Raw genomic sequence first — 115,343 nt, forward strand, 5'->3', positions numbered from 1 at the left:
ATCTCTAAATGCACGCCACCAGCGATAGTTCCCTCAGCCTTATGAACTTGGAAAAACTGTTTCATCTCTGTTAGTATTGCATCTACTGGACGAGTTTTGTAGTTATTTGAAGATTTTATAGTATTGCCATGCATCGGGTCACAAGACCAAACAACTTTCATGCCTTCTTTTTCAACTGCTCGTATAAGTTTTGGCATACCTTCGCCAACTTTATTTGCACCCATTCTAACTATAACATTTAAACGACCAGCTTCATTATTTGGATTTAATATTTGACAAAGTTTAATTAAATCCTCTGGATCCATAGTTGGTCCGGCTTTTACACCAATCGGATTTTGAACACCGCGTAAGTACTCAACATGAGCGCCATCTAATTGACGAGTTCTATCTCCTATCCATAACATATGAGCAGAAGTGTCATACCAGTCACCGCTAATAGAATCTCTTCTAGTAAAAGCCTCTTCGTATGGAAGTAAAAGTGCTTCATGTGATGTATAAAAATCTGTTTCTCTTAAATTTCTGTAAGTTTTAGATGTGATTCCACAAGCTTGCATAAATTTTAAAGAGTTTTCTATTTCTTGAGCAAGTTTTTCATACTGAGCACTTACTTCACTTTTATGTGCAAAATCTAAGTTCCAACTGTGCACTTGGTGTAGGTCAGCTAATCCACCCGTTGCAAAAGCACGAAGTAAATTTTGAGTAGCAGATGCTTGATTATAAGCTTTAATCATACGCTCTGGGTCTGGAACACGAGCTTCCTTTGTAAACTCTACAGCATTTATAATATCACCACGATAAGAGTCAAGTTCAACACCATCAAATGTTTCTGTATTTGATGAACGAGGCTTTGCAAACTGACCACCAAGACGACCAACTTTTATAACTGGCACACCACCTGCATAAGTCATTACCACAGCCATTTGCATTAAGGCCTTAAATGTATCTCTGATGTTATCTGCATGAAACTCACTAAAACTCTCTGCACAATCGCCACCTTGAAGTAAAAAAGCTTTACCTTGGGCTGCGTCACCTAACTGCTCTCTAAGTCTTTTAGCTTCTCCAGCAAAAACAAGAGGAGGATAGTTTTCCAATTCTTTTAAGACTCTATTTAAATCATCTTTGTTTGGATAAGTTGGTTGTTGTAAAATTGGCTTTTCTCTCCAACTTGTTGGGCTCCAAATACTCATAGTAATACCTTAAATCATAATTTTTATTATTTTACATTAAAACACCTAAAATAGCTATAAATGCTATCCCTTAATATATAACAAAAGTTTTTTTTATGCTTATATTAGATATGATAGCACTATTATTTACATAGGATATGCCTTGCAAAAAAATGAACTTATTTCTGTTTCAAATGAAATGTGTAAAAAATTACTATCAATTATAGACCAAGAAGAAGTTGCAACAAAGGAAAAGGTTGCAGACTATCTTTTTGAGTCAGCACAAATAATAATGAATATAAAAGAAGAAGAAGTTAGTGAAAAAGGCTTTGCAAAAACTTTGTTCTTAGATGCTTATAAAGAAATTGCTACACAAAGTTTATCTTCATACGCTAGTAGTAATGTTAAAATACAAGAACTTACAAAGCTACATGAAGAAACCTTATCAAAGTGTCAAGCACAACATATTGACTTGCCTGCACTTACAAGTAAATTTGATGAAATTCAAACTCTTATGAGCTATGAAGTACAAAAAGCCAATGAAATCATTACAGAACTCACATCAAAAGTTAAACAACTAGAAGAAAAATCAAACTTGGATTCATTGACAAAGATCTACAATAGACGCGCTTTATCAACATACTTAAATAAAATTTGCTCAAATAAAGAACTGCCTTACAATTTTCATCTCCTAATGCTAGATATAGATGATTTTAAAGTTATAAATGACAAATATGGACATATCGCTGGAGATAAAGTTTTAATCTTTGTATCTAACATTCTTAAAAAAACACTTAGAGAAGGCGATAAGGTATTTAGATATGGTGGAGAAGAGTTTATTATAGTATTGAATCGTATTGATGATAAACACTGCAAATTAATAACCAATAGATTACTTGAATTAATTAGAAATAATAAACTTATATATAAAAATGACAATCTAAGCATTACAATGAGTGCAGGAGTAACAAACTTTATCAGAGGGGACACTCCTAATAGTTTAATAGCACGAGCAGATAAGGCCCTTTACCAAGCCAAAAAAAATGGTAAAAATCAAATGCATGGAATAAAATAGATATGGAATTAAACTATTTTGATTTAGTAGCCTCCGTAATTATTCTTTTACTAGGTTTAAAGGGCATACTCAACGGTTTTTTTAAAGAAGTCTTTGGATTAATTGGAATCATTGGTGGTATTTTTATAGCATCTAGAGTTGGTGATAATGTTGGTACTGCCTTAAGTAATATGATTTTTAATTTTGAAAATAGCAGTGCCATAAGCTTTTTAGGGTTTTTATTTACACTAGCGGTTTTTTGGCTTTTTATGATTGGTGTTGGTTTAATCTTTAAAAAATTAAGTTTATTAAGTGGTCTTGGTGTATTTGATAGAATTTTAGGGTTTATATTTGGTGCAAGTAAATTTTTTCTTATCGCTGCTGTAATTGCTCATGCTGCTTATAATATAAAAGCGGTTAAAAGTGCTATTGACTCAAGTGTCGAATCTAGTATTTTATTTCCTGTTCTTGTTAGCACAGGAGAATTTATAATGAAATTAGACCCTGTTGAAATAAGCGATGATATAAATAAATCAATTGATAAAGTCAGCGACAAGGTCAAAGAAAGTGCAAAAACATCAACAGAGAAAATGGTTGAGAAAACAAAAAAAGAAATAAAATCAAAAATGAAAGGAAACGAATAATCATGTCTAATGTAATAACAAATTTTGATGAAAAAACTATTGAGTATGAACAACTTTTAATTGACTTTAAGGTACTTCTAAAGAAAAACTCTCTTAAATTCACTATACAAAGAGAAGTAATTTTAGAAACTCTTTATAACTCAGATGAGCATCTTACTCCAGAATCTCTACATAAACTCATCCAAGAAAAATTTCCAAATTTAAAAACTGGAATAGCAACAGTTTATAGGACACTATCTCTTTTAGAAGATTCTGATATGGTTACTTCGCTATCTTTCGGTGCACAAGGTAAAAAGTATGAACTTGGTGCTAAAAATCATCATGATCACCTTATATGTACGGGATGTGGCAATATAACAGAATTTGTTGATGAACAGATAGAAAATAGACAAGAGCATATTGCTAATGAATTAAACTTTAAAATAACAGACCACTCAATGCAAATTTATGGTTATTGTAAATCATGTCAAGGAAAAAATATTGGCTTTTGAAAATAAATTTATACAACAAAGGATCGAGAAGGCAAAGCTTTTAAAAGATGCCGGTTTTAATCCATATGCAAACGATTCAAAAAGAAATACAACTATACAAAAATATCTAAATGTAAACTCTGATATCGGAGAAAAAGAAGATAAAAGAGATGACAAGCGTCATTATATTGTAAGCGGAAGAATAAAGTTTTTAAGAATTATGGGAAAAGCTAGTTTTGTAAAAATTGAAGATGAAAGTGGGATGCTTCAAGTATATGTAGCTAGAGACAATCTTCCTGCAGATTTTTACAATACTATGTTTAAGAAAAATATTGAAGTTGGAGATATAATAGAGGTTAGCGGATACCCTTTTATAACAGGGAAAGGTGAGCTATCTATTCATGCAATGGAGTTAAAACTTTTAACTAAAGCTATCGCACCTCTACCAGAAAAATTTCATGGAGTAACTGATAAAGAAATTAGATATAGAAAAAGATATTTAGATCTTATTATGAACTCTGAAGTTCGTAAAACTTTCCATACTCGTTCTCGTGTCATTTCTCTTACAAGACGATTTTTTGAAGATAAAGGATTTTTAGAAGTTGAAACTCCAATGATGCATCCAATCGCTGGCGGAGCTAATGCAAAACCATTTGTTACTCATCACAATGCACTTGGAATTGATAGATTTTTAAGAATTGCACCTGAACTTTATTTAAAACGACTTATTGTTGGTGGATTTGAAGCAGTATTTGAAATAAATAGAAACTTTAGAAATGAAGGTATGGATGCTACTCATAATCCTGAATTTACATCTATTGAATTTTATTGGGCATATAAAACTTATAAAGATTTAATCGAGATTACTAAAGAGTATTTTCAGTATCTTTTTGAGCACTTAAATCTTCCAACACTTCTACCTTATGGTGAACTAGAAGTAAACTTTGAGAACTTCCAAGAGATTCCTCTAATCGAGTCACTTACAACTATTGGTGGTGTCCCCCCTGAATCGTGTAAGGATAAAGAATCAATTATCTCCTACTTAAAGTCTAAAAACATAACTGTTAAACCAGGAATGAACTTAGGTCAACTTCAGGGCGAATTATTTGATGAATTTGTTGAAGAAAAATTAATAGATCCAACATTTATTACAGAATATCCAGTTGAAATTTCTCCACTTGCTAGAAGAAGTGATGACAACCCCGATATCACTGAAAGATTTGAACTTTTTATAGCAGGTCGTGAAATAGCAAATGCATTTAGTGAGTTAAATGACCCAATTGATCAATATGAAAGATTTAAAGGTCAAGTAGATGCTAAAGATGCGGGAGATGATGAAGCACATGAGATGGATGAAGACTTCATAGACGCATTAAGCTATGGAATGGCACCAACAGCAGGTCAAGGAATAGGCATAGATAGACTTGTTATGCTTTTAACAAATCAACATTCAATTAGAGATGTTTTATTGTTTCCTGCAATGAAACCAATACACAATGAAGAAAAACAAGAAAAAGAATAAAATATATGAAATCTCCTAGTAGCTATGGCAGAATATTCTCAGAAAAAGATGAACTAGCTGAATCTTCTCCTGATGAAATATTAGAATTAATTTATGAATTTAACTCAAAACCTTGTCAGTGTAACTGCTACTATAAATTAAAAACTAAAGTAACACTTCTTATAAACCATTTTATACCAAGATGTCCTTTTTATACCGTTTATTTTGCATTCCGTAGAACCGGTGTGCATCCTCCTTTTATATCCTAAAAACCAAGCAAACTAAAACTAAAAATATATATAAGGATACAATAATGTCAAAAAATTACATCGTAGGATTTCCAAGAATTGGAGAACAAAGAGAATTAAAAAGAGTATTAGAGAATTTTTGGGCTAAAAATTGCTCATTTATTGAAGTACAAAAAGTAGCAAGTGAACTTAAAAAAAGACACTGGAACTATCAAAAAGATTCTGGCATAGATTTCATAAGCTCGAATGATTTTTCACTTTATGACAATATGCTAGATACTGCCATTATCTTAGGTGCAATTCCAAAAAGATTTAAAACTCTAAATAATGAAGAACTGTATTTTTCCATGGCTAGAGGGAATAAAGATTGTGTTGCAATGGAGATGACAAAGTGGTTTAATACTAACTATCATTATATAGTGCCGGAACTATCACTTGAAGATACTTATAAACTAAATGCTTCAAAGATTATCAATGAGTATGACGAAGCAAAAGAATTAGGTATAAAAACTAAGATAAATCTAATTGGACCGATAACATTTTTAGGTCTCTCTAAAAGAGTTGACAACGGTGACACTTATGAGTTGTTTAACAAAATCTTAGCAGTTTATGAAGACCTCTTAAAGGAAATTTCAAAACTTGATGAGTATATTACTATACAAATGGATGAACCAATATTTGTAAGAGATAATGAAATGAAAATATTAAGTCTTATCAAACCAACTTATGACAGACTGGCAAATATTAGTAAAAATATAAATATAGTTGTAACTACATATTTTGAACACTCAAATGAAGCCACAAAAATTTTAGTTAATACTCCTATTTGGGGATTAGGACTTGATTTTTTGCATGGGGATGAAAATCTAAAATCTCTTGAATTAATTTCTAATAGTAAGAAGAAGCTAATTGCGGGTGTAGTTGATGGTAGAAATATTTGGAAAAATGATACTAAAAGCACAAACAAGCTTTTAGAGAGTATTGCTCAAAATGTAGATAAGAAAAATATTATAATTAGTTCGTCTTGTAGCCTTTTACATACCCCTTTTACACTAAAGTATGAAGAGAAACTTGATAAAGAAATTAAAAACTGGTTGAGTTATGCAGTAGAAAAACTTGATGAAATTTCACTTGTCACAAAACTATTTTTTGATGGTATAGATAGTTTAGATGCAACAAACAAAGACGCATTAGATTCAAATATAAGAGCTAATAAAAGTAGAAAAACTTCTGCCCTTATTCATGACAAAGCTGTACAAGAGAGAGTAACCTACTATACTAAATTTCAAAGAGATGGCAGATATGAAGATAGAATCAAACTTCAAAAAGAGATTTTGGGATATAAAGATTTAGCTATTACAACTATAGGTTCATTCCCTCAAACACCTGAGGTGAGAAAAGCTAGAAGAGCGTTTAAAAATGCTGATATTTCTTATGAAAATTATGAAAAACAAATGAAGGATTACATAGATGATTGTATAGCTTTCCAAGAAGAGTGTGGCATAGAAGTTTTAGTCCATGGGGAACCTGAAAGAAATGATATGGTTGAATACTTTGGAGAACAGCTACAAGGATATGGATTTTCTCAAAATGGTTGGGTACAGAGCTATGGCAGTAGATGTGTTAAACCACCATTTATATATGGAGATATAAGTCGTCCAAAAGCTATGACCGTTGATTGGATAACATATGCACAAAGTAAAACTAAAAAAATAATGAAAGGGATGCTAACAGGTCCGGTAACCATTTTAAACTGGTCATTTGTAAGAGATGACATGCCTAAAGATGAAGTTTCAAAACAAATAGCAGTAGCTCTAAGTGATGAGATAAATGATTTACAAAAAGCAGGAATAAAAATCATACAAGTTGATGAGGCAGCATTTAAAGAGGGTTACCCATTAAGAGATAAAAAGATAAAAATTTATGAAGCATGGGCTGTCAGAGATTTTAAAATATCTGTAAGTAGCGCAAAAGAAGAAACTCAAATCCATACTCACATGTGTTATAGCGAGTTTAATGATATCATCCAAACTATAGAAAATATGGATGCAGATGTCATCTCGATAGAAACTGCAAGAAGTGGAAATGAACTCTTAAAAATATTCAAAGAGGTTGGCTATAAGCAAGAAGTTGGTCCCGGAGTTTATGACATTCACTCTCCAAGAATACCAAGTATAAATACAATTGTCCATCAGATAAAACTATTACTTGAAGTTTTACCAAAAGAACAACTTTGGATTAATCCAGATTGTGGTTTAAAAACTAGAAAATGGAGTGAAGTAAAACCAAGTTTAAAAAATATGGTTGAGGCAGTTAAAATAATTAGAGCTAATCTTAAATAGTTTTTATTCAGTCATTTATTATTAAATATTGAGTATAATCCAATCAAATATAATAAGGAATTTTATATCATGAGTTTTTTAAAAGAGTACGATAGTGAAATTTACGATTTATGCGAAAAAGAGTTAGAACGCCAAACTGACCACTTAGAGATGATTGCATCTGAGAACTTTACACTTCCTGCAGTTATGGAAGCTATGGGTTCAGTTTTTACTAACAAATATGCTGAGGGTTACCCTGCTAAACGCTACTACGGTGGTTGTGAATATGCTGATGGTGTTGAGCAACTAGCAATAGACAGAGCTTGTGAACTTTTTGGATGTAACTTTGCAAATGTTCAACCACACTCAGGAAGCCAAGCAAATGGTGCAGTTTATGCAGCACTTTTAAAAGCTGGTGATAAACTTCTTGGTATGGACTTAAGTCATGGTGGTCATTTAACACATGGTTCAAAACCTTCTTTTTCAGGTAAAAACTACTCTAGTTTTACTTATGGAGTTGAGCTTGATGGTCGTATTAACTATGAAAGAGTTATGGACATTGCCCAAATTGTAAAACCTAAAATCATCGTTTGTGGTGCATCTGCTTATGCTCGTGAAATTGACTTTAAAAAGTTTCGTGAAATAGCTGATGCTGTTGGTGCGATTTTATTTGCTGATATCGCACATATTGCTGGTCTTGTATGCGCAGGTGAACATCCAAGTCCTTTTCCTTATGCGGATGTTGTTACAACTACAACTCACAAAACTCTTGCTGGTCCAAGAGGTGGTATGATTATGACAAATGATGAAGATATTGCAAAGAAAATAAACTCTGCTATCTTCCCTGCTCTTCAAGGTGGTCCACTTGTTCATGTAATCGCTGCTAAAGCTGTTGGTTTTAAATACAACTTATCTCCAGAATGGAAAGAGTACGCTAAGCAAGTAAAAATAAATGCTAAAATCCTTGGCGAAGTAATGGTTAAACGCGGATATGATGTAGTTTCAGGCGGAACTGATAACCACTTGATACTTGTTTCTTTTGTTGGAAGTGAGATTTCAGGAAAAGATGCTGACTTAGCTCTTGGTAACGCTGGTATAACTATCAATAAAAATACAGTTCCAGGTGAAACAAGAAGTCCATTTGTAACTTCTGGTATAAGAGTTGGTTCAGCTGCTTTAACTTCTCGTGGTATGAAAGAAGCCGAGTTTGAACTAATCGCAAACAAAATGGCTGATGTTCTTGATGATATTGATAACACTGAGCTTCAAGCAAATATTAAAGCTGAATTAAAAGAGTTAGCTCAAAACTTTATAATTTATAATCAACCGACTTACTAAGGTAAAACATGACAGCTATGGATACAAAACTTATAAAAATGGTGAGTGACCACTACTGGATAAAAAGAGAAAAAGTAGTAGAAAAACTCACCTTTAAGGGTCGTACTTTTTATAATAAGTTTGAAAAGGTTAATGCACCTTTGACTCAATCTTTAATAAATCAACACCTAAAAGGTGATATAACTATCGCTCATTCTATTGTAAACAAACATGTAAAAGTTGAAAATATAGTTATAGATTATAATGGTAGAGACCCTGAAAGATTTTATCACAAGGCTCAACTCCTCCTTCGAGAAGAAGGCTATATAAACTTTACTGCTTATACAACAAAAACAGATGGTCACCTTCATGTATATATTCATAAAGGTCATACAACCTTACAAGAAGCAATACAACTTGGTAAAATGATAAGTATGAAACTGTCTGCTAAACAACCTAAGCAATGGAGAATGTTTCCAAGTGCTGATATACCTAATGAGTACAATATTTTAACCTTACCTTACGATGTTTACGCTAAAGAGCGAGGAGCTTCTTGGTCTAAACACATGTAAAGCGTATGTAAATATGTTTTTTGATATGATAAAGTAGATAAAAAATTTTGAGAGAGAAATTATGAATGAAAAAAATGAACTGAATGATATAATTTTAAATAGAGGTGGTTCTAGTGGTGGTAACAAAAAAATTGTTTTAGCAGTAGCTACACTTGGTGTAATTTTAATTATAGTAGTTATGCTAATGAGTACCTTGACTCCTGATGCTAAAGAAAATCTTCCACAACCGATTCCTCTTCCTACTCAACAAAGTCATATTACTCCTACACAAAAGAGTGAACCTCTATTTGAAGAAGTTGTAGTTGTTGAAGAAAACTCTAAAAGTAATGATTCTTTAGATGAAATAGCACAAAGATTAAAAAAAGAATCTCTTGAAGATATAAAAGAAACAGTAAAAAAACCCGTTAAAAAAATAACAAAAAAAATAACAAAATCAACACATAAAAAAGTAGTAAACACCCCAATAAAAGAAGTATCTAGTGCAAAAACATACTTTGTTCAAGTTGGTTCTTTTTCAAAATACGAACCAAATAAAAAGTTCTTAGATTCTATTTTAAGTCAAGGTTATAGATATAAGTTTCACAAAGTAAAAAACTTAACTAAAGTTTTAGTTGGTCCATTTTATAATGAAAAAGAAGCGCGTGCAGCACTAAGAGTATTAAGAAGCAACATAGAAGCAGGCGCTTTTTTAGTTAAAATCTAATGATATATTATAAACAATTTGTACTCGACCAACTAGCACCTATCGCTGTTTACTCTAAATTAAAAAAGATTTTTAAAAATGAGATTAGTTATCTTTTTGAAAGTGCTGGACAAAGTGATGGGAACTATAGTTTTATCTGTATAGGCGCAAGAGAAAGACTCCAATACATAAATAATCAAACTATTTATACTGATGCTTCTGGGAAACAACATACAAAAATAAAAAATCCATTTACTTTTTTAAAAGAGTATTATAAAAAAATTGATACAAGCATATACAAAGAAGTGGCTTCAAAATTAAACATTGGCTTCGTTGACGGTTTTATAGGATATATCGGTTATGATATGGTTAAAGTCTTTGAGCCAAAACTAAACTCTGCCATGGATAACTTAAAAGATGAGTTAAATACACCTGACTTAGATTTAATGCTTCCAAAAATCATATTAGTATATTCACATAAAAATCATCAAATCACTCTTGTTAGTAAACTAGAAGAGATGCATAATAAATTTGATTTCATAGAAAATTCACTTAAAGACAACTACCAATATATTCACATGAAAAAGAATATTGGAACCGATAAAGGAAGTTTTTCACACTCAAAAGATAAATTTTTCAAAATGATTGATGATTCAAAAGAGATGATAAAAAGTGGTGATGTTTTTCAAATTTTAATGACAAACCGTTTTATAAGAAAGATAAAAGTTGATCCTTTCAGTTTTTATAGAATTTTAAGAACAAAAAATCCATCTCCTTATATGTTTTTACTTGAATATAATGATTTTAACATTGTAGGTAGTTCACCAGAAGTTATGATAAGACTTACAGATGGAGAGCTTCTTCTTCGTCCAATAGCAGGAACAAGAAAAAGAGGAGCTACAAAAATTAAAGACAAAGAGATGGAAGATGAACTTCTAGCAGATCCAAAAGAGCTAGCAGAGCATCTTATGCTTATTGATTTAGGTAGAAATGATGTTAGTCGTGTTGCTAAAACAGGAAGTGTGAAAGTTCAAGACATGATGCATATTGAACGATTTTCTCATGTTATGCATATAGTTTCAGATGTAACAGCTGAGCTTGATGATGGCAAAGATATGTTTGATTTGTTTATGGCAACTTTTACAGCTGGAACAATGACTGGAGCACCAAAAATCAGAGCAATGGAATTAATAGCTAAATATGAAGGTCTTAAAAGAGGTTTTTACAGTGGAAGCATCGGATATTTTGGTTTTGATGGGAACATGGACAGTGCAATAACTATACGAACAGCAATGGTAAAAAAAGACAAGGTCATTCTTCAAGCTGGAGCTGGTATTGTTGCAGATAGTCAAAATGAATTAGAGTATTTAGAAGTTAAAAATAAGCTTGGTGCGCTCATTCATTCATTAGAAGACTTAGACAAAAATTAAAGAAAACAATATGAAAAAACTATTTGCTATCTTTGGTAATCCCGTATCACACTCTCGTTCTCCACTTATGCACAATAGTGTCTTTAAAGGCTTAAACTACAATGCATGTTATACTAGAGTGCACCTACTTGATGGAACAAAATTAAGAGAAACCTTTTTCAAACTAAAACTCTCTGGTGCCAATGTGACAGTTCCACATAAAGAGGCTGCATATAAAGCTTGTGATGAAGTTAGAGGTTTTGCAAAGAAAGTTGGCGTTGTTAACACCATTATAAATGAGAATGGCAAACTTGTTGGTTACAACACAGATGCTGATGGTTTTATGTTCGCTATAAAAGAATTTAAAGAGATAAAAAATGTTCTCGTTATTGGTGCTGGAGGAACAGCAAAAGCTTTAGCATCTAGGCTTGTTCAAGACAATATAAAAGTTACTGTGTTAAACAGAAGTGCTTCAAGATTAAAGTTTTTTATGGATATAGTTGATGAATGTTATACTTGGGATAACTTCAAATTACAAAAATATGATTTAGTTTTAAACTCAACAAGTGCTGGATTAAAAGATGATGAATTACCTGCCCCAAAAGATATGATTAATGATATTTTAAATAATACTTCTTTTGTTGCAGATGCTATCTATGGAAAGCTAACACCATTTTTAAAACAGGCACATAACAAAAATATAACATATAAAGATGGAGCAGATATGCTTTTAGGTCAAGGTATTTTAGCAAACGAACTTTTTGTAAATAACGAACTAAAAATTGATAAAATCAAATATTTCATGCAAAAGAGCTTTAATCTGTAGTAAATAGTGCTAAATAAGAGTACAATACGACAGAGATGAAAAAACATACTATTGAACAAACAACTATCTTTTTAAGTGTCGCTAAATGGCTACTCCTTTCCTCTTTTGTAGGTATAATTATTGGAGCAACTGTTACACTATTTTTAAATATTTTACAATATTCTGAACAAAATCAACATCTAGTTCCATTTCCTCACTACTACCTTCTTCCTTTTGGTTTAGTTGCAACTGTTTGGTTAGTAAAAACATTTGCTCCTGATGCAAAGGGTCATGGCACAGAAAAGGTTATAGAAGCCGTACATAAAAAAAGTGGTAAAATCGAAATTGCGGTTATTCCTATAAAATTACTTGCAACTGTAATAACTATATTTACTGGTGGTTCAGTTGGTAAGGAAGGTCCAGGGGCGCAGATTGGTGCAGGCATGGCATCTTTTGTGTCAGACTTATTTCGTTTTTCAAAAGAAGATAGAAAAAAGCTTGTTATTTGTGGGATTGGAGCTGGATTTGCTTCAGTGTTTGGAACACCAATCGCAGGTGCAATCTTTGGTGTTGAAGTTTTAATAGTAGGACTAATTCGTTATGATGTTCTTCTTCCTTCTTTTATTGCAGGTTTTGCCGCTTTTTCTACTGCCCAATATTTAGGAATAGATTATACATATTTTGATATAAATTTTCATCAAATAGTCACTCTAAATTTACCTCTTATTCTTCAAGTAATTGTTGCTGGATTATTTTTTGGTCTAATCTCTGATTTAACTATAACTTTTTTAAAGCGTACCGAGAGATTTATTAGTAAAGTAGCTTTAAATGTATATATTAAAGCATTTATTGGTGGTCTTTTTCTTGTCGGATTATCACTTGTGTTTGGAGATGAATATTTTGGTTTAGGAATTGAAACTATTGATAAAGCACTTGGGCCAAACTCATTACATAATGCAGATATACCTTGGTATGCTTTTATTTTAAAAACAATATTTACTGCTGTAACCTTAGGTTCTGGAGGAAGTGGTGGAATTGTTACTCCAATATTTTACATTGGAGCAACAAGTGGTAATTTATTTGGTACTATTATGGGTGGCAATATAGCATTTTTTGCCGCTATTGGTTTTGTAAGCGTTCTTGCAGGAACAACAAATTCACCAATTGCTGCGACTATTATGGCTATGGAGTTATTTGGTATTGAAGTAGCTCACTATGCTGCTATCTCTGTTGTTATAAGCTTTTTTATGACTGGTCATAGAAGTGTCTTTCCTTCTCAAATTTTAGCAATGAGGAAGTCAGATATGCTAGACATAAAAAGTGGTGATAGTATTGGAAATGTCAATGTTAAAATAAATACTGCTGAGATAGATAGATTAACTAAATTTCGTGATAGACTTCAAAGTAAACGAAAACGAAGAAATGAAAATAAAAACTCTAAAAATAGTAATTAAACTATCTTGAAAAACTAAATCCAATAGAAAATTTTGTTACATAATTGTTATAATCAATCAAGCTTTCACCATATCCTGTAAAAATTTTTGCATAAAAGTAAGTATCTTTTATAAGTGGATATGAATATGTGACTTCCGCTGCACCTTGTTTTGTCTCAATATTCCCTCTTCCCATTAAAGTAAACATATGTTTATTTAAAAAATAGTTGAATTTCAATGAAGTGTACCCTAGATATTCCATTATATCAGGATTGTCTGTGCCATGTATAGTTTCATAAAAAGGTATCCAAAAACTAAATTCTGTAACTAAAGTATCATACTGAAATGAAAATTCAGAGTAAATATAGTTCATGCTTCTAGATTGATTATTTGTGTTATATCTTTGAGTTGAGACAATAGTGGAAGTACCTGCATTACTTCCTTGTCCGTTAGAGCGATGAGCATATGCTACCTTTATGGATTTCATATTTAAAAATGAATCTTTATCTTCAATCGGAAAAACAACAAAAGCTTCAGGATTGTAAGTTGTTTCTCTAAATGGAGAAGAATCCACATAAATTTGCCAAAAAGCTTTGTGAGTATAAGAGAGATAATATTTTTCATTTAATCCAAAAAGTCCACTTCCAACACCTAACTGCAAACTAACTTGCAATTCTGCTTCAATATTTCTATAATCACCAGTAGGAGAGTAATTATCATAAATACCATTTGTTCTATAACCATAAGGCAAAAGATAGTTGACTTTATATGGCTTTAGTCCAAAGCCGCCATCTATCCATGTATTCATACTATCTATAGCTTCACTATCTTTTATCTTTGTAGTTTCTATATTTTCTAAAGCATAGATACTAGTAAAAAAAATCAAAACTATAAATATATATTGCATCTTAAACCTTTACTCTATCTTTTAATGCTCTAGTTAGGGATAATATATCCACATTTTCCAAACTTACTCCAGTTGGAACACCTTGTGCAATTCTTGAAAAATTTATATTAAAAGAACTAAGTTTTTCTTCTATATATAAAATAACTGCATCATTTGAAATAGATGGGGTAAGAGCAAATAAAACTTCACTAATTCCATTTTCCACCATTTTAACAAGATGTGAAACAGTTAACTCTTCTAAAGAATCAAGCACAAAATATTTACCATCAAAAAGTCCATTTTCTTCCAATAAAAGTACATCTTTAGCATTTTCTATAATACACAATAAGGTATTATCTCGTCTTTCATCACTACAAATAGAACAAAGTTCATCTTCACTCATTCCACCGCATACTCTGCATTTTCTCAAACTCCCAAGAGCGTCTTCTATTGCTTGAGATATTTTCATACCAACAAAAGTATCATTAATTGCCATATGATATGCTAGTCTTGTTGCAGACTTTTTTCCTATTGTTGGAAGTTCTTGTAGTGCATCTACCAAGCGGTTGAATTTATCTAATGAGCCTCTCACTTATTTTCCTTTGGTAGTAATATCCATAATCTTAGTTCTGATTTCAATTCACCTGCTATTTTGCTAGCTTCACTTGACGAGCCAAAAAACATGTCAGCTCTAACTTCGCCTTTTATAGCTCCACCAGTATCTTCAGCCATTACAATTTTATCTACTTTTTTACCATCTATTATAGCATCTAAAAAGAGTATGCTTCCTAACTGTATGATACGTCTATCAACAGCAACAGAACGCTGAGGAGTAAGGACTAAACCAAGTGAGCCAGATGCTCCATGTTGCTTTTGTTTGAAAAAAACTACTGACTTATTATAATTTAAAACTTCATCAATTCTACTTGGATTATCTATAAACCATTGCTTGATACTTTGAAGAGATATTGTCTGGGATGATATTTCACCTTCTTTTACTAAATATTTACCAATAGAACTATATTTATGCCCATTTTGATTTGAAAAACCAACAAATATTTTTTTTCTATCTTCAAAACTAACCATGCCTGAACCTTGAACTTCTAAAAAGAAAAGATCGATTTTTGAGTCTGTGTAACAAATAATGTCAGCATCTAGACCTGATTTAGCAATTTGCTCTCTTGTGTGATAAGGAACTAACTTTTTACCTTCTACTCTTCCTCTAAGTCTATAATTTTTTAAATCGGGATAGACACTAGTTAAATCAACACTTATTAAATCATTTGGTTCATTATACACTGGATAAATATATGGTTCTCTTTTTATATATGAACCTCTGATAGTAGGTTCATAATAACCTGTTAAAAGTCCTTTTTTGTTGGCATCTAGATTTTGAATCCTATAAACATCAAATTCGGTTTCAAAAAAAGTTTTTGGATTTTTACTTAAAGTTGCTTTTTGGCATAGATGCAAGTAAATTTTTTGAGTTTTTGTACTTCTACAACTATTTATAAATGAGTTAAGTGCTATTTGGTGATTTTCATATTGCCATCTAGGCAGTTCATCAAAACTAGCAATTGAAAATATTGACTTTTCTTCTTTTGCACATCCCACAAAAAATATAACAATGGCCAATAATACTAAACTTCTCTTCATAAAAAGAATTATACTCATATTAAATTAAAAAAGAACAAGTAGCTTTCACTTTTAGACTCTAATGAATTCGAGGTTCCTTTAAATTTAAAACGATATAATTGCGAAAATTTATTTGTAGGATATTAATATAGTATGCAAGAACTAAGCTATTATGAAATATTAGAAGTAACACAAAGTGCTGATAAAGCAACCATTAAAAAAGCTTATAGAAAGATGGCTAAGATGTATCACCCCGATAAAAATCAAGGGGATGCAGAAGCTGAGCAAAAATTCAAACTATGCAATGAAGCATATCAATGCCTAAGTGATGAACAACAAAAAAGTGTATATGACCGTTATGGTAAAGAAGGTCTTCAGGGTATGGGTGGCAGCAGTCGTCGCTCCTCTAGTGGTTTTGATGACCTAGGTTCTATGTTTGAAGAAATGTTCAATGGCTTTGGTGGAGGTGGAGGACGAAGTCGCCGTCAAAACCCACAAGATATGGAAAAATATAACCTTGATTTAGATGTAGAAATGTATCTAACTTTTAATGAAGCAATTTTTGGTTGTGAAAAAAAAGTAGAATTTACATATAAGAAAGCTTGTAAACCATGTAAAGGTACAGGTGCTAAAAATGCAAAACTTTCAACTTGTAAACAGTGTAAAGGTCAAGGTCAAGTTTTTATAAAACAAGGTTTTATGACTTTTTCTCAAACTTGTCCTGTTTGTAATGGTGTTGGAAGTGCTCCTTCAGATTCTTGTAAAAATTGTCATGGAAATGGCTATGAAGAAACAAGAGAGTCTGTTACTATTAAGGTTCCACAAGGTATAGATGAAGGTAATCGCCTAAGAGTATCTGGCAAAGGAAATATTGGGAAGCGTGAATCAAGAGGAGACTTATATGTTACCTTTGGCGTAAAACCTGACAAACATTTCCAAAGAGAAGGAAATGATGTTTATATAGCAATACCAGTATTTTTCACTCAAGCAGTTTCTGGAGAAACTTTAACTATTCCATCTTTAAGAGGAGAGTTAGAGTTAAAACTTGATATTGGTACAAAAGATAAACAGCACTTTACATTTAGAGGTGAAGGTATAGAAGATGTACACGGACATGGTAAAGGAAATTTAATCGCTCAAGTAAACATAATTTATCCTAAAAAATTAAATGATGAACAAAAAGAACTTTTGACAAAACTTCAAGACTCTTTTGGTATAGAGTCTAAACCACATGAAGGTGTTTTAGACTCTGCTATCGAGAAGATGAAAAGTTGGTTTAAATAAAAAGGATTTAAGATGAACAGAGAGCATTTAAAAGGTAATTTATCTACATTGGCATTATCTATGTTTAGAAAAGATTTTTTTGGCATCTATCATGGTTCATTATCCGCTAAAACAGAATCAAATCGTTTTATTATTAACACAAAAGAAGCTATTTTTGACGCTTTAGATGACAACTCTTTAATAGAACTGTATTTCAAAAAAGATTATAGATGGAATCAAGCAAGTATTGACTCAAGTATTCACTTTAGCATCTACTCTCAAATCTCAGATGCTAAGTTTGTTTCTTTTTCGATGCCACCTTTTACAACAGCCTACTCACTTGAACACAATATCATAACTCCAAAAGATTACTTTGGATTTAAAGAACTTGGTTCTATTGAAATAGTAAACCCTAAACAATTTGAAGATTGGTATGAGAGAGCACAAAGTGAAATCGCGTATTATTTTCAAACTAAAAAAACAAATATTATGGTTATTCGTGGTTATGGAGTTTACTCTTTTAACAGAGATTTACATGAGATGGCAAAACAGTTAGCAATTTTAGAAAAAAGTTGCAGACTTTTACTACTAGATAGTTCAAGAAGTGATTATAATTTTGATTAAAAAGGAAGATATAAATGGCAATATTTGAAGTAGATGACAATAACTTTCAAGATACATTAGATGCTGAGTTTAAAAAGAACAACATAGTTATTTTAAAGTTTGGTTCTGATTTTTGTGATGCATGTATGGCACTAGATACTGAACTAGAGCAAGTTGATGAAGAAGATTTAAATATTTCAATTATTGCAGTAAATACAGATGACTATCCAGAAATTGCAGAAGCTTATGATGTTTATCAATTGCCAACAATGATAATTTTTAAAAACATAAATTACACCATTTATGATAGCCAAGGTGTTGTGCTATCTGATGATATTTTACAAATTGTAAAGTCTTCTTTATAGCGCTTCAATAGCCTCAAACGCCACATTCATCATTTTATCAATCTCTTTGTTAGTTATAACATAGGGAGGCATAAAATATATAACATGACCAAGCGGTCTTAATAAAACCTCATTATTTAAAGCGTATTGATACACTTTTAAGCCTATACGCTCTGATGCTTCATAACCTTTTAACTCAACGACACAAATCATGCCTGTTTGTCTTATGGAAGCAACATTTTCTAGCTCTAAAAATTTTTCTAGTTTATCACCCATATATTTGGAAATTTTTTTATTGTTTTGTATAACATTATCATTTTCAAATATATCAAGGGTAGCATTGGCAGCAGCACAAGCAAGAGCATTTCCCGTATAAGAGTGTGAGTGTAGAAATGCTTTATGTTCATTGTAGTCACAATAAAATTTTGCATATATTTCATCTGTTGTTAGCACAACAGAAAGAGGTAAATAACCTCCAGTTAAACCTTTTGATAGAACCAAAAAGTCAGGAGTTATATTCGCTTTTTCACAGGCGAATAACTCTCCTGTTCTACCAAAGCCAACCATTACTTCATCTGCTATCAAATGAACATTATATTTATCACAGATTTGACGAACTAAAACTAAAAACTCAGCATGATACATGTGCATATAACCTGCCCCTTGTACTAAAGGTTCCAATATAATTGCACTTATTTCATCTGATTTTTCTTTACATAACTTTTCAAATTTATCAGCAGCCATTTTTGCAGCTTCTATACTCATATTAGATGGAACTGGAGTTTGTAAAGTTTTTAAAAGGAGTGGCTCATAAGTTTGTTTGTACAACTCTACATCACCTACACTAAGAGCACCAATAGTTTCACCATGATAAGAGTTTGTTAGCGAAACAAAAACATTTTTTCCACTAATACCATCGTTAAGATGTGCATGGTAACTCATTTTTAGAGCAACTTCTACTGCACTTGAGCCGTTATCAGAATAAAAACATTTTTCTAACCCCTTTGGTGTTAGTTTTACTAAACGCTCTGATAATTCTACTACACCCTCATGCGTGAATCCTGCTAAAATTACATGTTCTAAAGTGTCTAACTGTTTTTTTATTCTTTCATTTATATATTTATTTGTGTGTCCAAATATATTTACCCACCAACTACTAACTGCATCAATTAACTTATTTCCTTCATAATCTTCAAGCCAAACACCGTGAGCTTTTTTTATAGGAATTAAAGGTAATGTTTCATGATCTTTCATCTGCGTACATGGATGCCAAAGGACACTTAAGTCCCTATTTTTAAGTTCTTCATTTTTCATAACGGAATTTTATCAAGTTTTAATACGAATTTACCTAAAATTACAAAAATAACGCATATAAGGTAATATTAAATGATTCAATGGATGCAAAGACATAAAAAATATCTCATTATAACTATCTGGATTTCTACAATAGCTTTTGTTGGAGCAGGTTTTGTGGGTTGGGGACAGTACAGCTATGGAGATAAAGCAGGTTCAGTAGCAAAAGTTGGTAGTGTTAACATAACAATGGGTGAATTACAAAAAACATATTCTGATTTATATTCTCAATACAACAAAATGTTTCAAGGTAATTTTGATGAAGAAAAAGCAAAAAGTTTTGGCTTACAAAAACAAGCATTAAAACAACTAATCGATCAAGCACTTATTATAAACCTTGCGCTTTCTTATGACTTAGAGATTAGTGATAAAGAAATTTTAGATGAAATAAGAACTCAAAGTTATTTCTTTAAAGATGGAGTTTTTAATAAAGAGATTTACAAAGAGGTCCTTTTAAGAAACAATAGAAATCTAAAAGAGTACGAAGAAGATGTAAAAAAAGAGTTACTTATCGGTAAAACATTCAAATTACTTCCTGTTAAAATTAGCAAAAATGAAGAAAAAATCATAGATACTATCGTTAGTATTGCAGATAAAATCGACTATAAAGTTATAAATGATAAACAAATAAATATTGATACTTCAGATGCGGCTCTAAAACCTTACTGGGAAATTCAACAACAAAATTTCATGAGTGAAGTTGAATATGAAGTTGAATATATAAAACAAGAACGGGTATCAAACGAATATGAAGAGAGTAAAATACTTGAACACTACAATGCAAATAAAACCCACTTTAAGGATGTCGATTCAAAACTATTACCATTAGAAGGAGCTAGAGCTTCAGTTATTATAGAGTTAAATGACAAAGCAACAAAAGAGGCTGCACTAAGGGCATATGTAGCATACAAAAAAGATGAACTTAAAAAAGATGTAGAAGTTTTAAGTATTACTATATCAGCATCTAATAATTTATTTGGAATAAAAGCTTTTGAAAAGATTTCTAAACTTTCTCAAAAATCTCCATACTTAAAACCTGTTATAGTTAATGATGAGTACTTTACATTCAAACTAATCAAGACAAACCCTTCAAAAATGAAGTCTTTTCAAGAAGCCAAAAAAGATATTTTGCCAATGTATGTAAAAGAGCAAAAAACAATCAAATTACTTGAACTTGCGAAAAACTCTCTAGCAACATTTAAAGGGACTACAACTGACTTTATCACGAACTCTGATGCCATAAAATTAACAAAATTAGAAACAAAACAAGCAAATGAATTTCTTATCTCTTTGTTCTCATCAAAAGAAAAAAAAGGTTTTATAATTTTAAAAAATGGAAATGTAGTTTTGTATAACATTTTGGAACAAAAACTGCTTAGCAATACTAACACTAATCCAAACAATTCTATTGTTAGATTAAAAAGTGCTTTGTTTAATGAAGGTATAGTTAAAAACCTACAAAACAAGTACAAAACAGAGATATTTTTAGAAGGACTCTAAGTTGAGTAAAACTGTTTTAGCCATTGATATAGGCTCTACAAAGATATGTGCAATCATCGCCGAAGTTTCTGATGATGGTTCAATAGCTATTACAGGTGCTGGAACTTCCAAGGCACAAGGCTTAAAAAAAGGAAGTATAACAAATATTGAGTTAGCCTCCAAATCTATAAAAGTTGCCCTGTCAGATGCTAAAAGAGTTTCTGGAAGCGATGTTAAAACTGCTATAGTTTCAATCTCTGGAGCATATACGAAAAGCTTAAACTCTAACGGAATAGTAAATATTCAAAATAAAGAGATTAGTTTCAAAGAGATAGAAAGAGTTATGCAAACATCTTTGTATAATGCAAATATTCCAAATGAGTATGATGTGCTTCATGCTCTTCCTTTTAACTTTAAAGTTGATGACCAAGACTATATTGAAGACCCTTTAGGTATGAATGCATCTAGACTTGAAGTTGAAACGCACATCATCACTACTCAAAAGTCAAACTTAAGTAACTTTAAAAAAGCTGTTCGAGGTGCTGGAGTTGAAGTAGAAAATATTGTTTTAAATGGTTATGCTTCTTCTATCGCAACTCTAAATACAGATGAAAAAGAGTTAGGTGTTGCTGTTATAGATATGGGTGGAAATACAAGTAATATTATTATTCACTCTGGCAACTCTATAAGATACAATGACTTTTTAGGAGTTGGTTCCAATCATGTAACAAGCGATTTATCAATGGCTCTTCATACTCCACTAAATATTGCTGATAGCGTCAAGTTGAGTTATGGTTCTCTACTGACTCCAAGTAATGAACTTATAGAGCTTCCTATTATTGGTGATGAGACAACTACACATGAAGTTTCCCTTGAAGTTGTTCATAATGTGGTTTATGCAAGAGTTGAAGAAACTCTTATGATTTTAGCTCAGTTTATTGAAAATAGTGGTCTTAAAGATCAACTTGGTGCTGGTATTGTACTAACTGGTGGATTTTCAAAAATGGAAGGAATAAGAGATTTAGCCATAGCTACTTTTGGCTCAGTACCTGTTCGTCTTGCTCGTCCCATAGAAATGAGTGGGCTTTTTGATAGCTTGAGAAGTGCAGAATACTCAAGTGCTGTTGGTCTGATTATGTATAGTTCAACCTCATTTACTCCTTATGAAATAGATGTAAATAAGCGTGTTCGACACTCCAATGAGACACCAGTAGCACAAAGTAATATTAACTTCAAAGAAGAGCCAGAGATTCCTGTTGCTCCTTCAGAAGATGAGAAGATAGATAAAATGGTTATTCTACCATCTAAAAAAGAGAAAAAGAGTGATGAAGCTGGAACTTTAGTCAAGTTTTGGAACTGGGCAACCCAGTTATTTTAAAGGAGTGAGATAATGGAAGCATTTAATATAGAAGAAACAAAAAACTTAAGCGGTGCGAGAATCATAGCTGTCGGTGTTGGTGGCGGTGGTGGTAATATGATTGGTCATATGGTGAAAGAAGGTGTTACTGGCATCGAAATGATTATGATAAATACAGATGCACAGGTATTACGAGAAGCAGAAAGTGCTTCAAAGATTCAGATAGGGACTAAACTCACCAAGGGTCTAGGTGCAGGTATGAAGCCTAGTGTTGGAAAAGATTCTGCATTAGAGAATTATGATGAAATAAGAAGCGCTCTTGAAGGTGCTGACATAGTTTTTATATCTGCTGGTCTTGGTGGAGGTACTGGAACTGGTGCGGCTCCTGTTGTTGCCCAGATAGCAAAAGAAGTTGGCGCTTTAACTATTTCTATAGTTACTAAACCTTTTGGTTTTGAAGGCAAAAAACGCCTCAAACTTGCTGAAGCTGGACTAGAAGAATTGAAAAAAGAAAGTGATTCTATAGTTGTTATTCCAAATGACAAACTACTTTCTATTATAGATAGAAGACTTGGCTTAAAAGATAGTTTTAAAATAGTAGATGGTGTTTTAGCACAAGCTGTTAGTGGAACTTCTGGTGTTATTCTTTCAAGTGGAGAAAATGATATTAATCTTGACTTTGCCGACTTGCAAACTGTAATGAGTCATAAAGGCATGGCTCTGATGGGTGTTGGTGAATTTGAAGGTGAAAATGCTGCTTATGAAGCTATAAAAGCAGCAATAGAATCTCCTCTTTTAGATAATATGACTATAAATGGTGCGATGGGTGTTTTAGTTCACTTTAAAATGCACCCTGAGTTTCCACTTATGGAAGTTTCAGATGCTATGAATGTTGTGCATGAAAGCGCACATGAAGATGCAGAAGTTTTATTTGGTACTTCAACTGATGAAACGATATCACCAAACTATGTAAAAATAACCATAGTTGCAACTGGGTTTGAGAAAGATTTACAAAATGGCACAAATGACCCTGACTTTGTTGGAGAAACACCAGCGCCAAGAGCTATTCTTCGTCCAAAAATAGTTGTTGGTGGAGACTTTGATGATAACTTCTTAGATATTCCATCTTATATGCGTCAACAACAAGACTAAATCTTTTCGAGGCCTTTTTGGTCTCACTCCTAAATAAAAGTATTGCCACTTTAAATACTTATCAACTTTACTTGTGTATAATACATATAAAAAAGAGTCTATTAAAAATGAAAAAAATACTTCTAATCCTAATCTCAATCTTTATGCTATCTTTTGCATCTGATATACCAACCAGAACAGGTACTTTCCCAGATAAAGAGATGAAATCACAAAACAAAAAAATAACTAACTTAGTTGCCGAGGAAATTTCATCTACGCTTCCTCAAATTGTCGATAAATATACAACACTAATCTCTGTAAAAGCAAATAATCTAACACTTGTTTATACATTTAAAATTAAAACTGGATCAAAAAGTGATGAAGTCATAAAAAAAGAAGATCACTCCAGAATGAAAAAAGCCATAATTTTAGGTGTATGTCAATCATCAAGTAAATTCTTAGTAGTTGGTATAAACACTTCTTATATTTACATAAGTGCAAAAACATCTGCACAATTATTTAAATTCGATATTTCTCAAAAAGATTGTGTAAAAAGTAAAAACTAGGATTATTGTGTCACTAAAAAATACTCTAAACTCTTTGGATTTTTTTAAAACTCTCAAGGAAAAAGAGATTATATTACTATGTTCAATCTCTAGCATTCAATCACTAAATGAAAACTATATACTTCATTATGAAAAAGAACAAAGTTCTTCTTTAGTATTTTTAGTGAATGGATTAGCAAAAGCATACAAAATCGACAAACACTCAAATGAAATTTTTTTATATTATATATATAAGAATTCTCTTCTTTCTGATATCACCGACATAAATAACAATACAATCACTTCTTATTCAAATATTTCACTTGCAGAAGATTCTATAATTCTTAGTATTAATTATGCACAATTTAGAAATCTTTTTTTGCACAAAAATCTTTTATGTTTAGAATTACTCCAAGAAATTGCTCTCAAGTCTCAAAAACTAGACTCCCTTGTTAATCGTGAATTTATTTTTGACGCTGTTCAAAAAGTTGCACAAATGCTTGAATCTGACTTAGAAATGTTCAATAAGCTAAAACGACATGATATATCACTAATATTACATATTCAACCTGCAACACTATCTCGTGTTTTAAATAGACTAAAGAGAAATAATATTATCGATATAATACAAGGCAAAGTAATAATACTAAATAAAGATGAACTTAAGGAGATAGGAAATGACTAAAATTAAAATAGTAGGAGTTTTTATATTTTTATCTTCAATCGCTTTAGCATTTATATCAAATTATATCTATCACGAAAATAAAGTAAATAATAATCTTCTAGATGTTATAAACAATCAAAAAGCCTTTACTCAAGAAATATCAAAAAATATTTTTTATATTTACAAAAATAAAAAGAAAAACAATCAAATATCAACAAAACAATTGGATGACTCTATTAATAAATTCTTAAATAACCTTGATAACAAAAATAAAGTATTAGAAGAGATTGACTCTTTATCAATCAAAAATAAAAGTGAAGAGATTGTTCTTTTATGGAATAAATTTTACCTTGAAGTGCAACATTTTAGAAATAATTCTAAAATAATTACACCATATTCTAATATATTACTTGAAAAGTGTGTAAATGAAATATATAGAATAAATATAAATTTAGTAATAAAATTCAATGAATTAATAAATATACATAATTTATATTTTGATAAAACTCTAAATAATTATAAAAACTTGCAATATACACTTTTTGCTTTTTTAGTGTTTTTACTTTTATATCTTTTTACTCAACTTCAAAGTACTATGGAGTTTATTCAACAGTTTAGAAAAACTTCTAGTAATATTATTAATAATTCAAGTATCAAAGAGCTTAAACCTATTAAAATTAAAAATAGTTCTCAAGAATTAACTGAGGCATCTGATAACTTTAATTTTTTAGTAGATAAAGTAAATAGTTCACTTAAATATTCAAGTGACTCTATTAAAAATTCTTATGAATCGTTAGAACTTGTAGAAAATAATATTGAAGATATACTTACCTTACTCTATGCAATGGACAATAGTGACTCAATAGATAAAGAACTTACAAAGAAAGAAGATATAATTATCCAGTCTTTAGAAGAATTAACGACCTCTACTCAAAAGCTAGAAAATTTAAAGATTAATTTAGACAACTTAATTTCTCATTATAAACTTAAAAAACAAAATTAATCTTTTATTTTGACCTTAGTCAAATTATCAGCTTCTTAAATGTAATAATATTACATATCATTTGAGTATATTTCTATACTGAAAAGAATTTTAAGGAGAAGAATTATGAGCAAAACTTTTAATAAGCTTACTTCATTTCTTGTAGGAACAGCTTTAGCTGCAACAGTTGCATCTGCTGCTGGTGGTGAACTACAAAAAGTTATGAAGGCAAGAGGCCTAACGGAAAACGATGTTATTCGTGCTGCGAAAACTTACAACCCTACTGGTGGACGGGATGAGTTTATCGTATTTAGTTCTGGTGGTCAATCTGGACAAGTAATTGTTTATGGTGTTCCATCTATGAGAATTTTGAAATATATTGCTGTATTTACACCTGAGCCTTGGCAAGGGTATGGTTATGATGTTGACAGTCTTAAAATTTTAAGACAAGGTAATATTCGTGGTCGTGAAATAAATTGGGGAGACACACATCACCCTGCACTTAGTGAAAAAGATGGTAAATATGATGGTAGATGGTTAGCTATTAATGATAAAGCAAACCCTCGTATCGCGATTATTGATTTACATGACTTTGAAACTAAACAAATAACTGTTAACCCAGTTTTCAAATCAGCTCACGGTGGTGCTTTTTTTACTCAAAATAGTGACTATATTATTGAGGCGGCACAATATGCTGCTCCCTTTGATAACTTCTATCATCCAATTGAAGAGTATAAAGAAACATACCGTGGTGGTGTGACAATGTGGAAATTCAACTATAAGAAGGGTAGAATTATTCCTAAAGACTCATTTACTATTGAGATGCCTCCATATATGCAAGATTTAAGTGATGCAGGTAAAGGTGTGAGTGATGGTTGGGGTTTCACAAACTCTTTTAACACTGAAATGTATACAGGTGGAATCGAAGTTGGTATGCCACCAAATGAAGCTGGTATGTCAAGAAATGATACTGACTTTTTACATGTTTACAACTGGAAAAAATTAGCTAAGATAGCTAAAAATAAGAAAAATGTAAAAATTGTTAATGGACATAAAATAATTCCTATGAGTGTAGCTGTTGCTAACAATGCTTTATTTTTAATTCCAGAACCAAAGTCACCTCATGGTGTTGATGTTTCTCCTGATGGTGAATATATCACAGTTTGTGGTAAGTTAGACACTCACGCTTCTGTTTTTAAATGGAGTAAGATTAAAAAACTTATCAAAAACAAAAAATATGTTGGTAGAGACCCATATGGTATTCCTATCTTAGATATGAAATCATCTCTACATGGTCAAATAGAACTAGGACTTGGGCCATTACATAATCAATATTCAAATGTAAAAGGTGAGATTTATACTTCTCTTTATGTTGATTCACAAATTGTTAAATGGAACTATTTAACTCTAAAAGTTCTTGACAAAGAAAATGTTCATTATAATGTTGGACACTTAGCTGGAATGGAAGGAAAGTCTGCTGACCCTCAAGGTAAGTATATTATTTCTCTTAACAAACTTGCGATTGATAGGTTCCAAAATGTTGGTCCTCTTCACCCGCAAAATCATCAATTAATTGATATTAGTGGTAAAACAATGGATTTACTTGTTGATATGCCTCTACCTTTAGGTGAGCCTCACCAAGCTGTTGCAATTAGAGCTTCAAAATTGAATCCGCACGTAAGATATCCAATGGGTACTAACTCAAAAACAGGTAAGATTCATGTTGGTAAAACTTTAGCTGGTCAAGAAAGAATTGAAAGACGCAATGCGAAAGGTAAAATAGACCCTAAAGGTAAATTTGTTACTATTTACGCTACATTTGTTAGATCTCACATTAACCCTGAGAGAATTACAGTTAACAAAGGTGATGAAGTTAAAATCTATATGACTAACTTAGAGCGTGCTCAAGATGAAACTCACGGTTTTACTGTTGATGGATTTGATGTTCACTCTTCATTGGAGCCAGGTGAGACTACTGAAATGAAATTTATTGCTGATATTGAGGGTGTTTTCCCTTACTATTGTACAGAGTTTTGTTCTGCACTTCACTTAGAAATGATGGGTTACCTTATGGTTAAAGACCCTAAAAAGACTTATGTTTCTGCTAAAAAACTTAAAATGAAAACTATGACAACTGCTGAGTTAAAAGCTGAATACAAAAAAACTGTTGCAGTTAATGATGCTACAGATGCTGTAATCCAATCAGTTGTTGCTTTCTTAAAAGAAAACAAATTTGGTGAGCATAAAGTTGTTGCTGACTTAGTAACTGATGCGTTTGATCAATATGGACAAATCCCAGCACAGAAAAAACTAGCTGATGCTGAATACAAAAAAGGTAATATTGAAAAAGCTATACTTTTTGAAAATATGATTTGGCAACTAATGGTTAAAACAGCAGATGTTGGAATTAGAGCAAAAGATGCACTAGTTAGACTTGTTGCTACTAAGCAATCTTCTTCAGCTCAAGCTGGTGAAAGAGCATTTGGCGAAGGTGGTTGTTCTGGTTGTCATGTTATTGGTAAAGTATCTTCAGGTCCAGACCTTACAGGTGTACTCCAAAGACATGAAAATGGTGAAAAATGGGTAACTAACTTCATTATGAATCCAGAAAAAATGATGCATGACCCATATGTTAAAGCAATGATAGATGTATATAATCTAAAAATGCCTAATCAACATATGAACAAAAAAGAAACAAAAGACATTATTGAGTACCTAAAATGGATTGACACTAATGCAAACTTATTCTAAAAAATAAGTTTTAACACTCTGCTTAGCAAAGAGCTTTATGCTCTTTGCTAACACTCTTTAACCATATTTTGATAAAATTTCTGTATAATCCTTTTTATCAATTGACATAAATCAATCATATTATTTATAATTAATATTATAATAACTTAAATTTATTTTTAAAGGTTTTATATGCATCCAAGTATTATAAAAGCAAGAGTTTTCGCAACATTATCTTTACTTATTTTAACTTTTTCTTTCACTTTTCCAATGCTCGCTTTCAATGGTGTTTTAAGTCAAATAGATAAACAAGAAGGTAATAAAATTTCTTCTTTTAGTGCAAAGATATGGGGCATCTATAATCAAGGAAGATATAAGAGTGTTTCTACTCCAGAAGAAGCTCACAATAATCTATCTGAAATGATAACTTCTTCATCAGAAATTGGTCCTGCTTCTCTACCTATATGGGCAGTATCACTAGAAGCACCTAACTATCCGAAAGAAGCTTTTCCTGAAGGCATTCCTGTATATTTTCACTTTGATGGATATAGTGGAGAAGTTCATGAAATGAATACAATCAATCATTATGTTGGAATGGACCCTATGTGGGTTGGTGGAATATTTGAGCGTGAAATTGGCATCTATGCACTGCTTTTACTCTCTCTTGGTATGATATATTTTATTGCTTATAACAATAAAATTTTAAATTACCTTATGTTAGTTCCAGCTTCTCTACCTATCCTTTTTATGGCTGATTATTCATATTGGTTATATTGGTTTGGTCATAACTTACATGATTGGGGAGCATTTAACATCAAACCTTTTATGCCTACTGTATTTGGAGATGGTAAAATCGCTCAATTTATCACTCATTCATATCCATCGATTGGTTTTTATATGATTGTCGCTATTGGTTTATTTAGCCTGTTAGCATTTTTTGCAAAGCAAAAAGCATTCAAAGAGATGCAACTATAAATTAAGGAATTAAATGCTCAAATTCTTTGTCCTTTTTTATTTTATTTTTTCTAGCTTCTTAAATGCTAATATACTCCAAGATGCAATTGATAATGCTCCTGAAGGCTCTATCCTAAGACTTCCAGCTGGAATATACAAAGGAAATATAACTATTACAAAACCTATAACAATTATAGGAAAAGAAGATGGTGTAGTTATAGACGCTGAGGGAAAAGGCACTGTTATTACTATAAAAAGTTCTTATGTGACTCTCAAAAACCTAAGAATAACAAATAGTGGCGATAGACATGAAAATTTGGATTCTGCAATATCTATATCAGAAGGAAAACATTGTGAAATAAGTAATTGTGTTATTGATGATTGTCTTTTTGGTATAGATATGCAAATGATAAGTAACTCCATAATTTCAAACAATAAAATAACTTCAAAAGATTTGGATTTAGGACTTCGTGGAGATGGTCTAAGACTTTGGTATTCAAATGATAATATCATAAAAAACAACTCTTTAGTGAAATCTAGAGATATGGTCGTTTGGTATTCTCATGGAAATGAAATAGTTGACAACAGTGGTGAACATGGAAGATACTCTCTACATTTTATGCACGCTGGTAAAAATATAGTAAAAAACAACCATTATAAATTTAATAGTGTTGGTATATTTTTCATGTATTCAAAAGACACTATAGCAACAGGTAATACTGTTAGAAGTTCTTTAGGTGCAACAGGCATGGGGATTGGTTTAAAAGATGTTTCAAATTTTACACTAAAAGACAATAGTATAATTTACTGTGCGCAAGGCATATATATAGATAGATCACCTTTTGAACCAGATGCAAAAAACTGGTTAATTGGAAACAAGTTTTTATACAATGCAGAAGCTATACATTTTCATTCATTAAGTGAGAATAATATTCTTAAAAATAATGTTATATTAGGAAATATTGAAGATGTTGTAAATGATAGTAGAGGTGCAAAGACTAATAAAAATGATATATCAGAGAACTATTGGGACAACTATGCTGGATTTGATAGAGATGGAGATAATGTAGGAGATACTCCTCATAGAGTATATCAATATGCAGACCAACTTTGGGTATATAACCCTAATGTAAAATTTTTTTATGGAAGTCCTGTTATTTCTTTACTAAATTTTTTAGCAAAATTAGCTCCATTTACAAAACCTATCTTCTTATTTGAAGATGAAAAGCCAATAGTTAAATTACACTAAAACTTAAATATGAGAAAAGGATAGAAATGGCAAAACTACAAACTGACAGAAGAAAGTTTGTTAAGTATTCTACACTTGGAATATTAGGATTGGTATTAGGTGGAGGAATATTATTTTCACCATACCCTCTAAGAGCAGAAAACAGACTTCGTCCTCCAGGTGCAGTAAATGAAAAAGATTTTTTAGCACTTTGTATAAAATGCGGTCAATGTCTTCAGGTTTGTCCTTATCACTCTATAGAATTAGCTGACTTCACAAAAGGTCATGGAGTTGGAACTCCTTTTATAGATGCTAATGTTAGAGCTTGTTATGCTTGTGAAGCTGTTCCTTGTGTTCTTGCATGTCCAAGTGGAGCGCTTGATCATAATTGTGAAAAAGCAGAAGATATACACATGGGAATAGCTGTTTTAGAATTTCCAGATACCTGTATAGCAATAACAAATACGCCTATTCCATCTGGATTCAATGATAAAATGCATAAATTTCATAACTCTGTGAATAACTTAACAGAATATGAAGAAAAAATGCTTGCAAAATTTGATGAATTTGAAGGTAAGCAATGTACACTATGTGCAGATATGTGCCCAATACCAAATCCAATTAATGCTATTTCTATGATTAACGATGGAAATGGAAAACGCCCAGAAATTTATGATGGCTGTATAGGCTGTGGAGTTTGTCAAGAAGTTTGTCCGACTACAATCCCATCAATAGTTGTGAAACCAAGAGTTACATATGAACAATACTACGAAAACAGAACTTAGGAAAAATAATGAAAAAAAATAAAATAAATACTTTAGCATATGCCGTTGGCTTATTAACTTTAATAATGATTTCGGGATGTAGTGACTCAAATGAGACAAAAAATACAAATAAAATCAACTCATCAAATGTAGTTACAACTTCTAAAATTGAAATAGTTAAAAATGAAAATGCACATGCCATAAAAGTTGAAGAAAAAGAGGCAGATAAATCTCAAGAAAAATCATACTATTATGATTACAACATTAAGAGTGCTTATGATCAGAACGCTCAACCAGCAAATGAAGATGCATCTGTACGAGTTAAACCAAGAACAAGTGTTGAAGCGAATATGAATATTAGAAGTCCATACCAAAGTGTTAGAGTTTCTAATGTTAAAAATAATTTAAGTCTAAACTTTAGAGTTAAGTGTTCTGCTTGTCATAGTGATTATGCGAATGGTGTCGTTGGACCTTCACTCCTTGGTAAAGATAGTGACTATATCTATAAAAAGATTATTGAGTTTAAAACGAATAAAGACAAAAATGTACTTATGAGTGATTTAGTTAAAATGATGGATGAAAAAGAAATTCGTGAAATTGCTAATGAAATATTTGAGTTCAATAAACAACTAAATAATGGGAAATAAATAATGAAAAATATAATTGTAGGATTTTTAACACTTGTCGTCGTTGCATTGGCTGTGTTTACTGCTATGGACGACCCTGTTTATCATGGTGGGAATCATGCTAAAGTTATTAAAGATTTTGGAGATACAGATAATGGTTTTACAAAAGTAGAAGAAAAATCTAACAGAGAAAAAGAAAATGATGCATTAAATGCTCTTAGAGATAAGGCAGGTAATGCGGGTGCCTTTAAAGTAAGTAGAGAATACAAAAGTAAATGTTCTGCTTGTCACGGTGTTAATGGTTCAGGCTTCCAAAATGGCAAAGCGATGATGGGACCTAAACTTTTTGGTCAAAGTGAAGAAAAAATTTATACAGATTTAGCAGACTTTAAAGCTGGAAGAAAACAAAATATTATAATGAAAGGTCTTCTTATAAAACTTCAAGATGCTGATTTAAAAAGATTAGCAAAAGAAATTGGAGAATTCCCAGCGAAAGCCAAAGAGCAAAAGAAATAAAAAATGGATAAGTATAACAACAAAGAGACTATAAAAAATACTTCTTTTTGGTCTACATTTTTTGATGTAACAAAAGATGGAAAGTCAAAATTTAGTTATAGAATGAAAAGATGGATTCTTGTTATTGCAATTCATCTATTATTTTTCTTATCATTTTTTATTGATTTACAGATACTTGAGGGAACATTAAGTGGTTCTAGATTTTTGGGCTTTCATATGATTGACCCTTATATGACTATGGAAGTGTTTTTAGCAACCTTTCATTTACCTATAAACATAATAATTGGGACTAGTACTATTGTTATTGTCTATCTCATGGTTGGTGGAAGGAGCTACTGCTCTTGGGTTTGTCCTTATGGTATACTTAGTGAAATTGGTGAAAAATGGCATAATACTTTGGTAAATAAAAAAATCATTAAAAGTAGAAAGTTTGATCATAGAGTAAGACATATCTTTTGGACAATATTTTTGATTCTTTCTTTTACTAGTGGTTTTATTGTATTTGAAACTATCAATGTTGTTGGTATTTTGAGTAGAATGATGGCATATGGTTGGAGTTTAGCACTTATTTGGGTTCTATTAGTATTAATTATGGAAGTTTTCTTCTCTCGTCGTGCTTGGTGTACATATATTTGTCCTATTGGTACTACTTATGGATATATCGGTAAAGTTTCGGCTCTAAGAATTGAGTGGAATGATAGCTGTGATAGCTGTATGGTTTGTCATGATGTGTGTTTTGAACCTCAAGTCTTAGAAATAACTAAGGCAAAGTATAAAAAACAAATAGATGAAAAGAATATAACAGATGCCTATATAACAGGGGCTGACTGTACTCTTTGTGGTAGATGTGTAGATGTTTGCCATGAAGACGCACTTAAATTTGATTTTAGATTAAAAAGCTTGGTATAAATATGATAAAAATAAATAACTTAACAAAAAAATTTGCTTCACATATTTCACTTGATAATATTAGTTGTGAATTTCACAAAAATGAATCTATTGCACTAATGGGTGCCAATGGTGCTGGAAAAACAACTCTTATTCGTTCTATTTTGGGTTATTATCATCCAGATGCTGGTGAAGTCCTAATAAATGGACTAAGCCCAATAAAACAGAGGATAGAAGTATTAAAAGAGATTAGTTTTGTTCCTCAACTTCCACCTCCAATCAAGTTAAGTATAAGTGAGCTTATACAGTATATTTCGATAAGTGCTGATGTTGAAAAAGACAAAATAATACACTATGCAAATGAGATGAAACTTGATATTAACTCAAATATGCATAAATCATTTTTTAAACTTAGTGGTGGAATGAAGCAAAAGTTACTTATTGCGATTTCTATTGCAAAAAAGAGTAATATCATCATTTACGATGAACCAACAGCCAACTTAGACCCAGTGGCAAGAGATGATTTTTATAGACTTTTGAAGCAAAATGAAGAAGAAAAAGTTCTTCTTTTTGTTACTCATAGACTAGAAGAAGTAAAAGACTTAGTAAATAGACAAATATATATGGACCTTGGTAAAATAGTATCAGATGAAAAAGTTTAGTTTTTTATTTAGTTTTTTACTTCTGTTTTTTACTGCTTGTAACTCAACTCAAAGTTCATCCAACGAAGTAAAAAATGAAACAAAGATATGTCCACAATGTAATATGGAAGTTGGAAAATCTAGTGAGTATAGTTCATCTTTAAGTACAAATGGAAAAACTTACTACTTTGACGATATTGGATGTATGATTTTGTGGGCAAATGAACATGAAATAAAAAAAGCGAAAATGAATGTTTTTTCAAAAGATACGCTCCGTTTTATAGATGTTAAAAATGCAAACTATACAATAGGTGAAACAACTCCTATGTCTTATGGATTTTGTGCTTATGAAAATAAAAAAAAGATTCAAATTACATTTGAAGAAGTTAATGTAAAAATGTTAAGGGGTGAAAACATGACAAACCCAAAAATAAGAAAACAAATACTAGGAAACAAATGAAAAATTTATATCTAATCGCATACTTAGACTTAAAAGAGTCCATACGAGCTAAATGGTTTGTTGTTTATTCACTAGTTTTTGGTGGAATGATTGCTCTATTTTTCATAGCAGGAGTAACAGAGTCTCAAGTTATGGGCTTTAGTGGATTAAGCAGACTCCTATTAATGTATATACAAATTACTATTGTTATACTACCAATATTTATACTCATCACAACTGTTCGCTCCATTTCAGGGGATAGAGATAATCATATTTTAGAATATATGTTATCTTTCCCTATCTCACTAAAGCAATACTATTGGGGTAAAATCATTGGACGATTTATTACAGTTTATCTTCCTGTTATTTTTGCAATGATAATTGCAGTTGTTTATGGAGCTATTAAAGGTGCAGAAATTCCTTGGGATATTTTCTTCTTATATACTGGTTTACTATTTGCTATGAGTGGAGCATTTTTAGGTATAGCATTTTTTATCTCTTCTTTTGTAAAATCAAGTGAAGTTGCTCTTGGCATTGCTTTTTTTATATGGATATTTTTACTAGCATTTATTGATATTGCATTAATTTCACTAATGATGCAAAATAGATTTAATGAAGAGCTAGTAATATTTATAGCATTAGTAAATCCAATGGAAATATTTAGAGTTGCTGCTATATCACTATTTGACCCAGAGTTAACAGTTATGGGACCAGTTGCATTTTATATACTTGATTCTATGAGTCAAACAGTATTTGTACTTATCTCTATTGCATACCCACTTTTTATTGGTCTATTTTTTGCCTTTTTTGGGTTTAAAATATTTGAGAAAAAAGATTTAGTTTAATACCCCACTTAGGTTTCAACCACGGGGGCATCGGCATTTAGTGCCAGAAAGGAAATCAACATGATAAAAGTAATATTAGCCGTAGTTTTAGCATCTAGTGTTTTACTCTCTTATGAGATGAATTTTACAAGAGAAAGTGATTGTTTGGTAAGACATATAAAAGTTTATAAAGAACCTAAATGGGTGTCTAAAATAGAACTTGTCAATGGCAAAGTTTTGTTTTTTTCTAGCCCAAAATCTATGATAGAGTTTTATCATCAACCTGGGAAGTGGTTTGATGTTGGAGTAAAAAGTGAATCAGATTTTAAAGATATTTTAGTTACAGACTTTAGTACACTAAAACCAATCAATGCAAAAGGTGCTTTCTTTGTTTATGGCGCAAATGTAATATCTCCTGCTGGAGATGATTTACCTGCCTTTGCAACTTACGCATCTGCTGAGAAATACTTCAAAGAGCATAATGGAAAAAGAATTATGCACTTTAAGGATATTTCGGACGCTCTTATAAGACTTTTAAATGGAAGAATATAAAATGAATAAACCTATTCCACTTGATATAGAGATTCCTCTGGATGCTAAAAGATATATTATTAGTGAAACAGATGAAAAAGGTAAAATAACCTATTGTAATGACTATTTTATAGAAGTATCAGGCTACTCTCAAAAAGAGCTTATAGGAAAACCTCATAATATCGTAAGACATCCAGATATGCCAAGTATTGTCTTTAAACTTCTTTGGCAAACAATTTCATCAGGAAAGAATATAAATGCTGTTGTAAAAAACTTAGCTAAAGATGGAAGGTACTACTGGATTTTTACAGAATTCGAAATAAGAAAAGACACTGATACAGGCAAAATTATTGGTTATCATGCTTCACGAAAAAATATTTCTAAACATGTTATAGAAATTATTTCTGATTTATATGCAAGACTTTTGGAAATAGAAAAACATGACAGTATAGATGCTAGTGAAAAGTACTTATTAGATTTTTTACAAGAAAAAGGTGATGATATTGATTTTTCAAATATCATGGAAGAGATTCATCGCTTTTACTAAAGTTATATAAAATATGAAAATATTTTTACTTACTATATTTTTTTTAACATCTTTATATTCAAATATCCTTCAAGATGCTATAGATAATGCTCCCTCTGGTTCAACATTAAAACTACCAGATGGCATCTACATAGGAAATATAATCATCAATAAACCACTTAAAATTGTTGGTAAGAATAAAAAAGCCATTATAGATGGAAATTCCCTTAAAGATGTAATAACAATAACTAGTTCAAATGTCATCCTTGAAAATATAACTATTACAAATAGCGGTAGTAAAATGTATGAGTTAAATTCTGCCATATATATAAATAAAAGTGATAATATTGAAATAAATAACTGTAAAATACTAAACTCTCTTTATGGGATAAATATGTCTATGGTTAATAATTGAACCCTCTGAACAATCAAGCAATTTAACTTAACCTCCCTCAAACCAATAATTAGCTAAAATAAATATACTAAGAAGCCAAGTTTGAGGGATAAATATGCAACTAAGTTTTTTTGACCATGCCATGAAATACCAAGGTGGTAAGAAGAGTATGAAGTTTTTAAATGAGATGAAAGAGATTATTCCATTTGAAGCTATTGAGAAGATACTTATAGAGAAAAATGTATACAAACCCAACAAAGGTAAGACAGGAAGACCATCTATTCCATCAAAGATATTAGTAGGCTCACTTTTTTTACAAAACTGGTATGGATTGTCAGACCCAATGACCGAAGAGCTTATACATGACCGTATAAGCTTCAGAAAGTTTCTTGATATAAGAGATGAAGATACTATTCCAGATGAAACAACTATTTGTAAATTTAGAAACAAGCTTATCAAAGAAGAGATACTTGGTGATATATTTGAAGAAGTAAAAAAGATGATGGAATCTAAAAGACTTATACTCAATGAGGGAACTCTTATAGACGCTACTCTCATCCACTCAAGCGAACCAAAGAGAAAAAAAGATGACAAGGGTAAAGTTATTTCAAATAAAGCCCATGATTCTGATGCAACCTATACTTCAAAAAGAGGTCGTAAACATCATGGATTAAAGATGCATATAGCAACTGATACAAACGGTATCATCAAAAAAGTAATAGCTACAACTGCATCAACACACGATAGTACACAGTTTGATAAGCTGACAGAAGATGAAAATAAAGCAATATTCGCAGATAGCGGCTATATGCAAAAGGCAAGAAAAGTGGCACTAAGAGCAAAAGGTATTTTTGCTGGTATAGTTGAAAGACGAGTAAGAGGTCAATCGAAACTAAGACCTAAACAATCAAGAAATAATACAAGATTCTCAAAGATAAGATGTCTCGTGGAATTACCATTCGCATTTATAAAACAACATATGAACTTCAGAAAAACCAGATATCGGGGAATAGAGAAAAATCAACAACACTTTTTTATGTTGGCTGCTTGTTATAATCTGAGACGGACACCTGCACTGGTAAGGGCTAGGAACTGATACAAAAGGAACAAAATAAGGTTCTAACATGCTAATAAATAGTAGAAATATAGAAAAACAAGACAGAAACTCACTTCAAAATTGAAAGAGAATTTTTAAAATGATAGAATATTAGTATAAAGAAGAATCATCTGGCTTGTTCAGAGGGTTCAATTCTATAATTTCAAATAATTATATATCCTCAAAAGACAAAGAAATCAGCCAAAGAGGAAATGCTTTAAAATTCTACTACTCAAACAATAACCTTATACAAAATAATATAGTGGATAAATCAAGAGATGTGACTTTTAACTACTCAAATAATAATACAATCAAAAATAATACTTTTATAAATAATAGATTTGCTCTTCATCTTGGTAACTCTCATAACAATACAATTGAAAAAAATAGTTACAAATATAACTCTGTTTCAATAATGCTTATAGGAGCAAAAAACACAACAGTTATAAATAACTCTATAAAAAGTTCCAAAGGAGCTGCTGGTATCGGAGTAATGCTCAATGGTGTATCTGGATTAAACCTCAAAAAAAACATTATAAAGTTTAATGCTAAGGGCATCTATATAGATTCTAAAGCAACTGAAATAGGAATGAAAAGAGATATACAACATAATGATATATCTTTTAATAAAGAAGCTATCCGTTTTCACCTTGTAATAAGAAACAATACTATTTCAAATAATAAATTTGTTGGAAATATTGATGACATTGTCAAAAGTACTGAGGGTTATAGGTCTGATTCAAATATAGTTGAGTATAACTATTGGGATAGATATAGTGGATTTGATAAAAATGAAGATAATATCGGGGATAACCCCTACTCTATCTATCAATATGCATCTCAACTATGGCAGTACAATAATAAAATAAAGTTTTTCTATGCTTCACCAATTATGTCATTACTTGATTTTTTAAGTAAACTAGCTCCTTTCATAGAGCCAATTTTACTCTTAGAGGATACAAAACCATTAATTAAAGAGTATAATCAACAACTATCATAAAATACCTTTGAAAAAAAACTCTGCGATTAACACGATTAGGATTATACCAACAAAGTTTAAGACTACACCATACCTAATCATACTTTTAACATCAACTGCTCCACTACTCATAGCAATAGCATTTGGTGGAGTGGCAATAGGGAGCATAAAAGCATAACTTGCACAAAGTGTAGCGACCATCATAAAAAGAGTGGCATTTATGCCTGTTTGCTGTGCAACTGAGTAAATAACTGGAAGCATTATTGATATAAGTGCTGTATTAGATGTTATCTCTGTTGTAAAAGTAATTAGCATCGCAACTGACAGAAGTAATAGTATCGGAGGTAAAGATGTCATAACAATCAAATATGACGCTACTTCATCTGCTAAACCTGTATAACCAAAAGCCTTAGCAATAGAAAATCCTGCTCCAAACAAAAACATTATTCTATATGGAATTTTTGCCTTATCGTCCATCCAATCAAGAACATTAAAAGGTGGCATAAATAAAAGTAATCCCATACTTAGAAGAATACCTGCTTCACTAAGACCTAAACCACCCCAAAAAGGCTCCATGGGTGCATTTAAAAGTAGTAAAATAATTAATCCACCCATTAGGTATAAAATCTTTTTTTGAGTTGCATCTAGCGTTTTCTTTATTGTTTTTCTCTGAATTGACACATTTTTCACGCCTACACTAAGAAGAAGGCTTACTGTTATAAACATCAAGAAAACAAGCGGAGCAACCATCCATATCCACTGAAAAAAAGCAATTGGCTCCATACCTTTTTCACTCATAATACCTAGTAATATAAGGTTTGGCGGTGTACCAATAGGAGTTAAAATCCCACCTACACTAGCACCATAAGCAATAGCCAAAGCAAATCTAAGTTTTAATTTTATATCTGTTGTTATAAAAAGAGCAATCGACATTAATAAAAGACTGGTTGTTGTGTTAGATAGAACAGAGCTTAAAAGACCAGAGGTTATTGTAAGAGAAAATATTATACCTCGTGGTGTATTTGGAAAAAGTGAGAGCATTTTATCAGATATAAAAATATGAAGATTACTTTTTTCAACCGCAATAGCTAACAAAAAGCCTCCCAAAAATAAAAAAATTATAGGATGTGCATAATTTACAGATGTAGCTTTTGTGCTTAATATACCAAAAGCAGGAAACAAAACAATAGGAAGTAAAGATACAACAGCTAAAGGTAAACCCTCATTTGTCCAAAGTACAACTAAGAAAGCTATAAGACCTAAAAGAGAGGCTTGAGTTGTATTAAATAAAATCATTGAAAGAAAAAAAGCAATAAGACCTATCAAAATAGCTAAAGATATTTTTTTAATTTGCTCTTTATTTTCACTCATACATGACTCAATTAGACAATAAATCTCTTAAAGATTCTTGTGGATTTTTTCCCTCTAGCATCTCATAAACTTCTTTAGCTATTGGAAGATATAAATTTTTTTCTTTTGCAATTTTTTCTAAAGCATAACTTGTGCCTATTCCCTCTGCAACCTCACCTAAATCATCAAGTATCTCTTGTTGCGATTTAGCATCTGCTAAACCTAAACCGACACGAAAGTTTCTACTCATAGTAGAAGATGCTGTTAAAAATAAATCTCCTGCTCCACTAAGTCCTATAAAACTCTCTTCTCTTGCTCCATATTCATAACCAAATCTTTGCATCTCAACTAAACCTCGTGAGATAAGTGAAGCGGCAGCATTTTTACCTAAACCTAAACCTTCACATATTCCAGCGGCAATAGCTATAACATTTTTATAAGCTCCTGATATTTCTGCACCCATTACATCCGTAGAAGTATATGCCTTAATAAAAGATGGGAAAAAAGAAGCAAACTCATCACAAAGATTTTCATTTTTAGAGTTTATTACTAAAGCTGTTGGTAAAGATTTAATAACCTCAGATGCAAAAGAAGGACCAGATAAAAAAGCAATATTTTCATCTGGGATATATTCTTGATAAATTTCATTTAAAAACCTACCGCTAGATGCTTCAATTCCTTTTGAAGCAACCAATACTTTTTGTCCATCAAAAACAAAATGCTCTTTTAACCATGATGAAACTTGTTGAGTGGGAACTGTGACAACTAAATATTCACACTTTAAAATCTCTTGCATTGGAACAAAATTTTTAAGCTTTCGTGGTGTTCTTGAGCTTATGCTAACTTCATTTTTTTCGCTTAAAGCAAAAGCTAATGCTGACCCCCATTTACCTGCGCCTATTACACCTATTTTATTCACTTTTATTTCCTATAAATTTTTTAAAATCTTTTATATCTTGCTCATAACCAACTACGACAAAAGTATCACCACTTTTTATCATATGATGCTTTTCTTTTGATGAGTATATAAATTCTCTTTTCATATCTTCATGTACAATAGAAATAACTATAATGCCATGCTCCCTACTCCACTCAATATCAGATGGATATTTACCATCAAGAATAGTCTCTTCTTTTAGTTTAATTTCAGCAATTTTTAAAGCACTATTTTTATAAAGTATATCGTGAAAAACCTTTGTTACAATAGGTTTTTCAAGTATTTCCACAATAGTATTTGCCATTGTTTGAGTTGTAGGTAAGATTCTAGTTGCTCCTGCTAAAAGAAGCTTATCCGAACTCTCCTTATCTTGCGATAATGCTATAATATTTAAATGTTTAAAAGAATCACGAAGAGAAATAGTCAAAAATATATTTTCTGCCATATTTTCTAAATTACAAAAAACGATGCAATCAGTCATGTCATATTTTTTACTTAACTCATCCCAATCATCACTTAAATCAAAACTATATTCATCATCTGTATTTAATTTAAACACTTGTACATTTTTATAATGCTGTGATATATTATTTTGTATTTCTATAGTAAATTCATTATCTCCAAATAACAAAGCATTATTTTGCATTTAAGCGCCTTTTTTATTTAAATATATAATAAATTCTTGTAAAAACTGAGTATTTCCAATCACTAAAAGGTAATCCCCAACTTCTAATACTGTACTATCGATAGGATTAAAGAAAAACCTATCCTTTTCTTTTTTATAAATGCCTAAAAGAACTATTCTATATCTTTTGTTTTCTAACTCTCCTACAGTTGAAATATTATTAAAAATTCTATCATTAATAAATATCTCATCAACATCAATACCATTATCATTTGCACGAAGTTCATGTATAGCTTCAAAAGCAACAGGTTGACCTACAAACTCCTTAGCTATTATACCTACTAATTCTTTTTCATAAAAAACTTCATTCACTCCTGCAAATATCAATTTATTTTTATTCATCTTATTCATTAGGATTGAGAGGATAAATACATCTTTGTTAAATGAGCGAATTGTTAAAGCAGTATAAATATTTTCTATATCACTATGGCTTAAACAAAGGATTGCTTTTACTTGCGTTTGTATATTTATACGAAGTTTTTTATAACTTGCGATTGAACCAGGATCATAGTTAAGTGCTACAAAACCATCTTTTGTTGCGTTTTGTACTTTTAAATGGTCTTCTTCTAAGATAATAATATTATTATTTTTACTAAGTTTTTTTACTACTTCTTTTGCTACATTCTCATAACCACAAATAAGATAAAACTCTTTTATTTTAGATATGTCATCTATAAATTTCTGATCTTTTATCTCATCTAGTTTTTCTGTAAAAGCAGTAACAATAAGTGAAGTTGTAAAAGAAAAAACACCAATACCTGCAACTATTACAAACATTGCAACTACTCGTCCTTCTTGTGTCACAGGAGTGATATCTCCATAACCAACAGTAGAGATAGTTACAATAGACCAATAAACTGCTTCAAAAAGAGTATCTATTGGCGAGTCTGGATTATTTGCTTCCATAACATAAATCAAAACAGATGATACAAAGATGATGATAGATGCAAACATTAAAAGTGTAAAAAACTCAAACTTTTTTGCTAAAATAATCGAGGTAAAAGTTTGAATACTTTTGGCATATCTAAAGAGTTTAAATACTCTAAATAGTATAAATATACGAAGAAGCCTTAACTGATGGAAAAATGGAATAATAGCTAGTAAGTCAACCATAGCTTTAAAAGAGAAGATATATGTTAGTTTATCAACACTGATAACTTTGATAGCTTTAAAAAATCTAAACTTTTCCCCAAGCATACTATCATGCTCACTTTGTTTTATAATAACATCACTAGCACTACTACTAATCCAAAGTCTTAAAATATACTCAATAAAAAATATAATAGAAATAATGTAGTTATTGAAAAAAAGTAGATTGTCATTTACATGTGATTTTACTTCTCTAATAAGTATAGCAACACTTATAAAGATTAGTGTAATCATAAAAATATCAAAGTATTTTTTATATTTATAGTTGCTATTTTCTAAAACATTATAAAAAAAGCGTTTAGTATTTTGATACGATGTTGATGTATTTAAAAAATAAGCAAAGTCAACAACTAAACGCTTCATATTTTTTATCCTAATTTTGCTTTTAAAATTTCATTTACTGCTTGAGGATTTGCTGTTCCCTTAGAAGCTTTCATAACTTGTCCAACAAAAAAGCCAATGAGTTTATCTTTTCCACCTCTGTACTGTTCTACCTTATCAGGATTAGCATCTATAATCTCTTTACACAGAATATTTATAGCACCCGTATCTGTAACTTGTTTAAGTCCTAATGCCTCTATAGCAGCATCTACGGCTTCATCTTTGTTCATCAAATAATCAAGAATTTCTTTAGCCGCTTTTCCACTTATGCTTTTATCTTCTATACGCTTAACTAAAAAGCCTAGTTTTTTAGCATTTACTGGAGAGTTTTTGATATTTACATCGCCTTTAAAACGAGCAAGAAGCTCAACTGTAAGCCAAGTAGTAGCATTTTTTGCCGTTATGCCTTCTTTCATCATAAGCTCAAAGAAGTTTGCCATTTCTATACTTGCTGTGATAACACCTGAGTTGTATTCATTCATACCATACTCTTTTACAAATCTATCTCTTTTAGCATCTGGTAGTTCTGGTATTTTAGAGTATTTTGCAAACATCTCATCTGTTACAATTACTTTCAGTAAATCAGGCTCAGGAAAGTAACGATAATCTGCAGCTTCTTCTTTTCCACGCATAGAACGAGTTTCTTGTTTTATTTGGTCAAAAAGTCTAGTTTCTTGAGAAATTTCTTTTTCATAAACTCCATCCTCCCAAGCTTCACTCTGCCTTGCTACTTCTACTTCTATGGCTTTTTGAATAAACTTAAAACTATTTATATTTTTAACTTCAACACGAGTATATAATTTTTTATCACCTTTTGGTCTTATAGAAACATTTACATCAACTCTAAAAGAACCCTCCTGCATGTTTGCGTCACCTATATCTAAATAACGGATGATTGAGTGTAGTTTTTTAAGATATGCCACAACTTCATCGCCATTACTTAAGTCTGGTTCTGAAACTATTTCAAGTAGTGGAGTCCCACCACGGTTTAAATCTACTTTAGATATCTCACCCTCATGTATATTTTTACCAGCATCTGCTTCAATATGTGCACGATTTATACGGATAGTTTTTTTACTACCATCTTCTAAGTCTATCTCTAAAGTACCATATTCAACTATTGGAGTATAAAGCTGAGTAATCTGATATGCTGATGGACTATCTGGATAGAAGTAAGACTTTCTGTCAAAAAATGAAGTCCTGTTTATCGTAGCATCTATAGCTGCTCCAAGCATAATAGACTTATGTAAAACTTCTTTATTTAAAACTGGTAAAGCTCCTGGAAGGGCTAAACAAGTTGGACATGTATTTGTATTTTGTTTGTGGTTAAAACTCGTAGGACACGAGCAAAAAAGTTTAGTTTTAGTGTTTAGCTGTACATGAACTTCAAGTCCTATAACTACTTCAAACATATATTCCCTTAGATAAAAATTATTGATTATCTATTTTAGCAAATTTTTGCTTTTATATATCATAAAGTGTATGCACTTCTAGTTCCATATCTCCAGATATGGAATCTTCTACATAAAACTAAAAACACCTCTCAATATCAACCAACCCTTGTACACCTTCGTAATCTCTAGCAGAACTATATCGCCAATGCACAGCTTCATCAACATATCCACGTTTTATAGGATTTTTATGGATGTACTTTATCTTTGTTTTCATCATCTCATCAGAGCTGATTTGTTTTAGTTGATAACCTTCTTTCCATACTTGAAAATTAGTTGCTTTATGATGTGCTTTTTTATAAAACTTTAGTTGTTCTAAGATGTTTGTAACATTTTCTTTTTTTAGTAAATTTAACAACTCTTTTGCTGTGTACTGTTTAAATGATTTCATAGTTTTTTCTATATCATTGCTTTGAACAACCATATGCAGATGATTTTCCAAAACAACATAAGCATAGAGTTTTAAGTTATCTTTTTTTTGCAAAAATTTTAAACAATCTATGATGATTTCTACGCTATTATGTCTTATAAACAGAGGTATCCAATGAAGTACTGTACAAGTTGTCAACAGCGTAGTTAAAATAAGCAGTATTTTATGATTTTAACGTTCTTTTTCATACTCTTTATATGTTCTTTTATTAAGATTTTCTAAACATTGCTCAATTGCACCAGCTGGTTGATTACGACAGTTATGTTCTGCCCCATATTGTCCACCTTTATACCAAGCCTTGGCGGTACACCCTGTAAAAAGGCTCATAAAAAGAGCAAGTGCGATAGATAGTATAATTTTTTTTGTTTTCAACTTAATGTACTCCCATATTTTAATATCGCTCCTATTGAAACTAACGGTCGAGTTGAAAAACAAGGTATCAAATCGTCTTGATTATTAGCTATTTAATATATCTTAATTCGACACATAAAAGGTAGAAAATTTCGCACTATTACCTTGTTTTTCTTTCCAACGAGACTGTGAAACAATCAAGCCTCAAAGTTCATAATAATTCGATTTTTAGAAATTATATCGTTTAAATTGTACCATAAAAATATTTGATATTATTTTAGCCATATAGAGCCTAAAACTAGCGATATAAAAAGCTATTTCTTCTCTTATATCACTTAAGTCTCCATCTTTGACAGCTATCATCAGTTTTCTAAACAGAGCTATCCCTATCAGGTTTAGTAATCGTTTGAAATTATAGGTAAACATGATGAGTGCGTTTTCACCAGCTACTTTCTTTTTGCTTCTCACTAAGAAGTGATCCCAGCCTAAGCTTCTTTTGATTGTTCCAAATGGGTGTTCAACTATTGAACTTACATAAATCTATTTAGTAGATTTATTGCACTGACGCTTGTTGAGCTAGTCTTTTTTTGATGATAGCTTTTGATTCATCTGTTTGCATATTCGCATTATAGTTGTCAAGTAGCTCTTGATGTTCCCATCTTTGAGTCTGTTTATTCTTAGTCTTTTCACCTAAACATTTATCTTTGATTGGGCAGGCATTACAGTCGGTTTGAGAGCTTCTATACAAGTACATAGTTCTAGCATATGATTGATTCAATGATGATGTTCTTGATATTAGTTTATTGTTAGGGCATACATAAGCGTCTTTGTTCTTATCGTAGATAAACATATCTTTAGTGAACTTACCTTTGTTTTTTAGTTCTTGACCTGTTCTTACTAATGGTACTACTGTATTTATATTATCGTCAATACATTTTTTAATCTCAACTGCTGAAGAGTAGCCTTTATCTGCTGTTATTATCAAGTTTGGATTATTTATAACTTTTCTAGTTTGTAGAGCCATTTTATGGAGTTCTTGTTTATCGCTACCTGATGATGTTACATCTGTAGCTACTATAAACTTGTACTTATCGTCTACACATATCTGAGAGTTGTAAGCCATAAGATTATGGGATGGTTTAGTCATTACGCTTGCATCTGGGTCAGTACGATTATATTGAGTTTTATTAAGACTTTTAAGAAGCGCTAAGTCAGCTTTAGACTTGAGTTTTTTTTAAGAGTTTATCTAAATTTTTAGGTAGATTTTTAGAGAGTTTATTTGTGACTGTCTCTTCATCGCTATATTCTAAAGTAGTTAGATACTCTTCTATAGACGATTCTACTTGTTTGATGGACTCATCTACGGTTCTTTTCATTATAAGAGTATTTTTAGAAGCATTAGCTCTTAGAAATGCACCATCAAGTCCAACTATCTCTCCACCGATAAGTCCTATTCCTTTACACAAAAGTATAAATTCCTTAAACACTTGTTTAAGTGCTTTTGGATTGTCCTTTCTAAAATCCGCTATTGTTTTATAAGTTGGCTTTAGTCCTGCTGTCAACCACATCAGTTCTATATTTCTGCTATTTTCCTTTTCAAGATTGCGAGAACTTCGTATCTTATTGAGATAGCCGTAGATATATATTTTTAATAGTAACTTTGGTGCATAAGATTTTTGACCAGAGAGACTCTTAGACGTATCGCTAAAGCCTAGTCTTTTTAAATCTAATAATGAGACATAATCATCAATAGCTCTTACAGGGTTATTCTCATCTACATACTCATCAAGACTTGGAGGAAATAATAGTTGTTGATTACGGTTTAAACCCTCTTTGTATTTCTCACTCATAGACACCTCTTTAAATCCCTATATTACGAACTATTATTAGTTATATTATACAATTATAAGGGTTTAAATATGGTTAATGTTAAGGTATTTGTGTTAGAATTTTTGTAATTTATGAGACTGTTTGAGGTTTAGTTATTTCACAGTCTCATAGTAGCCAATAAGTAGCCTAGCGGCGACTTATTGGCTATATTCAGCCGTTATCACCAAAAGTAATTTTCAATTAATACCAAATTAAATCTAAATTTGGTACAATATAGTATCTTTAAAGAAGGTGGAAATTATGTATTTAAGTCAAGATATAAAACCAATTAGCTATTTAAAAGCAAAAACTGCAAATGTTATCAATGAGGTAAATGAAAATCAAAGAACTATTATAATTACACAAAATGGTGAAGCAAAAGCAGTAGTACAAGATATAAAAAGTTATGAAAATACACAAAACTCTTTAAACCTGTTAAAACTCATAGTTCAAGGTGAAAATGATATAGAAAACAGTAGAACTATAGAACAAAAAGATATGTTTGATAATTTAGAGCAAAAATTATTTGGATAACTTAAAATGAAAAAATTCAAAGTTATCTGGAGTAAAAATGCTGAACTTGATTTAGAATTAATTATTGAATACATTAAGATTGACAGCATAAATATAGCAAAAAAAATATTTAATGAAATAAAAAAAGAATGTAATAATTTATACACTTTACCAGAACGAAAAAGAATAGTACCAGAGTTTCAACAAATTGGTATTTTAAAATATAGAGAAATTATATATAAAAGATGGAGAATAATTTACAAAATTGATAATGAAAAAGTTTATGTTTTATTAGTAATAGACACAAGTAGAAATTTAGAGGATATACTATTTCAAAGGTTAATAAATAGTGATAACAAAACATAGAGACTGTGAAATAACTAAACCTCAAACAGTCTCATAAATTACAAAAATTCTAACACAAATACTGGAGTGGTAACCTAAATTCATACTAAGAATTTAAGATTTAAAGTAAATTTTTTTAGGCTGAATAATTATTTTTTCTTATAGTTTAATAAATAATCATCAACCATTTTTAACTTCAAGCTTTTGCTTAATCCTCTGTGGATTTTAATGAGTATTTTCAATGGAGAAAAAGTTCCACCATCGAGAGTATTTGTTGTGTTTGGAATCTTGAAATTTTTATATTTATTTCTTGTAAAAAGATATGAAAGATTAGCTCTTAAACTTCTATATGCAGCTCTAACTTTTTGATGAGTGTAATATGATTTACCAGTATCATTATTGATACTTTTTTCTTCTATAAAATTTTTATATGTTTCATACCATTCATCAAGCTTTTTAGTAAATTTTTTTTCATTAGTTTGAGTGAGTCGATACATGATTTTCTTCAAATCTTTTCCAGCTTGTAGTCTTGGTCTTTTAGTTATATATCTTTATAATGCCCCTAAAAATCAAGACAACTTTCCTAAAGATTTAATTTCATAAGCAACTGTTACCTTACCCTACATTTTTTAGATATTCAAGATAAACATTCATCGGTTTTCTATAATCTAAACTTGAGTGAAATCTCTTAAAGTTGTATTTATAGATATAAGCTTTAACTCCTTCTTTTAAATTTCTAATAGTTTGATAATCATTTATGTAAATATTACCATGTTTAAGGGTTCTAAAAAATCTCTCAATTACTATATTGTGAATACTTCTAGCTTTCCCATTCATTGATATTTGAATATTATATCTTTTAAGTATCTGAGTATGCTCATTGCTTGTATATTGACTTCCTTGATCACTATTAAATATCTTAGGCTTAGGATACTTTGCAAGTGCCTTTTCTAGCACATCGGTTGCAAGTGTTGCATCCATAGAATTAGTACCACAAGGGCATGATAATATTTTATAGGAGAGTATAGCTTTAGAATGCCAGTCTATAACTGCTGCCAGATACATAAAACCTCCGTTAATACGAATATAGGTAATGTCACCACTCCATACTTCGTTTGGAGTAGGCACATAGACAGTATTTTTCTTACCAACTCTAGTCCAATACTTCTTGAGGAGGTACTCATATATTTTATGTTCTTTATTTTTAATACTTGTTAGTTTCTTTTTAGTTGGGTATATTGCTTGTATGCCAAGTATTGCCATATATTTCAAGACTCTATTTCTGCCAATGGCATAGCCATCTTCTTTGAGTTGCTCGTAGATAAACCTATAACCATACTCTGAGTTCTCTGTAGCTATCTCATCAATTTTATGAAGTAGTTTGATGTTTTTTTGACTCATTGGTACTGGTTGATAGTAATAGTGGCTTCTACTAATACCAAATATCTCACATTGCTCTGAAATTGATAATTTTTTATGCTTGGACTCGATCAAAGCTTTTTTATTACATAAGTCCAAGCTCTTTAGCTTTTTTTCAACGAAACCTGCTCTTACAGTTGCTTTTCCTAGTGCCTTAGCTAAGCCATCATTCTCAGTTTTTAACTCTTCTATTTCATCTCTATAAGCTTTCGTCGCTCCACCCAAGTCAAATGCTAAAGATGCATTTTCTAAAAATTGAGTCTTCCATTTTCCTAATGATTGAGAAGTGATTTTATACTTAGTTGCTAACTGACTTATTGTCATATCTTCTTTTAACATTTCTAAGACTATTTTAGTCTTCTGTTTTGCCGTATAAGTTTGCCCTTGTTTTCTACTCATAATTTATCTCCATAATTCTTACTTATTTTAGCTTTTTTGAAAATAAATCCTACTGAATTGGTGTCTTAGATTTTAGGGGCATTATAGTTATGAAGTTTTGTGTCATTGAATACAAAAATATATCCCATGTTTTATTGTATGTTTCAGTAATAGTTTTTTCATAACTCCAATTATTGTTATAGTTAAAAAATTGGTTTACTTTTCTATCATCGTCAAAGTAGTCATATGAAAACTCAAGTATATGTTTAAAATTTCTACCATTTAAAACCATTTGATGAAAAACATTTTTTACTTTTTCTTCTGTTGATATGTTCTTTCTTTTCTCTATCAGTATTTTTAATATATACCCAAATATCATGTAGTATTCTGATAAAATCGAATATATATCAAGCTTATTATTTGATTGAAAAGTATAATAAGGGGAGTTGCATAATTGTATTTTAGTATACTGATGTTGAAGTTTATCAATAAAATGATTGAAGTAGAAGACCCTATCCTCAATAAGCTCATCAATATTCTTAAAACCATGTTGATTTAATAAATTTAAGTTTTCACTTAAATTATTTCTATTTTGAAAATTTTCAATATCTAGATTATTTATTATTTCAAATATTCTAATTTTCTCTAATGTTCTTTGTGGATTCTTTTTTTTATGATGTGGGTTTATATGATCTTCCATCATATATGGTAAATAATTCAAATCTATATTGTGCTTTAGTTTAAAGTCAATAAAATTATTAGAAATTTTTTTATTATAAAATCTCTCAAACATATTCATTGAGTTACTGTCAACAAATATAGAACTATCATGATTTACTTTTTCTTTAAATTCATTTGTAAAATATAAAATGTTTTTATAATTTGAAAAATGGTGTTCAACAGTTATTTCACTTTCATCAGAATCATAGAATTTTTTGCTATTAATTTCTGATAATATATTTGTATGAAAATCTGACCCAGTTTCATCATCCGTGCCAACAATTAGTGAATAGTTCTTAATAAAGTCATACTTTGATTTATAGTTATTATAAATACGATTATAATCATAATTTTTTGTAGATTGAACGAACTCTTGAATCATATCCCCTAAAATAAGCTGCTCGTTATAATTTTCACCAAACATAAAGTACCTTTGTTTTTTGTATAGCTAACGGGGGCGCGGGTGAGTAACTGCCGTTGGTAAAACTTTAGTTTTTCCAATGGTTGCTTGCTCCTCCCGCTTGTTATCTGGCGCTGTGCGACAGATGACCAGTGGGTGTTCAACCCGCGCCCCCGTTATCCGGTCACGCAGTGAGCGGATAACGTTTTAGGAGAGCAATAGTTTTCCCGCTAGGGTAAACTATTGGCTCCTGCGTTTTGTTAGCTATAGCACTAACATACGACTATTTTTTGTTCTTAATGATTTGCGACTACTACAATACGAAATGCTTAGAAAACCAAATTTATATCCTATATTTCCAGTATATCTATCACCCAAAGGTAAAGAACCAACCTTTTTGATAACTAAACGATTTACTTTAATATATTTTCCATTTTCAAAATCAATAGTTGAGTCATTACTGACAGTTACTAAAAGTATATTACAAAAAACAGCTACTCCATCTGAAGCACTCCATGTTTGAATAATATGAACTCCACTAAATGAACAACCTATATATTGATAAGAAAGTATCTCATCTTCTTCTTTCGCTGTGACAACTGGATGAGTTTTGCTTGATTTTTTTGATGTTATATCAGAAAAATATCTGTTACTTGGAATGTCCCCTATAAACTAGACAATTACTAATCCAGTAAAAACCTAATTTTCTGAAGACCCCAAATTATACCTTTTTTCAAACTCATTTGGTGAAATATAATCCAAATAACTATGTCTTCTTTTCGAGTTGTAGAACATTTCTATATATTCAAAGATTTTAGATGCTGCAACTTCTCTAGTTAAAAATACCTGCTTTCTAACAAGCTCTTTTTTTAATGTTTTGAAGAAGCTTTCCGCAACTGCATTATCATAACAGTTTCCTCTTCTACTCATGCTAAGAGTAATATTATGCTTCTTGGCAAACTTTTTATAATCATAAGAGCTATATTGACTTCCCTGATCGGAGTGAAGAATAACCTTATCATCCTTATGCAGTCTTGTAACTGCCATTTTAAGTGCATCAATAATTAGTGGTGTTGTTTGTCTATGTCCTGTCGCCCAGCCAATAATTTTTCTATTAAATAAATCTATAACAGTTGCCAAGAATATCCATCCTTCTTTTGTTCTAATGTAAGTTATATCACTAACCCAAGTATCATTAGGTTTATTTACTATAAAACACTGCTGTAAATGATTAGGATGTGCCTTGTGAACGGGACCAGCTTTAGAGTATGGCTTACGTTTATAAGTGCCTACACCATAGAGCTTGGCCTCGCTCATCAGTCTAGCTACTCTCTTTTTATTTACATGAACTCCAAGTTCTTTTAAATCTTTATGAATATTTCTATGACCATATACCCCATTGGATTCTTTATAGGCTTCTTTTATCTGAATAAGTAATTCTTGATTTTCCAACTCTCTATTAGAAATCGGTTGATTTAGCCACTGGTAATATCCACTTCGGTGCACTTGCATAACTTTACAAAGTCTATGAATGGCATAGACTTCGCTATAAGCTTTAATAAAAGTATATTTTAGTTTGTGTGGCTTGCAAAGTACACCGCGGCCTTTTTTAGGATGTCCCTCTCTTCTGTAACTCTCTTTAGCTCTTTTTGGAGTTTTTTTATCTCCGCTTGGGACTCATCCATAATCTTATATTTTTTTACTGCTGCTGGAGACTCTAATCTTTTTATCCAACCACTTAACGATGTTGGATGTATACCTAATCTATTTGCCGTATCTGTTATGCTGTAACCATTTTTAGTTACTTGTTTTACTGCCTCTATTCTAAACTCTTCACTGTATCTTTTTCTTGCCATTTTTCAACCCTATAATTTTCATAATGTTATATCATTATACTATCTAAATTATTGGATTAATTAGTGTCTAGTTTATAGGGGACATTCCAACTATTATTTGATTTAGAAATATTGATTGATACAACTTGATCACCTGTATCGCTTGTCCAACCGATTAGGTCTTCAAGAATTTTTGGGTTAATATATTCTTCATTTGTAAATGAATACTTATAATCACTAAAATCTCTAATTAAAGTAGAATTTGGGGTTAATGACATAAAGTTAAATCCAATGATTCCATGAACTTCATCTCTAAAAAATGCAGCTGTGCTTAGCAGTAGAACAACTACCGGCTCTGGACTTGGTTCTATATATAACCAAATTATACAAGCTAAAAAAGCTAGAATACTAATTATTTTATACAATTTTTTCCTTGATAGCTAACGGGGGCGCGGGTGAGTAACTGCCGTTGGTAAAACTTTAGTTTTTCCAATGGTTGCTTGCTCCTCCCGCTTGTTATCTGGCGCTGTGCGACAGATGACCAGTGGGTGTTCAACCCGCGCCCCCGTTATCCGGTCACGCAGTGAGCGGATAACGTTTATCGTGAGCAATAGTTTTCCCGCTAGGGTAAACTATTGGTCTCCTCGTTTTTGTTAGATGTTCGCATGTTGATTGCTTCTAAAGTCCATTACATCTGAAATTGTTTCTATAAAACTTTTTAAATTATGATGTGCTTCATCATCTCTAACCAAGGGACAACCATTTTCCCGTGACAATGTAAATCCAATTTTACACGGTTCTGTATGTGACTCAATACGTAATACATCTTTCTTTTCTTCAATTATATTTTCTTGAATTTTTGTTCTAAACCAATACTGTTCAACTTCATCTTCTGATAATTCTATTTTATCCTGTGATACTCTATTACAATCATTGATACAAACATCTGATAATTCTATTTGTAATTGATTGATAATCGGCTCTAGAATCATTGTTTGTATTTCTCTTGGATACTCTCTATCTGTAACATTCCATATATTTGTTAATATATTAATTGTTCCATTTTTACCTACTTTTTTACAGCATATTAGGATTAAATATGAAAATGATTTTATAATTGGTTCTTGTTTTGTACCAGCTTCATCTGCTCTAAAAATTAAGTATAAAAAATTTATAAGTCCATTTGATAATGTTTCTATTAATAACTCATTATCAACAAACATACACCATGACCTCTGGTTGATATTTCCATTGTTTATTTCTGAGGTAGTCAATGCAAGTAAGGATTGTGGTGATATTTTAAGTTCACTACGATTTTGCCATAATTTTATTAGTGTTGGCTTATCAGATAAAGTTGAATAGTTCCAAAACTTAGTTCTAATAACTTCTAGTTGCCCTTGTAAGCTAAGAGCTTTTGAATATAGTCTTATTATTGATAATGGATTTTTAGAACATAAATTTTCTAATTCAGTACGTTCCCAAAGTTTAACTTTTATTTTAGGATTATTTGATTGCCATTCTTTAACCCAATCTCTTGTTGGATTAGAAAAGTTTGAATTTGTTGCTATCACTATGACATCCACATCTTGTTTATTGCTTATATTAAATAATGCACTGTGCACTTCAGCTGGTTCTACTGTAGATTTTCTTCCTTTAGCTTCTATCCACCATTTTTGTTTTGTTAATTCACCATCAGGTGAAGATACATAAAATGATAATTCTAAATCTCTTCCTCCATCTGAAGCACCATTACCTTGGCCTCCTATACGCCATTCAATATCTTTAGCTCCCATTTCATCAAAAAGCCAGTACAATAATTCTTCTAATTCTTTACCTTTTATTATATCCCAAGGAATTTCTGTTGGTATAATTAATTCTGAATCCAATACTTCTCCTATAAATTTTAATAAACTATTTAACGGGGGCGCGGGTGAGTAACTGCCGTTGGTAAAACTTTAGTTTTTCCAATGGTTGCTTGCTCCTCCCGCTTGTTATCTGGCGCTGTGCGACAGATGACCAGTGGGTGTTCAACCCGCGCCCCCGTTATCCGGTCACGCAGTGAGCGGATAACGGCGAAGCTGAGCTCCATTAATGAGTATATCAGAAAATTCGCTTGCGATTTTCTGGGATACACTTTGATGTGTGACTCCTGCCATTTGTTGTATGTAGCGTAGCGAAATACGACAAATGGTTGGGGGCACGTTTAGGGCTCAGCTTCGCCGTTGTACGTTTCCGCTCCGCGGGAACGTACAACGGTCGAGTACAAAAATATGTTACCTGTTTTTGTAGTCTTTTAAGTTCTACAATGGTATCTAAATCTTTGAAGTTTTCCAATCTAAAAATTGGCAGAGGTAACATATTTTTCTTGCTACGATTTGTTATATCTTTAATTTTTTATGAATTTATTTAAGGTTGAAAGAGCCGCTCTATCTCCATTTAATGCAAATCCAGTTTCTATTCCATTTTTATCAAATATTGTTAAGAGTTTAGAATTTGCCCATAAATCTCTTTTAACAATTCTTTCTTCAATTTTTGAAATTTCATTTTTACTTAATTTAAACATGATATTGTATTCAAATCCCCTCACATCCCATTGAGCAAAATAAACACCTTGGTCTGTTATTGTAAAAATACCCCATGCTTTTAAATCATCATTTTGATACATTGTTGTAAATTCTTTAAACAATATCTCAGATGAACCATCTTTTACTGTTTCAATAAAAATTGGCTTAAATTGTTTCGTGCTTAATAAACCTTGTTGTGTTTGCATAGGTCCTAATGCACTACACCCTGATAGTAATGTGATTAAAACTAAAAAACTAAAATAAAATTTCTTCATTAAGAAATCTCCAAAAATAAATTTACCCATTTTTAATAGGCATATTCAAACTTCCAAATAATGTGGTTTCTTGGATATAACGGGGGCGCGGGTGAGTAACTGCCGTTGGTAAAACTTTAGTTTTTCCAATGGTTGCTTGCTCCTCCCGCTTGTTATCTGGCGCTGTGCGACAGATGACCAGTGGGTGTTCAACCCGCGCCCCCGTTATCCGGTCACGCAGTGAGCGGATAACGGTCGAAGATAGCCGATAAATTGCCGCTAGGTAATTTATTGGATACTCTGTTTTGTTATGCTTTTAACTTAAAGTAGCTTAGAAAAATCTTCTTCTTGAAAAGTAATATTCCATCTATCTGACATAAATTGTAGTAATTTTTCTCCTCTTGAATATATATCGTCTATACTCCAAGATATATTTTGACTTATCTCAATTGTATTGTAACTTGCAGTTGAAAAAACTTCCACTTTTACATCAAAACATTTATTTCCAATACTTGAGTTGTATGTTTTGGAGAGTAAAACTAGATTACCAAGAGAATGCAATATTCTTTTTTTACTTTTATTGTCTAAAGTATTAATTTCGTTCCAACATTCCCTAACAGTATTTTGAGGATAAATATGCTCTACGGAATCTTTATTTATTTCTTCCCATTGAAGTTTCCTCTCACCTTGTGCATTAGATTGTAAAAATAATTCATACTCATAAAGTAGATATTGTATACCATTCCACGAGTACCAACCTTTTTTATTTTCATCATCAAAGTTATCATTGATAATATCTATAAATTTTTTTGATTTAAATAGCTTATTTTTATGATTATCATAAATTTTATCTTCAAGTTTTGTTCTGATTCTATAAATATACTTCTTTTTATGATATTCATAAGCCAATTCAAAAAAATCTTTTATAGTTGTATTACTACCTTTCATCGTCCTAAATTTTATAAACATATAATTTTCAATTAGTCTTAAAATTCTTACAATCTCATCGTCATCATTGATGTTTTCTTTATCAATCATAATCGCCATTACTAAAGGTTTAAAAGTGTCAAATCCTAATCTATTTATTTTAGAAAGCCATACTTTTATTTCTTCGCTATATTTTGTGTTAATAGGATTAAGCATATTGTAATATGCAACAATAGCATTTTGAATATTAAACACATAATCTTTAATATCAGTATAATCAATAAAAAAATCTTTAAGTCGTGATTCATCCATCACTTCTTGAATTTGAGAAAAATTTTCTCTATCTCTAAAAGTTACTTTTTGGATTGTAAAATGTTCTTTTAATAAAAAATCTCTTTCAGGATTAGCTACAGCTCTGTCATATTTTCCAAAATACATTCTCCAATGATCTTTTAAAAAAACATCATCTTCAATTTTTGATGATGAGTCTTTTCCAATATACTCATAAATTGTTTTCCATGCTTCATTAATATTAAAACGTAATTGGGAAACTTCTTCTTTATCATTATTTAAGATAGTTGTTAGATACATTAGTCTATTTTTCAAAAGTTCCAATGTTGTCAGTTGTTTACCCCTATTATTCATAGTTTCAAAAATAATTGAAACATCTAATTCATCATCTTTATCAATTTCATAAAAATTAAACTTGAGTTGCTTCGTTATTTTTCTCACCAAAGTTTCAAGAGGATTTTTTTCTAGTTTATCAATTTTTTTATGAAAAAACTTTTTTGCATTATGAAGATTTTTAGTATACAAAGTATCAGTTTGTGTAGCAAAAGATTCTGTACTCTCTAATTCTAAAATTTTTGTTCTAAAAAATATATCACTAGGGTTGTCTTTTTCGTAGCCAAATACAACGCGAACAGTTTGTGCATCTTTTCCTACTCTTTTAAATAAATATTTATTGGTAAGTTCAGATTTTAATGCTCCTGTATTTTCATCACCTATCCAATCAGAATTGTTAAATTTATCAAGAATAATTTTTAATAAGATCGTTATTGTTGTCAATCTTTGTTGACCATCTACTACATGATAATAATCATTTTCTTTTTTATGTTCAACTGTCAGCATTCCTGTATAGTGAACTCTCTTGTCATCTAAATTTTGTAAATCTCTCCAAAAATCCTCTAGTTGCTCATTCTCCCAAGAATAACCTCTTTGATAGTCGGGTATCTTGAAAATTTTATCATTAAATATCTCAGATAATGTTTCTAGTCCACTATTTGCCAATTGATTTTCCTTATAGTAATTTTTTCTGTAGCATAACGACTGTCGTGAGCGATAATTTTCCTTTAGGTAAATTATTCGTTCCTCGTTTTTGTTAGGTTTCTGCTGAGACAGCTTCAAATATCTCTATTTTTAATGATTCATCAAATTCATTGTCATCTACTATGAATTTAATTATTTTTAAAAGTAAATCATCATTTATTTTGCCTTCTGCTAACCAAACTACTATATTTTCCATTTCTAAAATAAATCTTTTAGTGCAATAGTCATAACCGTTTAATTCTAAAAAATATGCACCTAAAACTAAGCTTGACCTTTTATTTCCATCAGAAAATGGATGAAATTTATTTACTGCATAAATAATATGTTTAAGTTTTTCTTCAAATGTTGGATAATACATATCATTTTGAACATGTTCCAATGCACTATCAAGTAAGCCTATTTCTCTATTACCACTAAGTCCACCACTATTTTCAATAATCCAATCATGTACATTTATTGCATGATTTGTATCAAAATAAAAGATTTCTAATTCCATTATCTATCTTTTAAGCGTTTTAATACATCTAATGTTTCAGGATCAGACAGTCTTTCTTCAAGAGATTTACTTGTTTCGCCTAAAAATTTATCAAAATCACTTTGTGGAACAGATTGAATATATCCTTCCAATTTATTATGTAAGGCATCCCTGAAACATAAATCTCGACTTGCCATTTTCACTCTAGCATCATCTATGCTTGGTTTCATATAAGGATTTGAAGCAGCATTTTTAATTATGCTATCTAATTCACTTTGAGATAATTTTCTACCTAATTCTTCGGATTTAGTTTTCATTTCTTGTGCAAGTCCATGTTCAAAGCTTGCAATCGCTTTTAAAACTTCTGAGTACATAGTATCTCGAACTTTTTCTTTTTCAGCGAGATTAAGAATTTTTTTATATTCACTTGCATTTTCTAGAAAAATCATTTCATAAATCTTATTTGTGTAAATTCCATATTTATATCTATCTGACATGTCAAGATAGTGCTTTAAAGCATCTGTAAATTCTTTTCTATAACTATATTCTTGATAAGAAGCTGGTAGATAACCTTCATCCCTTTGATTAATATATTTGGTTTGCCCACCAGCTTTTTGTGCAACAGCATCTATTGCTATATCTAGAATTTTACTTCTAATAATTTTTGCTTTTTCACTTTCTGTAATTAACATAGAAATATTTAAAACAGCTCTAAAAGAGAAAACTCCAAGAATTGTTGTTTTGGTAGCGACATTCATGTCGTTACCAAAATTTTCTTTCAATTTTTTTAGTTCCTTCCCTTTAATAACCTTATATCCATTAGATGACAACTCGTCATTATTTTGTTCAATATATCTATCAATAGTTCTTTCATCAACTGATAATAAACTTGACACTTGTGTTTTAGTAAAAATTCTTTCATCTTTCCAAGTTGTCCCACCTAATGCTAAATTAAGTTCAACTTTTTCTAAAGCATATTGGTTATTTAAAATATTTTGTCTACTTATTGTTGATTCTGTTAAATCTTTTTTCATCTTTTCCCAATTTATACATATTTATGTTAATTATAACATTTTATAAGAGTAACTAATTTTGGTACCTAACGACTGAAGATAGCCAATAAATTTCCGCTAGGTAATTTATTGGCTACTCTGTTTTGTTAGGTTTTTCATCAGTTTTTTTAATTAACTCTAAAAACAACATGGCATCACCTTTCTCAATTTCATAATCATATAAATATTTTTGTTCATTAATAGAGCCCATCATACTGTCAATATCGTATGGATTTTTAACATAATCTGGATTTTTTCTTTTTAATGTATTAGTTATATTAATAAATGTTGCTTTGATTTTATCAATACTATTTTCACTAAAAATTAATCTTGATAATATTTTAATCTCTTGATTATCTTTTTCATTAAAATATATATCTGATTTTTCTTCTGGAATAATTAGATATTTTATTTTATTTTGATCTAAATCTTCTACAAATTCAATTTTTGTGATAATTGTCTCTCCAAACTTAAATCCCAATTCTCGACAAGCTTCCTTAGACAAAGGTACAGCTTTCTCTGATAATTTTATATTTACAATAGTCTCGTAGTTTTTATACTTGTTTGGAAATAATAAAAATTTTTCTAACAGATTTAAGTTGTCATTTTCATTTATTTTAAGTTTTTCAATTTCCTTTTTTGTTAAAATATCATCTAACCTATTTTTTAGTCTAATTGATAAATCTTGAGGTGTTTGAAAAAAATCTACAGTATGTTTTTCTTTTAGTAGTTGTTTAAAATTATCTAGTTTTTTATGCTGTTCAAAATCTATAGCATTTACTTTGATTTGGGCTTCGTCATCAATCAAATAAATTAAAATTTCTTTTTTTTGCTCTAAAGCTTTTTCATATTCTAATTGAGTAAATGATTTGTTCGACTCTGCTTCAAGACTGCCAAATCTTGTAGCAATTATACCAATATAAATATCTGCTCTTTCTACTTCGTTTAAACAGGTTTCAAGTGGAGTTTCTTTTCTTGCTCCAAACTTTTCCATACCAAGAACATTAACACTATAGCTTTCCAATAGTTTCCATACTGCTTCTCTATAGTCTTTTAAATCCATATAGGTTGATGAAATAAATACATTTTTTTTCATAATTTAAGCATTATCCTTTATTTATAATAATTTACTTTATAAACCTAACTATTTATTCATTCCCATTATAGTGAACTTACTCTTAAGTAACATTATTAACAGATAAAAAATATGTACCTTTAAAAAGAAAAATATCAATGAATTAGGCAAATAATATGACAAAATGCCGTGTTTTTAAGATATTTATCAATTTTAGATTATTATCCTTAAAGAATAAGTGGGCTATTAATACTTTTATTGTCATTATTGGAGCATAAGTGGGTGTTAATTGGCTGTATTTCATTTAAAGAGCATGGTTTAGCTTAAAAAAATAGAGGTTATTCTATCGCTTCTCTTAAATATTTGTACATTGGAATTTCATCGAAGACTTTTATCTTGTCTAATCTTTTTATTTTTGCCATGTGTCTATCTCTTAAAACTAGTACAACTTCTATATCTAAGTCTTTTAATTTTAAGACCATTTCTTCTAACACAAATATTGCAGATATATCTATAAAAGGAACATCAAGACAATTTATAACAATCTTTTTAGTATCTAATACTTCTGATATTTTATCTTCAAACATACTTGCAGAGCCAAAGAAAAAAGCTCCATCTATGTTGACTATCCGTATATCTTTATTTACAACATCATCAACATCTTTGTGAAAATCTATCTTAACTTCTGATTCTACTGTTATTCTGTATACAATTAGTATAGATGCTAAAACAACACCAACACCAACGGCCATAATTAAATCTACAAAAACTGTCAAAACAAAGACTACTATCATAACTGCCAAGTCATGCTTTGGAACTAAATGCATCATTCTAAGTAACTTATAGTCAAGTATATCAACCCCAACTTTCATCAAAATTCCAGCAAGAACAGCCAAAGGTATTTGAGAAGCGATAGGAGCAAAAAATAAGATGATAAGAAGTAATGTAGTGGAATGTATCATTCCTGAAAGTTTTGTAGTTCCACCACTTTTAATGTTTATAACTGTTCTCATAGTTGCACCAGCTCCAGCTATACCACCTATCATAGAGACAAATGTATTACCGATTCCTTGACCTATTAGCTCTCTATTTGAGTCGTGCTTAGTCTTTGTCATGGAGTCTGCAACGAGTGAAGTCAGAAGGGTATCTATTGTTCCTAAAAGTGCTAAAGTAAAGCCCATGCCTATTATATTTTTAATTTGGTGCATCTCAAAGGATGGCAAAACAAACTCTGGTAAAGAATGAGGAATTTCTCCTATTGTTTTTATATCTAAGTTAAAAACAGCTGTAGCTATTGTCATAGTAACAAGGGCGATTAAAGATGTTGGAACAATTTTAGAAAGTTTTTTAGGAGTAAAAAACATTATAATTAAAGTAGCTACAGCAATATACATAGAGTCTAAATTTATATGACTTAGAGTAAAAGGCAGGTTAATAAGTGTTTGCATAACTGAGCCAAAACCTTCTTCTCCTAAAAATGGATTAATTTGTAAGATGATAATAATTAGACCTATTCCACTCATAAATCCTGAAATAACTGGATATGGAATATACTTTACATATTTACCAACTTTAGCAATACCAAAAGCTATTTGAAAAATTCCTGCTAAAAAAATGACACTCATTACTGATTTTATATCGCCATGAAAAAGTACAACTGCACTAGCAACAACAACAGTCATTGGTCCAGTTGGACCTGAAATTTGTGTAGATGTTCCACCAAACAGTGAAGCTAAAAAACCTATGACAATTGCGCCATATATCCCTGCTATTGCTCCAACACCACTAGCAACACCAAAGGCTAATGCTAAAGGCAAAGCAATCACAGCAGCGGTAATCCCACCAAACAGATTGCCTTTTAGATTACTCAGCACTCTGTTTCTCACAGAGTTTTTCTAAAAGTTGTGTATGTTTTTTAGACTCTTGTAATCTTTTTCGGTTAATAGAGAAAGCATCTAAAGCTAAAATCATAAATAATGAGAAAAAAATAAATAAAAATGTTAAAAATAAAGAGAAGGAAAAACCAAAAACTATAAATATTTTAAAAGTGAGTAAAGCACCAAAAAGGACTATTGCCCATGATGCTCCAAGCAAAAAGCCTATAATTCTATCAAATATATCTTTTTGCATAAGGGTGTACTTTAGTTATGACTTAATGTTCTTCTATTGCTACTGCCGAACCAAGATAAACAGTTGTAAGCATCATGAAAATAAATGCTTGTAAAAATGCCATAAAAGTAAGAAGTGCAAATGGAATCATTGGAAGTAACCAAGGAGCTAACATCAAGATAACCATCAAGAACATATCGTCACCCTTTACATTTCCAAAGAGACGGAAAGATAGAGAAACAAGACGAGAAAAGTGAGAAACTATCTCAATTGGGAACATCAACCAATACAACCACCAAACTGGACCTAAGAAATGCTTAAAGTATTTAACTATACCTTGACGACGAATGCCTTCAAAGTTATAGTAAACAAATACAACAAGTGCTAAAGTTAGTGCAAATTCTAAAAATGCAGTTGGAGCTTCAAAACCTGGAATAACACCAATAAGATTAGCGATACCAACAAAAAGACCAATAGTCGCGATAAGAGGAAGATAACGACGAGCATCTTCTTTTCCCATAACATCTATTCCCATTTGAAGAACACCACCAAGATATGCTTCCATAAAGTTCTGTGCACCCTTTGGAACAAGTTGTAAGTTTGACATCGCTGATTTTACCAACATTAACGCTAAACCTGCGGATAGTAACATGTGCGTAATATAGATAAATTCTTTGTTGTGAGAAATAATCCCGAAAAATGTAAACAAATCTGGCATAAAAAAGCTCCCTATTCTTAAATTAATTACGGGATTATAGTCTAAGTTGCATTAAACTTTCATAAATTAATTATTTTTTTGCCTTAAGTTTTACATCTTTTGCACTAAAATTCTTTCCAGCGATTGATTCTAAAAAGACCGTTGCATAAGAACCTTTGGGTAAAGAAAATGAAATGTTTAATAATGTTTGTTTTTTCACATAACTACAAACTATATCTTTTGGATAAATAAGAGCTTCTCTTCTGTAACCTTTATCTTGTAAATATTCGTCATCATACTTTAACTCTATTTTCCCTGCTTCATCCCTTGCACGAAACACATCCCTTCCACAAAGCAAACCTGTTGGAACAAGCTTTTTACTTTCATACTCTTTAGTTGGCATGATTTTAGGAGTAGATAGTTTAGCATCTAGAGATTTATAAACATCTCCATCTAAAAGTTTAAATACTGTTTCATCATTATCTAAGGTAATATTCACTCTTTCTCGTAACCAATCGTTAAAATATGTGCTTTGATAAATGGAAACCAAAAATTTCTTTATTTTTGCATCTTCAATAAATAAATCACCTTGTATCATCTCTTTTGCTTGATTTATACTATCTGCATCTCTACCAAATCTTTGATAACCAAAATAATTAGGTAAACCATCTCTAGCTATCTTTCTTGCCACTTTTTCAATTTTTCCAGCATCTATATTATCTACAAAATGAAGATTTATACTAAATCTATTCCCAGCTAAGTCACCCATGCGAATAGAATGAGAATGTCTAGTTGCACTCAAAATCTTTATTTGCTTATTATAAAATTTCTTTAACATCTTTTCATAAGTTGCATCTACTGAAATGTACTGAGTAGTTGTTGCGTGTTTATCTTTTAAACCTGCATAACCTATCTTTTGGGCAGGAACACTCATATACTCTGCAAAGATTGCTACCATATCCCAAGTTGTTAATTCATACTTTTGAATATGCAGTATTAAATAATTTCCTTTACCTTTATACTCAGTAGAACTAATCTCATCAACTATAAAATCTTTAGTTGTTTGATAAAACTTAAAATCAATACCTTCAACGCTTTGTAAATATTCTCTTTTTCTCATAATGCTAAAATCTTTAATTTTTCTAAAGCGATATTTATATCTTTGTTTATCGCTTGTTTCAACTCTTCAATTGAGTCAAATTTTTTATTATCCCTTATAAAAGAGATAAAACTAATACTTGCTTTTTTATCACAAATCACTTCGCCATCTAAAATATGTGATTCTATTGCAAAAGAGCCATCTGTTGTAACTCTATGCCCAATAAAAGAGACAGAAGGATGATAATGTTCTTCTTCATCAATGCGTGTTAAACTAACATACACCCCCTCTTTAGGAACTAAGAAGCCTTCTGTTTCTATATTTATGGTTGCTACTAACTCTTTTTTACCGATGCCTTGACCTGTGATACGATGACCTCTGATTGTGTAATTATGCCCCAAAAAGTTATTTGCACCTTTTATGTCACCTATTTGTATTTTGGCTCTAATCTTATGAGAATGAACAGAATCACCCTTTAAGGCAACCTCATCGACAACTTTAACTTCTCCACTAAAAAGAGTCTTTAAATCATTAAAAGAGTATTTTCTATGTTTACCAAAATGAAAATCATAACCAACAACTATTTTTTGTAGTTTTGGAAATTTACTTTGAAGCAGTGCAACAAAGCCTTCTCCATCTAAATGACGAATATCTTCTAAATCTAAATAAAGAATAGGATAATGAGAAAAATTCTCACGCTCTTTTTTTGGTGTAAGGTTTGCATAACCTGTTTCAATAACTACAATCGTACCATTCTTACCCATCTCATTAAAAAGCTGTTGATGTCCTATATGCATACCATCAAAACCACCGATAGCAATTGCTGTGCTATTTTTCATAGTAGTAACAATACTCAAGATTGCCTTCCTTCCCAGTTAATTTTGATTCTGATTTTAAAACCAAATTCCATCCTTTTAATCTACACGCATCCTCAAATTTTATCATCGCATTCAAAATAGCTTTTTTATCAAGAACAACTCCGTGGTTATCTCGTTTAGCTTCTCGTCCTACTTCAAACTGAGGTTTAAACAGGAGTATAATTTTCTTAGATGCTAGTCTATCAATATCATCTAAAATATTAAGTAGAGATATAAAAGCCACATCACTAACTACTATATCAAAAATTTTATCGCTTTTAAACTCTCTTATATCACAACTCTCATAAGAAAGAACTCTTTCATCATTTAGTAAGCTTAGATGCAACTGCTCACGACCTACATCAACTGCACTTACTTCTTTTACTCCTCGTTCTAGTAAAACTTGAGTAAAACCACCCGTAGAAGCTCCTATATCTAAAGCAACCATAGCATCTATACTTAAGTTTAATTCATCTAAAAAAGCTTCAAGCTTAAAAGCAGAACGAGATACATACTTTTTGTGTTGTTTCATCTTTACCTTATCACCCTCTTGCACTTGATAAGAACTCTTTAGTATTACTTTAGCTTCTATACTTACAAAACCTTTTTTTATTAAAGCTTGTGCTTTTGTTCTACTGTCAATAGATAATTTTTTAACAAGATAGTTATCTAATCTAATCAAAATTGAAGCTCTATAGCACTATATAAAACACCGATATCAATCGCTTTATCAACAGTTCCTTTTTTATAATCAGCGTTATATTTGTCATAAGCTATTTTCATACTCCACATCTTTGAAAACCTATATCCAACACCAGCACCATAGACAACACTAAAACCACTTGAACCTTCACTCGCACTCATACTGCCAACACCTACTTTTGCATAAAAATCTAAAGTATCATCAAAAAAAGCATAGTGAGCTAAGGTACTAACATGCATAGCACTAAAAGAGATAGTTTCTTTTAAATCGCTATCATTTACAACTTTATAATCTCCACCTTGGTTAAAATTAACATAACCCAATTCAACACTTAAATGTTTATTTACATATGCACCAGCATAAACCAGCAGAGCAGTAGAATCTGCATCTGTAATCTCTTTATATATCCCATCATCACTATAAGAAGACAAGCCATAACCTACCCCAACATATGGACCACCATCTCTGTCTGCTAGCAAAGCAGTACAAAATATTAATATTATTAAAATTATTTTCATATTTTTACTCTCACTTTATTTTATTTTTCATATCTATCTCTGTTAAACACTCAACACCAAGATTAATTGCTTTGTCATACTTACTTCCTGCATCTTCACCATAAATCAAATAATCTGTTTTTTTAGAAACTGAACCTGACACTTTAGCACCAAATGATTCAAGTAACTCTTTAATAACACCTCTTGACTCACTCATAGTTCCAGTCAAAACTACAACCCTTCCTTTAAAAGGGTTATCTTGTGCTTCCACTCTTTTTAGAGGTTTCATAGGTTTTAAAACAGCTTCCAAGTTAAGTATTATTTCTCTATTTACTCTTACAAACTCTAAGATAGATTCTGCCATCTCTTCTCCGATGCCATCCACCAACACAATTTCCTCTTTAGAAGCATCTATAAACGATGAACCAAATACCTCGCTTAAACTCTTAGATGCCACCTCTCCAACATGCTCTATGCCTAAAGAATTTACAAATCTCCAATACTCTGAGCCTTTTGCATTTTCTAAAGAGTTTAGAATATTTTGAGATTTTTTCTCTTTAAAGCCCTCCAGAGATAAAAGTTGTTCAAGTGTCAAGCCAAACAAATCAATAACACTTTTAACAAGCCCAGATGCAAAAAGAGTTTCTACTATTTTATTACCTAGTCCATCTATATTTAGACATGCTTTTGATGCAAAATAGATAATAGAGTTAACTACCCTAGCCTCACACTCTAAATTTTGACATTTCAGTAAAACACCTTCATCTAACAATTCACTTTGACATACAGGACATAATGATGGTCGTTCATATTTTACTTGCGATTCATCTCTCTCATGTGTTAAAACTTTTATAATTTTAGGAATCACATCTCCACTTCTAAGTATGATTACTTTATCATTAAGACGAATATCTTTTCTGTCTATTTCATCAAAATTATGAAGAGTTGCTCTCTCAACAACAACACCATCTATATCTGTTGGCTCGACTATGGCAACAGGAGTAACTGCACCACTTCTTCCTACTTGAAGCACTATCTCTTTAACTCTTGTAATCTTCTCAACTGCCGGAAATTTATATGCAACTGAAAAACGAGGATTTTTAACTGTATATCCCATATCTATTTGAGAAGCTATTTCGTTCACCTTTATAACCATGCCATCTAACATCATAGAATAACTATCTCGGTCGTTTTTCATTATTTCATATATCTTCTCTATGTCATCGAAATTTTTACAAATATCACTTTGCGGAGGCTTTCTAAAACCAAGCTCATAGATATACTCCATTTTTTCACTTAACAATTTTTGCTCAAGTCTATTCTCACCAACACCATAAGGCAAAAAGACTAGATTTCTCTTAGCAGTTATAGATGAGTCTAACTGTCTAAGGCTACCTGCTGCTGCATTTCTAGGATTTGCAAAAACTGCTTGTTCTTCTTTTAAACGAATCTCATTGATTTTTTCAAACTCATCTTTAAATATAACTACTTCACCACGAATTTCTATACGCTCTGCATAGTTTATACTTAAAGGAATTGAGCGAATTGTTTTTACATTTTGAGTTATCAATTCCCCTACACTACCATCTCCACGAGTAATACCTTGAACTAACTTTCCATTTTCATAGATTAAGTTTAAACTAGCACCATCAAACTTTGGTTCACAATAAAAAGAAATTTTTTCATCAAGTTTATATGTTTTTATGAGCCATTTTTCTAAGCCTTGTGAATCAAAGATATCTTCTAAACTCCACATACGAGATAGATGCTTTGCTTTTGTAAAACCATCTGCAACAGCATCTCCAACTCTTTGTGTAGGTGAATTACTTAGTATATTATGCTTATTTTGTTCTTCATATTTTTCTAATTCTCTATATAAATTATCATATACCTCATCAGTTGTTAAAGGGTCATCTAACACATAATAATGCTTCGAGAAAAGATTTAACTTCTCTACTAATTTTTTATATTTATTTAAATCCATTCTATACTCTTTTTACTTAAAATCAAAACATATTTTTTATATTGAAAAAGTTTATTATTCAAAGCTAGTTTTCTTATTATAACATTGTAAAATTAAACTTTTGTATTCAACCATTCTTTTTTATGATAGATATACCAATAGACCATACCTTTAATCAATGTTTCAATATTCATAATCATAAATATAACAACAACCCCGTATCCCATTTTATACGCTATAAACGAAGGAATAACCCGAAGAAACCACAAAGATAATACATTTACTTTCAATGTAGTTTTTGTAGCACCTGCTCCTCTTAATGCTCCCGAGTAAACAAACATTATTGCTAAGGGAATTTGAGCAAGTCCCACAAGAATAAGATACTTAGATGCTATTTCTATTGTTGCTAAATCTTTTGTAAAAAAATTCACTAGAACTTCAGGAAAAAGTATTAAAAAAACACCTACACTCCCCATAAATATATAAGCAATTCTTCCACTAATTATTCCCATTTTATAAGCTAGATCTTTATTGTTAGCTCCAAGGTTCTGTCCTACTAAAGCCATAGCGGCTATCGAAAACCCAAAACCGGGCATAAAAGCTATACCCTCTATACGAAGCCCTACTTGATAACCAGCAAGTCCTGCTGTTCCATAAGCTGTAATAATTGAAATGAAAACTAAAAAAGACATACTAGAAATTCCACGATCAAGTGCTGCACTCCAACCAACATTCCAAACTCGTTTCATATCTTTTATACGAATAATTGGGATTAAGTTTAACTTTGCTTTTGGTTTTTTTAACAAGATTAGATAAGCAATCACATTAAAACAATAAGCAATGACAGTAGCATAGGCAGCCCCCTCTATGCCATAAGCCTCAAAACCAAAATGACCAAAAATCAAAACATAGTTTAAAAAGGCATTTATAGATGCTGAAATAAGTTTTATATAGAGGGAACTCTTTGTATCACCAGCTGCAGAAAGCGCATTATAGAGAAGATTATCTATAAATATAAATACAATACCAAGGGAGAGTATTTTAAAATACATTGAACCTTGAATGACAACCTCTGCTTCCGCCCCCATCAAAACATATATATGTTCACTCGCAAAGTATCCACCAATAGTTACAAAGATAGAAAGAAATATAGCAAAGATTCCAAGTGAATATAAAAGAGCAGATGCTCGTCTTTTTCTACCCTGTCCTATAAACCTAGAGATAAGAGCATTTCCGCCTATAACATAAAGAGTCATTAAAACATTTATAACCATCATAAACTGCATACTCATGCCAACAGCCGCCAAAGCTGAGATACTAATCATACCAACCATCAACATATCTATAATGATTTGAAGTATATCTACGAGGTGTTTTAGTGCAGCAGGAAGAGCAATCGAAAAAACTCTTTTTGTATCATTTGAAATAAGTCTAGTAAAAATTGTGACACCTTTGAAATTTATTATTTCGTATAGTATCTAAAGGATATTTAATAAGCTTAGTTTTGATACAATTGCACAGTAATATATACCAAGGATTATAGTGAAAAAATTATCAATAAAATTTAAAAACATTGCTTTAGTAAAAGAAATTGAATCTCCTGAAAACCCAGCTGGCTTAGAAAAAAGAGTTGCTTTAACACCTAAAGATGTCAGAGAACTAACAGCTATCGGTATTAAAGTTTTTGTAGAGTATGGTGCTGGTTTAGGCGTTGGTTTTGAAGATGCTGAGTATTTAGATAATGGTGCTTTAATGCAAAATGCGAATGAAATATATGTAAATAAAGATATGATTATTAAGTTTAAAGGTCCCTCTTTGGACTCTATCTCACAGATGAGAAAGGGTTGTACTCTCTTTTGTATGGCACATTTTCACTCCTTTCCTGATCGTGCAAAAATGCTTGAAGATTCAAATATAAATGTTATAGCTATGGAAGAAATTGTAGAATCTCCAAAAGTTCAAACAGATGAACAAATACTTGCAAGAGCAGCAATGGCTGAGGCACTTAAAAATTTCATTGAAGATAAAAGCATTAGTGATTTAAAAATATTTGTAATTGGTCGCAACGAAAGGTTAGCAGGTGCGGTTAGACGCGCAGGAAACCGTAACCCATCTTCACTAAATATGCTTCATACTGATGTAAAATTTGAAGAATTAAAAGATAAAGGAAATAATACTCTTTACTTTTATGACAGTGAAAGTTTTGATGATAAACATAATATTATTGAAAAATTAAATAATGCAGGCTCTCATATTTTTGACCTTCATAAGTTTGAGATGTCAAATGGTAAAGCAGCAATTGCAAATTATAGAAATACCCATAAACCTTTTGAATTTGGACTAAGAAGAATCCAATGTCTTCATGAAACAGGACAAGCTGGTGCAAGGTATGGAATCAAACTACTTAAAGCAAACAAGCCTGATTTAGATATTCGAGAAGCAAAAGTTGTAGTTCTTGGTTATGGGAATGTAGCACGAGGTGCTATGCATGAAATCTACAACCAAGGCTTTAAAGACATCAATGTATTAGGTCGAACACAAACAACTAAAGAAAAAATAGATTTCTTTCTAAGAGGTGTTGATTTAGTTGTAAACGGCGCAGAACTACCACGAGAAATGAGAGGTATGACTTATCTTGTAAGTAATGACCATCTAAAACGAATTATTCCTAAAGGTTCAGTTGTGATTGACCTTGTTGGAGGAAGTGAAACAAACAGAAGTGCTGTGGAGTCCGTTCTCTCGTGTACATTTTTAACTGAGCCACATTTCGTTCAAGATGAAGTTACAGTTTCAGCATTATGGGGCTGGCCAATGCTTGGAATGATGAGAGAGAGTGCCATAAAATATTCTTCTCAAATTGTAGATGTTTTAATTAGAAGAGAAAAAGTAATAGAAGGCTTAGATAACTTAACGCCTGGAGTTAAGAGAGCCTTAGTCTGTGGACCTTTTACTCACTAATATCTCACACTATATTAAGCAAAGAGTTTAGCAACTTCTTGCATCTCTTGTATTAGCTCTTCTTTTGTCTCAAAATATAGAACTTTTTTATCTTTTACTTCTTCTTTTGGAGGAGTAAAATCGAAAACTAAAATATACTTATGTAAATGTACTTTTCCTTCGTTCATCTCCATCCACTCTAAACTCATTTCAGCCATTTCGCCATCGAGTTCTATAAGTGCAGCAGGATATAGCATTTTTACTCTGTTTAAATCTATCTCTTCATTCTCAAATTTATAAATCATCATCTGTCTTATTTAAAGTTTTACTCATCTTACCACTTCTCATTTTTAAGTATGCTAAAAAACCCAAAGTTGTTCCAACAACTATAAAAGCACTGCCAAGATAATCATCTTTCTCATAAGCCATTATTATCCAACATATATCAGCAAATAAATAAACTATAACTGCTTGATAAATTTTACCCTTGTATGTTAAATATGCACCAATATTTAAAAGTAATCCACCAATAACTGCAAAACTCATTATCTAATATCCTTAATTTTTTGACTCTTTAATATCCATGAAAAGTATAAGCCACCCAGCATGAAACCTACCCCTATAAATATCGTAATCAACTCCAAAGAAAAATCATTTGTAGCTAAAAAGCCTATCATAAAGGAAGTAAAAGCAGCAGCACTTAAAAAGAGCATATCATTATATGCCACAATTCGCCCATAATATTTTTCTTCTATATTTTGTTGAAGTAAGGTGTAAGTATATGACCAAAGTGTAGTTGTAAAAAAACCTACACACAAACTAGCTATTAAGGAAAGATAAAAATCATGCATCATGTAAGCCCAAAACCAAACAGCGATGCCTTGCATTATAAAGATATATACTACTCTTTTATTATTTACCCAATTACTTATAAGTATAGGTCCTATAACTAATCCAATAGCACGAGAAGTATGCATAAGTCCAAGAGCTAAAGAGGTTGCTATTGCAGATGCATAGTACTTATCTACCATCAGTGCTACTAAAGCGTCAAAAGCAGTTAAACCTACAAATGCATGAATTATCATTAGATGCAAAGCTTGAGGAGTTCGTTTTAAATAACTAAAAGTTCCCTTCATCATTTGAAGTAAATTTTCACCACTTTTTATAATTTCCACTTTAATTTCTAAATTGTAAAGAAGAATAAAGCCAAGAACAAACATACTAGCATCTAGTATAAATGCAACCTTTACACCAAAAAGATAAACAACAAATCCACTTAATGCCATTCCTAAAGTATAAGAAAATGACCAAATAATAGAGTGGAGTTCATTTGCCTTTTGTAATTTATCTCCTTTTAAAATTTTAGGAAGCAATGACATCTCTGTTGTAAAGTAAAAAGAAGCTGCTGCCATTTTTATAAAAATGAGAGTATATAAAAGCCATAAATCTTGCAAAGAGTTTACTAAAATTAAAAATAATGTAGCAAATATTTCTATACCAATCAAAAAAAGCATTAATTTTTTTGGTTTAACACTATCAATAATTACGCCAGAGAAAGGTGCTTGAATAACTCCTGCTAAAAAATGAAGCATTGCAGTAAAAGCAATAACTCTAGCATCTACACCCATTTCTAATAATAATGTATAAATTGCTACATTACTAAACCACGCACCAAAATATGCAATTAGCTGTATAATTGAGAGTCTTCTAAGTATGGAATGTGATTGTAATAACTTTATATATTCGTTCATAAATGAAAGATTATCATAAAATTAAATAATTTAATTAAAGTTATTCTTTTATATGTCGATATGTTATATAATAATATTCTTTAAACAAGGAGTAGGTCATGGATGGCATAGAAAATGTTGCTTTGCAACAGCAATCAAAAGTGAATACAAAAGCTCAAGGAAGAGCAACTCATCAAGTTAAACAACCTAAGCAAGAAAGTATAGTAAAAGAGTTACAAAAAGAAGTTTCATCTACAAAAACTGAAATTAATTCAAAAGAACAAGTGCAAGATTTAGTAAATCAACTAAATAATGCGATGGCTCCAATGAACACAAATTTAAAATTTGGTGTTGATTCACAAGATATATTCTTTGTATCTGTCATTGAAGAGGAAACAAGTAGAATTATTAGAAGATTCCCAGCAGAACAAGCTCAAGACTTTCTTCCAAAAATGAAAGAAGTAATTGGAATTTTATTTGATTTAAAAGGGTAATAGAAAAAACCCTTTTGGATTTCTTTTCTATACTCCTCCAAGCAAAAACTCACAAATATTTAGATATAATCGCGACTATTATTTTACTCTTAAAGGGTTTTTCATATGAAAAAAGAAGTTAAAAAAGTAGTCCTTGCCTATTCTGGTGGATTAGACACAAGTGTTATTTTAAAATGGTTACAAGATGAATACCAATGTGAAGTTGTTACTTTTACCGCAGACTTAGGTCAAGGCGAAGAACTTGAACCAGCAAGAATCAAAGCTCTTGAGTTTGGTATAAAACCAGAAAATATTTTTATAGATGACCTTAGAGAAGAGTTTGTAAAAGATTTTGTTTACCCAATGTTTAGAGCAAATGCTATCTATGAAGGAGAATATCTTTTAGGTACTTCTATCGCTCGTCCACTAATTGCTAAAAGACAATGTGAAATCGCGAAACTCACGGGTGCAGATGGAGTAAGTCACGGTGCAACTGGAAAAGGTAATGATCAAGTTCGTTTTGAGATGGGTTATCTGGCACAAGACTCAACTTTAACTATTATCGCTCCATGGAGAGAGTGGGATTTAAACTCTCGTGAAAAACTTCTCTCTTATGCTGAAGAACATAGCATCTCTATTGAGAAAAAAGGTAAAAAATCACCTTATTCTATGGATGCGAACCTACTTCACATCTCTTATGAAGGTGGTATATTAGAAGACCCATCGGCAGAGCCTGAAGAATCTATGTGGCTATGGTCAACTTCACCAGAGAATGCTCCTAATAAAGCTGAGTACATCACACTCAATTATAAAAATGGAGATCCTGTTGCACTCAATGGTAAAGAGTTAAGCCCAGCAACAATGCTTAAAACTTTAAACGAGATTGGCGGAAAGCATGGAATCGGTCGTGTTGATATAGTTGAAAATCGTTTTGTAGGTATGAAAGCTCGTGGATGTTATGAAACTCCAGGGGGAACTATTATGCTAAAAGCTCATCGTGCTATAGAGTCCATAACTCTTGACCGTGAAGCAGCACATCTAAAAGATGAAATGATGCCTCGTTATGCAAAACTTATCTACAATGGTTTTTGGTTTGCACCAGAACGAGAGATGCTTCAAGCAGCAATTGACAATACTCAAAAGTATGTTCAAGGGGAAGTTCGTCTTAAACTTTACAAAGGTAGTATAATGGTTGTTGGAAGAACTTCTAATGTATCACTTTTTAATGAAGAATATTCAACTTTTGAAGAAGATGAAGTATATAACCAAAAAGATGCTGAAGGTTTTATCAAACTAAATGCTCTTCGATTTATTATCGAAGGTAAAGTCAGAAAAGGCAAATAATGGCTATCAAAAAAATAGATATGAATTCAACAGAATTTATAACTGAAATGGAAAAGACAGTTGTATTTACTGATGATGTAATTAAAAGCTTAGGCTTAGAATATAACCCAGAACTCACGGTAAATGAGGGTGTACAAATGGGTCTTGCAAGAAACCAAATGATGTACAACGAAAGATTTTGTCCTTGTTTTATGGTTGAGGAAGTTGATGGGAAGCATAAAAGTGTAGATGCTAGAACATGTCCTTGTGAACCAGCTAAAACAAAAGAAATACCTGAAACTGGCTCATGTCACTGTGGAATATTTTGTACTCCTGAGTTTGTAATAAAAAAGCGTTTAGAGATGCAAGCAGAAGAAGTTGTACACACTCACTCCCGCGGTTTAAGTAAAGAAGAATGTGAACTTTTAGTAAACCAAGATGAACTTGATAGTGATGAACTTTTAGCTCTTTTAGAAGCTAGAGAACTTGATATGGTAGATTTTAAACTTGTAGATGTTCGTGAACATATGGAATGGCAAATGGGTCATATAAAAGGTGCTGATAAGTTAGTTCCAACAAGCAGCTTTTATCAAGCGATAGAAGAAGCAAATCTTAATAAAAATGAAAATATCATACTTTACTGTCATATTGGAAGTCGTTCTGCACATGTTGCAAGAATTTTACCAGATATGGGCTATGCAAAGATAGGAAATTTGACTCATGGGATCGTATCTTTTAGTGGCGAAATAAATAGATAAAAATAAGAAGGATTATATAGTGAAAGTATTATTAATTAAAGATGTTAAAAGTTTAGGTAAAAAAGGCGAAGTTAAAGAAGTTAAAGATGGATATGGGAAAAATTTTTTAATTGGAAAAGGTTTTGCAAGACATGCAACTGCTGAGATACTTGCTCTGCATGCACAAGATGAGATAATAGTAGCCCAAAATCTTGAAAAAGAAGTAAATATTCTTAAAGAAATTGCAAAAGATTTAGATAAAGCAGAAATCATCATAACTAAAAAACTAGGTCAAAATGGTCACCTTTTTGGTTCTGTAACAAAAGATGAAATAGCTCATGCCCTTAAAGAACAACACGGCATTGAGATAGATAAAAAACATATAAATGAAAAACATGCTATCAAAACTATCGGTGAACATGATTTAGATTTTAAACTAGGTCACGGTCTTCACGCGGTACTTCATGTGGATGTTCAAGGAGAATAATAAACTATGTTTGATGCTACTACAATACTTGCTTACAAAGGTAAAAATAAAGCTGTTATAGGCGGAGATGGACAAGTTACTTTTGGAGATTCTGTTTTAAAAGGTAACGCAACCAAAATTCGTAAACTGGGTTCAGGTAAAATTCTTGCAGGTTTTGCAGGTAGTACCGCAGATGCTTTTAATCTTTTTGATATGTTTGAAGAATTTTTAGAAGATAAAAAAGGTGATTTATTAAAATCGGTCATAGAATTTTCAAAGGCTTGGCGAAAAGATAAAGTTCTTCGTAGACTTGAAGCAATGATGATTGTTTTAAACAATAAACACATTTTTATTCTTACTGGGAATGGTGATGTTGTTGAACCTGAAGATGGAGAAATAGCATCTATTGGAAGTGGTGGAAACTATGCTATTTCAGCTGCCAGAGCATTAAAGAAACATGCAAAACTTGATGAAGAAGAACTTGTAAAGGAAAGCCTAGGTGTAGCAGCAGACCTATGCATCTATACTAATCATAATATTAAAACACTGATATTAGAAAAAGGTAAATAATGAATCTGACCCCAAAAGAGATTGTTAAATATTTAGATAAATATGTAATTTCTCAAAAAGAGGCTAAAAAAACGATTGCTCTTGCTTTAAGAACCAGATATAGACGCATGCAACTAAGTCCTGAGCTACAAGATGAAATAATGCCTAAAAATATTTTGATGATTGGCTCAACAGGTGTTGGGAAAACTGAAATATCTAGAAGACTTGCTAAAATGATGAAAGTTCCGTTCATCAAAGTAGAAGCTTCAAAATATACGGAAGTTGGTTTCGTAGGTCGTGATGTTGAGTCTATGATAAGGGATTTAGTTATTAATTCTATCTCAATTGTTAAAGCTGAAAAAGAAGAAGAAAACAAAGAGAAAATGGAAAACTACATTATTAATAAAATAGTTGAAAAACTTCTTCCACCTCTTCCTGATAGTGCAAGTGAGAGTAAAAAAGATGATTATCAAAGACTTTTAATTGTAATGGAAAAAAGAGTGATTAACGGAGAGATGGACGATAAAATTATTGAACTTGAATTTGATAAGATACAGGTAGAATTCAACGACACAAATCTTCCACCAGAGATGGCAAAAGTTCAAGAAAGTTTTTCAAAAATTTTTGAAACTATGAATAAAGAAGATAATAAAAAAGAAGTTACAGTTAAAGATGCAAAATCTATACTAAAACTAGAAGCAAGCAATAAACTTCTTGATATGACAAATATAAATACCCAAGCATTAATTCGTGCCCAAAATGGTGGAATTATATTTTTAGATGAAATTGATAAAATTGCAATTAGTGCAAAATCTCAAGGTAGAAATGATCCTAGTAAAGAAGGTGTTCAAAGAGATTTATTACCAATAGTTGAAGGTAGCAGTGTCACTACTAAATATGGAGTTATAAATACTGATCATATTCTTTTTATAGCCGCAGGAGCTTTTCATTTAACCAAACCAAGTGACCTCATTCCAGAACTTCAAGGGAGATTTCCACTAAGAGTTGAGCTTGAATCATTAACAGAAGAAACTTTATATAAAATTCTTACACAAACTGAGAACTCTTTGTTAAAACAATATGAAGCTCTTTTAAGTGTTGAAGGTTTAAAACTAGTATTTGAAGATGAAGCAATTAGAGCAATAGCTAATTTAGCTTTTAAAGCAAATGAAATCACAGAAGATATTGGAGCAAGAAGATTGCATACTGTCTTAGAGAAGATTTTAGAAGATATAAGTTTTAATGCAGATGAACATAGCGGTGAAGAGTTTATTATAGACGCTAAATTAGTACATGATAAGCTAGATATGGTTGTTGATGATGATGACCTCTCTCGCTACATTTTATAAACGTATATAATCGTACAAGTGCGATGGGCTTCCTGCCGAAGGTTTCTATGCCCTTTGGGTAAAACCTAGTGTTAACGCAGGTAACGGAATTATTTCCGTTACCTTAATAATAAAGTGAAGGGTTTCCTTTCATTTTATGAAATAAAATTAAAGGCAATAATATGACAAAAGCTGGTTTCGTATCTCTTATTGGTCGTCCTAATGCTGGAAAAAGCACTCTAATGAACTCACTTTTAGGTGAAAATATAGCAATGGTAAGTCAAAAAGCTAATGCTACGAGAAAACGCTCAAATGCTATTGTTATGCATAAAGATACTCAAATAATTTTTGTTGACACTCCTGGTCTTCACGAAAGAGAAAAAGTTTTAAATCAATATATGTTAGATGAGGCATTAAAAGCTATGGGTGATTGTGACATGATTGTTTATCTAGCCCCAGTGACAGACTCAGTTGAGCATTATGAAAAATTTTTAAAACTAAATAATAATAGAGTAAAACATATAATTGTAATCAGTAAAATCGATCAGGTATCCCAAGAAAAATTATTTAAAAGAATCGCTTCTTATAATCAGTTTGCCAGTCATTTTGAAGCTCTAATACCAGTAGCTATACCAAAAAAAGTAGGTCATGAAGACCTATTAAAAGTAATATCAAAGAATCTTCCAGAGTCACCTTTTCTTTACGACCCTGAGGATTTAACAAGTGAACTTGTTCGTGATATTTATGCTGGTTTTATTAGAGAAGGAATTTTTGAAAATGTTAGTGATGAAATCCCTTATGAATCTGATGTGCTAATTGACTCTATCGAAGAAGAAAAAGGCTTAGATAAAATATATGCAACAATTATCATAGAAAAAGAGTCCCAAAAAGGAATCATTATTGGTAAAGGTGGAGAATCAATTAAAAGAATTGGTAAATCTGCAAGAGAAAAGATAGAAAGATTAAGTGGGAAAAAAGCCTACCTAAACTTACAAGTTAGTGTTAAAAAAGGATGGACTAAAGATAAAGCATTCTTAGAAGAGATAGGCTATAAAGCATGAGAATAGTTTTTTTAATATTAATAAGTTTAACTTTATATGCGAATAATATTTTAACAAACTATAGAATTAATGGTATTACAAATGTTCAAAAACAAATGGATTTCGAGTTAACAAAAGATAAATATTGGAGTGAATATATTAAAAATATTGATACAAGATTTGGTTACTTAGAATCAAATCTAAAAATTCTAACATGCAATAAAAATAAGTCAACATTAAACCTATATGTAAAAGACTCTACTAATAGTTATATCCTCCAAAAAGAATATAGTGCTTTCACCGGCGAGATTAAAGGGGATAAAACTGAGGAAGGTGACCTCATAACTCCAATTGGCATCTATAAAATACTAAAAACATTAACAAAAGAGAATAAACTAGACTCATTTTATGGACCATTAGCATTTGTTACTTCATACCCAAATACATATGATATATATAGAGGTAAAAATGGTCATGGCATCTGGATCCACGGACTTCCTAGCAAAGAAAAAAGAGATTCTTTTACAAAAGGTTGTATTGCTATTGACAATCAAAATATTAAAGCTTTACACAATAATATTGATATACAAAATACTATACTAATTATTGACTCTAATGAAGTGAAAAAAAATATTTCAAAAAATATTTTAAGCTCTATACTTTCAGAACTTTTCATTTGGAGATATGCATGGCTATACGATGATATAGATGGCTATTTAAACTTTTATTCAAATGAATTTGTTAGACATGATGGAATGACACTAGAAAGATTTAAAAAATACAAAAGCAGAATTTTCAGAAAACAAGAGGAAAAAACAATTATATTTAATAACATAAATGTAATTCCTTATCCAAATTCTAAAAATATATACCAAATCACTTTTAAAGAATCTTATAAATCTGATACATTTAAATTTTTAGGAGACAAAGTTTTAATAGTAAAGATAGATAAAAACAATAAAATAAAAATAATTACTGAAAAATAAGAAATCGTTGCAAGACTCCTAGAATATTGTAGTTTACGAATAAATAACAACATATCATTAGATTTAAGTGATATATAAAAATCTTTAAGCTATATTCCGCTAAAATAAAAGGGTAATATATTAGAAAAATCATCAATTGGGAAGCATAAAATGATAGGTAACGATTTTATTGTTTATATCAGTCATGATAATACAACAAGATTAAAGCTTCAGTATTTTAAACTGTCTTAAAATTGTATGAAAAATTTAATATTAAAATAGATAAAATATCTTAATTTTAGTTCATCTTTTGAAGTAAATGTCGATTTTATTATTATACAAGATAGTGATTTTCGTGTGAATGTAATTGGTTGTAGTTCAATCAAACATTTGTTAGAGAGTGGTATTAACATAAACCAAGAATCATTAAACAAAAAATACTCTGTTGATATAAAGTAATAAGGTTTGTAGAATAGAATTCTATAAAGGGAATAACTTTTGCTTTACATCGAACAGTTCATTTTAAATAGGGTTAAAACAAATGAGTAAAAAGACTGAAGATTCATTTTCAAGTGTCATCTCTGTAAATCCATACAAAGATACATATCTTAGCGGTGTCTCTAGTTTTCTCTCAAGCACTGAAACCGCACAATTTTCTAAAGAACAATATGCGATATCTTACTTAAATACTAAAGATTTTATAAATTCTCAAATCTCAATATCAAAAAATATACCAGATGAAGATTTACATGATGCAATAAGCAATAAAATTTATGATGAACTTGCTTTAGATCAAGCTGTAACATACCAAATACAGTTTATAGAAACTTTTAATTCACTTGATGAAGACAATAGAAATTTTCATGTTTTTGTAATAGATCCGCTAACAATAGCAGAAACTTTTGAAACCACAGTTGAAAAAATAAAATACCTAGATGTTATTGTACCTTCACCATTACTTCTTAAATCTTTATATGCAAAAGAAATAGTTGAAACAAGTGGCGTACACTGTTATATTTATTTTCAAGAAAATGATGCATTTATAACTGTTTATAATGAAAAAGAGTTTCTTTATACAAAATCAATAAACTATTCTTTTTTACAAATGCATGAAAGGTTTTGTGAACTATATGGAGAAAGAGTAGAGTTTGGAGATTTTATTGACTTTTTAAGCAATCAAAATTTAAGAGAAACAGATAGTGCCTATAAAGAATACTTTATAAAATTATATAAAGAAATATTTGCAAATATAAACGATATTTTGACTTATGTAAGAAGAGCTTACGAACTAGAAAAAATAGAGCATGTATTTATTGGTTCACAAATTCAAACACTCACTAAACTAGATGAGATGAGTGAAGTTGAACTTGGAATAAAATCTAGCAACTTTGAATTTGACTATGGCTTTAAAAGTGATGGTGCTTATGTAGACCAACTCCACGCTTTAATGCATGTTTATACAACTCTACCTGTTGAAGAAAAATATAATTGTAACTTTACAACATATTATCGACCTCCAAAATTTGTTCATCGAGAAAGTGGTAAAATACTAATACTAATTGCTGCGTCACTCACGCTTGCACTCATATATCCTGTCACATATTGGATCCTAACATATGCACAAACACTTCAGTATGATCTTTTAAAAGTTGAATACGCAGAGCTTCATACAGAAAGAACAACGAGACAAGCGACAATTAGGAATAAAGAGGCTGTAAAGACAAAAGTCACAACACTTCTAAACCATGAAAAGAAAGATTATGCAGAAAAAAAATCTACTCTTATAAAAATTCATGATGTTAAGGTAAATTATCCAATGAAAGCTAAACTGTTAGCCAACCTAACAAAAGATTTAAACAAATTTAATATTGGGCTTGATTCTCTTTCTTATACAGAAGATGAACAGTTGAAAACATTTACTCTAAATCTAATATCTACAAAAGATAAATCAATAACAAAAATGCTTGAATATTTGACTAAAACATATGACGGTAAATTTGATTTTTCACTAAGACACATAGAGTTAAAAAGTAAATCTAAAAAATACTTTAGTGAATTAAAGGTGAATATATTATGAAAATAAATATTGAAGATTATCTACAGAGCATAGATGCTACTTTTAATAATAAAAGTCAAAAAGATATATATATGACTTATGTAATGATTTTTGCTATGATTTTTGCTTTTTCGTATCTGCTATTTTGGGAAGGTTCGCAAAGTGGTTTTGAAAAGAAAAATTCACAAATCAGCTCAATAAGTTCAAAAATAAATGTTGACAGAATATATCTTCAACAAAACCCACCAGCTAAAATAGTTCTACTTGACAGAGGCATTAAAAATTTAAATGCCAAACTTCTTGTTAATCAAGCTAACAATGCCTACATAAAGAGTAAAATCGAAACTATTTCTTCGCTTATCTACGATGAAAGAGCTTGGGGAGAATACTTACATTCTATTTCAACTAATGCAAAAAAATATAATATAAAGATTATAGATTTTACTAATGAATATGCCAAGAATAACACTTCTTTTGGTCATATTTTAGATATATCACTAAGCACTACAGGTAATTATAAAAATACTCTTAGATTTATTAATTCACTTGAACAAAGCGATTTGGTAGTTGATATTCATGCTTTAGATATAAAAGCTAAGAAAAATCTTAGTACAGAGTTACTTATCTCAGTTTGGGGGATTACATACTAATGAAAAATATTATTTTGATATTAATTACTCTATCTATTTACTCTACTTTGAGTTCAAATGAACTTTCGTGGGTGGATAAACAAGTTGAAGCAATAAAACCTCCAAGAAAAGGCATGAAGAATAAAGCTTTAACAAAAATACACAGTCCTTTTATATACTTAAATGCTAAAAAGTATACAAGAAAAAGAACTTCAACATATAATAAATCAGCTAAAGTTTATACAACATCAACAAAATCTCTTCACTCTAGAAAAAAATTACCAAAAAAATTAGTTCTAAGTGCTGTGATAAATAAATCAGCTCTCATTAATGGAGAATGGTATAATTTAAATGATGTATTATATGGATATAAGCTATCAAGTATAAAAAGAACAGTAATCATATTAAGTAGAGGTGAGAGAAAAATTACTCTCTCAACACGCGATACAAAACAAAATTTAAAATTTAAGTAAAGTAGGATAATAGAAATGAGATATTTAAAAAAAATAGTTTACGGGTCACTAATAACGCTTCTTTTATCAAGCAGTAGTTATGCAGATTGTTCATATGAACTATTTACTATAAGTTCTACGAAACATACAAAAATTATAGATTTTGTAGAACAGCTAAGTGATGAATGTGAATTTAGTGTTATTGTAACTGATCCACATGCTGAAAAATTTTTAGAAACTAGACTAAATAAAACTCATTTAAAAAATCTTACAATAGATGAAGTTTTAAATATAATACTAAAAGAAAATAATCTTTACTACACTTTAGAAAATAATCTTTTAAAGATATCTTACTTAAAAACTAAAATATTTGGTATAGACTATATTTTATCTCAAAGAAAAGGCTCAGGTAGTACAAATGTTACCCTAACATCTTCTGGTATTGGTTCTGCTACTGGTGGAACAACAACTGGGGGAACAACAGCAGGAGGAGCAGGTTCTTCGAGTGCTAAGTCTGGTATTAAAATCGAATCTACTGATGAAGTAAAATTTTGGGAAGATTTAGACAAGGAACTTCAATCCGTCATCAATAGACCTCATGATGTATATAAGGCAGACGCTCCTATTATAAATAAAAATGCTGGTCTAATAACAATTACAGCTACTATAAGACAAATGAATAGACTGGAAAAATATCTAAGAAAACTTCAAGAAAAAGTGCAACTTCAAGTATTAATAGATGTGCAACTTCTTTCCGTTACAATGGAAGAAGGAAAGACTACTGGTATAGACTGGAAACAGCTTTATGCACTTCAAAATATTCAAATAAAAGCCGATTATATAGCCAAGCATAATGTACCCACATGGTCTGATGACAAAATCACAACAGCAGGTTCACAGGCTGTGAATGGCGCAAGTTTAGTAACAGTTAAAGCTGGTGGAACATTAAACGAAGTAATAAAATTTTTACAAACTCAAGGTGATGTTGTATCTATATCAAATCCAAAAGTTTTAACACTAAATAATCAACCAGCACTAATAACCGCAGGGACAGAATATTTTTATAAAATTAAGTCAGAAACAAATCAACAAGGAACAAGTGGTGGTGTGGCTGCGACTACACAAAATGATACTATTCAGTCAGTATTTGCTGGTGTGTTATTAGATATAACTCCAGAAATATCAGATGACAAAACAATAACTTTAAAAATAAATCCTTCTTTATCTGAAACAAGAACAGATATATCACTTGAAAATTCAGCTGAAAGAAAAATGCCACCAGACCTTAATCGTCGTCAACTCTCATCAGTTGTAACAGTAAAAGATGGCAATAGAATAATTTTAGGTGGTTTAATAAACACAAAACATGTGAAAAAATCCAGTAAAGTTCCCCTACTTGGAGATATACCAGGGTTGAGTTATTTTTTCAAATATGAAGAAATGACGAAGCAAATCCAAGAGTTAGTTATCATAATAGAACCACATATTATAGATAAGGATAATAATGACTTATCTTTGAAAGATTTAGGTTATGAGGGAATAACTGACCAAACAGTTATTTTAAATAAAAGTTCAATTTCTAAGCAATCAAACAATCTTGGAGAAATAGCAGACACTGAAGTTACTGAAAAGAAAGAGGAAAATGAAAGATAGTATCTTTAATAACTCTAAGGATGTTTTTCTTGATAGTGTAAATGTTCAAGATTATGTCCAACTAGATAGAGTCTCAACTCTGTACCAATCGCTAAAGGACTCTGTTAAAAAACCATTGAAAATGATACTGCTTTACGGAAAACCAGGAACTGGTAAAAGTATGTTTTTAACAAAACTTTGTCATGACTTATCATCTTCACAAAAAATTTTCTTATATGATACTCCAATACTAGATGACGGTGAATTTTTCAAATCACTTGCACATGATTTATTTGATGTAAAATACAATGGAGAACTGAATTTCACTCAATTTATGCTTATCATAAAAAAAAATACCCTAGAAAATGGTGAAGTACCATTAATTCTTCTAGATGAAGCTCAACTTTATTCTATTACTCAAATGGAAAAAATAAGACTACTCTCGGATACAAGATGTGTTAAGTTTGTTATAACTCTACATAAAACTGAAAAAGAAGACTTAATAGCAAAAGAGCATTTTCAAACAAGAATTTGGGAAAGTATAGAACTTGAAAATGCATCAAATAATGAACTGAAAATTTATATACAAAAAAAACTAATGAAAGCAAATTGTTTCGATAGTGCAAATATGTTTTCTCAAAAACCTGTAAATCTTATACACAAGCTAACAAAAGGAAACTACAGGGATACCAATAAACTTTTATATACTTTTTTTGATATATATTCATGGTACTTCAATAATAATCCTTCTGCTATAAATACGAATATTGCTTCCTTGAAAATAATTGAAATGTCAGCAATACATACAGGTCTCATAGATGCTTAATATTAATGAATTAGAAAACAGATGGCGTAAATACAAAATTAAATCATATTTACCATATGGAATAATTACTCTAAGTATTGTTATTATTTTTACTATAATTTTTATTTTTTTACCTTATAACAAAGTAGCAAGTCAAGCAACTTTAATAAAAAAAACTAAGAATATACATAAAAAAATTGAAGCAGAAGTAAAGAAAGAAAGAAATGTGGAAACTATTAAGACTATAAAAAAAGGGAAAATAGATATAAATAACCATAATAAGACAACTCTTTCTCCCTCATTAAACTTTATGTCTAAGATTAAACATGATACTTTTTCAAATTATGAAAATAATAAATTAACGCAATTAAACAAAGAAAAAAAAGTACAAAAAAAGAAAGTAACCAAAGTAAAAGCACCTAAAGAATATATTGAAAAATTAAGTACTGTTTTAATAGATCGTAAAAATGCACAGGAAGGTATTGAGCATGTAATAAAAAGATTTAAGAAAAGCAACAACCCTGCTCTTAGTTTATTTATAGCAAAAAAATACTATGAACTTGGTGTATACAGCAAATCATACAACTATGCTTTACTGACAAATCAGATAAATGACAATATAGATGCTAGTTGGATTATTTTTTCAAAATCTCTTGTTAAATTAAATGAAAAAGAAGAAGCTATTCAGATATTAAAAAAATATATTCAGCATTCACATTCATTACAAGCAAAAATTCTTCTAGAAGAGATAAAATCAGGAAAGTTCAGATGAAAACATTATTAATACTAGTACTTAGCATAAATTTATACGCAACTATAAAAGAAAATATGTTTACACTTTATCAAAATAAAAAATACGAAAAAGTTTGTGATATTGGGTTTTACAATTTTAAAAATAATAAAATAGATGAAGAGTTTGTATCACTATACGCTTTTTCTTGTCTTAATTCAGACTATTTAGATAGATTGGCAACACCAATTGCATTATTGAAATTTTCCAAAGAGTCAAGAGCAAACTCAGCTTATTTTTCTGTAATACTAATGCAAAAAAAACTTTTATATCATGCTCTTATTGATAATTACGACATATCTTCATTAAATTTGCCTACTACTGACTATGTTTTATCAAAAGTTTTTGATTTTTATGCAAAACTTGGAAAACATGAAGCAAGAGCTTTTTATCTATTTGAAGATGAAAATGATAAGAAGTTAACGTATAAGTTGTATTTAGAAAAAGATAATAGAGTCAAAAAAATAGTTATTGAAGAGTTTTATGATAAGATAACTATAAAACGACATATTTACTGGTAAAACTAGGAAAATTCATGGATAGAATAACTACTGATTTGCTTGCAAATGGATCGATTATGAAAGGTCAAGTTGATAGACTTTTAACAAAAGGTTTGAATTCTAACCTGATTTTAAGAGATATAACACTATCTGGGTTTATGACTATGGATAGACTTATTCGTTTCATAGTAGAACAAATAAGAAATGGTGTTTATGAATTATCAATTATTGATAATTATGATTATATTGCTGAAAAAGAAGTATTACAAAAATTATCTATTGAATTAGACTTGTCTTTTTTAGATTTAGACTCTATAGATATGGACTATCATCTTATAAGTAAAGTCCCTTTTACTCAGCTAAAAAAGCATACTGTCATACCAATTTCCCGTGATGACATGAGTGTAACAGTCGCTTTTTGCGATCCTCTAAATATTGAAGCTGAAGAAGCTATACAAAGACTTTTTTCAAGAAAAATTTTAAGAATTGCATGTGCAACAAAGAAACAAATCCAATCTTACTTATATAAAGTTGAACTACAAGATAGCGTAAAAGATTTAATTAAAAAAATTCGTGATGAATTAAACTCTATTACCTCATTAGAAGAACAACAAGAATCATCATCAATACTCCTCCTAATTGATGTCATTTTAAAAACATGTATTCGTAGTAGAGCAAGTGATGTGCATATAGAACCAACAGAGAAAAACTGTGTTGTTCGCGCTCGTATAGATGGTAAACTTACAGAAGTACAAATCTTTGATAAAGATATATATCCACCTTTAGCATCTAGACTTAAGCTTTTAGCTAATCTTGATATTGCCGAAAAAAGAAAACCTCAAGATGGTCGTTTTTCTACTACTGTTGGAGATCGAGAGTTTGACTTTCGTATATCTACACTACCTATTCTGTATGGAGAATCTATAGTTATGCGTGTTCTAGATAAGGAGAAGGCTCTTGTAAGACTAGAAGATGCAGGAATGGACTCTACAAGCTATAACAAACTTCTAAAAGGACTACAAGAGCCATTTGGTCTAATCCTAGTAACAGGACCTACAGGTAGTGGTAAAACAACAACTCTATATGGTGCATTAAATGAACTTAGAAATGTAGAAGATAAAGTTATTACAGTTGAGGACCCGGTTGAGTATAGAATGAATCTTATTCAACAAGTTCAAGTAAATCCAAAAGTAGGATTATCTTTTGCGGCAGCTCTTCGCTCTATATTAAGACAAGATCCAGATAAAATTATGATTGGTGAAATTAGAGATCAAGAAACTTTAGAGATTGCAATAAAAGCAGCTTTAACAGGTCACATGGTTATATCTACTCTCCACACAAATGACTCAATCAGTGCAATTCCTCGAATGGTTGATATGGGAATTGAAAATTATCTTATAAGTGGAGCCTTAGTTGCCATTCAAGCACAAAGACTAATTAGAAAGATTTGTACTAAATGTAAAGTAATAGAAAAAATTCCATCATCAACACTAGATGATTTTGAGCAATATATTCCAAAAAAAGCAATATTTTACAAAGGTCAAGGATGCAAAGAATGTAACGATACTGGGTATATGGGTAGAGAAATGATATGTGAAGTATTAACTATAACAGAAGCTATGTCATCTCTGATTGCTAAAAGTGCTCCAAAAGATGTTATGCTTACGCAAGCAATAGAAGATGGTTTTATTGGAATATTTGAAAATGGTATTCAAAAAGCTCTGGACGGTGTGACTAGTTTAGAAGAAGTATTAAGGGTGGCAAAAGTATGAAGTATTATATTGCAACGATTCTTACAAAAGGTAAAAGAGAAAAAATTTCTCTTTATGCAAAAGATAAAAAAGAAGCAAATGATTATGCGAAGTTAAAATACTCTGGAATAATTATCAAAGTTATCGAGGGTAAGGAACCTTTAGAAGCACAACTGAAAAGATTTAAAGCAAACTTTCTTCAGAATATTAAAAAAAGAAAAATTAAGCCAGATGGACTAATAGCTTCCATTCGTCAACTTGCAGTAATGACAAATGCTGGTATTTCAATATATGACTCTTTAAATGAAATTGCCCAGTCAACAGATGATCAGGCATTAGAACATGTTTTTGGTAAGCTTGCGGATGATATAAATTCCGGTCATTCATTATCAGTATCAATGAAAAATTTTCGTTTTGAGTTAGGAAATCTGACAATTGCCATGGTGGAACTTGGAGAAAAAACAGGTAATCTTGATGAGTCATTGTATGCTTTAGCTGATATGCTTGAAGAAATTCGATCTAATTTTATTAAATTTAAAAAAGCTATGGCATACCCAAGAAATGTAATGATTGCGATGGCTATAGCATTTACAATTTTAATATCTTTTGTTGTTCCAAAATTTAAATCAATTTTTGATTCATTAAAGGTTGAACTACCTCTGCCTACTCAAATATTACTTTTTCTCGAGCATCTATTTAATAACTACGGTCTTTATGTTATAGCTATATTATTTTTGTCTGTTTCACTTTTTAAATACCTTATAAGAAATTATACTCATATAAGAATGGGATGGCATAAGTTTTTATTAAAAACATATCTTATAAAAAATATTATTAAGTTTTCAACTCTAAATCGTTTTACATTAGTTTTTTCTGAACTAATCCGTGCTGGTATTCCCATAGCTGAAGCATTAGATACTGCGATAGGTATGATTGATAATTTACCACTAAAACGGAAATTACTTTCTGTGAGAAGAGCAGTTGAAAAAGGTGGCACATTAAATAATGGACTAAAAGAAACTAAACTTTTTGAAAATATGGTTTTACAGATGGTAAGAGCTGGTGAGGATAGCGGTACTCTTGACACTATGATTCAAAAAGTTGCAGAATACTATAAGATGCGTTTTGATGCAATAATAGATGGTCTTTCAGATGCAATAGAGCCTATTATGCTTGTTATAATTGCTGCAATGGTTATTCTTTTAGCATTAGGTATTTTCTTACCAATTTGGGGAATGGGCGCTGCTGTTGGAGGTTAGAATCTAAATATTTATTCAATAATATCTATTATTCTATCTAGTTTTTTTAATAAATTTTTAATACTGACTTCATCAGCTTTGATAGTATAAACTGCTTGTGATTCAAAAATCTTTTTTATTATACAAATATTTAGAATTTCACATTCATACTCAAGCTTTCTAATGTTTGAGTATGAAAAACATAATTTTACTTCTATCTCTTTCTTATACTCACTTAAATTCGCAATATTTATAAGCATATTTACAGCTTCTGAATAAGCTCGCACTAACCCACCAGTACCTAATTTAGTACCACCAAAATATCTGACTATTATCACTGCCGAGTTTATTAAATTTGAACCTTGAAGCACCATGAGACTTGGCTTACCTGAAGTTCCTTTTGGCTCACCATCATCAGTTGAGTATTCAGTTATTTGATTAAATTCATTTAGATATCTGTACGCAATTACAAAGTGCCTAGCTTTTAGATGTTCTTGTTTTAGTTTATTTAGTGTTAGTAAGAAATCATCATATGGAGTGAGATAAGCAATAAATTTAGATTGCTTTATCTCATAAGTTTTTGTATATGTTTTATCAATAAATTTCATACTATTGTATATTTGTAAAAACCTTTTGAACATCTTCATCATCTTCAAGTTTTTCTAAAATTTTATCAATCTCTTTTTGTTGTTCTGAAGATATGCAAATAGGACTATTTGCCATTCTCTCTAAATTTGCCTTTGTAATCTCTATATTCATATCTTCTAAAGCTGAGTTAAGAGTTCCAAAACTAGTATAATCTGCTGTAAGTAAACAAATTCCATCTTCTTCTTCAATCTCTTCTAATCCAGCATCTATAAGTTCTAATTCTAACTCTTCAATATCCATTTTGTCAGTTAGCTTAAACTCTATTAGGGCTTTTCTATCAAACATAAATTCTAAAGAACCATTAGTAAGAAGTTCTCCACCTCTTTTTGTAATAATATTTTTAATATTCGCTACTGTTCTAGTATTATTATCAGTCATTGATTCTACAAAAATTAAAACACCATGAGGAGCTTTACATTCATAATTCACTTCAAGCATAGAAGCTGTATCTTTTGCAGATGCTCTTTTAATAGCAGCTTCTATATTGTCTTTTGGCATATTTTCAGATTTGGCATTTAATATAGCAGTACGAAGTTTTGAGTTCATATCAGGATCACTACTCCCTTCTTTTGCTGCCATCATAATTATTTTACCTAGCTTTGGAAACAACTTTGACATTGCACCCCATCTCTTTAATTTTGACGCTTTTCTATATTCAAAGGCTCTACCCATAAAAATTTCCTTATTCTTAACATATAATTTCAGTATAATACCATATAGACATATATTAAGGATTTAAATGAGACTTAGTTTTAGACTTAAACACTATTTCTTTAGTGCTTTTCGAGAATTTTTTGTTCATCATCATGGCTCTCTAGAGTTTCGTGCTAAAATATTCGCCCTTGTCATAGCTTCAAATGAAGATTCTACTGTAGATAGTTATGTTGCCGTAAAAAAAATTGGTATGCAAATATATAAAGATGATGAAGATAGAGTAAATTTGTTAATGCTCTCAACTAAAGAACTGGTAAAAAAAGTTCAAGACAACAATGGATTAGATATTGATACCTTAGTTAATAATATTCAAAAAGAGTTAAAAATCATTCCAAGATACGCAAAAAAAATTGATGTTGAATCTCTAAAGCCAATTATCGACTTAACTCATGATAAAGATACTTTAGATTATCAACATAATATCATAGAATTTTTATCAAAATTAAAACAAGAAACTCTTCAAAATAAAAAAACACAAATTGAAAAAGATGAAAAAAATCTAGATTGTAGATACTAAATAGCTCTAAAGAGAAAACTTATCTTTATCAAAAAAACTATCAATTGATATATTTTTAAATGCTGAATTCAAGCTAGTAAATAGTTGAGGGAACTCTTCTTCCATTTTAGCTAACATTTTTTTCATATTAGCACGAGCATGTGGCATCTTTACATCAAAACGCATAGCAGGACAAGCTTCATCACCAATAGCATTTAAATTATTATCATCTACAAAAGCTCTAAGTTGGCGCTCACGCATCCCGATAAGTGGACGAATAACTATCAAACCATTTTCAGCTTTATATTTTGGTGCTAAACTTCGCATCTGCCCATTATAAATAAAATTCATAAAAAAACTCTCACAAGCATCATCCAAGTGATGACCTATCGCTACTTTATTACAGCCATTATCTTGCGCTGCTGTATAAAGATAACCTCTACGCATTCTAGAAAAGAAGCTACAAAATGAAGAGTTTTTTCTTATTTTTTCTTTTGCTAATTCATAAACTTTTGTATCTATTACAATATGATCAATCTCATGTTTTTTACAATGTTTTTTAAGGTCATCATAATTTTCACCCATTCCATAGCTAATAGTAACTGCAATAAAATCAAATTTAAAAGGGGCACGGCGTTGTTGTTCTCTCATAGCATGAATCATAGTAAGGGAATCTTTGCCGCCACTAAGTCCGACTAATATTTTATCGCCCTCTTCTATCAATTCAAACTCAGCATTTGTTTTACCAAGTTTAGACATTATTTTTTTAGATAACTTAATCGACAATCTTATCAACCATTCTCATAATAAACTCTGCTGATATAATCGCACTTGATTCCATAAACTCATCAAAAGAAAAACTTGCATCTGTGTCTGCAGTATCACTTATTGCGCGCAAGATAAAAAATGGAATATTTAAAGCATTACAAACAACAGCAACACTAGCTCCTTCCATTTCCAAGGCATCTGCTTTAAAGTGCTTTACTATGTTGTCTTTTACTACGGTATCATGTACAAACTGATCACCAGTAGCTATAATTCCTTCTTGAACTGTTTTACCAAGCTCTAAAGCCACTTTATTTGATAACTCTATTAAAGATTTATCAGCTTCAACAAATACAGAACCGCCAGGTACAAATCCCATGGGATGTCCAAAAGCTGTAATATCTAAATCATGTTGAGAAAGCTTAGATGCTACTATCAAGTCACCAATTTTAAGGGATGGGTTGATTGCACCAGCTACTCCAGAAAAAAGTAACTTGTCACAATTAAAATATTGTATCATGGTAGATGCTGTTAAAGTTGAAAAAACTTTACCAATTTTTGAATAAGCTACAACAATTTCTACCCCTTTATAAGTCGTTTCGTAGTATTCGTTGTCTGCATATTTTGTAGTTTTATATGAGCCAAGTTTTTCAAGTATTGGTGCTATTTCTTCGGGCATTGCACCCATAATTGCTATTTTCATTTTATTCCCTTATATTTCAAATGTTTTAATTATTTTTTCATAATGAGGTAGTTTATGTATTATTTTTGCATTGGAATCTACAATACAACTACCACCCCAAAAGCCTAGTCCATCTTCAAAACCTACACGATTAACAAAAATAACTTTAGCGTTACAATGCAAGGAAGCAGATTTTAATAAGGCTAGCCATTGGTCTTCTATATTTAAACCATCTTCATCAAATCCACGAGCAGGAGAGGCTACAATAGCAATTATATAATCAGGATTTTCATTAAAAAGTTGTTGATGCACTCCTGCATGCCATAAATCTTCACATACAAGCATAGAAATTTTACCGTGTGAACTATCAAACCCTTCAAATACACTTCCTGAACTAAAATATCGAGCTTCTTCAAACATTCCATAATTTGGCAAATGTACTTTATTGTGCTGAGAAATTAATTTTCCGTTTGAAAAATATAACGCAGCATTCCTAAATACTTTATTATCTCTAATTGCTCCACCAACAATAATATCAACTTGTACACTTAACCTCTTTAAAGAATCTAATTCATTTATTTCATAAGCATCTTCAAAAAGTTTATCTTGCAATAAATAACCATTTAGTGCTAATTCTGGAAATATAATTAAATCACTCTCTTTCTTATACTCATTTATTATTGAAATTATTTCAATAATATTTGAACGATTAAGCTTTGGAGAAATTTGAGCTAAAGTAACTTTCATTTAACTACAAATTTCCTCTGTAACTTTTGCTAAAGATGCCATATCTGAAATATTTAAAGTTTTAAGATTTTTTGCAATTCTACGATTTAAACCTTTTAATGTTATTCCATTTCCAAATTCAATTGCCATATCAACATCATCTGAAATTGCCAAAATAGATTGTTTATACTTAACAGGTTTAACTAATTGATCTTTTAATAATGATACTGCCTCTTCTTTAGTATTGTATCTCTTAGTTGTTACATTAGACACAATAGGAGCCTCGAAACTATCACTAACCATACTTAATAATAATTGAGCTAATGGCTCTTGGGCAGGTTCTAACAACTCACAATGAGAAGCTACTGACATGTCTAATAGTATAGCTCTTTTTGCACCAGCATCTTTAAATATTTTCTCTAATGACACTAAATCAGATTTCATTCCAGCTACAACTAATTGCCCATCTTGATTATAATTTGCAGGCCAAACTTTTTTCCCATTTGCTCGAGCATCTGAGCAAACTTTTTCAACAGACTCATCATTAAGACCCACTAAGACCATCATACCAGCTTCTATTTTCTCACATGCTGATTGCATAAATTTTCCACGATTATGTACTAATTCAATAGCATCTACATAATCAATCGCTCCAGATGCACATAAAGCAGAAAACTCTCCAAGCGAATGACCTAAAAATAATTCTGCGTTTATATTTGGACATGCTTCTTTAAAAAGTTTATAAGCAATCATTTGAACAAGTAAAATCGCAGGTTGAGTATATGCAGTTTGACCTAGTTTTTCATTCTCTTCAAATATTAATTCTTTAAAATCAACTCCTATTCTCTCCCCTGCTTTTGTAAACATTTCTCTAGCAGTTTTAGAATTTTCATAAAAATCTTTACCCATACCTACTGCTTGAGAGCCTTGCCCTGCGAATATCATTACTATTTTTGACATATTATATTTCCTTTGCTTAAACTCACTCTTTAGCAAAAGGCTATGAGTAGAGTTTATGTACTTCGCTTGCGAAGCTCGCCTTAACCCCGTAGGGGAACCTACAAATAGTCTTTATTATCTGCTATCTTTTTTCTTAATGTATTTCTATTTAACCCTAGTCTATCTGATAGTTGAAGCTGTGATTTAAACCTAGTCAAACCAGCTTTTATTAATGGTGCTTCATAGATATATAAAAAGTTTCTATAATCACTATGTGAACCTAACTTATCTACTAAAAAACTTTCTATAATTTGCATGAGTTCTTTATCTTTAATATCTCCTATCAGAGAGTGAATCATTACTTGTCTTTTTAATGACACAGAATTTTTGGATAAGTCTGGGATAAAATTTTTACTATTAAATTTTGTGCTACTTGAGAATAATGTAGATGCTTCTTTTACAAATATTTTTACTAATTCATTTACATCTTCATTTCTTTGACTAAGAGGGGGAATATCAAACTTAACACTAAAAATATCATCTATATATTCACTAACAAAATAATTTTTAGCAGTCGCTATAATTCTTACAGAATTAGAATTTATCACATTTACAATTTTTTTAATATTTGGTGAATTTTCTAGATTAAGAATTATTATTTCATTAACGTTTTGCAAGGCTGTAAGTATTTCATTATATTCAGATGCCTCTATAATCGGAGCATCTGGAAGAATGTACTGAGCAAGACTCTTTTTACCAACACCTATCTCACCTAATATAAGTGCATTAACACTAAGTGTTTTTAAAAGAGTAGCTGTTTTAAATGCTTGTGCAGAAGAAGCACAAGCAGTTACAAAATTAGTTGCATCCACAACCAGTGCCACCACCTGTTCCACAACAATCATCATCTTGCTTATTTTCTTGAGGTACACCTGTCATAGCTTCTTCTTCAGATGCTTCTCTAACATTATTAATTGTAACTGCAAACATCAATGATTTTCCAGCTAAAGGATGATTAAAATCAATTATTATATTTTCTTCACCTATTTCTTTAACAATAACTTGAACAGTAGCACCATTTTCACCTTGTCCATAAAGAGTCATGCCAACTTCTAAATCTATACCAGAAAATTGATCTTTTGGAACTTCTTGTTTTGCTTCTAAATTCAACTCTCCATAAGCATCTTCCGGTTTAACTAAGATGTCAGCTTTTTCACCAATACTCATGTTAACAATTCCATTTTCTAAACCTGGAATTATTTGACCTTTTCCAAACATAAATACCAAAGGTGTTCCACCTATATTACTGTCTACTACTACTTCGCCGTCACGAACTTCATACTCTATTGATACTATTTGATTTGTTTCAATTGCCATTTTTATTAGCCTTATATTTTTTTTTGAATTTTAACATAAAGATGCATAATATTACTAAAATATTATACAATTACTTCATCTTACTAAGTTTACTTTTTGCTGTTAAAGCATGTTCAGAATTTGGATACTTAGAGATAATACCTTTAAAAAAAGATTTTGCATTTTTATTATCACCTGTCTTTTGCATTGAAATTGCGGTATGTAGCATTAGTAATGGCATATAAGAAGCCTTAGAATATAAAGCAGCACTTTTTTTAAAGTATGCTATTGCATCACTATAATTTTTTCTGTAATACTTCATCTCACCCACCATATAATGTGAACGGGCAGGTCTATAGTTTTTATCAATTAAGTGGGTATAGTATTGCATACTTTTAGTATAATATTTTTTATCATATAATTTTTTTGCTTGTTCTTCTATTTCAGCATTAGATAATTTATCTAATTTAGATTTTTTTGAAGTTGACTTGCTTCTTAATTCTTTTGCAACTAATTCTTTAAATTTATTAAAATCATTAACTAATACATTAAATTTATCTTTAGAGACATAATTAGTATCTATCTTATTAAGTACTATTGAAATTTCGCTAACTGTTTTTTGTATTTTTTGAATATCTTGAGCATTTTTTTGAGATACTTCGCTTAATCTTTTTTCATATTCATTTACATTAATTAATTCATCACTATTTTTTTTATCCAAACTTTTTAATTTAAATTTATTTTCTTGAGATTTTCTACTTAAACCTTCAATAATTGTTTGTAATCCATCTATTCTTTCTCTAAGAGAATCAACTTCATTAGCTTGGTTGTTACTTTTAACTACAACTTTTTTAAGATTTTTTTTATTTTGAAGAATTACTTTTTCACTAGAAGTTAAGCCATAAGGCTTAGAAGTTTCTAAGTCTCCTGCTCCAAAAGCAGATGGCTCAGCATTAAGTATAGTATATGTGAGGATAGTTGCCAAAAAGGCAACTAAAAAAGATTTGTTCATAAATTATGGAAGAAGTTTAAAGTCTACGCGACGATTTTTTGCCCAACAATCTTTTGTTTTATTACTACACACTGGATTACTCTCACCATAACTTACCATTGTTATACGACCTTCATCTACGCCCTCAGCAACTAATGCTTTTTTAACAGCCGAAGCTCTTTTAAGTCCTAATGCAAAGTTGTACTCATCACTGCCCCACTCATCACAATTACCTTCTAGTTTAACAGTAAAAGCACCAGCAGTACCATTCGCTAAAGTAGCACTATTTGTTACTTTTTCTTGCATATCAGCACGAACACTAAATTTATCATAGTCAAAATACACTGACAATAATTCTTTTTCTAAAGTTGCCATATTTACCTCATTCGAGTCTGAGTTTAAAATACTATTTTCAGCAACTGATGCATCTTCGGCAGCTACAGTCTCCGTTTTTACAGAATCAACTTCCTGAGCTACAACTTCTTGTTCCACTTTCGTATCAACTGTTGGTTCTTTATCTGCACAACCACTAAAAACTAACATTGCAAAAACTATACTTGAAATGATTAAACTTTTCATATTTACTTACCTTCTTTTTTTATTTATAATAGATTGTACCAAAAAAATAATAATAAGTCATCATATATCAAGTATAAATTATAAAAAGATCAATATTACCAATCCATAGCTTGTAATCTTCCATACTTCAGTGGAAAAAGATAGTTTTTATTGTGGTTTAATCTTATGATTCCTATAGAACTCTGACTTTTGTAGTTTTTAATAAAAAGAATCGCATCTCCATCTTTTGAGAATCTTGGAAACTCATTTATACCAGTTGCGGTCAGTCTTCTTATAAAATCTGTTTTTGTAGAGATAAGATGCAAGTTAAATGTATTCTTTGAAAAAGCATTTGAACTCTCTCTTGATTTATAAACTATATATTCACCAAATGCACTACATGCAGCATTACTTTTTCCATAATAAACCATTTGGTCTACACCACTACTTCCAATAACTTTAGAAAAAATATTTGGATAGCCTAATCTCCCAGATACAAAAACAATTTTTTTATCATTCATAAATTGAGCATTTACATCAATGCCAGTATAGTTTGTTATTTTTTTTGCTTTAAAAGTTTGGGTATCATATAAATAAATATCTGGTTGTCCTTTTGGAGCCATCGTTAAAAGTAACTTTGTAGAATCATTGCTTACATCAGAGCAAATCATCATTCCATCGGATGAGATAATAGCTTTACTTTCCCCCGTTGATATATCAACATATTTAAGGGTTGGTTTTTTAGTATCAAGTGTTGTGTAGTAAAATGCTGTTTGCTTTTTATTTGCCCATTTTGGAAATATACTAAATCCACCTTTAACCATTATATGCTGATATGTAAGAGTATAATCAGCAATGACTATTTCAGTTTTTTTTGAACTTACAACTTTAGAAAAAATAACTCTTCTTTTCATCCACTCGACAGAAGAAGCACCCATAAACTCATTTACATCATAAGCAATTGTATGAGATATGAAAATATATACATTTTTTCTATTAATTCTATATTTTTTTAATAAAACTGCTTCATTATTTTTAAGAAGCTTCAGCTCAACATTTAGCGCTCCATCATCATCTTCTTCTAGTTTATATCTTAAAACATAATCCATATTCTTATTTTCTACTATAACATCTGTGTCATTATAGTGAGTTTTACGATGATGTCTATCTACATTAAATAAAGATATGACATTTAAATCTGCAACTAACGCTTTAAAAAAACGCAGTTTAAATGTATCATCATAACTTACAGAAGAATCTTCTACTGCTATTGTTGGAAGTGATTCAACTTTTTTAATTACATCTATCGTTGCATCATTTGCAAAAGAAATTGAAATTATAAATATCCAAGATAGTAATATTTTCACATTTTATCCTTATTTTCAGGTATTAAATTAATTGTTGCTCTAAAAGACTGATTGTTCATATTAGCTGGGAATAGCGTTGAACTTAATCTTTTTTTTATTTTATCGCACTCATCGTTTAAACTACTATTTTGAGAGTAAACCAAAATTCTAAAATCAATCAATTTACCAAGTGAAGTCAACTCAATAACAGCTTCTACATTATGACCTTGCGAGTTAGGTGGAGGTGTAAAATTTTGATAAACTAAAGCTTGAATTTTAGCTAAATATTCATTAACTTCACCAGTACTTGATGATTTCTTCAACTCTTCATTTTTGTTTAAATGTATATCTGTTAAAAAAATCTTTTTAGTAGTTATTTCTATTTTTTTTGATTTTTTACTTATATCTTGTAATCTTTTATTATCAACTTTTTTTATCTTATCTATTTTTTTGGTCCATACCTCACTAAAAAGATCATCTATGTTTAAAGCTTGTTTCTTTGCTGTATTCTTCAATGGAACAGTCTTAATATCTTGAAGTTCCAAAGAAATAGATATATAATTATCTTTTTTTAAAGCAAAAATTTTAGATTTTGATATTGATAGCATCATATATAGAACTACAAAAAAGAAAAAAGAAAATAAAGATATAGAGATAAACCCACTTATATAAAAATATGAATTGTTATTAACCATTTGTAGCTAGTGAAACCTCAGAAAAACCTGCTTGTTTAACTGCAGCCAATACTGACATAACAACACCATATTCTAGAGTTTTGTCTGCACTAATCAGCACAGTTGCTTTTAAATCTAGTTTTTGAGAATAAAGAAAAAAATTATCCATAAACTCGTGCAGTGAATAATTATCTTTATTTATTTTAATATTTAAATTTTTATCTATTGAAATATGCACTGGTGAAATTTTAGAGAGTTGTTTACTCATTGAGCCTTGTGGCAGTTTAATGTTTTCTTCGTAAATAATATTTGGAGCTATAACCATTAATATTGCAAGTAATACTAACATAACATCAACTAATGGTGTAATATTTAATTCTGGTTTATCTTCCCAATCATAAATCATTTGCTATGCCTTACGAGCTAATATCGCATCACTTTGCATCTGAAGTGCACCAATAAGTTCAAAAGATTTTCTTTTTAGCATCTGATGATAAGTATATGCAAAAATCGCAACAAATATACCTGCTGCAGTTGCAACAAGAGCATCTGAAACGCCACTTGAAATAACAGACATACTTCCACTACTTTGACCAATATGGGTAAAAGTATCTAAAATTGAGACAACTGTTCCAAATAGCCCAATAAACGGGGTAGTAGACGCAAATACAGAAAGCAGAGATAAGCCTTTTGTGGCTTCTTTAGTAGCTGCTAACATACCTAAATCTAAAATTTCTTTTCCAATATTTGTACTAGTTTTAATAAAATTATTTAAAAAAGAATCGTCATTAACAGTTGAAGCTCCTAAAAGAAGTGACTCTAAAGAGGCATTTTCTTTTTGAAGCCAACTATTAATAGAAAAATAGCGGTAAAAAAAAACCCAGTTTAAAACTATAAAATATACTGACAACAAAACCAATACACCCAAGGTAACTGGGTGACTTTTAAGATAAAAGTCTATAAGGTTGTTAATCATATATTATAATAGTCTTTGAGCAGCAAATTCTATTTTAGCAGAAACAGAAGCAATTGCTCCTTTTGCATCAGCAATATCATTTATAAGTTTCTTAGCCTCTTCAAGAGCAGCAGCAATGCTACTTTCATTGTCACCACGAATAGCAACAGCACCTTCAACTAAAACAATAACTTTTGCTTCATCAACTTGAACAACACCCCAATTAATTAAAATTGATTCAACTGATTTATCTTCTTTTTCGATGTCAATAACACCAGCTTCCAACAAAGTTGATAATGAAGCATGATGTGGTAAAACACCAAATTCTCCCTCTTCACCAGGAAGAGTTACACTAACAGCTTCATCATTGAAGATTTCACCGTTAGGAGTTAGGATTTCAAGTTTTAACTTATCCATTACAGTCCTTTAATATTATGAGTTATTTTTGCTTTGCAGCTTTTTCTCTAGCCTCATCCATATTACCAACCATATAGAATGCATTTTCTGGCATATCATCACAATCTCCATCTAGAATTGCTTTGAAACCTTTGATGCTATCTTCAAGAGAAACATATTTACCAGGAGAACCTGTAAATACTTCTGCAACAAAGAATGGTTGAGATAAGAATTTTTCAATTTTACGAGCACGTTCAACAACATTTTTATCATCTTCAGAAAGCTCATCCATACCAAGAATTGCAATAATATCTTGAAGATCTTTATACTTCTGAAGTGTTTGTTGAACACCACGAGCAACACCATAGTGCTCTTCACCAATAATTTGTGGATCAAGTAATCTTGAAGTTGAATCTAGTGGATCAACCGCAGGATAAATACCTTTTTCAGCTATTTTACGGTTCAATACTGTTGTAGCATCTAAGTGAGCAAAAACAGAAGCAGGAGCTGGATCTGTCAAGTCATCCGCAGGAACATAAACAGCCTGAACTGAAGTAATTGAACCTTTTGAAGTAGATGTAATTCTATCTTGTAAAGCACCCATTTCACGAGCTAATGTTGGTTGATAACCAACAGCTGAAGGGATACGACCAAGAAGTGCAGACATCTCTGAACCTGATTGAGCGAAACGGAAGATATTATCAATAAACATCAATACATCTAGACCTTTTTCATCTCTGAAATACTCAGCCATAGTAATACCTGTAAGAGCAATACGGTTACGGGCTCCTGGAGGCTCACTCATTTGTCCATAACAAAGCGCAACTTTATCAAGTACATTAGAATCTTTCATCTCATGGTAAAGGTCATTTCCTTCACGAGTTCTCTCACCAACACCAGCAAATACAGATAGACCATCATGACCCATTGCAACATTGTGAATAAGCTCCATAATAATAACTGTTTTACCAACACCTGCACCACCAAATAGTCCAACTTTACCACCTTTAGAGTAAGGAGCAAGTAAATCAACTACTTTGATACCTGTTTCAAACATCTCTGTAGTAGTTGACTGTTCAACTAGTGGTGGAGGTGCACGATGAATTGACCATAGTGGAGCATCTGTAATTGCTTCACCACCATCAATAGTTTCACCAATAACATTAAAAATACGACCAAGTACTTTTTCTCCAACTGGTACTTTTATAGGAGCACCTGTAGAAACTGCATCCATTCCACGAACTAAACCCTCACTCATATCCATTGCAATCGTTCTAACACGACCGTCACCTAAGTGAGCTGCAACTTCTAATACTAAACGAGTTTCAGTACCTTCTATATTAATCTTAACTTCAATTGCTTCGTTAATCGTTGGAAGATAACCTTCAAAATCAACATCAACAACCGGCCCAATTACCTGGCTTATTTTACCAATCATATTTTTCTCCATTATTTCATAGACTCCACACCACTTATTATTTCAATAAGTTCTGTAGTAATAGCTGCTTGTCTTGCTTTATTAAACTTGATATTGAGACTTTTAACCATGTCTTGTGCATTATTTGTTGCTGTGTCCATTGCTTGCATTCTAGATGCATGTTCAGCAGCCACCGAATCAATAAGTGCATAATAAATAGCGTATTCAACATATCTGTTTACTAAAGAGTCTAACATATGTTCTTCATCTTCTGCTTCTACTTCAAGAACTGACTTTTTTGCTTGAGCACAATCAAATTGCTCAGTATCTACTGGTAGAATATTCTTAACATGTAACTCTTGAGTTATCATATTTTTATATCCATTATAGATTATATGAAGACCATCAATTTTTCCATCTTTATAATCTTCAATAGAAATTTTTATAAATTCGTCAGCTCTACCTTTATCAGGTTTTGAACTTAAATCTATAACTGAGTCAAAAAGTTCAACTTCGTTATATTTAAAAAATTCAACACCTTTCTTACCGATTCCACGTAAACGTACTTTTACATTTTTGCTTTTATAATCTTTTATAAGTCTTTTAACAGCTTTAATAGTTTGAATATTAAACCCACCACATAAACCTTTATCAGCAGTTACAAAAACAATGTCAACCATTTTTGGGTTTTCAATCTCCATAAAACATCGATTGTCAATCCCGCCAACTTTATTACATTTTATACGTCCAGCTATTTCGGCAATTACCTGATTCATTTTTCCAGCATAAAGACGAGAGCGTTTTGCAAGCTCTTCTGCGCGACGAAGTTTTGCAGTTGATACAAGCTTCATCGCACGAGTCGTCTTTTGAGTATTAGAAACACTCTTTATCTGTCTTTGAATATCTTTCAAGTTTGCCATAAAGTTTTCCTTACGCTACTACAAAAGTAGCTTTGAATTCTTCAAGTGCTTTGATTAACAGTGCCTTAGTATCATCATCTACTTTTAAAGTACTTCTTATATTCTCAAAAATCTGAGGATAACTAGCTTCAATAAATGGATACATTTCAGCTTCAAAACGAACAACATTAGAAGGATCGAAATCATCTAAGAAACCTTCATTACCAGCAAAAATAATAGCAACTTGCTTCTCTGCTGAAAGTGGGGAGAAAGGTCCTTGCTTGAGAACTTCTACCATTCTTTGTCCACGCTCTAGTTGTTTACGAGATGTTTCATCAAGGTCAGATGCAAATTGAGCGAATGCTTGAAGTTCACGATACTGAGCAAGGTCAAGTCTTAAAGTACCAGCAACTTGCTTAGTAGCTTTAATCTGAGCAGCACCACCAACACGAGACACTGAAAGCCCAACATTTATTGCTGGACGAACACCCGAATTAAATAGTTCAGTTTCAAGGAAAATCTGACCATCTGTAATTGAAATAACATTAGTTGGAATATATGCCGCAACATCACCAGCTTGAGTTTCAATAATTGGAAGAGCAGTTAAACTACCAGCTCCATCTTCATCACAGACTTTAGCCGCTCTTTCAAGAAGGCGAGAGTGAATATAGAAAACATCACCTGGATATGCTTCACGACCAGGAGGACGACGAAGAATAAGTGACATTTCACGGTATGCAACTGCATGCTTAGATAAATCATCATAAACAATTAGACCATGTCTAGCGTTATCACGGAAGTATTCACCCATAGTAACACCAGCATATGGAGCTAAAAATTGAAGTGCAGCAGCTTCAGCAGCTGTAGAAGATACAATAATTGTATATTCCATTGCACCATGTTCTTCTAAACGACGAATAATTTGAGCAACAGTTGATTCTTTCTGACCTATTGCAACATAAATACAGACAACATCATTGCCTTTTTGATTTATTATAGCATCTATTGCAATAGTTGTTTTACCAGTTTGTCTGTCACCAATGATAAGCTCACGCTGACCACGGCCAATTGGAACAAGTGCATCAATTGCTTTAATACCAGTTGCTAATGGCTCATGAACAGATTTTCTATTCATAATTCCAGGTGCTTTTTCTTCAACAAAACGAGTTTCAGTTGTTTCAATTGGACCTTTACCGTCAATTGGTTCACCAAGTGCATTTACAACACGACCTAAAAGTGCATCACCTACAGGAATACGAAGAAGTTTACCAAGTCTTTTAACACTCATACCCTCTTTAAGTTCAGAACCAGGTCCTAAGATAACAACACCTACTGCGCTCTCTTCAAGGTTCATTACTAAACCTTTAGTTCCTTCTTCAAACTCTACCATTTCTCCGGCCATTACATTACTAAGTCCGTAAACTTGAGCAACACCATCAGCATAAGAAACAATCTTACCTGTTTCGTTAATATCAACACTTAACTCAAAGTTATCGATACGCTCTTTGATTATTGAGCTGATTTCATCAGCTTTAATTTTTGCTACCACTATATTTTCTCCTCTCGTTGAAAGTTAAATTGCTTTTGCAATATGTTCTATGATTTGACTATTAATTCTTGATTTAGAAAAATTAATTTCTATTCCAAGATCTTCTACATTCACCTTAATACCATCAAAATTATCTTTAATAAATTTTAGTGAAATATTTGAATCAAATTTTTTACTTAAGCCACTACTTAAATCTTTCATAATTTTTTTATCTATATCTGTATCGCTATAAACAACACCGTTATAAACTTTACTTGTATTTGTAGCATCTTTTCTCATTCCTTCTGCTAAAGCTGGAATAATATTAATACGGTCATTTTCAACAAGCAATTTTATTAAAGAATCAACAGTTTCAGATTTAACAGATTTTACAGATGCTAAAAGAATCTCTAACTTTTGCTCATTACTTACATCTGTACTATTCATAACTTGAATAAATTTGGTATCTTGGAATGATTCAGATAATGTTTTAAATATAATTGTCATATTTGCCATTGATTTTATATCAGAACTATTTTTTAAAGCTTTTATATATCTTTTTGCAATTAATTCTTCCATATTATGCCACCTTCTTTAAGATAACATTAGCCATTGCTTCTTTATCAAAATCATCATTTGTTTGACTTAAAACTTCTTTTAATACATCTTCAACAACAACTCGAACCATTCTTCTTTGCTCGAACTCCATCAAAGAAATATTTTGTCTGCCAATATTTTCTAAATCTGATTCACATTGAAGCATAATATTGTCATTTAAAATTTTATTCTCTTTCTTAGAAACAACTACTAACTCTTCTGCAAATTTCTTAGCATCTGATATTTTAGCTAAAGCATCATTTTTAAGCTTAACAGATTCGTTTAACTTATCTTGAACTTTTTGTAACTCATCAGCGATGCCTTGACTTCTCCCAATAAAAAAGTTTTTAATTGGCTCTGCAACAAGGTACCAAACCAAACCAGCAAACAGTAAAAAGTTAACTGTTCTTTGAATAATATCTGTTCCTCCACCTTCTGCCCCACCAGATGCAAATGCATAAGTTGATAATATCGTAATTAATAATAATATTTTACTCACATGACATCCTTTATATCTGACTGAATTTAGCTTTTACAGCATCTTTAAACAATGGAACTTGTGACATCAAGTCACTAACCAATTGTTCTTTAGACTCTGCAAGTGATTGCTCAAATTCTAAGTATTCACTAGCTAATTCAGCATGTTTTGCGTCTAGCTTACTGTCTGCCAACTCTTTGGCATCTTCTATAACTTTCTCTCTTAGGGCCGAAGCTTCTAGTTTAGCATTATTAACTATTGACTCAGCTTCTAAATATAAAGCGTTGATTTCATCATCGTTATTCCCTACTTTTTGTAGGTCTTTTTTGATATCCTCATCTCTTTTATTCATGAAACTAAATAATGGATTATAAAGCCAACTATTAAGAACGGCAATTAGTGAAAGAAATACAACAAATGTAGCTAAAAGTAATATCGGATTTATATCTAACATAGCACCTCCTAAAAGTTGCGTGATTATACTATTAGAAAATTGAAAGAATGGTTAAATTATAAAAGAATTTTATAATTTAGTATGTTATTTTTATAAACGGCTAAGAAAATTATCTATTTGACTTTTATCCTTAAATTCTATAGTAAATTTATTCCTTGAAAAATTTGTTTTATAACCTAGAAACTCAAATTTTTCTTTTAAGTCAGAAAAATCATATTCTGCAGCCTTAGTTTTCTCAACAAATGGTTCATCTTTATTTTTCATATTTTTTATGATCGACTCTACTTCTCTAACACTAAGTTTTTGTCCAATAATTGAATTTACTATCAGTTGTTGCTGCTTTTCATCAAGTCCTATCAAAACTTTTGCATGACCAGCAGTTATTTTTTTCTCAATAAGAGCTTTCTGAGTTTTTGATGAAAGTTGGAGCAACCTAATTGTATTTGTGATATGTGTTCTACTTTTATGTATCTTTAGAGCTAGTTCTTCTTGTGTTACATCATACATTTTCAGAAGTTCACTGTAAGCCTCTGCAAGTTCTACCGAGTTTAATTCATCTCTTTGAATATTTTCAATTAGTGCAAACTGTCGCATTTTCTTATCATCAGTATTCAATAAAATTGCACGAATTGTTTTTAATTTTAATAATTTTGAGGCACGAACTCTTCTTTCTCCTGCAATTAAAATATATCCATCTATATCTTCGCTTACTACTATTGGTTGAAGTAAACCATCATTTTTAATTGATTCTCCTAGTTCTAAAAGAGAACTTTCATTAAAATATTTTCGAGGTTGATATGGATTAGGTCTAATGTCTTTAAGAGATAATTCTATTATACTATTTTTTGATGAACTCTCATTTCCGTAAGCCTCATCCATCTCTCCTAAAAGTGCGTCTAGTCCACGACCAAGTTTCACTGATTTCATACAAGCCTCACGATATTATTGTTTGTGCTAAGTTTTGATAAGCAATAGAACCAATTGATTTTACATCATACAGTATAGCTGGTTTTCCAAAAGATGGAGCTTCTGCTAGTTTTACATTTCTTGGAACTACTATATATTTATTTTTAGAATCTTTAAAAAGTTTACCTTTAAAATGCTGAGACAAATCAGCAAACACTTGTTTTGATAAGTTATTTTGAGAACTAAACATTGTTGGTAAAAAACCTTTTATGCTTAACTTAGGGTTTATAGACTTTCTTACAAGTTTAACGGTATTTAAAAGCTGTGCAAGGCCTTCTAATGCGAAGAACTCACACTGAATAGGGATAATTACAGAGTTAGATGCTGATAGTGCATTTATTGTCATTGGTCCAAGTGCCGGAGGAGAGTCTATGATTATATAATCATAATCTTTTTTTATATTCGCAATAGCTTTTTTAAGTACTAATTCTCTTCCATCTTTATTATCATTATCATAATATTCTTTCTCAATTCCTACTAAACCTATATTTGAAGGGGCAAGATGCAGGGTTGGTAAATCTGATTTTAAAATAATGTCTTTTAACTTTTTAGTACCTATTAATACATGATAAATATTGAATTCATAGTCATTTCTATGAAAGCCTAGAGATGTCGTGGCGTTAGCCTGTGGATCAGCATCAATGAGAAGCACTTTTTTTTCTGCAACAGCAAGTGAAGCCGCTAGATTTACAGCAGTTGTTGTTTTACCAACACCGCCTTTTTGATTTGCAATTACAATTACTTCACTCATCTTGTGCTGTATATCCTTTCACCATTACTAATCACTGAACCATCACTTAAAAGTTTCGCATTTTCTAAAGAAATTCTTAAACTTTTGGAATGTGTGAAAAAGTTTTTATTATTCTCAAATTCTAACTCATATTTGCTAAAAACTTCCTTCCATGAAAAATTTTTAGCTATATTAGAAAAATAGTTATTCAACAAAAGTTCTCTACTAATATTTATATCTAGTTTTGAAAATCCTTTGGGAGAAGTGAGAATATTTAATCCTACCCCACAAATAAGCACATTATCTATCATGTTTGTAATCATTCCACCTATTTTTTTATCATCCAAATAAAAATCATTTGGCCATTTCAACCAAACTTCTGAACCTAACTCATTAAGTGTATTTTTTAATATATAAGCAAAATATATAGATGAAGATTCAATTTTTAAGTCTTTTGGTAAATTTTTTAACTCTATTGCAAAAGATAAAAATAAGTTTCCCTCTAACGAATGCCAAAAATTATCTCTACTTCCTACACCTTTTGTTTGTATATTTGACACAACCGCATAAGGAAGATTTACTCTTTTATCTTTAAGAAGGTTTTTTAAATATTTTTGAGTAGAGTCAACTGTATCAAGATAAAGTATCTGCAAGATTTAATCTTTTTCCATTTATATATGATGAGATATCCATCTCTTTCTTAGACGATGGTTGAACTTTAAAAATACGGATACTTCCTTTTTCACAACCAACTATTATTGACTCTTTTTCAACTAAAAGAATTTTACCTGCTTCATTTTCAGAGTGAACTTCAAGTAATTCTATTTTCTTTAATTTTAAACCACTTTCTAAATATATTGCTGGCCATGGAGTGAATGCTCTGTATTTATTATATACTTCACTAGCATTATTAAAAATAATTTCTCCATCTTTTTTTGTTATTTTTTTACAATGTGTAGCTTTTAAATCATTTTGTTTTTTTGGAGTATATGTTCTAAAATTATTTAAAACTTCTATTGTCAACTCACAGGCACAATTAGTCAATTTATCAAACAAACCATCTACCATTTCATCAGCATCTATATCAATTTTTTTTATTTTTAAAATATTACCTGTGTCTAAACCAATATCCATAAGCATTGCGGTCACACCCGTTTGCTTATCATTATTAAGAATACTTTGTTGAATTGGACTAGCTCCTCTATACGCTGGCAAGATAGAAGCATGTAGGTTTATACAAGGAGCGTGATTTAATATCTCTATAGGAAGTATTTGACCATAAGCTGCAACAACAATATAATCACATTTTATATTTAAAAGTTCTTTTACTACTTCATCGTCTCTAAGTCTATTTGGCTGATAAACTTTTATATCATGCTCTTGTGCTAATGTTTTAACAACGGGAGGAGTCATTGTTTTTTTTCGTCCAACAGGTTTATCTGGTTGAGTATAAACAGCTACTACATTCATGTCATTTGTTTTAAGAATTGTTTGCAAAATTTCTTTTGCATAATCTGGAGTACCCATAAAAATAACATTTACCCCAAGGGCACTTCTTGCAGGGCGCATTATTTAGCACCTTTATTTGTAAAAAGTGTTCCACCTATATGATTTTCATCAAGAAGATAACTTTGAATATCTTTTAAATCAAATCCTGTTGCTAAGAAAGTATCTATATTATTATTTAAAAGATATGAAGCAGCTTTTAGTTTTGTAACTATTCCACCTGTTGCAAAAGTACCGTGTGGAGTTGCATTTTTATCTAAATCTTTTTTATCAATGCTATTTACAATTTTAAGTATCTTAGCATCTGTGTTTTTTCTTGGATCTTTATCATAGTAAGCATCTATATCAGAGAGTATAATCAACATATCAGCATCTATATGTTTTGTAATATATGCTGATAGCTGATCGTTATCTCCAACTTCTAACTCATCAGTAGTTGTTGCATCGTTTTCATTTATAATAGGTAAAACACCATTTGAGATAAGAGTATCAACAGTATTTTTTATTTTGTTTATTTCTTGAACTTTACTAAGATTTGCTGCGGTTACTAAAACCTGAGAAATTATAATATTATGTTTAGAAAATTTTTCCGCGTAAGTATGCATTAACACCGGTTGACCAATAGATGCTAAAGCTTGTTTATTTGTTATTACACTTCTATCTAGTTGAATCTTAGTATATCCAGCAGCAACTGCACCAGATGATACTAAAACAACTTCATTATTTTTTTTTAACTCTGCTAAAAAATTAACTAGATTTCCCATTCTATCAAAGGCTAGAGAATCATTATGTGCTAAAACTGCACTTCCAACTTTAACAACTATTCGCATTATCTTATTCTCTATTTGTTTGAACTAAATTAAAAAGTCCATATTTTAGAGCCTCTATATTTTTAGAAGTTGCAGAAGAGATTGCTGCCACTAGATATGGAAGTTTATTATCATATCCTAAAGTTCTATCTGCGGAATCCTGTATGAAATAAGGTACTTCTGAATCAAAGTTAAATTCACTAGAATTACTAGCTTCTAAACCAAGAAGTTCCAAGAAACCATTAACTAAAGCATTTATCTCATCAGGAGGAACAATATCTACTCTAGTTAGAGCAATAGCAAAATTACTATCGCCTAATTTTTCACTAAATGAAGATATCTCATCTTGAAGTACTTCTATCTGTTCTTTTAAATCTCTATATGATGCTAAATCGACCATATATAAAAGGGTTTTAGTTCTTTCAATATGTCTTAAAAATTGAATCCCAAGACCTTTACCTTCGTGAGCACCACCAATAATTCCAGGAATATCAGCCATAACAAATGACTCAAAATCTCCAATATTCACTTGACCAAGTTTTGGTGTAAGTGTTGTAAACTCGTAATTTGCAATTTCTGGACGAGCATTTGATACAGTTGAAATAAGAGTAGATTTACCAACATTAGGAAAACCAACCAGTCCAACATCAGCAATTAGCTTAAGGTCAAGCTTTATAGCTCTTGTTTCACCTTTTTCACCAGGTTGAGCGTAAGTTGGTCTTTGATTAGTTGGTGATTTAAAGTGAGTATTTCCAAGCCCACCTTTTCCACCTAGTAAGAACTTCTCTTCTTGAGCATCTTTGAGCATGTCAAAAAGAACTTCACCGCTATCAGAATCTATGATTTGTGTTCCAGGAGGAACAATGATTACTTTTTTCGCACCAGACTTTCCTGACATACGAGAAGCTTCACCTTGTGCACCACCATCTGCTTTTAAGTGCATTCTTCTTTGAAAGTGAGAGAGAGTATGTGTGTTATTGTCACACTTAAACCAGATGTCGCCACCTTTTCCACCATCTCCACCGTTAGGACCACCATTTAGTACAAACTTTTCTCGACGAAATGCAACACACCCTTGTCCACCTTTTCCAGATGAAACTGTTAATTCAACGCTATCTGTAAACATTGTCATTCCTTACATTTTAAAAATTTTTACTAAATTGTGAAAGAGTTTAAAAACTCTGTGAAGTAGAAATATTTGGGCGAAGCCCAAATACTGTAGAATTACGCAGCAGCTATTACTGAAACTTGTTTACGCTTTTTATCTTTTCTTTCAAAAGTTACAACGCCTTCAATAAGTGCAAATATTGTATGATCTTTACCCATTCCAACATTTTTACCTGGATGAACTTTAGTTCCTCTTTGACGAATGATAATGTTACCTGGGATAACTACTTCACCACCAAATTTTTTAACACCAAGTCTTCTACCAGCTGAGTCACGATTATTCTGTGTACTACCTTGACCTTTCTTATGTGCCATACTATGCTCCTTCTTTTAGCTTATGCAGCTATTTTCGTGATACGAACACGAGTGAAGTCTCTTCTGAAACCTCTTTTAACTTTAGAGTCTTTACGACGACGCTTTTTGAAAATAACAATTTTTCTATCGCGACCTTCATTAATAACTTCTGCAGTAACTACGGCACCATCAACAAATGGAGCTCCAAATTTAAGTTCACCAGCATTAACTGCTAGAACTTCTGTTATCTCGATAGTATCTTTTGGCTCTAATGACATTTTATCTAATAAAAGAACGTCACCCTCTTGAACTTTATATTGTTTACCACCGTTTTTGATAATTGCGTACATATACAATTCCTTGAATCTTTATAAAAGTTCGCAATTTTACCCAAACAAGCTTTAAGTTTTGTTTAATTAAGTTCTAATTGCATTAAATACATATCTTCACCATCGATAATTTTTATATCCACACCCTTACAAACAGGGCAACAGTAGTCCATTTTACCTATTGTTGATTCTTTTTGACAATTATTACATTGGATTACTATATCTTGCATATTTATGACAAACTCTGCTTCTTCACAAATTGTCTTTTCTTTAAAGGTATCAAAAGCTGTTTGAAGTAAACTTGGCTCTACTCCACTCATAACACCTATTTTAACTACTACTTTTAATACTTTTGTAGAATTATTCTCTCTCGCATTATCTTCACACGAATCCAAAAGTGATTGAACTATACTATATTCATGCATTTTTTATTTCCCTTAATCTATCTGGTGTTTTAATTGGACATACTTTATATACAAATTCTTGCCTTAGGGCATGAAAAGAACTATCTTTATCCCAAAATTCAGGATACATGACTTTTAACTCTTCTTCTTTGCATCTATCTATATGATTTTCATTTTCTTGAAGGTAATCTTGTTTTTCATATATATAATCTTCATATTTTTCTTCATCTTCTACTAAAACACTGCAAAATCCCCTTAAACTATCAAAATAATCCTCTTGAGAAAAAACCTCATCAATCATATTTATCTTTTTTGCTTCATTTGAACTTATGGGTAAGCATCTATATAAAAGTTTTTTTGCTTTAACTTCCCCTACTCTTTTTGGCAAAGAAAAAGTATGATATTCACTTCCACTTAATCCTAAGGTTTTATAGTGAGGGTTTAAAACACTTTTACTAGATGCAACAACATAGTCACAAGCGAGAGCTAAAAAGACTCCACCTGCTCCTGCATTCTTATGCAGAGATGCTACTGTAATAACCTCATCTGCGAAGATGATAGATTTAACTAAATCATTCATGGCATTTATATTGCTCCAGCCATCTTCACCTTGTTTTTTAGAATCTTCTAAAATATTTAAATGAATACCATTACTAAAAAACTCCTCTGCCCCAATAAGAACAATAACCTTTGAACTTTCTTTGAGATATTCAAAAGCATACTTAAGTCTTATGCACTGCTCTGAATGCATTGCACCATTATGAAAGTTAAAACAAAGATATGTCACATCTCCATCTTTATGAGAACCGATTTCATAAAATGTTTTATAGCTCATATCAAAGATGAGAGGAAGTCTATGCTCTTTAACACCTTTTATCTTATCTTTTAACACATAAGTTGCTGGAAGTTTAAAAGCACCCTCTTTGATAAGATGGCTTATCCATATTGCACCATCTGTGGTTGCCACACAAATAGCACCATCTCTTTTGGCAATAATTTCTTTTGGATTTCCTTTTAACTTACTTTCAAACCACACACCAAAAAGATAACAGCTTATTCCAAAAAACTCATCTTTAACCCCAGGGTAACTATCACTTAACCTAATTTTTTTTATAATATCTTTACTTGTATCTTTTTCCCACTCTATTGCTCTATCAACTTGTTTTAGATATTTATGCATTGGTGTTTTTAACTGTGGTGTTGCTTTGAAATCTGTGTTTTGTAGGTTTATAAGTAGTTCTTTTGTAGCTTCAATAGTAGCATTTGCCACTTCATCTCTATACATAGATGCTTTAGTAGCATCTCGCATAAGAAAATTAACCTCGCTGTATATCTCTCCACCATCAAGCTCTTCATTTGCTTTTAGGATTACTACTCCCCATTCTTTCTTTTGCTCTAATAAAGCATGATCAAGTGAATTATGCCCTCTATCTCCTCTTATACCTGGATGAAGTACAAACGAAGGAGTATTTAAAAATATCTCTTTTGGAATAAACTTTTTTAAAAATGGACAAAAAACGATATCTGGCTTAAATCTTTGGACTGAATCTATCATTACCTCATCACTAATAGCATATTCTATTGAAATGGTGTGATTCATATCTTTAAGAAGACAGAAAACTCTTTGAGTTAAAGAGTTAAAAGCTGAAACGATTAGAAGTATTTTCATTTAACAGATGCGAGGAAGTAACTCACCACTAGGAGTATCTAAAAATCTTGAAGTTCCCCAAGAACTATTTAAAATAACTTTTTGTTTATGTGTGTCAGTAACTTTTGCAATTATAGTTGCTCTAGAGCCATTTTCAAATGTTTTAAGTATCTCAACCGCGCTACTAGCATCTTCTTCTTTTATGGCTAAAACAAAAGTACCCTCATTTGCTAAAGCACTTGCTTCAAAGCCTAGCATCTCACAGATGCCATTAACCTCATTACTTATAGGTAATTTTTCTTCTTCAACTTCTATACAAATATCTGACTGCTTTGCCCATTCATTTAAAACAGCACTTACACCACCTCTTGTAGCATCTCTAAGAGCAGTTATCTGTATGTTAGCATCTATGAGTGCTTTTACTTGTGGGTATAAAGAAGCACAATCACTCTTTAGCGAACTACTCATCTCAATATCTTCACGAGCAACAAAAATAGTAGCGCCATGACACCCTATGTCACGATTTACTAAAATCACATCTTCTTTAGTGATATGGTTTGAGCTAATTCCTTTTTTCATTATCTCACCGATTCCAGTAGTGTTTATAAAAATCTTATCAACACTACCTTTTGGAACAACCTTAGTATCTCCACTTA

128 protein-coding genes (2 of these 128 cut by a window edge) are annotated in these 115,343 nt (G+C 30.9%); 58 read left to right on the forward strand and 70 right to left on the reverse strand.

The genetic code is table 11. The annotated features are described in order from the left end of the window. On the reverse strand, positions 1-1,187 hold the 5' portion of the coding sequence (locus tag MOV42_RS08235) for a class II 3-deoxy-7-phosphoheptulonate synthase (protein ID WP_324170714.1). 163 nt of this gene lie to the left of the window's left edge; 1,187 of the gene's 1,350 nt are visible here — the first part of the coding sequence; the start codon lies at positions 1,185-1,187; its stop codon lies beyond the left edge, outside the window. A 142-nt stretch (positions 1,188-1,329) separates the two neighbouring features. On the opposite strand from MOV42_RS08235, the gene MOV42_RS08240 reads away from it, so the two are divergent. From MOV42_RS08240 to MOV42_RS08295, 12 genes are all read left to right on the forward strand, one after another. Further along, positions 1,330-2,241: a GGDEF domain-containing protein gene (locus MOV42_RS08240; protein WP_324170715.1), complete on the forward strand. Its 912-nt coding sequence runs from the start codon at positions 1,330-1,332 to the stop codon at positions 2,239-2,241. A 2-nt stretch (positions 2,242-2,243) separates the two neighbouring features. Further along, complete coding sequence (locus tag MOV42_RS08245) at positions 2,244-2,864, forward strand: CvpA family protein (RefSeq protein WP_324170716.1); 621 nt, start codon at positions 2,244-2,246, stop codon at positions 2,862-2,864. 2 nt (positions 2,865-2,866) lie between these two features. After that, complete coding sequence (locus MOV42_RS08250; RefSeq protein WP_324170717.1) at positions 2,867-3,355, forward strand: Fur family transcriptional regulator; 489 nt, start codon at positions 2,867-2,869, stop codon at positions 3,353-3,355. Further along, on the forward strand, positions 3,345-4,856 hold the full coding sequence (lysS, locus tag MOV42_RS08255; protein ID WP_324170718.1) for a lysine--tRNA ligase: 1,512 nt from the start codon (positions 3,345-3,347) through the stop codon (positions 4,854-4,856). The genes MOV42_RS08250 and lysS overlap by 11 nt, the downstream gene beginning before the upstream one ends. A gap of 5 nt (positions 4,857-4,861) precedes the next feature. Further along, entirely contained in the window at positions 4,862-5,104 is a 243-nt protein-coding gene (locus MOV42_RS08260; RefSeq protein WP_324170719.1) for a hypothetical protein, read from the forward strand. Between the two features lie 44 nt (positions 5,105-5,148). After that, positions 5,149-7,425, forward strand: coding sequence for a 5-methyltetrahydropteroyltriglutamate--homocysteine S-methyltransferase (metE, locus tag MOV42_RS08265; protein WP_324170720.1), 2,277 nt, complete (start codon positions 5,149-5,151; stop codon positions 7,423-7,425). A 69-nt stretch (positions 7,426-7,494) separates the two neighbouring features. Then, positions 7,495-8,742: a serine hydroxymethyltransferase gene (locus MOV42_RS08270; RefSeq protein WP_324170721.1), complete on the forward strand. Its 1,248-nt coding sequence runs from the start codon at positions 7,495-7,497 to the stop codon at positions 8,740-8,742. 8 nt (positions 8,743-8,750) lie between these two features. Continuing rightward, positions 8,751-9,293 carry a DUF1882 domain-containing protein gene (locus tag MOV42_RS08275; protein WP_324170722.1) on the forward strand — a complete coding sequence of 181 codons (543 nt, stop codon included), beginning with the start codon at positions 8,751-8,753 and terminating at the stop codon, positions 9,291-9,293. A gap of 61 nt (positions 9,294-9,354) precedes the next feature. Beyond that, a complete protein-coding gene (locus tag MOV42_RS08280; protein ID WP_324170723.1) occupies positions 9,355-9,996 on the forward strand; it encodes an SPOR domain-containing protein in 642 nt (213 codons plus the stop codon). Continuing rightward, positions 9,996-11,405, forward strand: coding sequence for an anthranilate synthase component I family protein (locus MOV42_RS08285; RefSeq protein WP_324170724.1), 1,410 nt, complete (start codon positions 9,996-9,998; stop codon positions 11,403-11,405). Before MOV42_RS08280 ends, MOV42_RS08285 begins: the two co-directional genes overlap by 1 nt. A 10-nt stretch (positions 11,406-11,415) precedes the next feature. Beyond that, positions 11,416-12,210, forward strand: coding sequence for a shikimate dehydrogenase (locus MOV42_RS08290; RefSeq protein WP_324170725.1), 795 nt, complete (start codon positions 11,416-11,418; stop codon positions 12,208-12,210). Positions 12,211-12,245: 35 nt separating this feature from the next. Next, a complete protein-coding gene (locus MOV42_RS08295) occupies positions 12,246-13,643 on the forward strand; it encodes a chloride channel protein (protein WP_324170726.1) in 1,398 nt (465 codons plus the stop codon). A gap of 1 nt (position 13,644) precedes the next feature. On the opposite strand, the gene MOV42_RS08300 is transcribed toward MOV42_RS08295, so the two are convergent. The 3 genes from MOV42_RS08300 to MOV42_RS08310 are packed head-to-tail and all read right to left on the reverse strand — an operon-like array spanning position 13,645 to position 16,164. Beyond that, positions 13,645-14,529, reverse strand: coding sequence for a phospholipase A (locus MOV42_RS08300; protein ID WP_324170727.1), 885 nt, complete (start codon positions 14,527-14,529; stop codon positions 13,645-13,647). A 1-nt stretch (position 14,530) separates the two neighbouring features. After that, on the reverse strand, positions 14,531-15,100 hold the full coding sequence (gene recR, locus MOV42_RS08305) for a recombination mediator RecR (protein ID WP_324170728.1): 570 nt from the start codon (positions 15,098-15,100) through the stop codon (positions 14,531-14,533). Next, positions 15,097-16,164 carry a murein transglycosylase A gene (locus tag MOV42_RS08310; protein ID WP_324170729.1) on the reverse strand — a complete coding sequence of 356 codons (1,068 nt, stop codon included), beginning with the start codon at positions 16,162-16,164 and terminating at the stop codon, positions 15,097-15,099. The genes recR and MOV42_RS08310 overlap by 4 nt, the downstream gene beginning before the upstream one ends. Positions 16,165-16,296: 132 nt before the next feature. On the opposite strand from MOV42_RS08310, the gene dnaJ reads away from it, so the two are divergent. Genes dnaJ through MOV42_RS08325 form a run of 3 tightly spaced genes read left to right on the forward strand, consistent with a single transcriptional unit; the run spans position 16,297 to position 18,374 of the window. After that, the gene (gene dnaJ / locus MOV42_RS08315; RefSeq protein WP_324170730.1) at positions 16,297-17,427 is read left to right on the forward strand and encodes a molecular chaperone DnaJ; all 1,131 of its coding nucleotides are present in this window, start codon (positions 16,297-16,299) and stop codon (positions 17,425-17,427) included. A gap of 12 nt (positions 17,428-17,439) precedes the next feature. Then, positions 17,440-18,030: a class II aldolase and adducin N-terminal domain-containing protein gene (locus MOV42_RS08320; protein ID WP_324170731.1), complete on the forward strand. Its 591-nt coding sequence runs from the start codon at positions 17,440-17,442 to the stop codon at positions 18,028-18,030. A gap of 14 nt (positions 18,031-18,044) precedes the next feature. Continuing rightward, positions 18,045-18,374 carry a thioredoxin family protein gene (locus tag MOV42_RS08325; RefSeq protein ID WP_324170732.1) on the forward strand — a complete coding sequence of 110 codons (330 nt, stop codon included), beginning with the start codon at positions 18,045-18,047 and terminating at the stop codon, positions 18,372-18,374. Here MOV42_RS08325 and MOV42_RS08330 read toward each other — a convergent pair. Beyond that, positions 18,369-19,667 carry an adenosylmethionine--8-amino-7-oxononanoate transaminase gene (locus MOV42_RS08330; RefSeq protein WP_324170733.1) on the reverse strand — a complete coding sequence of 433 codons (1,299 nt, stop codon included), beginning with the start codon at positions 19,665-19,667 and terminating at the stop codon, positions 18,369-18,371. The two genes, MOV42_RS08325 and MOV42_RS08330, sit on opposite strands and share 6 nt — an antisense overlap. Positions 19,668-19,739: 72 nt before the next feature. Here MOV42_RS08330 and MOV42_RS08335 point away from each other — a divergent pair, with 72 nt between their 5' ends. From MOV42_RS08335 to MOV42_RS08435, 21 genes are all read left to right on the forward strand, one after another. Then, positions 19,740-21,206, forward strand: coding sequence for a peptidylprolyl isomerase (locus MOV42_RS08335; RefSeq protein WP_324170734.1), 1,467 nt, complete (start codon positions 19,740-19,742; stop codon positions 21,204-21,206). A gap of 1 nt (position 21,207) precedes the next feature. Next, positions 21,208-22,563 carry a cell division protein FtsA gene (ftsA, locus tag MOV42_RS08340; protein ID WP_324170735.1) on the forward strand — a complete coding sequence of 452 codons (1,356 nt, stop codon included), beginning with the start codon at positions 21,208-21,210 and terminating at the stop codon, positions 22,561-22,563. A gap of 12 nt (positions 22,564-22,575) precedes the next feature. After that, a complete protein-coding gene (gene ftsZ, locus MOV42_RS08345; RefSeq protein ID WP_324170736.1) occupies positions 22,576-23,694 on the forward strand; it encodes a cell division protein FtsZ in 1,119 nt (372 codons plus the stop codon). Between the two features lie 107 nt (positions 23,695-23,801). Then, positions 23,802-24,239 carry a hypothetical protein gene (locus tag MOV42_RS08350; protein WP_324170737.1) on the forward strand — a complete coding sequence of 146 codons (438 nt, stop codon included), beginning with the start codon at positions 23,802-23,804 and terminating at the stop codon, positions 24,237-24,239. Between the two features lie 7 nt (positions 24,240-24,246). Next, on the forward strand, positions 24,247-24,903 hold the full coding sequence (locus tag MOV42_RS08355; RefSeq protein WP_324170738.1) for a Crp/Fnr family transcriptional regulator: 657 nt from the start codon (positions 24,247-24,249) through the stop codon (positions 24,901-24,903). Beyond that, the gene (locus MOV42_RS08360; RefSeq protein WP_324170739.1) at positions 24,896-25,885 is read left to right on the forward strand and encodes a hypothetical protein; all 990 of its coding nucleotides are present in this window, start codon (positions 24,896-24,898) and stop codon (positions 25,883-25,885) included. The genes MOV42_RS08355 and MOV42_RS08360 overlap by 8 nt, the downstream gene beginning before the upstream one ends. A 105-nt stretch (positions 25,886-25,990) precedes the next feature. After that, positions 25,991-28,615, forward strand: a complete 2,625-nt coding sequence (nosZ, locus tag MOV42_RS08365; protein ID WP_324170740.1) for a Sec-dependent nitrous-oxide reductase — start codon at positions 25,991-25,993, stop codon at positions 28,613-28,615. Between the two features lie 171 nt (positions 28,616-28,786). Next, a complete protein-coding gene (locus tag MOV42_RS08370) occupies positions 28,787-29,569 on the forward strand; it encodes a cytochrome C (protein ID WP_324170741.1) in 783 nt (260 codons plus the stop codon). A 13-nt stretch (positions 29,570-29,582) separates the two neighbouring features. Further along, on the forward strand, positions 29,583-30,797 hold the full coding sequence (locus MOV42_RS08375) for a nitrous oxide reductase family maturation protein NosD (RefSeq protein WP_324170742.1): 1,215 nt from the start codon (positions 29,583-29,585) through the stop codon (positions 30,795-30,797). 26 nt (positions 30,798-30,823) lie between these two features. Continuing rightward, complete coding sequence (locus MOV42_RS08380) at positions 30,824-31,561, forward strand: 4Fe-4S dicluster domain-containing protein (protein ID WP_324170743.1); 738 nt, start codon at positions 30,824-30,826, stop codon at positions 31,559-31,561. A gap of 8 nt (positions 31,562-31,569) precedes the next feature. Next, entirely contained in the window at positions 31,570-32,187 is a 618-nt protein-coding gene (locus MOV42_RS08385) for a hypothetical protein (RefSeq protein WP_324170744.1), read from the forward strand. 3 nt (positions 32,188-32,190) lie between these two features. Then, positions 32,191-32,682: a c-type cytochrome gene (locus tag MOV42_RS08390; protein ID WP_324170745.1), complete on the forward strand. Its 492-nt coding sequence runs from the start codon at positions 32,191-32,193 to the stop codon at positions 32,680-32,682. 3 nt (positions 32,683-32,685) lie between these two features. Next, positions 32,686-33,591 carry a NapH/MauN family ferredoxin-type protein gene (locus MOV42_RS08395; RefSeq protein ID WP_324170746.1) on the forward strand — a complete coding sequence of 302 codons (906 nt, stop codon included), beginning with the start codon at positions 32,686-32,688 and terminating at the stop codon, positions 33,589-33,591. 2 nt (positions 33,592-33,593) lie between these two features. Further along, entirely contained in the window at positions 33,594-34,232 is a 639-nt protein-coding gene (locus MOV42_RS08400) for an ABC transporter ATP-binding protein (protein ID WP_324170747.1), read from the forward strand. Next, entirely contained in the window at positions 34,219-34,671 is a 453-nt protein-coding gene (locus MOV42_RS08405; protein WP_324170748.1) for a hypothetical protein, read from the forward strand. The genes MOV42_RS08400 and MOV42_RS08405 overlap by 14 nt, the downstream gene beginning before the upstream one ends. Beyond that, positions 34,668-35,495, forward strand: coding sequence for an ABC transporter permease (locus MOV42_RS08410; protein WP_324170749.1), 828 nt, complete (start codon positions 34,668-34,670; stop codon positions 35,493-35,495). The genes MOV42_RS08405 and MOV42_RS08410 overlap by 4 nt, the downstream gene beginning before the upstream one ends. 60 nt (positions 35,496-35,555) lie before the next feature. After that, complete coding sequence (locus tag MOV42_RS08415; protein ID WP_324170750.1) at positions 35,556-36,026, forward strand: nitrous oxide reductase accessory protein NosL; 471 nt, start codon at positions 35,556-35,558, stop codon at positions 36,024-36,026. After that, positions 36,013-36,552, forward strand: coding sequence for a PAS domain-containing protein (locus MOV42_RS08420; protein ID WP_324170751.1), 540 nt, complete (start codon positions 36,013-36,015; stop codon positions 36,550-36,552). The genes MOV42_RS08415 and MOV42_RS08420 overlap by 14 nt, the downstream gene beginning before the upstream one ends. A 13-nt stretch (positions 36,553-36,565) precedes the next feature. Then, a complete protein-coding gene (locus MOV42_RS08425) occupies positions 36,566-36,946 on the forward strand; it encodes a hypothetical protein (protein ID WP_324170752.1) in 381 nt (126 codons plus the stop codon). A gap of 94 nt (positions 36,947-37,040) precedes the next feature. Then, positions 37,041-38,021 carry an IS5 family transposase gene (locus MOV42_RS08430; RefSeq protein ID WP_324170753.1) on the forward strand — a complete coding sequence of 327 codons (981 nt, stop codon included), beginning with the start codon at positions 37,041-37,043 and terminating at the stop codon, positions 38,019-38,021. 136 nt (positions 38,022-38,157) lie between these two features. After that, entirely contained in the window at positions 38,158-39,021 is an 864-nt protein-coding gene (locus MOV42_RS08435; protein ID WP_324170754.1) for a NosD domain-containing protein, read from the forward strand. Here the strand turns inward: MOV42_RS08435 and MOV42_RS08440 are convergent. From MOV42_RS08440 to MOV42_RS08485, 10 genes are all read right to left on the reverse strand, one after another. Then, positions 39,016-40,371, reverse strand: coding sequence for an SLC13 family permease (locus tag MOV42_RS08440; protein ID WP_324170755.1), 1,356 nt, complete (start codon positions 40,369-40,371; stop codon positions 39,016-39,018). The two genes, MOV42_RS08435 and MOV42_RS08440, sit on opposite strands and share 6 nt — an antisense overlap. Positions 40,372-40,378: 7 nt before the next feature. Further along, a complete protein-coding gene (locus tag MOV42_RS08445) occupies positions 40,379-41,269 on the reverse strand; it encodes an NAD(P)H-dependent glycerol-3-phosphate dehydrogenase (RefSeq protein ID WP_324170756.1) in 891 nt (296 codons plus the stop codon). Next, positions 41,262-41,933: a TrkA C-terminal domain-containing protein gene (locus MOV42_RS08450; RefSeq protein ID WP_324170757.1), complete on the reverse strand. Its 672-nt coding sequence runs from the start codon at positions 41,931-41,933 to the stop codon at positions 41,262-41,264. The genes MOV42_RS08445 and MOV42_RS08450 overlap by 8 nt, the downstream gene beginning before the upstream one ends. Next, entirely contained in the window at positions 41,934-43,484 is a 1,551-nt protein-coding gene (locus MOV42_RS08455; RefSeq protein ID WP_324170758.1) for an ion transporter, read from the reverse strand. A gap of 5 nt (positions 43,485-43,489) precedes the next feature. Beyond that, positions 43,490-44,914, reverse strand: coding sequence for an Asp-tRNA(Asn)/Glu-tRNA(Gln) amidotransferase subunit GatB (gatB, locus tag MOV42_RS08460; protein ID WP_324170759.1), 1,425 nt, complete (start codon positions 44,912-44,914; stop codon positions 43,490-43,492). A 118-nt stretch (positions 44,915-45,032) separates the two neighbouring features. After that, a complete protein-coding gene (locus tag MOV42_RS08465; RefSeq protein ID WP_324170760.1) occupies positions 45,033-45,521 on the reverse strand; it encodes an REP-associated tyrosine transposase in 489 nt (162 codons plus the stop codon). 33 nt (positions 45,522-45,554) lie between these two features. Next, positions 45,555-45,755 carry a hypothetical protein gene (locus MOV42_RS08470; protein WP_324170761.1) on the reverse strand — a complete coding sequence of 67 codons (201 nt, stop codon included), beginning with the start codon at positions 45,753-45,755 and terminating at the stop codon, positions 45,555-45,557. A gap of 207 nt (positions 45,756-45,962) precedes the next feature. Next, on the reverse strand, positions 45,963-46,202 hold the full coding sequence (locus MOV42_RS08475) for a hypothetical protein (protein WP_416385436.1): 240 nt from the start codon (positions 46,200-46,202) through the stop codon (positions 45,963-45,965). 85 nt (positions 46,203-46,287) lie between these two features. Then, on the reverse strand, positions 46,288-46,881 hold the full coding sequence (locus tag MOV42_RS08480) for a transposase (protein ID WP_324170762.1): 594 nt from the start codon (positions 46,879-46,881) through the stop codon (positions 46,288-46,290). A gap of 70 nt (positions 46,882-46,951) precedes the next feature. Then, positions 46,952-47,584 (reverse strand): transposase, encoded by a 633-nt coding sequence (locus tag MOV42_RS08485; RefSeq protein ID WP_324170763.1) that lies wholly within the window; start codon positions 47,582-47,584, stop codon positions 46,952-46,954. Between the two features lie 280 nt (positions 47,585-47,864). Here MOV42_RS08485 and MOV42_RS08490 point away from each other — a divergent pair, with 280 nt between their 5' ends. Both MOV42_RS08490 and MOV42_RS08495 read left to right on the forward strand, forming a co-directional pair. Continuing rightward, positions 47,865-48,137, forward strand: coding sequence for a type II toxin-antitoxin system Phd/YefM family antitoxin (locus MOV42_RS08490; RefSeq protein ID WP_324170764.1), 273 nt, complete (start codon positions 47,865-47,867; stop codon positions 48,135-48,137). 6 nt (positions 48,138-48,143) lie between these two features. Continuing rightward, entirely contained in the window at positions 48,144-48,482 is a 339-nt protein-coding gene (locus MOV42_RS08495) for a type II toxin-antitoxin system RelE/ParE family toxin (RefSeq protein WP_324170765.1), read from the forward strand. Positions 48,483-48,610: 128 nt separating this feature from the next. Here the strand turns inward: MOV42_RS08495 and MOV42_RS08500 are convergent, their stop codons facing one another. The 3 genes from MOV42_RS08500 to MOV42_RS08510 all read right to left on the reverse strand — a co-directional run bounded on the left by MOV42_RS08500 (position 48,611) and on the right by MOV42_RS08510 (position 51,402). After that, the gene (locus MOV42_RS08500; protein WP_324170766.1) at positions 48,611-48,958 is read right to left on the reverse strand and encodes a hypothetical protein; all 348 of its coding nucleotides are present in this window, start codon (positions 48,956-48,958) and stop codon (positions 48,611-48,613) included. 118 nt (positions 48,959-49,076) lie between these two features. Further along, entirely contained in the window at positions 49,077-50,279 is a 1,203-nt protein-coding gene (locus MOV42_RS08505) for an IS3 family transposase (protein ID WP_324170767.1), read from the reverse strand. A gap of 49 nt (positions 50,280-50,328) precedes the next feature. Next, positions 50,329-51,402, reverse strand: coding sequence for a hypothetical protein (locus tag MOV42_RS08510; RefSeq protein WP_324170768.1), 1,074 nt, complete (start codon positions 51,400-51,402; stop codon positions 50,329-50,331). Positions 51,403-51,703: 301 nt separating this feature from the next. On the opposite strand from MOV42_RS08510, the gene MOV42_RS08515 reads away from it, so the two are divergent. After that, complete coding sequence (locus MOV42_RS08515; RefSeq protein WP_324170769.1) at positions 51,704-51,901, forward strand: hypothetical protein; 198 nt, start codon at positions 51,704-51,706, stop codon at positions 51,899-51,901. A 176-nt stretch (positions 51,902-52,077) separates the two neighbouring features. Here the strand turns inward: MOV42_RS08515 and MOV42_RS08520 are convergent. The 17 genes from MOV42_RS08520 to MOV42_RS08600 form a co-directional block, all read right to left on the reverse strand. Beyond that, positions 52,078-53,234 (reverse strand): IS3 family transposase gene (locus MOV42_RS08520; protein WP_324170770.1). Its coding sequence is split into 2 segments (ribosomal slippage): positions 52,078-52,982 and positions 52,982-53,234, totalling 1,158 coding nucleotides; the frame shifts between segments, so codons are not numbered across the junction. Between the two features lie 56 nt (positions 53,235-53,290). Further along, a complete protein-coding gene (locus tag MOV42_RS08525) occupies positions 53,291-53,638 on the reverse strand; it encodes a hypothetical protein (protein WP_324170771.1) in 348 nt (115 codons plus the stop codon). 228 nt (positions 53,639-53,866) lie between these two features. Next, complete coding sequence (locus MOV42_RS08530) at positions 53,867-55,099, reverse strand: restriction endonuclease (protein WP_324170772.1); 1,233 nt, start codon at positions 55,097-55,099, stop codon at positions 53,867-53,869. A 500-nt stretch (positions 55,100-55,599) separates the two neighbouring features. Continuing rightward, a complete protein-coding gene (locus tag MOV42_RS08535) occupies positions 55,600-56,052 on the reverse strand; it encodes a hypothetical protein (RefSeq protein WP_324170773.1) in 453 nt (150 codons plus the stop codon). 300 nt (positions 56,053-56,352) lie between these two features. After that, positions 56,353-58,248, reverse strand: a complete 1,896-nt coding sequence (locus MOV42_RS08540) for a DUF262 domain-containing HNH endonuclease family protein (RefSeq protein WP_324170774.1) — start codon at positions 58,246-58,248, stop codon at positions 56,353-56,355. 91 nt (positions 58,249-58,339) lie between these two features. Next, on the reverse strand, positions 58,340-58,783 hold the full coding sequence (locus MOV42_RS08545) for a Fic family protein (protein ID WP_324170775.1): 444 nt from the start codon (positions 58,781-58,783) through the stop codon (positions 58,340-58,342). Next, positions 58,783-59,796 (reverse strand): DNA-binding protein, encoded by a 1,014-nt coding sequence (locus MOV42_RS08550; RefSeq protein WP_324170776.1) that lies wholly within the window; start codon positions 59,794-59,796, stop codon positions 58,783-58,785. The genes MOV42_RS08545 and MOV42_RS08550 overlap by 1 nt, the downstream gene beginning before the upstream one ends. A gap of 112 nt (positions 59,797-59,908) precedes the next feature. Beyond that, positions 59,909-60,910, reverse strand: coding sequence for a DUF4062 domain-containing protein (locus tag MOV42_RS08555; RefSeq protein WP_324170777.1), 1,002 nt, complete (start codon positions 60,908-60,910; stop codon positions 59,909-59,911). A 317-nt stretch (positions 60,911-61,227) separates the two neighbouring features. After that, positions 61,228-62,775, reverse strand: coding sequence for a SulP family inorganic anion transporter (locus MOV42_RS08560; RefSeq protein WP_324170778.1), 1,548 nt, complete (start codon positions 62,773-62,775; stop codon positions 61,228-61,230). Continuing rightward, positions 62,753-63,019, reverse strand: coding sequence for a hypothetical protein (locus MOV42_RS08565; RefSeq protein ID WP_324170779.1), 267 nt, complete (start codon positions 63,017-63,019; stop codon positions 62,753-62,755). Before MOV42_RS08565 ends, MOV42_RS08560 begins: the two co-directional genes overlap by 23 nt. 22 nt (positions 63,020-63,041) lie before the next feature. Then, positions 63,042-63,716 carry a F0F1 ATP synthase subunit A gene (locus MOV42_RS08570; RefSeq protein ID WP_324170780.1) on the reverse strand — a complete coding sequence of 225 codons (675 nt, stop codon included), beginning with the start codon at positions 63,714-63,716 and terminating at the stop codon, positions 63,042-63,044. Between the two features lie 70 nt (positions 63,717-63,786). Beyond that, on the reverse strand, positions 63,787-64,815 hold the full coding sequence (locus tag MOV42_RS08575) for a tRNA pseudouridine(13) synthase TruD (RefSeq protein WP_324170781.1): 1,029 nt from the start codon (positions 64,813-64,815) through the stop codon (positions 63,787-63,789). Beyond that, the gene (locus tag MOV42_RS08580) at positions 64,812-65,633 is read right to left on the reverse strand and encodes a bifunctional riboflavin kinase/FAD synthetase (RefSeq protein ID WP_324173015.1); all 822 of its coding nucleotides are present in this window, start codon (positions 65,631-65,633) and stop codon (positions 64,812-64,814) included. The genes MOV42_RS08575 and MOV42_RS08580 overlap by 4 nt, the downstream gene beginning before the upstream one ends. After that, positions 65,623-66,330: a TlyA family RNA methyltransferase gene (locus MOV42_RS08585; protein WP_324173016.1), complete on the reverse strand. Its 708-nt coding sequence runs from the start codon at positions 66,328-66,330 to the stop codon at positions 65,623-65,625. Before MOV42_RS08585 ends, MOV42_RS08580 begins: the two co-directional genes overlap by 11 nt. Next, a complete protein-coding gene (locus MOV42_RS08590; protein ID WP_324170782.1) occupies positions 66,330-66,872 on the reverse strand; it encodes an outer membrane beta-barrel protein in 543 nt (180 codons plus the stop codon). The genes MOV42_RS08585 and MOV42_RS08590 overlap by 1 nt, the downstream gene beginning before the upstream one ends. A gap of 10 nt (positions 66,873-66,882) precedes the next feature. After that, entirely contained in the window at positions 66,883-68,835 is a 1,953-nt protein-coding gene (ligA, locus tag MOV42_RS08595; RefSeq protein WP_324170783.1) for an NAD-dependent DNA ligase LigA, read from the reverse strand. Between the two features lie 92 nt (positions 68,836-68,927). Beyond that, positions 68,928-70,280 (reverse strand): MATE family efflux transporter, encoded by a 1,353-nt coding sequence (locus MOV42_RS08600; RefSeq protein WP_416385453.1) that lies wholly within the window; start codon positions 70,278-70,280, stop codon positions 68,928-68,930. Positions 70,281-70,356: 76 nt separating this feature from the next. Between MOV42_RS08600 and MOV42_RS08605 the strand changes: the two genes are divergently transcribed. Next, a complete protein-coding gene (locus tag MOV42_RS08605) occupies positions 70,357-71,772 on the forward strand; it encodes a hypothetical protein (RefSeq protein ID WP_324170784.1) in 1,416 nt (471 codons plus the stop codon). A gap of 14 nt (positions 71,773-71,786) precedes the next feature. Here MOV42_RS08605 and MOV42_RS08610 read toward each other — a convergent pair whose 3' ends face one another. Genes MOV42_RS08610 through MOV42_RS08620 form a run of 3 tightly spaced genes read right to left on the reverse strand, consistent with a single transcriptional unit; the run spans position 71,787 to position 73,502 of the window. After that, the gene (locus MOV42_RS08610; RefSeq protein ID WP_324170785.1) at positions 71,787-72,059 is read right to left on the reverse strand and encodes a hypothetical protein; all 273 of its coding nucleotides are present in this window, start codon (positions 72,057-72,059) and stop codon (positions 71,787-71,789) included. Further along, positions 72,046-72,297 (reverse strand): hypothetical protein, encoded by a 252-nt coding sequence (locus MOV42_RS08615; RefSeq protein WP_324170786.1) that lies wholly within the window; start codon positions 72,295-72,297, stop codon positions 72,046-72,048. The genes MOV42_RS08610 and MOV42_RS08615 overlap by 14 nt, the downstream gene beginning before the upstream one ends. Beyond that, complete coding sequence (locus tag MOV42_RS08620; RefSeq protein ID WP_324170787.1) at positions 72,297-73,502, reverse strand: MFS transporter; 1,206 nt, start codon at positions 73,500-73,502, stop codon at positions 72,297-72,299. Before MOV42_RS08620 ends, MOV42_RS08615 begins: the two co-directional genes overlap by 1 nt. 98 nt (positions 73,503-73,600) lie before the next feature. On the opposite strand from MOV42_RS08620, the gene MOV42_RS08625 reads away from it, so the two are divergent. The 17 genes from MOV42_RS08625 (at position 73,601) to MOV42_RS08705 (ending at position 90,236) form a co-directional block, all read left to right on the forward strand. Then, positions 73,601-73,975 carry a flagellar protein FlaG gene (locus MOV42_RS08625; protein ID WP_324170788.1) on the forward strand — a complete coding sequence of 125 codons (375 nt, stop codon included), beginning with the start codon at positions 73,601-73,603 and terminating at the stop codon, positions 73,973-73,975. Between the two features lie 105 nt (positions 73,976-74,080). Then, positions 74,081-75,298: an argininosuccinate synthase gene (locus MOV42_RS08630; protein WP_324170789.1), complete on the forward strand. Its 1,218-nt coding sequence runs from the start codon at positions 74,081-74,083 to the stop codon at positions 75,296-75,298. Beyond that, positions 75,298-76,035 (forward strand): ferredoxin-thioredoxin reductase catalytic domain-containing protein, encoded by a 738-nt coding sequence (locus MOV42_RS08635; RefSeq protein ID WP_324170790.1) that lies wholly within the window; start codon positions 75,298-75,300, stop codon positions 76,033-76,035. Before MOV42_RS08630 ends, MOV42_RS08635 begins: the two co-directional genes overlap by 1 nt. Before the next feature lie 19 nt (positions 76,036-76,054). Continuing rightward, complete coding sequence (gene rplI / locus MOV42_RS08640; RefSeq protein ID WP_324170791.1) at positions 76,055-76,501, forward strand: 50S ribosomal protein L9; 447 nt, start codon at positions 76,055-76,057, stop codon at positions 76,499-76,501. A gap of 6 nt (positions 76,502-76,507) precedes the next feature. Next, complete coding sequence (gene hslV / locus MOV42_RS08645; RefSeq protein ID WP_324170792.1) at positions 76,508-77,050, forward strand: ATP-dependent protease subunit HslV; 543 nt, start codon at positions 76,508-76,510, stop codon at positions 77,048-77,050. After that, entirely contained in the window at positions 77,050-78,378 is a 1,329-nt protein-coding gene (gene hslU, locus MOV42_RS08650; protein WP_324170793.1) for an HslU--HslV peptidase ATPase subunit, read from the forward strand. Before hslV ends, hslU begins: the two co-directional genes overlap by 1 nt. A gap of 161 nt (positions 78,379-78,539) precedes the next feature. Continuing rightward, positions 78,540-79,418 carry a GTPase Era gene (era, locus tag MOV42_RS08655; protein WP_324170794.1) on the forward strand — a complete coding sequence of 293 codons (879 nt, stop codon included), beginning with the start codon at positions 78,540-78,542 and terminating at the stop codon, positions 79,416-79,418. Next, positions 79,415-80,383, forward strand: coding sequence for a L,D-transpeptidase family protein (locus MOV42_RS08660; RefSeq protein WP_324170795.1), 969 nt, complete (start codon positions 79,415-79,417; stop codon positions 80,381-80,383). The genes era and MOV42_RS08660 overlap by 4 nt, the downstream gene beginning before the upstream one ends. 520 nt (positions 80,384-80,903) lie before the next feature. Further along, on the forward strand, positions 80,904-82,439 hold the full coding sequence (locus MOV42_RS08665) for a hypothetical protein (RefSeq protein WP_324170796.1): 1,536 nt from the start codon (positions 80,904-80,906) through the stop codon (positions 82,437-82,439). Next, positions 82,436-83,068, forward strand: a complete 633-nt coding sequence (pilO, locus tag MOV42_RS08670; RefSeq protein WP_324170797.1) for a type 4a pilus biogenesis protein PilO — start codon at positions 82,436-82,438, stop codon at positions 83,066-83,068. The genes MOV42_RS08665 and pilO overlap by 4 nt, the downstream gene beginning before the upstream one ends. Continuing rightward, positions 83,068-83,520 (forward strand): hypothetical protein, encoded by a 453-nt coding sequence (locus MOV42_RS08675; RefSeq protein WP_324170798.1) that lies wholly within the window; start codon positions 83,068-83,070, stop codon positions 83,518-83,520. Before pilO ends, MOV42_RS08675 begins: the two co-directional genes overlap by 1 nt. A gap of 15 nt (positions 83,521-83,535) precedes the next feature. Continuing rightward, complete coding sequence (gene mshL, locus MOV42_RS08680) at positions 83,536-85,152, forward strand: pilus (MSHA type) biogenesis protein MshL (RefSeq protein WP_324170799.1); 1,617 nt, start codon at positions 83,536-83,538, stop codon at positions 85,150-85,152. Further along, entirely contained in the window at positions 85,142-85,957 is an 816-nt protein-coding gene (locus tag MOV42_RS08685) for an ATP-binding protein (protein WP_324170800.1), read from the forward strand. The genes mshL and MOV42_RS08685 overlap by 11 nt, the downstream gene beginning before the upstream one ends. After that, positions 85,950-86,708: a hypothetical protein gene (locus MOV42_RS08690; protein WP_324170801.1), complete on the forward strand. Its 759-nt coding sequence runs from the start codon at positions 85,950-85,952 to the stop codon at positions 86,706-86,708. The genes MOV42_RS08685 and MOV42_RS08690 overlap by 8 nt, the downstream gene beginning before the upstream one ends. Beyond that, on the forward strand, positions 86,705-87,247 hold the full coding sequence (locus tag MOV42_RS08695; RefSeq protein ID WP_324170802.1) for a hypothetical protein: 543 nt from the start codon (positions 86,705-86,707) through the stop codon (positions 87,245-87,247). The genes MOV42_RS08690 and MOV42_RS08695 overlap by 4 nt, the downstream gene beginning before the upstream one ends. A 14-nt stretch (positions 87,248-87,261) precedes the next feature. Next, positions 87,262-88,998, forward strand: coding sequence for a GspE/PulE family protein (locus MOV42_RS08700; protein ID WP_324170803.1), 1,737 nt, complete (start codon positions 87,262-87,264; stop codon positions 88,996-88,998). Next, positions 88,995-90,236 (forward strand): type II secretion system F family protein, encoded by a 1,242-nt coding sequence (locus tag MOV42_RS08705; protein WP_324170804.1) that lies wholly within the window; start codon positions 88,995-88,997, stop codon positions 90,234-90,236. Before MOV42_RS08700 ends, MOV42_RS08705 begins: the two co-directional genes overlap by 4 nt. Positions 90,237-90,247: 11 nt before the next feature. Here MOV42_RS08705 and MOV42_RS08710 read toward each other — a convergent pair whose 3' ends face one another. Beyond that, positions 90,248-90,823, reverse strand: a complete 576-nt coding sequence (locus MOV42_RS08710) for a YigZ family protein (protein WP_324170805.1) — start codon at positions 90,821-90,823, stop codon at positions 90,248-90,250. A 1-nt stretch (position 90,824) separates the two neighbouring features. Further along, positions 90,825-91,535, reverse strand: coding sequence for a YebC/PmpR family DNA-binding transcriptional regulator (locus MOV42_RS08715; RefSeq protein WP_324170806.1), 711 nt, complete (start codon positions 91,533-91,535; stop codon positions 90,825-90,827). A gap of 67 nt (positions 91,536-91,602) precedes the next feature. On the opposite strand from MOV42_RS08715, the gene MOV42_RS08720 reads away from it, so the two are divergent. Beyond that, complete coding sequence (locus MOV42_RS08720) at positions 91,603-92,094, forward strand: hypothetical protein (RefSeq protein ID WP_324170807.1); 492 nt, start codon at positions 91,603-91,605, stop codon at positions 92,092-92,094. Between the two features lie 6 nt (positions 92,095-92,100). Here the strand turns inward: MOV42_RS08720 and MOV42_RS08725 are convergent, their stop codons facing one another. The 30 genes from MOV42_RS08725 to hypE form a co-directional block, all read right to left on the reverse strand. Beyond that, on the reverse strand, positions 92,101-92,832 hold the full coding sequence (locus MOV42_RS08725; protein WP_324170808.1) for a tRNA 2-thiocytidine biosynthesis TtcA family protein: 732 nt from the start codon (positions 92,830-92,832) through the stop codon (positions 92,101-92,103). 16 nt (positions 92,833-92,848) lie between these two features. Continuing rightward, positions 92,849-93,541 (reverse strand): 5'-methylthioadenosine/adenosylhomocysteine nucleosidase, encoded by a 693-nt coding sequence (locus MOV42_RS08730; protein ID WP_324170809.1) that lies wholly within the window; start codon positions 93,539-93,541, stop codon positions 92,849-92,851. 9 nt (positions 93,542-93,550) lie between these two features. Continuing rightward, the gene (locus tag MOV42_RS08735) at positions 93,551-94,267 is read right to left on the reverse strand and encodes a nitrilase-related carbon-nitrogen hydrolase (protein ID WP_324170810.1); all 717 of its coding nucleotides are present in this window, start codon (positions 94,265-94,267) and stop codon (positions 93,551-93,553) included. Continuing rightward, entirely contained in the window at positions 94,268-95,206 is a 939-nt protein-coding gene (gene fabD / locus MOV42_RS08740) for an ACP S-malonyltransferase (RefSeq protein WP_324170811.1), read from the reverse strand. 98 nt (positions 95,207-95,304) lie between these two features. After that, positions 95,305-96,093, reverse strand: coding sequence for a Fis family transcriptional regulator (locus tag MOV42_RS08745; protein WP_324170812.1), 789 nt, complete (start codon positions 96,091-96,093; stop codon positions 95,305-95,307). After that, entirely contained in the window at positions 96,044-96,562 is a 519-nt protein-coding gene (locus MOV42_RS08750) for a peptidylprolyl isomerase (protein ID WP_324170813.1), read from the reverse strand. Before MOV42_RS08750 ends, MOV42_RS08745 begins: the two co-directional genes overlap by 50 nt. A gap of 70 nt (positions 96,563-96,632) precedes the next feature. Beyond that, complete coding sequence (locus MOV42_RS08755; protein ID WP_324170814.1) at positions 96,633-97,553, reverse strand: tetratricopeptide repeat protein; 921 nt, start codon at positions 97,551-97,553, stop codon at positions 96,633-96,635. 3 nt (positions 97,554-97,556) lie between these two features. Further along, complete coding sequence (locus MOV42_RS08760) at positions 97,557-98,111, reverse strand: OmpA family protein (protein WP_324170815.1); 555 nt, start codon at positions 98,109-98,111, stop codon at positions 97,557-97,559. A gap of 95 nt (positions 98,112-98,206) precedes the next feature. Further along, positions 98,207-99,457: a Tol-Pal system protein TolB gene (tolB, locus tag MOV42_RS08765; protein WP_324170816.1), complete on the reverse strand. Its 1,251-nt coding sequence runs from the start codon at positions 99,455-99,457 to the stop codon at positions 98,207-98,209. Further along, positions 99,454-100,131, reverse strand: coding sequence for a TonB C-terminal domain-containing protein (locus MOV42_RS08770; RefSeq protein ID WP_324170817.1), 678 nt, complete (start codon positions 100,129-100,131; stop codon positions 99,454-99,456). The genes tolB and MOV42_RS08770 overlap by 4 nt, the downstream gene beginning before the upstream one ends. Beyond that, complete coding sequence (locus MOV42_RS08775; protein ID WP_324170818.1) at positions 100,124-100,516, reverse strand: biopolymer transporter ExbD; 393 nt, start codon at positions 100,514-100,516, stop codon at positions 100,124-100,126. The genes MOV42_RS08770 and MOV42_RS08775 overlap by 8 nt, the downstream gene beginning before the upstream one ends. Before the next feature lie 3 nt (positions 100,517-100,519). Continuing rightward, on the reverse strand, positions 100,520-101,086 hold the full coding sequence (locus MOV42_RS08780) for a MotA/TolQ/ExbB proton channel family protein (RefSeq protein WP_324170819.1): 567 nt from the start codon (positions 101,084-101,086) through the stop codon (positions 100,520-100,522). Between the two features lie 3 nt (positions 101,087-101,089). Next, on the reverse strand, positions 101,090-101,482 hold the full coding sequence (atpC, locus tag MOV42_RS08785; protein ID WP_324170820.1) for an ATP synthase F1 subunit epsilon: 393 nt from the start codon (positions 101,480-101,482) through the stop codon (positions 101,090-101,092). A 22-nt stretch (positions 101,483-101,504) separates the two neighbouring features. Continuing rightward, positions 101,505-102,899: a F0F1 ATP synthase subunit beta gene (gene atpD, locus MOV42_RS08790; RefSeq protein WP_324170821.1), complete on the reverse strand. Its 1,395-nt coding sequence runs from the start codon at positions 102,897-102,899 to the stop codon at positions 101,505-101,507. Between the two features lie 11 nt (positions 102,900-102,910). Beyond that, the gene (gene atpG / locus MOV42_RS08795; RefSeq protein ID WP_324170822.1) at positions 102,911-103,798 is read right to left on the reverse strand and encodes an ATP synthase F1 subunit gamma; all 888 of its coding nucleotides are present in this window, start codon (positions 103,796-103,798) and stop codon (positions 102,911-102,913) included. 10 nt (positions 103,799-103,808) lie between these two features. Then, positions 103,809-105,326, reverse strand: a complete 1,518-nt coding sequence (gene atpA / locus MOV42_RS08800; protein WP_324170823.1) for a F0F1 ATP synthase subunit alpha — start codon at positions 105,324-105,326, stop codon at positions 103,809-103,811. A gap of 24 nt (positions 105,327-105,350) precedes the next feature. Then, positions 105,351-105,884, reverse strand: coding sequence for a F0F1 ATP synthase subunit delta (locus tag MOV42_RS08805; RefSeq protein WP_324170824.1), 534 nt, complete (start codon positions 105,882-105,884; stop codon positions 105,351-105,353). A gap of 1 nt (position 105,885) precedes the next feature. Then, complete coding sequence (locus tag MOV42_RS08810) at positions 105,886-106,401, reverse strand: F0F1 ATP synthase subunit B (RefSeq protein ID WP_324170825.1); 516 nt, start codon at positions 106,399-106,401, stop codon at positions 105,886-105,888. A gap of 10 nt (positions 106,402-106,411) precedes the next feature. Next, positions 106,412-106,834 carry a FoF1 ATP synthase subunit B' gene (locus MOV42_RS08815; RefSeq protein ID WP_324170826.1) on the reverse strand — a complete coding sequence of 141 codons (423 nt, stop codon included), beginning with the start codon at positions 106,832-106,834 and terminating at the stop codon, positions 106,412-106,414. Between the two features lie 90 nt (positions 106,835-106,924). Beyond that, positions 106,925-107,761 (reverse strand): ParB/RepB/Spo0J family partition protein, encoded by an 837-nt coding sequence (locus tag MOV42_RS08820; RefSeq protein ID WP_324170827.1) that lies wholly within the window; start codon positions 107,759-107,761, stop codon positions 106,925-106,927. 7 nt (positions 107,762-107,768) lie between these two features. Then, positions 107,769-108,551 (reverse strand): AAA family ATPase, encoded by a 783-nt coding sequence (locus tag MOV42_RS08825; RefSeq protein ID WP_324170828.1) that lies wholly within the window; start codon positions 108,549-108,551, stop codon positions 107,769-107,771. After that, positions 108,548-109,183, reverse strand: a complete 636-nt coding sequence (locus MOV42_RS08830; protein ID WP_324170829.1) for a biotin--[acetyl-CoA-carboxylase] ligase — start codon at positions 109,181-109,183, stop codon at positions 108,548-108,550. The genes MOV42_RS08825 and MOV42_RS08830 overlap by 4 nt, the downstream gene beginning before the upstream one ends. Beyond that, the gene (gene fmt, locus MOV42_RS08835; protein ID WP_324170830.1) at positions 109,164-110,099 is read right to left on the reverse strand and encodes a methionyl-tRNA formyltransferase; all 936 of its coding nucleotides are present in this window, start codon (positions 110,097-110,099) and stop codon (positions 109,164-109,166) included. The genes MOV42_RS08830 and fmt overlap by 20 nt, the downstream gene beginning before the upstream one ends. Next, positions 110,099-110,869 (reverse strand): glutamate 5-kinase, encoded by a 771-nt coding sequence (proB, locus tag MOV42_RS08840; protein ID WP_324173018.1) that lies wholly within the window; start codon positions 110,867-110,869, stop codon positions 110,099-110,101. The genes fmt and proB overlap by 1 nt, the downstream gene beginning before the upstream one ends. A 1-nt stretch (position 110,870) precedes the next feature. Further along, entirely contained in the window at positions 110,871-111,971 is a 1,101-nt protein-coding gene (gene obgE, locus MOV42_RS08845; RefSeq protein ID WP_324170831.1) for a GTPase ObgE, read from the reverse strand. Positions 111,972-112,069: 98 nt separating this feature from the next. Continuing rightward, positions 112,070-112,327, reverse strand: a complete 258-nt coding sequence (rpmA, locus tag MOV42_RS08850) for a 50S ribosomal protein L27 (RefSeq protein ID WP_324170832.1) — start codon at positions 112,325-112,327, stop codon at positions 112,070-112,072. Between the two features lie 20 nt (positions 112,328-112,347). Next, positions 112,348-112,656 carry a 50S ribosomal protein L21 gene (gene rplU / locus MOV42_RS08855; protein ID WP_324170833.1) on the reverse strand — a complete coding sequence of 103 codons (309 nt, stop codon included), beginning with the start codon at positions 112,654-112,656 and terminating at the stop codon, positions 112,348-112,350. A 62-nt stretch (positions 112,657-112,718) separates the two neighbouring features. After that, a complete protein-coding gene (gene hypA, locus MOV42_RS08860) occupies positions 112,719-113,060 on the reverse strand; it encodes a hydrogenase maturation nickel metallochaperone HypA (protein WP_324170834.1) in 342 nt (113 codons plus the stop codon). Continuing rightward, positions 113,053-114,708 carry a hydrogenase maturation protein gene (locus MOV42_RS08865; RefSeq protein WP_324170835.1) on the reverse strand — a complete coding sequence of 552 codons (1,656 nt, stop codon included), beginning with the start codon at positions 114,706-114,708 and terminating at the stop codon, positions 113,053-113,055. Before MOV42_RS08865 ends, hypA begins: the two co-directional genes overlap by 8 nt. Next, positions 114,709-115,343, reverse strand: the 3' portion of a protein-coding gene (gene hypE / locus MOV42_RS08870; protein WP_324170836.1) for a hydrogenase expression/formation protein HypE. The gene runs 364 nt beyond the window's last position; only the last 635 of its 999 coding nucleotides appear in the window; its start codon lies beyond the right edge, outside the window; its stop codon occupies positions 114,709-114,711.

The organism is Sulfurimonas sp. (assembly GCF_029027405.1).
GTDB lineage: Bacteria > Campylobacterota > Campylobacteria > Campylobacterales > Sulfurimonadaceae > Sulfurimonas.

Bases quoted from the DNA above. Each gene is read 5' to 3' on its own strand.
- pilO (WP_324170797.1), top strand. From the start codon at position 82,436: ATGAAAATAAATATTGAAGATTATCTACAGAGCATAGATGCTACTTTT.
- MOV42_RS08410 (WP_324170749.1), top strand. From the start codon at position 34,668: ATGAAAAATTTATATCTAATCGCATACTTAGACTTAAAAGAGTCCATA.
- hslV (WP_324170792.1), top strand. From the start codon at position 76,508: ATGTTTGATGCTACTACAATACTTGCTTACAAAGGTAAAAATAAAGCT.
- mshL (WP_324170799.1), top strand. From the start codon at position 83,536: ATGAGATATTTAAAAAAAATAGTTTACGGGTCACTAATAACGCTTCTT.
- MOV42_RS08755 (WP_324170814.1), bottom strand. From the start codon at position 97,553: ATGAACAAATCTTTTTTAGTTGCCTTTTTGGCAACTATCCTCACATAT.
- MOV42_RS08720 (WP_324170807.1), top strand. From the start codon at position 91,603: ATGAGACTTAGTTTTAGACTTAAACACTATTTCTTTAGTGCTTTTCGA.
- MOV42_RS08815 (WP_324170826.1), bottom strand. From the start codon at position 106,834: ATGTTAGATATAAATCCGATATTACTTTTAGCTACATTTGTTGTATTT.
- MOV42_RS08375 (WP_324170742.1), top strand. From the start codon at position 29,583: ATGCTCAAATTCTTTGTCCTTTTTTATTTTATTTTTTCTAGCTTCTTA.
- atpD (WP_324170821.1), bottom strand. From the start codon at position 102,899: ATGATTGGTAAAATAAGCCAGGTAATTGGGCCGGTTGTTGATGTTGAT.
- MOV42_RS08455 (WP_324170758.1), bottom strand. From the start codon at position 43,484: ATGAAGCGTTTAGTTGTTGACTTTGCTTATTTTTTAAATACATCAACA.
- MOV42_RS08325 (WP_324170732.1), top strand. From the start codon at position 18,045: ATGGCAATATTTGAAGTAGATGACAATAACTTTCAAGATACATTAGAT.
- MOV42_RS08290 (WP_324170725.1), top strand. From the start codon at position 11,416: ATGAAAAAACTATTTGCTATCTTTGGTAATCCCGTATCACACTCTCGT.
- fmt (WP_324170830.1), bottom strand. From the start codon at position 110,099: ATGCGCCCTGCAAGAAGTGCCCTTGGGGTAAATGTTATTTTTATGGGT.
- MOV42_RS08570 (WP_324170780.1), bottom strand. From the start codon at position 63,716: ATGCCAGATTTGTTTACATTTTTCGGGATTATTTCTCACAACAAAGAA.
- MOV42_RS08515 (WP_324170769.1), top strand. From the start codon at position 51,704: ATGCTTAGAAAACCAAATTTATATCCTATATTTCCAGTATATCTATCA.
- MOV42_RS08770 (WP_324170817.1), bottom strand. From the start codon at position 100,131: ATGGTTAATAACAATTCATATTTTTATATAAGTGGGTTTATCTCTATA.
- MOV42_RS08580 (WP_324173015.1), bottom strand. From the start codon at position 65,633: ATGAAAAATAGCACAGCAATTGCTATCGGTGGTTTTGATGGTATGCAT.
- MOV42_RS08780 (WP_324170819.1), bottom strand. From the start codon at position 101,086: ATGATTAACAACCTTATAGACTTTTATCTTAAAAGTCACCCAGTTACC.
- rplU (WP_324170833.1), bottom strand. From the start codon at position 112,656: ATGTACGCAATTATCAAAAACGGTGGTAAACAATATAAAGTTCAAGAG.
- MOV42_RS08610 (WP_324170785.1), bottom strand. From the start codon at position 72,059: ATGATGATTTATAAATTTGAGAATGAAGAGATAGATTTAAACAGAGTA.
- MOV42_RS08775 (WP_324170818.1), bottom strand. From the start codon at position 100,516: ATGATTTATGATTGGGAAGATAAACCAGAATTAAATATTACACCATTA.
- fabD (WP_324170811.1), bottom strand. From the start codon at position 95,206: ATGTCAAAAATAGTAATGATATTCGCAGGGCAAGGCTCTCAAGCAGTA.
- MOV42_RS08535 (WP_324170773.1), bottom strand. From the start codon at position 56,052: ATGAAGAAATTTTATTTTAGTTTTTTAGTTTTAATCACATTACTATCA.
- MOV42_RS08295 (WP_324170726.1), top strand. From the start codon at position 12,246: ATGAAAAAACATACTATTGAACAAACAACTATCTTTTTAAGTGTCGCT.
- MOV42_RS08700 (WP_324170803.1), top strand. From the start codon at position 87,262: ATGGATAGAATAACTACTGATTTGCTTGCAAATGGATCGATTATGAAA.
- MOV42_RS08260 (WP_324170719.1), top strand. From the start codon at position 4,862: ATGAAATCTCCTAGTAGCTATGGCAGAATATTCTCAGAAAAAGATGAA.
- MOV42_RS08635 (WP_324170790.1), top strand. From the start codon at position 75,298: ATGGCTATCAAAAAAATAGATATGAATTCAACAGAATTTATAACTGAA.
- rpmA (WP_324170832.1), bottom strand. From the start codon at position 112,327: ATGGCACATAAGAAAGGTCAAGGTAGTACACAGAATAATCGTGACTCA.
- gatB (WP_324170759.1), bottom strand. From the start codon at position 44,914: ATGTTTGAAGTAGTTATAGGACTTGAAGTTCATGTACAGCTAAACACT.
- MOV42_RS08705 (WP_324170804.1), top strand. From the start codon at position 88,995: ATGAAGTATTATATTGCAACGATTCTTACAAAAGGTAAAAGAGAAAAA.
- MOV42_RS08735 (WP_324170810.1), bottom strand. From the start codon at position 94,267: ATGAAAGTTACTTTAGCTCAAATTTCTCCAAAGCTTAATCGTTCAAAT.
- MOV42_RS08390 (WP_324170745.1), top strand. From the start codon at position 32,191: ATGAAAAATATAATTGTAGGATTTTTAACACTTGTCGTCGTTGCATTG.
- MOV42_RS08760 (WP_324170815.1), bottom strand. From the start codon at position 98,111: ATGAAAAGTTTAATCATTTCAAGTATAGTTTTTGCAATGTTAGTTTTT.
- dnaJ (WP_324170730.1), top strand. From the start codon at position 16,297: ATGCAAGAACTAAGCTATTATGAAATATTAGAAGTAACACAAAGTGCT.
- MOV42_RS08825 (WP_324170828.1), bottom strand. From the start codon at position 108,551: ATGAGTGAAGTAATTGTAATTGCAAATCAAAAAGGCGGTGTTGGTAAA.
- MOV42_RS08725 (WP_324170808.1), bottom strand. From the start codon at position 92,832: ATGTCTAAACTTGGTAAAACAAATGCTGAGTTTGAATTGATAGAAGAG.
- MOV42_RS08805 (WP_324170824.1), bottom strand. From the start codon at position 105,884: ATGGAAGAATTAATTGCAAAAAGATATATAAAAGCTTTAAAAAATAGT.
- MOV42_RS08430 (WP_324170753.1), top strand. From the start codon at position 37,041: ATGCAACTAAGTTTTTTTGACCATGCCATGAAATACCAAGGTGGTAAG.
- MOV42_RS08630 (WP_324170789.1), top strand. From the start codon at position 74,081: ATGAAAAAAGAAGTTAAAAAAGTAGTCCTTGCCTATTCTGGTGGATTA.
- MOV42_RS08745 (WP_324170812.1), bottom strand. From the start codon at position 96,093: ATGATGATTGTTGTGGAACAGGTGGTGGCACTGGTTGTGGATGCAACT.
- MOV42_RS08370 (WP_324170741.1), top strand. From the start codon at position 28,787: ATGCATCCAAGTATTATAAAAGCAAGAGTTTTCGCAACATTATCTTTA.
- MOV42_RS08335 (WP_324170734.1), top strand. From the start codon at position 19,740: ATGATTCAATGGATGCAAAGACATAAAAAATATCTCATTATAACTATC.
- MOV42_RS08710 (WP_324170805.1), bottom strand. From the start codon at position 90,823: ATGAAATTTATTGATAAAACATATACAAAAACTTATGAGATAAAGCAA.
- MOV42_RS08425 (WP_324170752.1), top strand. From the start codon at position 36,566: ATGAAAATATTTTTACTTACTATATTTTTTTTAACATCTTTATATTCA.
- atpG (WP_324170822.1), bottom strand. From the start codon at position 103,798: ATGGCAAACTTGAAAGATATTCAAAGACAGATAAAGAGTGTTTCTAAT.
- MOV42_RS08545 (WP_324170775.1), bottom strand. From the start codon at position 58,783: ATGGAATTAGAAATCTTTTATTTTGATACAAATCATGCAATAAATGTA.
- MOV42_RS08865 (WP_324170835.1), bottom strand. From the start codon at position 114,708: ATGAAAATACTTCTAATCGTTTCAGCTTTTAACTCTTTAACTCAAAGA.
- metE (WP_324170720.1), top strand. From the start codon at position 5,149: ATGTCAAAAAATTACATCGTAGGATTTCCAAGAATTGGAGAACAAAGA.
- MOV42_RS08750 (WP_324170813.1), bottom strand. From the start codon at position 96,562: ATGGCAATTGAAACAAATCAAATAGTATCAATAGAGTATGAAGTTCGT.
- MOV42_RS08300 (WP_324170727.1), bottom strand. From the start codon at position 14,529: ATGCAATATATATTTATAGTTTTGATTTTTTTTACTAGTATCTATGCT.
- MOV42_RS08400 (WP_324170747.1), top strand. From the start codon at position 33,594: ATGATAAAAATAAATAACTTAACAAAAAAATTTGCTTCACATATTTCA.
- MOV42_RS08625 (WP_324170788.1), top strand. From the start codon at position 73,601: ATGGATGGCATAGAAAATGTTGCTTTGCAACAGCAATCAAAAGTGAAT.
- MOV42_RS08440 (WP_324170755.1), bottom strand. From the start codon at position 40,371: ATGAGTGAAAATAAAGAGCAAATTAAAAAAATATCTTTAGCTATTTTG.
- MOV42_RS08685 (WP_324170800.1), top strand. From the start codon at position 85,142: ATGAAAGATAGTATCTTTAATAACTCTAAGGATGTTTTTCTTGATAGT.
- MOV42_RS08695 (WP_324170802.1), top strand. From the start codon at position 86,705: ATGAAAACATTATTAATACTAGTACTTAGCATAAATTTATACGCAACT.
- MOV42_RS08360 (WP_324170739.1), top strand. From the start codon at position 24,896: ATGACTAAAATTAAAATAGTAGGAGTTTTTATATTTTTATCTTCAATC.
- MOV42_RS08730 (WP_324170809.1), bottom strand. From the start codon at position 93,541: ATGAAAATAGCAATTATGGGTGCAATGCCCGAAGAAATAGCACCAATA.
- MOV42_RS08675 (WP_324170798.1), top strand. From the start codon at position 83,068: ATGAAAAATATTATTTTGATATTAATTACTCTATCTATTTACTCTACT.
- MOV42_RS08450 (WP_324170757.1), bottom strand. From the start codon at position 41,933: ATGCAAAATAATGCTTTGTTATTTGGAGATAATGAATTTACTATAGAA.
- MOV42_RS08490 (WP_324170764.1), top strand. From the start codon at position 47,865: ATGTATTTAAGTCAAGATATAAAACCAATTAGCTATTTAAAAGCAAAA.
- MOV42_RS08245 (WP_324170716.1), top strand. From the start codon at position 2,244: ATGGAATTAAACTATTTTGATTTAGTAGCCTCCGTAATTATTCTTTTA.
- MOV42_RS08270 (WP_324170721.1), top strand. From the start codon at position 7,495: ATGAGTTTTTTAAAAGAGTACGATAGTGAAATTTACGATTTATGCGAA.
- MOV42_RS08420 (WP_324170751.1), top strand. From the start codon at position 36,013: ATGGAAGAATATAAAATGAATAAACCTATTCCACTTGATATAGAGATT.
- MOV42_RS08310 (WP_324170729.1), bottom strand. From the start codon at position 16,164: ATGAAGAGAAGTTTAGTATTATTGGCCATTGTTATATTTTTTGTGGGA.
- MOV42_RS08280 (WP_324170723.1), top strand. From the start codon at position 9,355: ATGAATGAAAAAAATGAACTGAATGATATAATTTTAAATAGAGGTGGT.
- MOV42_RS08555 (WP_324170777.1), bottom strand. From the start codon at position 60,910: ATGAAAAAAAATGTATTTATTTCATCAACCTATATGGATTTAAAAGAC.
- MOV42_RS08565 (WP_324170779.1), bottom strand. From the start codon at position 63,019: ATGCAAAAAGATATATTTGATAGAATTATAGGCTTTTTGCTTGGAGCA.
- MOV42_RS08330 (WP_324170733.1), bottom strand. From the start codon at position 19,667: ATGAAAAATGAAGAACTTAAAAATAGGGACTTAAGTGTCCTTTGGCAT.
- MOV42_RS08485 (WP_324170763.1), bottom strand. From the start codon at position 47,584: ATGAGTGAGAAATACAAAGAGGGTTTAAACCGTAATCAACAACTATTA.
- MOV42_RS08385 (WP_324170744.1), top strand. From the start codon at position 31,570: ATGAAAAAAAATAAAATAAATACTTTAGCATATGCCGTTGGCTTATTA.
- MOV42_RS08715 (WP_324170806.1), bottom strand. From the start codon at position 91,535: ATGGGTAGAGCCTTTGAATATAGAAAAGCGTCAAAATTAAAGAGATGG.
- MOV42_RS08320 (WP_324170731.1), top strand. From the start codon at position 17,440: ATGAACAGAGAGCATTTAAAAGGTAATTTATCTACATTGGCATTATCT.
- MOV42_RS08615 (WP_324170786.1), bottom strand. From the start codon at position 72,297: ATGAGTTTTGCAGTTATTGGTGGATTACTTTTAAATATTGGTGCATAT.
- MOV42_RS08275 (WP_324170722.1), top strand. From the start codon at position 8,751: ATGACAGCTATGGATACAAAACTTATAAAAATGGTGAGTGACCACTAC.
- MOV42_RS08575 (WP_324170781.1), bottom strand. From the start codon at position 64,815: ATGAGAAAAAGAGAATATTTACAAAGCGTTGAAGGTATTGATTTTAAG.
- era (WP_324170794.1), top strand. From the start codon at position 78,540: ATGACAAAAGCTGGTTTCGTATCTCTTATTGGTCGTCCTAATGCTGGA.
- MOV42_RS08590 (WP_324170782.1), bottom strand. From the start codon at position 66,872: ATGAAAATAATTTTAATAATATTAATATTTTGTACTGCTTTGCTAGCA.
- MOV42_RS08350 (WP_324170737.1), top strand. From the start codon at position 23,802: ATGAAAAAAATACTTCTAATCCTAATCTCAATCTTTATGCTATCTTTT.
- MOV42_RS08495 (WP_324170765.1), top strand. From the start codon at position 48,144: ATGAAAAAATTCAAAGTTATCTGGAGTAAAAATGCTGAACTTGATTTA.
- MOV42_RS08480 (WP_324170762.1), bottom strand. From the start codon at position 46,881: ATGACTAAACCATCCCATAATCTTATGGCTTACAACTCTCAGATATGT.
- MOV42_RS08500 (WP_324170766.1), bottom strand. From the start codon at position 48,958: ATGTATCGACTCACTCAAACTAATGAAAAAAAATTTACTAAAAAGCTT.
- MOV42_RS08415 (WP_324170750.1), top strand. From the start codon at position 35,556: ATGATAAAAGTAATATTAGCCGTAGTTTTAGCATCTAGTGTTTTACTC.
- MOV42_RS08665 (WP_324170796.1), top strand. From the start codon at position 80,904: ATGAGTAAAAAGACTGAAGATTCATTTTCAAGTGTCATCTCTGTAAAT.
- MOV42_RS08380 (WP_324170743.1), top strand. From the start codon at position 30,824: ATGGCAAAACTACAAACTGACAGAAGAAAGTTTGTTAAGTATTCTACA.
- MOV42_RS08505 (WP_324170767.1), bottom strand. From the start codon at position 50,279: ATGAGTAGAAAACAAGGGCAAACTTATACGGCAAAACAGAAGACTAAA.
- MOV42_RS08250 (WP_324170717.1), top strand. From the start codon at position 2,867: ATGTCTAATGTAATAACAAATTTTGATGAAAAAACTATTGAGTATGAA.
- MOV42_RS08690 (WP_324170801.1), top strand. From the start codon at position 85,950: ATGCTTAATATTAATGAATTAGAAAACAGATGGCGTAAATACAAAATT.
- nosZ (WP_324170740.1), top strand. From the start codon at position 25,991: ATGAGCAAAACTTTTAATAAGCTTACTTCATTTCTTGTAGGAACAGCT.
- hslU (WP_324170793.1), top strand. From the start codon at position 77,050: ATGAATCTGACCCCAAAAGAGATTGTTAAATATTTAGATAAATATGTA.
- ftsZ (WP_324170736.1), top strand. From the start codon at position 22,576: ATGGAAGCATTTAATATAGAAGAAACAAAAAACTTAAGCGGTGCGAGA.
- obgE (WP_324170831.1), bottom strand. From the start codon at position 111,971: ATGTTTACAGATAGCGTTGAATTAACAGTTTCATCTGGAAAAGGTGGA.
- ligA (WP_324170783.1), bottom strand. From the start codon at position 68,835: ATGGATTTAAATAAATATAAAAAATTAGTAGAGAAGTTAAATCTTTTC.
- MOV42_RS08620 (WP_324170787.1), bottom strand. From the start codon at position 73,502: ATGAACGAATATATAAAGTTATTACAATCACATTCCATACTTAGAAGA.
- MOV42_RS08395 (WP_324170746.1), top strand. From the start codon at position 32,686: ATGGATAAGTATAACAACAAAGAGACTATAAAAAATACTTCTTTTTGG.
- MOV42_RS08405 (WP_324170748.1), top strand. From the start codon at position 34,219: ATGAAAAAGTTTAGTTTTTTATTTAGTTTTTTACTTCTGTTTTTTACT.
- MOV42_RS08510 (WP_324170768.1), bottom strand. From the start codon at position 51,402: ATGTTTGGTGAAAATTATAACGAGCAGCTTATTTTAGGGGATATGATT.
- atpC (WP_324170820.1), bottom strand. From the start codon at position 101,482: ATGGATAAGTTAAAACTTGAAATCCTAACTCCTAACGGTGAAATCTTC.
- MOV42_RS08550 (WP_324170776.1), bottom strand. From the start codon at position 59,796: ATGAAAAAAGATTTAACAGAATCAACAATAAGTAGACAAAATATTTTA.
- MOV42_RS08820 (WP_324170827.1), bottom strand. From the start codon at position 107,761: ATGAAATCAGTGAAACTTGGTCGTGGACTAGACGCACTTTTAGGAGAG.
- MOV42_RS08285 (WP_324170724.1), top strand. From the start codon at position 9,996: ATGATATATTATAAACAATTTGTACTCGACCAACTAGCACCTATCGCT.
- MOV42_RS08660 (WP_324170795.1), top strand. From the start codon at position 79,415: ATGAGAATAGTTTTTTTAATATTAATAAGTTTAACTTTATATGCGAAT.
- hypA (WP_324170834.1), bottom strand. From the start codon at position 113,060: ATGCATGAATATAGTATAGTTCAATCACTTTTGGATTCGTGTGAAGAT.